This is a genomic window from Actinoplanes sp. G11-F43, assembly GCF_050589265.1.
Taxonomy (GTDB): Bacteria; Actinomycetota; Actinomycetes; order Mycobacteriales; family Micromonosporaceae; genus Actinoplanes.
This window is the reverse complement of the sequence record NZ_JBNZCE010000013.1, coordinates 39,960-152,639: the sequence shown is the minus strand read 5'-3', so window position 1 is coordinate 152,639 and position 112,680 is coordinate 39,960. Positions and strand designations below refer to the sequence as shown.

Here is a 112,680-nt window from a genome sequence, read left to right as displayed (position 1 = left end):
AGCACGGCGGCACCTATCCGGCGGCCGAGCCGGCCCGGCTGGCCGGGATGCTGCTGGACTGGGTGCTGCTGGGGCTGCTGGCGTTCGCGCTGACCCTGATCTTCCGCAACGGCATCGTCACGCTGACCCTGCTGATCGTCAACGCCGGAGTGATCTCGGTGTCCTGGCTGGTGATGAAGGTGACGCCGCTCGGGGCCTATCTGCCGGACATCGTCGGCAAACACATGTATCTGGAGGACTTCGGCGACGTCGAGATCGCCCCGCTGACCGCCGGGCTGGTGATGACCGGGTGGGTGGCGGCGCTGCTGGTGCTCGCCGTCCGGCTGTTCCAGCGGAGGGAGGCGTGACCGGGGCTCTCCGCGCCGAGGTGATCAAGCTGATCACGCTGCCGGCGCTGGCCGTCACCGCCGTGCTGATCTGGGTGGCCACCGGGCTGCTGCGGCTCGCCGATCCGCCCGGCGGGGTGCTGGCCTACAGCCAGGTGGGTGTGCTGGTGCTGGGGGCGCTGGCGGCCGGGCAGGAGTTCCAGGGTGGCGGCCAGATCCGGGCCAGCCTGCTGGCGGTGCCCCGGCGGACGGTGCTGATGGTGACCAAGTTCACCGCGACGGCCGTGGTGGGCGGGGCCGTGGCACTGGTCGCGGCGGGGCTGGCCGGGGAGCCGCGAGGGGCCGGGCGACTGCTGTCCGACCTGCTCCTGGCGGTCGGCGTGGGGTTGATCGTGCGGCATCCGATGGGCGCCACGGGGGCGCTTCTCATCGGGTCCCAGATCGGTCTCCCCCTGGCCCGCCCGCACCTGCCGGCCGGGGTGCTCGCGGTGCCGCCCTGGGCATGGACCAGCATGATCATCCTGGTCGCGGCTGTGGCGCTCCAGCGACGTGAGGCATGAGTCTGGTGGACCCTTGACGGACCGTGGTTTCATGCGGGCGAGCACGGGGCCCACCCCCTTCGTGTGCGTGGTGTTCACGCGCATCACCCCGTGCTGTCACCAATAGGAGTCATTTCGATGGCACAGCGCCCCTCACTCGCGGAAGTCCGCGAGCGCACCTATAAACGCCGGGACGCCTGGTGGACGGTGTGGCTGGTCGACCCGTTGGCCGGCCCTCTGGTGCGCCTGGTCGCCCCGTGGCGGTGGGTCACACCCAACCTGCTCAGTTTCGGGGCCTTCGTGCTCGGCCTCGGCGCCGCCGCCGCGTTCTGGCAGGCGGACTATCCGTGGCTGCTGCTCGGCGCGCTGCTCTACCACCTGGCGTTCGTGCTCGACTGCATGGACGGCAAGATCGCCCGGCTGAACGGGACCGGTTCGCTGTTCGGCCAGTGGCTGGACTACGTGTTCGACCGGCTCCGGGTGCTGACCTGCGCGCTCGCCATGTTCGGCGGGCAGTGGCACAAGACCGGAGAGACGTATTTCCTCTGGCTCGCCACGCTGGTGATCTTCCTGGACATGTTCCGCTACCTGAACGCGCTGCAGATGCAGAAGGTCAAGCTGAGCATGAAGGAGCGGATCCTCGAGGCGACCGGCACCGCTCCGGTCGACTACGTGGAGGAGAGCGACGAGGAGACCCCGGTCGGTGCCGAGCAGTCCAACAGCATCGACGTGCACGGCGATTTCAAGACGAAGTTCAGCGCTTTCGTCCGCGTCCGCAACTTCCTGCTGCGGCAGCGCATCCGTGCCCACGTGTTCAGCGGCATCGAGTTCATGATGTTCGTGTTCATCATCGGCCCGGTGACCGGCCAGATCGCGATCGTGACCATCGGGTCCGGCGTGCTGCTGGTGGCGTTCGAGGCTCTGCTGGTCTTCAAGCTCTGGACCACCACGAAGACGTTCGCCCGGCGCCTGGCCAAGATTCAGCAGAATCAGGCGCCCGCACTGGTCTGACGGTCTCCTCCGACGTTCACGGCGTCCGTCCCCGAGGGGACGGACGCCTCTTCGTTTCCGGACCGTCCGGGCGGTTTGTCCTTAGACTTGCCCTTAGGCCCTGTGTGGTGGGTCACAGGAGGGTCTACGCTTCATGCAGTGGATCACATGTGGTCGACGCTCCATCGCCCGGACACCGAAGGAGAACGATGCTCAACGTCACGAACCAAACGGCCCCGAACATCGCACCGTCCACCGCGCACCTGGTGGCCGAGCTGGGAAGGATCCGCCAGGTCCTGGACGTCCTGCCGCTGCCCGACGAAACCGCCACCAAGTCACATCAGGAACTCGCGGAGACCGAGGTCGCCCTCCTCGAACCCGACCCGGACCGCCGCCGCATCACCGGTTCGATGGAACGCCTGACGCTGGTGCTGGCCGCCTCCGGAGCGCTGGACCACGCGGGGCGCGCACTGTCCGAGCCGATCGGAAGCATCGCCGACTGGCTCGGCGACAAGGGCCAGACGATCCGCCAGCTGCTGGGCTGACATCCAGGCCCGATCCCCAGCTCCCGGATCCGGTTCCGCTCCCCCGGATCCGGTTCCGCTCCTTGCGGTGGCTCACTTCTCCATGAGAATCGCCTTCAGCACCGCCTGAATGGCGCCGGGGCGGCTTGCGCGGGACCGCCTCCCGGGATGATCTTGGAGGGTTGGCACTAGTTCTGGTGTTGTTCTCGCCAGCTGATCGCTTACGGTCATACCGCGCGCGCGCGAACGACCCGCCCAGCCGAGATCTTGGAGGATTTGCCACCTTTTCGAGTCTGGTTCTCGACTGACTGATCACTTGCGGTCAATCTCTCGCGTGGGCGACCCGCTCAGCAGAGATCTTGGGGGATTTACCACCGTTTCCGGTGGTAAATCCGCCAAGATCGGCCCGCGCGGCGCCGGAAGGCGGACACTCGCGCAAGATCGGCAGCGCGGCGCCGGAAGGCGGACACTCGCGCAAGATCGGCAGCGCGGTGCTGGAAGGCGGACACTCGCGCAAGATCGGCCAGCGCGGCGCTGGAAGGCGGACACTCGCGCGGGGAATTGACCGCGGACGGGCCAGCAACCCAGAGGAAGACTGTTTCCGGTCGTACATCCCCTAAAATTGGCTAGGGCGCGATCTATTTGAGCGAAATGTGACGATAAATCGGGCGCGGAGAACGTCAGGCTTTCAAGGACGCGTTCGCGGGCACGAAGTCGGCTTCGCCGACTACCGCTGGTGTGATCGCCACGGGTGTGACCGCGCTCCTACTGGTAGCGGCCGGCTACAGGGTGACCAGGCCGGTCATTGCCAGGAAAGTGGCTGAACCGGCCAGCCAGACCAGGGTGAAGGTGGCGGCGAAGGCTGCCCAGTAGCCGCCCGCCGGTGCGCCGATCCGGTCGGCCTGGCGGGCCCGGCGGGCTACGGCGGGTGCGGCCAGTAGGCCGAACAGGGTGGTCAGCAATATCACTGGCACCAGCGACGGCACATGGCTGGATGGGCGCTGCGGTGGCGCGGGCATGTGGTCCGGTGCGACGTGGGACAGACGGTTGCCGCGGGACGGCGTCGCGAACGGGCGATCACCACCGGACAGCCTCACGGATGGGTGGCCACCACCGGACGGTGTCACGGACGGGTGGCCACCACCGGACGGTGTCGCGGACGGGTGGCCGCTGCCTGACGGAGTCACGGACGGGTGGGCGCGGCCGGACGGCGTCGCGGTCGGGTGGGCGCCGGACATGTGGCGGGACCAGGTGTCTGTGGTGAGGTTCGTCATCGGGGTTCCGATCGGCGGGGAGCGCGACGGGGCTTAGCCGGTTGGTCGGAAAGTGGCCGGAATGGGTTCTACGGTTCCGGCATGACAGACAGCACAGGCGGGATCGTCCTGGTGACCGGGGCTACCGGCAATGTGGGGCGGCCTCTGGTGAATGCCCTGCTGGCGGCGGGACATCGGGTTCGGGCGCTGACCCGGGATCCGGCGCGGGCGGATCTGCCGGCGGGGGTCGAGGTGGTCGGCGGGAATCTGTCGGACACCGCCGGACTGGCCGCCGTGTTCGACGGGGTACGCGCCGCTCATCTGATCACTTTCGGTGATGACTACGCGCCACTGGCCAACGGGGTGGAGATCGCGGCGCTGGCGGGGAGGGCCGGTGTCGAGCGGGGTGACCGTACTCAAGGGGGATCTCGGCCGGAGCCCGCTGGAGGAGGCGATCGCCGCGAGCGGGCTGGCCTGGACCGGGCTCGCGCCGGTGGAGTTCATGTCCAACACCCTGGAGTGGGCCGCGTCGATCCGGGCGGAGGGTGTGGTGCGGGCGGGGTTCGCCGGGATGCCGAGCACGCTGGTGCATGACGGCGACATCGCGGCGGTGGCTGCGGTCGCGCTCACCGAGAACAAAAGCAACAAACAACGCACCGAACAGGGCGGCGGAAGCGGCTCGGAAGCGGCCGGCGGAAGCGGCGCGGGGAAGGGCTGTGGAAGCGGCGCGGGCGAGGGCGGCGGAAGCGGGTCGGAAGAGGGCGGCGGAAGCGGGTCGGAAGAGGCCGGCGGAAGCGGCTCGGAACAAGGCGGCGGAAGCGGGTCGGAAGAGGCCGGCGGTGGCCGAGGGAGCGGCCGGGAGTACTGGCTGACCGGGCCGGAGGCGCTCACCCCGCCCGAGCAGGTCGCGATCATCGCCGCGGTGCTCGGGCGGGAGGTCCGGTTCGTCGAGTTGTCCCGGGACGAGGTGGTCGCCGGGTGGCGGGCCGACGGGTACGGGCCGGAGGACATCGAGTTCTTCCTGGCCATGCGGACCGACCCGCCGGCGGCCGGCTACACCGTGCTGCCCACCGTCGAGGACGTGCTGGGGCGGCCGGCCCGCACCTTGCGCACCTGGGTGGCCGAGAACCGGTCAGCGTTCGACTGATATCGGCACCACGTCGGGGCCGCCGAGACGGGCGGCGTCGGCCGTCTCGTCGTCCTGCTGCTGCTGGGAGGCGCGTTCGGCTTCGACCCGCAGCCGGTAGTGCTCGACCTCCCGGTCCCGTTGCGCCTGGGACCAGCCGAGGACCCGGCCCATCAGGTCGGCGGCGTGCGGGGCGGCGACGACACCCCGGTCGAAGGTCTCGATGGAGATCCGGGTACGCCGGGTGAGCACGTCCACCAGGTGTCTCGCGCCTTCGGCGGCGGCCGCGTAGACGAACTCGGCCCGCAGGTAGTCGTCGGCGCCGTCGATGGGCCGGCCCAGTTCGGGGTCGTCGCGGATCAGGGCGAGCAGGTCGTGGGTGAGGGAGCCGTAGCGGCGGAGCAGGTGTTCGACCCGGGCCACGTGCAGGCCGGATTCGGCGGCGAGGATGCCGCGCCGGTTCCACAGGGCGGGCCAGCCGTCGGCGCCGAGCAGGGGGATCCGGTCGGTGACGGAGCGTGGCACGGCCCGGCCGAGGCTGTGCACGCAGGCGTCGACGGCGTCCCGGGCCATCACCCGGTAGGTGGTGTATTTGCCGCCGGCGACGACGACCAGGCCGGGGACGGGGCTGCTGACCGAGTGTTCCCGGGACAGCTGGGAGGTGGACTCGGATTCGCCGGTCAGCAGGGGGCGCAGGCCGGCGTAGACGCCTTCCACGTCGGCGCGTTCGAGCGGGGTGGCGAGCACCTTGTTGACTTCGGTGAGCAGGTAGTCGATGTCCTTGGCGGAGGCGGCCGGGTGTTCCTTGTCGAGGGACCAGTCGGTGTCGGTGGTGCCGACGATCCAGTGCCGGCCCCAGGGGATGACGAACAGGACGCTGCGTTCGGTCCGCAGGATGAGACCGGTCGACGATCGGATCCGGTCACGCGGCACGACGAGATGAATTCCTTTGGAGGCGCGTACGTGGAACTGCCCCCGCTCCCCCACCAGTGACTGGGTGTCGTCGGTCCACACCCCGGTCGCGTTGATCACCTGCTGGGCCCGGATCTCGTACGGCCGGTCGTGTTCGAGGTCGGTGACCCGTACGCCGGTGACTCTTTCGCCCTCACGCAGGAATCCGGTGACCGCGGCGCGCGTGGCGACCTGGGCCCCGTAGGACGCCGCGGTCCGGGCCAGGAACATCGTGTGCCGGGCGTCGTCGACCTGTGCGTCGTAGTACTGCAACGCGCCGACCAGGGAGTCCTTGCGCAGGGCGGGGCAGGCTCGCAGTGCTCCGCGCCGGGTGAGGTGCCGGTGGCGGGGCAGTGAGCCGGACAGTGCCATGGTGTCGTAGAGGGTGACCCCGGCCCCGGCGTAGAGGCGTTCCCAGCCGCGGTGTTTGAGCGGGTAGAGGAACCGGACCGGGCGGGCCAGGTGCGGGGCGAGCCGTTGCAGGATCAGGCCGCGTTCCCGCAGCGCCTCCCGGACGAGTGCGAAGTCGAGCATCTCCAGGTATCGCAGGCCGCCGTGGATGAGTTTGCTGGACCGGCTGGACGTGCCGGAGGCGAGGTCGCGCGCCTCGACGAGGCCCACGGTGAGTCCCCGTGTGACCGCGTCGAGCGCGCAACCCGCCCCCACCACTCCCCCACCGATCACCAGGACGTCGACTTCTCTGGCCGCGAGAGAGGCCAGGGCGGTTTCCCGGTACGAAGGAGAGAGTTCTGTCATGGTCAGTCCACATCCACCCAGTCGAGGGTCCGCTGCACCGCCTTCTTCCACTTGCCGAAGCCGGTGTCCCGCTGTTCGGCCGACCACTGTGGCTGCCAGCGCTGCGATTCGTTCCAGTTCTCCCGCAGCTCGTCGGTGTTCTTCCAGAAGCCGACCGCCAACCCGGCGGCGTACGCGGCCCCCAGCGCTGTGGTCTCGGCGACGACCGGGCGGCTCACCGGCACCCCGAGCACGTCGGCCTGGATCTGCATGCACAGGTTGTTGACGGTGATCCCGCCGTCGACCTTGAGCACGTCCAGGGTGACGCCGGAGTCCTGGGCCATCGCGTCGACCACGTCCCGGGTCTGGTAGCAGATCGCTTCCAGGGTGGCGCGGGCGATGTGCGCGTCGGTGTTGAACCTGGACAGGCCGACGATGGCGCCGCGGGCGTCGGAACGCCAGTAGGGGGCGAACAGGCCGGAGAACGCCGGTACGAAGTAGACGCCACCGTTGTCGTCGACCCGGGCGGCCAGGGATTCGCTCTCAGCCGCCGAGTTGATGATGTGCAACTGGTCGCGCAGCCATTGGACGGCCGAGCCGGTGACCGCGATCGAGCCTTCCAGGGCGTACACCGGGGCGGCGTCACCGAACTTGTAACAGACCGTGGTGAGCAGGCCGTTCTCCGAGCGTACGAGATTGGTCCCGGTGTTGAGCAGCATGAAGTTGCCGGTCCCGTAAGTGTTCTTGGCCTCGCCGGGCGCGAAGCAGACCTGGCCGACCGTGGCGGCCTGCTGGTCGCCGAGGTCTCCGGTGATCGGCACGTCGCCGCCGAGCGGGCCGCTGACGTGCACGGTGCCGTACCCGTTGGGGTCGGACGACGGCCGGATCTCCGGCAGCATCTGCCGGGGGATGCCGAAGAACCCGAGCAGTTCGTCGTCCCAGTCGAGGGTCTCCAGGTTCATCAGCATGGTGCGGCTGGCGTTGGTCACGTCGGTGACGTGGTTGCCGGTGAGGTTCCACAGCAGCCAGCTGTCGGTGTTGCCGAACAGCGCGTCGCCGCGTTCGGCCGCCTCGCGCACCCCGTCGACGTTCTCCAGGATCCACTGGATCTTGCCGCCGGAGAAATAGGTGGCCGGTGGCAGCCCGGCCTTGCGCCGGATCACGTCGCCACGACCGTCACGATCAAGAGCGGAGGCGATCCGGTCGGTACGGGTGTCCTGCCAGACGATGGCGTTGTAGTACGGCCGTCCGGTCCGTTTGTCCCACACCACTGTGGTCTCACGCTGGTTGGTGATCCCGACCGCGGCCAGATCGGAGGCGCTCAGGTTGGCCTTCTGCATCGCGGTCCGGACCACGGTGACCGTGCGGTCCCAGATCTCGATCGGGTTGTGCTCCACCCAGCCGGCCCGCGGCAGGATCTGCTCGTGCTCCAGCTGATGCCGGGCCACCTCGTTGCCGCCGTGATCGAAGATCATGAAACGGGTGCTGGTGGTGCCCTGATCCACCGCTCCCACGAAGTCAGCCACGGTTCGCCTCCACGTTCGTCTCGTCATCCGGGGCCGGAACGCGACCCGGTTCCGGCGGTTCCGCCGACGGCAGGAACCGTCCGATCAGAGTCTGGTACAGCCCAGCGCCCACGATGCCACCGATGATCGGCCCGACTATCGGGATCCAGAAGTAGAGATACCCTGTCTGGTCGCGGAACGCCCCCTCATAGCCGGTCAGGAAACTGGCGAGTCGCGGGCCGAAGTCACGGGCCGGGTTGATCGCGTACCCGGCGTTGGTGCCCCAGGCCATCCCGATCGCCACCACCAGCAGGCCGATCACCACCGGGCCGAGGTTGGCGACCGGTGCCGTGTTGTCGGTGTCGGTGAGGGCGAGGATGACGAAGAGCAGGATGGCCGTACCGATGATCTGGTCCCGGAAGGCGCCCCACTCGCCGACCGGGAGGGTCCCGTTGCCCGGCAGCGTCGAGAAGACGCCCTGGGTCTTGATCCCCAGCTCGGGGTCGGCGGCCCGCAGGACCTCGGTGTAGTTCCAGCGCACCAGCAGCGCGGCGACGAACGCGCCGAGCGTCTGGGCGAGTGCGTAAGGGGCCACCTTCCGCCAGGAGAAGCCCTTGAAGACGGCGAGCGCGATGGTCACCGCCGGGTTGAGATGCGCGCCGCTGATCCGGGCCGCGACGTAGACGCCCAAGGTGACGCCCAGGCCCCAGGCCCAGGCGATGCTGTCGTGATCTCCGATGCCCGCGGCGGCCACCTGGGCCACCACCCCGACACCGAAGAGGATGAGGATCATCGTGCCGGCGAATTCGGCCGCGAGTTCCCCGGCGAGTCCGGGAACTTTGAGTCGTGAAGCCATGCTCCCTCCCTGGATAGATGCCTTGGACGCTAGGGAGGGGGCCGAAAGGCGGCAATGAACACCGGTCGGCATTGTCGAACATCAGCGATGGTTGTTCGCGACGGTGGAGACCATGCGATCCGCCCAGGAAGTCCGTCTGTCCAGGTCGGTCGCAAACAACCATCGATCACAGCGCGACGTCACACGGTGGCATAGAGTCCGAAACATGCCCGGAACCGTGCAGTCGATCGAGCGAGCGGCCGCGATCCTGCGGACCCTCGCCGTCGGGCCGGGCCGTCTCGGGCTCAGCGAGATCGCCCGCACCCTGGACCTGGCGAAAGGCACCACCCACGGCATATTGCGTACGCTGCAACTGGTCGGCTTCGTCGAACAGGACCGGGTGTCCGGGCAGTACCAGCTCGGTGGCGCCCTGCTGCACCTCGGCACCAGCTTCCTGGACATCAACGAACTCCGGTCCCGGTCGATCAACTGGGCCGACCCGCTGGCCGCGCGCAGCGGTGAAGCCGTCCGGATCGGGACCGTCCTCGAAGGCCGCGCCCTCGTCGTGCACCACGTGTTCCGGCCCGACGACACCTTCCAGACCCTCGACGTCGGCGCCCTGCTCCCGCTGCACGCCACCGCCCTCGGCAAAGTGCTGCTCGCCTACCGGGCCGGCGGCTCCAAACCCGACCTGGAGGGCTACACCCGGCTCACCCTCACCGAGCCGCGCGCCCTGGCCGGCGCGCTGGAGCGGGTGCGCGAGGCCGGATGGGCGTACGAGGTGGAGGAATTTCTGCTCGGGCAGGCCGCCATCGCCGCGCCGATCCGGGGGTACGGCGGGCTGGTCGTCGGCGCGATCGGGGTGTCCGGGCCGGTCGACCGGATCTGCGACAGCCGGTACCGGCCGGAACCCCGCCTCATCGGCTACGTCCGGGACGCGGCGCGGGCCATCTCCCGGGATCTGGGGGCGACCCGATGACCGAGAAGTACGTGGTGTCGATCGATCAGGGCACCACCTCGACCCGGTGCATCGTCTTCGACCGTCGGGGGCAGCTGGTGTCACTCGCCCAGCAGGAGCACAAGCAGTATTTCCCCAAGCCCGGCTGGGTCGAGCACGACGCGATGGAGATCTGGCGCAACGTGGAACGCCTCGCTCCGCGGGTCCTGGAGCGGGCCGGGATCCGATTGGAGCAGGTGGCCGCTCTGGGCATCGCCAATCAGCGGGAGACCACCGTCATCTGGGATCGCCGGACCGGGATCCCGGTCGGGCGGGCGATCATCTGGCAGGACACCCGGACTGATGCTCTGGTGCACACTCTGTCCGGCTCTCCCCTCGCGTCAGACATTTCAGACATTTCTGGATTGCCGTTAGCGACGTATTTCTCCGGGCCGCGGCTGCGGTGGATGCTGGACCACACACCCGGGCTGCGGGATCGGGCCGCACGCGGTGAGGTGCTGTGCGGGACGATGGAGACCTGGCTGATCTGGAACCTCACCGGCCGGGCCCAGCACGTCACCGACGTCACCAACGCCAGCCGCACCATGCTGCTCGACGTGCGCGCCCTTGACTGGTCGCCGGCCGCCCTCGACTTCTTCGGCATCCCCCGCGCCATGCTGCCCGAGGTCCGGCCGTCGATCGGCGGCTTCGGCACCGCCACCGAGGCGTTCCCCGGAGTACGGATCGGGGCCGCGCTCGGTGACCAGCAGGCCGCCCTGTTCGGACAGACCTGTTTCACCCCCGGCGAGGCCAAATGCACGTACGGCACCGGCAGTTTCCTGCTCCTCAACACCGGCACCGAACTGGTCCGCTCCGAACACGGCCTGCTCAGCACGGTCGCCTATCAGATCAACGGCGAGCCCGCCGCGTACGCCCTGGAAGGCTCGATAGCGATCACCGGCTCACTGGTCCAGTGGTTCCGCGACCAGCTGGAGCTGATCTCCAGCGCGCCGGAGATCGAGACCCTGGCCCGCACCGTCGCCGACAACGGCGGCTGCTACATCGTGCCCGCGTTCTCCGGCCTGTACGCGCCGCACTGGCGCAGCGAGGCCCGGGGCGTGATCGTGGGGCTGACCTCGTACATCACGAAGGGTCATCTGGCCCGTGCGGTCCTGGAGGCGACCGCCTGGCAGACCCGCGAGGTGGTCGACGCGATGAACACCGACTCCGGCCTCACCCTCACCACCCTGAAGGCCGACGGCGGGATGACCGCCGACAACCTGCTGATGCAGATGATCGCCGACGTGCTCGACGTGCCGGTGGTCCGCCCCCTCGCGGTGGAGACGGTGTCGCTGGGCGCGGCGTACGCGGCCGGCCTGGCCGTCGGTTACTGGCCGGACCTGGACGGCCTGCGCCGCAACTGGCACATAGCCGGCCAGTGGATCCCCGCCATGGACCCGTCCACGCGCGACGCCGAATACACGAATTGGCGCCGGGCCGTGCAACGCACCCTGGACTGGATCCAGCCCGGCTGAGCCCACGGCCGCTCAGGCGGCGCTGAGCACCCGCGGATCGGCGCGGCGGAAGCCCTGACAGTGCCCGCACACCATGTAGTAGCTGCTCGGCTTCACCGGGAACAGCGGGATGAAGAAGAGCGTGAACTTCGTCGTGCGCTTCAGAATCTGCTGCGGCGCCTGCCAGCCACACACCTCACAGTTCATCAGACGCGTCCCGGCCAGGTGGTCCTTGCTCCGCACCCCGAACAACACGAACATCCTCGCGCCTCCCTCTTCCTCCCCCAAGGTTCCCACCCCGGCACCACTCACACCCGCCCGGTGGATGACAATCGCCTACAGCCGATCGAGGTGGTCTGACCGGCGGACGGCGGTGGCCCCCGCACGGCCGGACGAGGCGCGGCCGCACCGCACCCGGGAGCGCCTTCGGCGGTCGCCGTTCGTCACGACCCGGGCCCTCGTCCGGGCTGGGAGTTTCTTCCGATGTGTTCGGGAGGGGCCACTCGGTACCGTCGCGGAAGGCGGGAGAGGGGCGGGCCGTGGGTGGATGTCCGGAAGATCTCATCGTCACCACGGTCCGGGCCGGGCCGGGGGACACTCTGGTGCGGGTGATCGGCGAGCTGGATGTGCGTACCACGCCGGTGCTGTCGCTGGCCCTGTGGGCCGCTGTCGGTGAGCGGCCGGGGGCGCCGGTGCGGCTGGACCTGGCGGGGGTGTCGTTCTGTGATGTCGCCGCGCTGCGGGCGCTGCACCTTCTCGGGCCGGAGCGGCTTCGGATCGTCGCCGCGCACCGGGCGGTGGACACCGTTCTGCGGTTGTGCGGGATCGGCACGTTCCTCGGGCACACCGCGGGGGCACCGGCTGTTCGGCCGACCCCCACGGTGAATGTGCGCCGGCGGCCGGGCGGCCCATGATGGAGAGATGGCCCTTCCTCCCGACGGTAGGCGGATCGCGGCCGAACTGGTCCGGGTCGCCGCGCTGCCGGGTCCCGCCCAGGTGCGGTCGGATGCCCTGATGGAGGCGCTGCGCCCGGTGCTGCGGCACGACGCGGCCTGGGTGAGCCTGCTCGATCCGGAGCGCTGGCTGCAGCAGCCGGTGACGGTGACCGGATATCCGGAGCGGGTGCGCCGCCATCTGACGAGTCCGTCGTTCATGGCGGAGGTGGAGCTGGTCGGCATGCACCGGGGCCGGCGGCCGATCCGGGTGGTGGACTCGCCGGTGCCGGCTTCGGAGCTGGAGGTCTGGACCGGGTATTTCGAGCCGGCCGGGTTCGGTGAGGGGGTGTCGATTCCACTGGTCACCGCGGACGGGCGCTATCTGGGGCTGCTGGGGGCGCACACCGAGTCGGCGGTGCCCGCCGCTGATCCGGTGCTGGATCTGCTGGTGTTGCTGACGCCGCTGATCGCGCACGTGGTGGATCCGCTGCGGCGGCTGTCGGTGCTGGCCGGGATGGTGCGGGGTGCGACGGCCGGGGTGGTGCTGACCGGGGCGGGCCGGACCGAGGAGTTGCCGGGCCTGCCCGGGTTCCGGACGGCGGGGGTGGATCCGGCGGCCCTGAGCCTGGTGGGCTCGTTGTTGACGCCGGGCCGGTCGTGGGCCAGCTTCCTGGTTCCGCGAGAAGACACCAGCCCCGGGCTGGTGCAGGTGACCGCGCTGGCCTGCCCGCCGGAGCCGCCGGGGCACCACCGGTCGCTGGTGCTGCTGGGCCCGCCGCCAGAGACCTACGGCCTGACCCGGCGCGAGTTGCAGGTGCTGGGCCTGCTGGTGGAGGGCCGCAGCAACGCGGCGATCGCGAGGGCGCTGCGGATCACCGCCCGGACCGCGATCGGCCATCTGGAGCACATCATGCTGAAGCTGGGCGCCGAGTCGCGGACCGCCGCCGCGGTCCGGGCCGACCGGCAGGGCCTGTACGTCCCGGTGGGCCTCACCCGATGACCGTGCCGCCCGGCCTTTCCCGAGACGTCCCGGTGGGCCTCACCCGATGAGGGCCCAGACCATCTTGCCGGTACGCGTGGGCAGCGCTCCCCAGGTGTGCACGGCCGCGTCGACGATGCGCAGCCCGTAGCCGCGCTCGCCGAAGACCTCGACCGGTTCGGGCCGCATCCGGGGTGGTTCGGTGGAGCCGTCGATGACCGCCAGGTGCAGCCAGGTGCCCCGGCCACGCCGGGAGATCAGCACGTCGATCGGGGTGCCGGCGTGTTCGGCGGCGTTGAGGACGAGTTCGGAGACGACCAGCCGGGCGCGGGCCAGGTGCGGGTGCATGCCCCATTCCTCGCAGGCGAGGGTGACCACGTGCCGGGCTCCGGCGGCGGCCCCGTTGGTCGGGGGCAGGTGCAGGCGGACCCGGTCGAGCATGGGCCGGCGGCTGGCCAGGAAGGACCGGGCCAGCGGTACGGTTGCGAACGCCGGGACCAGCCGCCGGGCGGTGTGCCCGTCGAGCCGGGTGGCGAGGTCGGTGCCGGGTGGCGGGCAGGCGGCGATCCGCACCGGCGGGTCCATCCGGTCGCCGGTGGTGGCGGCGGTGACCCAGAGCGGTGCGCTGATCGCGCCGGGATCGTGGAGACCGCGCAGGTCCAGCAGCAGCCCGGCCGGGTGGTGGGCCAGACACTCGTTGATCAGGCCGAAGGTGCGCAGCCACAGCTGCCGCTCCCAGGTTCCACGCACGGTGAGGTCGACGACCCAGGTCTCGTCGTCCACCACCGCTGCGACCGATGAGCCGGACATGTCTGACGCCTCGCGACTTTCCGGAACGTTTCCAGGAAACTATCCGGGCGCCGCGCTCCTGCCAATCGCCGTTCGGGTGTCAGCCCACCGCACCGGTGAGGCGGGCGACGGTGCGCTGCCGGATGGCGTACCCGTGTCTGGCGGCATCGCGCAGGTGGGCGACGAGCGGGGACCGGGATCGGCGGGCCCAGGGGACGGCGACCTCGGTGGTGCCGTACTTCTGCTTGTAGCTGTTGCCGCCGACGAAGTCGAACTCGGTGACACCGTGTTGCCTGGCCCACCGCATGGCGTACCAGATGAGGGTCTCGTTGGGTCGCAGGTGCTGGTGTTCGCGGTAGCTGGCGCCGCCCCAGAAGTACATGGTCCGGTGGTACCAGGGCAGCAGCGCGGTGGCGATGCAGTGGCCGTCGGCGTCGCGGGCGCGCAGCAGCAGCAGGCGGCCGGCCGGGCCCAGGTGACGGATCAACGACCGAACTCTTTCCACCGAATAGGTGGGTACCAGATTCTGTTTGGCGAATACGTCCCGCAATTGATCGTAGAATTCGCCGGCGAATGCCGGATCGGCGGGTGCCTCCTCGATGACGACGCCCGACTTCTGCGCTTTCCGGATGTTGCGGCGGCAGGCGCTCGCCATCGCGCCGAAGAGGGTGTCCTCGTCCGGATTCAGGTCTATCACGGCGGTCGGCGCCGCGTCCCAGGCCAGTCCGAGGCCACCGAGATCGGCGGGGGTCAGTCCGCGGTCGCGGATCTCCAGGTGGGCGGCGCCGGCGTCGTGCCGGGCGAACGGCAGCAGAGCCTCCAGCGCGGCACGCCTGCTGACCTCGGGCTGGAGAAGGAAGCCCAGGTAGGAGGTGGTTCAGCCGGCCATCGGGCTGCCCAGGATGCGCACGCCGAAGCGCCTGCTGAGCAGGCCGGTGAAGTGCCCGACGGGCTGTCCGCCGTCGGTGACGGTGGCGAGCAGCGGTTCGGCGCGCTGGCACTCGGCGACGAAGTTCAGCCATTCGGGAGTGTGGAAGATCAGCCGATCCGGGTAGGTGGCCCGGTCCGCCCAGAGGCCGGCGCCCGGCTCCACCCGATGCAGTCGCAACATGTTGGGTCCCCGATCGAATTATGGCCCGACGGGCACGATGATGCTCAACCGGAAGTCCATTCCACAATAAGCCGATCAGGCCGAATTAATTGACGTGAATAATACTCGCGTTCCTTATGACAATTGCTACTGACGGACCCGCTCACACATTTGCGAGGGTTGGTGCAGAGCCGCGGGGCGTTGCACCGTGGCCGCGATCCGATCATTGAGCGGGAGGGTGCTGATCGCATGCAGACGGCGATCAAACGACGCCTGAACGAGCTGGGCCTGCGCAGTCGCCTGCGCGCCCGGCCCCGATTGCAGGGCCGCGTCCTGGCGCCGGCCGGGCTGCGCAGACGGCTGCCCACCGCCCCGGGCCTGTTCTTCCCCTTCTACCATGACGTCCCCGCCGAGTACGCCGGTGACCTGCGCCGTCATCTGCGCGCCCTGCTGCGGATCGGCCCGATGGTCTCCTGGGACGAGTCGCTGCGGATCCTGGCCGGCCGGGTGCCACTGACCGGCCCGGTCTTCTGCCTCTCCTTCGACGACGCGCACGCGACCTGGCGGGACGTGGCCGCCCCGGTGCTGCTGGAGATGAAGGTCCCGGCGATGTTCTTCCTGACCTCCGGACTGGTCGGCCGGCCCGGCAACCTGACCTGGCAGGACTGCCGTGACCTGAGGTCCGCCGGGTTCGGCTTCGGCTCGCACACGATCACCCACCACCGGCTCGCCGATCAGGACGACGACACCGCGGCGCACGAGATCACCGGCTCCAAACAGGAGATCGAGGACGAGCTGGGGGTGGAGATCAAGGACTTCGCCGCGCCGTACGGGCACCCGGCGGTCGATTTCCGGGATCGTGACGTGCGGGTCGCCGAGCGGGCCGGGTATCGCAGCTTCTCCACCACCCTGCGCCCGGCGATGCACGCGGGCGACTCCCCGATGTGGATCCGCCGGCAGGGACTGCACCCGGCCTGGCCGATCATGGCCGTGAGGACGCGGGTACATGACTGACACACGCATCTGGCTCTCCCCGCCCGACGTCAGCGATCTGGAACGCAAACTGCTGCTGAAGGCCTTCGACTCGAACTGGGTGGCCCCGGCCGGGCCCGATCTGGACGCGTTCGAGCAGCAGGTGGCCGAGCGGGTGGGCGTACGGCACGCGGTGGCTCTGAGCAGTGGCACCGCCGCCCTGCACCTGGCCCTGATCGCGGCCGGGGTGCGGCGCGGCGACACCGTGCTGGTGCCGTCGTTCACCTTCGCCGCGACCGCGAACGCCGTGGTCTACCTGGGCGCCCGGCCGGTCTTCCTGGACAGCACCCCGGAGAGCTGGAACGTCGATCCCGACCTGGTGGCCGAGGAGCTGCGGATCCGGTCCGGGCAGGGCCGGCTGCCCCGGGCGGTGATCGCCGTCGACATGTACGGGCAGTGCGCCGACTACGGCCGACTCCTCGAAGCCTGCGACCGGTACGGCGTACCGCTGATCGAGGACGCCGCGGAGGCGCTCGGCGCGACCTACCGGGATCGGCCGGCCGGGTCGTTCGGCCTGGCCGGGGTGTTGTCCTTCAACGGCAACAAGATCATCACGACCGGTGGCGGCGGGATGCTGGTGACCGACGACAGCCGGGTCGCCAAGCAGGCCCGGCACCTGTCCACCCAGGCCCGCGAACCGGTGCCGCACTACGAGCACCGGACGGTCGGCTACAACTACCGGCTCAGCAACCTGCTCGCCGCGATCGGCCGGGGCCAGGTGCAGCGCCTGCCCGAGATGATCGGGGCACGGCGCGCCACGTTCCGGTTCTACCAGGAGTCGCTGCCCGGCCTGGAGTTCATGCCGATCGCCGGGTACGGCACCCCCAACCACTGGCTGACCTGCGTGCTCGCCACCGACGAGGGGCAGCGCGACCGGATCCTCGGCCACCTGAACGCCCACGACATCGAGGCCCGCCCGGCCTGGAAGCCGATGCACCTGCAACCGGTCTTCCAGGACTGCGTGATGCGCGGCGGCCCGGTCTGCGCCGACGTCTTCCGCCGTGGGGTCTGCCTGCCCAGCGGGTCCGCCCTGACCGAGCACGACCGGGCGCGGGTCGTCACGGCGGTCCGTTCCGCGCTGGAGGCCTGAGCATGCGGATCGTCTACATCCACCAGTACTACTGCAACCCCGGCATGGCCGGCGGGATCCGCTCCTACGAGCAGGCCCGCCGCCTGGTCGCGCGCGGGCACACCGTCGACGTGATCACCACCGACATCACGCCGGGCACGCGCGAACTGGGCTGGCGGACGACAGTCGACGACGGCATCACCGTGCACTGGTTCCGTGTTCCGTACGACAATCACATGTCCTTCGCCCGCCGGATCCGGGCCTTCGCCGAGTTCATGGTGGTCGCCGCGGCGAAGGCCGCGCGGCTGCGGGCCGACCTGGTGTTCGCCACCAGCACCCCGCTGACCGTGGCGGTGCCCGGGGTGATCGCCGCGAGACTGCGCCGGGTGCCGTTCGTGTTCGAGGTCCGCGACCTGTGGCCGGAGGTGCCGATCGAGATGGGCGCCCTGCGCAACCCGGTGCTGCGCGGCGTCGCCGGCGGCCTGGCGAACTTCGCCTACCGCAACGCCAGCGAGGTGATCGCCCTCTCCCCCGGGATGGCCGACGGGGTGGTGGCCCGGCGGCCGGGCACCCCGACCACGGTCATCCCGAACGCCGCCGACCTGGACCTGTTCGCCGTCGGCCCGGAGCGGGTCCGCGCCTTCCGGGCCGGGCACGACTGGCTCGGCGACCGGCCGCTGCTGGTCTACACCGGCGCGCTGGGCGTGGTGAACGGGGTGGAGTACCTGGTCCGGGCCATGCACACGGCCACCAAGGTGGACCCGGACCTGCGGTTCCTGATCGTCGGGCACGGCAAGGAGTGGGAGCCGACGAAGTCGCTCGCCGCCGAACTGGGCCTGCTCGGCACGGTCGTGCACATGTGGGAGAAGGTGCCCAAGTCGGAGCTGCCGGTGATCCTCGGCGCGGCCACCATGTCCAGCAGCACGGTCCGCCCGATCCCCGGGCTGTGGAACAACTCGGCCAACAAGTTCTTCGACGCCCTGGCCGCGTCCCGCCCGATCGCCATCAACCACGGCGGCTGGATGGCCGACCTGCTCACCGAGACCGGCGCCGGCCTGGTGCTGGACCCGGCGGACACCGAGAAGGCCGGCGCCGAGCTGGCCACGCATCTGCGCGACGAGCGGTGGCTGGCCCAGGCCCGCGACGCCGCGCACCGGCTGGCCGTGGAGCAGTTCTCCCGCGACCTGCTCTTCGACAAGTTCGAGGCCGTCCTGCACCGGGCGGCACCCGACATCCAGCCCGCCCACCTCTGAGGGGGAACGTCAGCGTGGAACTCCGTGCCTATGTGCGGGCCTGCCGCCGTCGATGGCTCTGGCTCGTGCTCCCGGTCCTGGTGGCGATCGCCGTCGCGGCCGGTCTCACCATGGCCGGGGCGCCGGGGCACAGATCGTCGATGGTGCTGTTCGTGAGCTCCGGCAACAGTGATCCGGACGCCGGGGCGCGACGGCTCAACTCGTACATCGCCCTGCTCACCGGCCCTCGGGTGGCGCAGGCGGTGGTCGACCGGATGGGCCCGGAGATCACCACCGAGCAGGTGCAGAAGAGCCTGTCCGCGCAGGTGCGCGAGGGCACCGACCTGCTGGAGATCGCCGCCACCGACCCGTCCGCGGAACGCAGCAGGCAGATCGTCACCACCGCCGCGTCGGTGCTGGTCGGCCTGGCCCGGCAGATCGGGGCACCGGCCGACCCCCGGGACGGCCCGGCCCCGCAGATCTCCATCGTGCAGGACGCGGTCACCGTCGAGGACCCCAGCGACCTGGGCCGCAACATCGGGTTCGCCGCCGTACTCGGGCTGCTGCTCGGGGCGGTCGCCGTGGCGGCCCGGGAGGCCGGGGCGCGGACCGTCGCGGAGGAGGACGACCTGCGCCGGCTCGGCCTGGACACGGTCGGCACCATCTCGATCGGCGGCCGGTCCCGCGACACCCACCCGGACCAGGCTCTCGCCGAGGCGTTCCGCCGGCTGCGCAGCCTGCTGCCGGTGCTGGCCGACCCGCTGAGCACCAGCATCCCCCGCAAGGGGCAGTCACTGGTCCTCACCGGCGCCGGCCGCAAGGAGGGCACCACCGCGGTCACCTGCGGCCTGGCGATAGCGATCGCCGAGACCGGGGCCCGGGTGGCGCTCGTCGACGCGAACATGCGCACCCCCGGGGTGGGCCGCTACCTGGCCCTGGACAGCGCGCCCGGGCTGGCCGAGGTGCTGGCCGGGACGGCGAGGATGCCGGACGTGCTGCAGAGTTCACTCGGCGGCCGGGTGACCGTGCTGCCCGCCGGGGAGCACGCGCCGGACCCGGGTGAGCTGCTGGCGTCGCCGCGGCTCAGCGCCACCGTCCGCACCCTCACCGAGCGCTACGACATCGTGCTGGTGGACGCGCCCGCCCTGCACGGGGTGGCCGACGCCGCCGTGCTCGGCCAGGTGACCGATGGAGCGCTGCTGGTGGTGCGGGCCGGGCGGACCCGTACGGCGGAGGTGGAGAAGTCTCTTGATCTGCTGAAACGGGTCGGGGCCAAGCTGGCCGGGGCGGTGCTGAACGCCCTGCCGCGCAAACTGCCGGCCGACGGGTCATGGCAGGGCGAGGTCACCGGGTCGGACAGCCCGGATCTGGTGTTCGGGCTGGATCCGGCGCAGGAGCCGAAGATGGACGACACGTTCGTCTCGCTGCCGCCGGTGGGCACCGCTCGCGGGCGGGCCCAGGTCTCCTCGCCGCCCGAGGTGCCGGCTCAGCCGGAGGTTCCCGCCAAGCCCGGGGTTCCCGCCAAGCCCGAGGTTCCCGCCAAGTCGGAGGTTCCGGGTCAGCCCGAGGTGCCGGCTCAGCGCGACCGGGACAAAAAGGACGCAGAGGAGCAGCAGCACAGTGAGTGAGCTGCGGGTCCGGGGTCCGGAGAAGACCGAGGAGGACGGCCCACGCCGGGGCGATCCGGTCGCCCTGGTGGGGAAGGTGGTCCGCGAACCGTCGGTGCAGCTGCTCGCCTCGCAGGTCCTCACCGGCGGGGTGGCGATGGCCGCCAACATCCTGATGGTCCGGTCGCTGACCCCCACCCACCGGGGTGAGGTCGCGCTGATGCTGCAGGTGGTCTACCTGGTGACCCAGGTGCTGCTGCTGGGCACCGAGCGCAGCTTCGTGGCGACCTACCACAACGTGTCACCGGCTCCGGCGGTCCGCGCGTACGCCCGGCTGCTCGCCGTACCGGCGCTGGTCTTCCTGCTCGGCGCGATGGTGTGGCAGCTCGCCGCGCCGCACCGGCTCTCCCCCGGCCCGCTGATCATGGCGATGCTGGCCTGGTTCGCGCTGATCGAGGCGACCAGTCTGGCCACCCGTTCGATCGCGATCGCGGTCGGCCGGGTGCGGGACTTCCTGCTGGCCCGGGTGATCGAGGCGCTGCTGCTGCTGGCGATGCTGGTCGGGCTGTACGTGACCGGCGCCAGCCATCCGGAGATGTGGTTCCTGGCGTACCTGATCGCCGGGGCCACCCCGACCCTGATCTATCTGTGGATCTGGCTGCGGCTGCCGGTGCCGGCCGGCGCCGCGCCGGTGGCCCGGGAGCAGAACCGGCGGGTCCGGCGGGAGGGGCTGTCGCTCTTCCCGGCGGCGATCTCCAACATGGCGATGCTGCGGGTGGACCGGCTGGTCATCCCGGCGCTGGCGTCCACCGCGGCGCTCGGCCACTACACCGCGGTGGCGACCATGACCGAGCTGCTGGCCTGGCCGATCCGGGCGTACGCCGACTCCCGGCTGGGACGCTGGCGGGCCTCGCACAACGACGGGGCGTTGCGGGCCGGGCCGATCGTGGTGTTCGCCGCGCTGTACGTGCTGGTCGTGGTGCCGCTGGTGGCCGGCGGGCTGTATCTGCTGATCGAGCCGTTGTTCGGGCACGAGTACGCGGACGCCAAGGTGGTGGTGCTGCCGCTGGTGGTGGCGGCCGGGCTGTACGCGGTGTCCCGGGTGAGCCTGGGCCTGCTGATCGCGAAGGGCCACGGTGGGCTGGTGTCGGCCGCCGAGATCGCCGGGTTCGTGGTCTCGTTCGCGGCGTACGTGCTGCTCATCCCGAAGATGGGGATCCTCGGTGCGGCGTACGGCTCGCTCGCCGGGTACGGCGCCTGCCTGGTGTTCAGCATGGTGGCCAGCCGGATGGTGGGCCGCGGGCTCGGCGGGGCGGACCACAAGTGAAGGCTCCGGGCCTGCTCCTGATTCTGGTCGCGATCGGTGGCCGGTACACCCTCGACCGGGCCGGATTCCTGGAGCTGGCCTGGGTGGATCTGCGGGTGATCGGGCTGGTGATGGCGCTGGTGGTGTTGACCCTCGCCTACCCGGCGCGGCCATTCGCCGGAAATGTTCCGGAGGGCTGGCTGGTCGCCGCCGTTCTCTTCTTCGTCTTCCAGATCGCCTCCGCGCTCTGGGCCCCACCGGCCGCCCGGATCGGCCCGCAGGTCCTCGACCTGGTCCTGCTGATCATCCTGGTGCTGGCCTTCTACCGGTACGCGACGAGCGACCCGGAGACCGTCGTCCGCTTCACCTTCCAGCTGCTGTTCGTCACCGCGATCGTCTACGCCCTCGCCGCGATCTTCATCAGCGGGCCCGGCGAGCAGGGCCGCTACTCGGCGTTCGGCGGCGGCCCGAACGTCTTCGCCCGGATCGAGGTGCTCGGGGTGATCGCCGCGATCGCCCTGTTCATGCTGACCGGGAAGAAGTGGCCGCTGCTGGTGATCCCGCTGTTCCTGCTGGCCACCGTGCTGTCCGGGTCGCGGGGCACGCTGGTCGCCGGGGGCGCGGTGGCCGGTGTCGCCCTGCTGAAGCTGCGCCGCCGGCTCAGTGCCGCGGCGGTCGGCGCGGCCGGGGCGGTGGCGGTGATCGCGGTGGGGGTGATCTGGGTGCTGGCCCCACCCGAGTTCACCGATCTCTTCCAGGAGAGATTCGTTGAACAGACCGTGCAGGAACAATATCTCTCCGGGCGGACCGACATCTGGATGGCCGCCCTGCGCATGTTCGCCGACCACCCGCTCGGCGGGTCCGGGCTGGACGGGTTCTACGGTCTGATCGGGGTCAATCAGGCCGTCGAGTACCCGCACAACTACCTGCTCGCGGTGGCCGCCGAGGGCGGGCTGGCCGGGCTGGCGCTGATGACCGCGTCGATCGTGCTGTGGACCCGGATCGTCCGGGGTGGCGGGAACCGGCCGCAGCTCACCGGGCTGGCCGTCGCGGCGGCCGTCTTCGTGGCGCTGAGCAGCCTGTTCTCCGGTGACTACTACGACTCCCGGCTGGCCTGGATGTTCGCCGCGATGGCCGCGGCGGCCGCGCTGGTGCCGCTCTCGTCTCATCACGCGGCGCCCCGGCCCCTGGTCGGTGTGCGATGAGGCGGCGCACGATCCTGATCGCCGGCCTGGGTGGGGTGGCGGTGGCGGGCGCGGCCGGGTTGCACCTGGTCCGGGCCTCCTCCGAGGACGAGGCCGATCTCCTGCCGATGCCGGCCGAGCCACCCGCGATCGAGGAGGCTTCCAAGATCAAACCGGTGTCGCACTGGACCGCGGTCTTCATGAAGAGCTGGGACTTCGCCCTCGGCAACGCCACCGGACTGAGCCGCTCCACCGACAGCCGGGACCACTACGACCTGGCGTACGACGTGGACGCCTGCACCGCCATGTTCCGGGCCACCGGGCAGCATCGCTACCTGGACCGGGCGCTGACCTGGATGGAGAACACGGTCGCCACCGCGGTCCCGTCCACCTCGCTGGCGAACAGCTCGTTCCGGGACCGCTTCCACGGCTGGGGCTCCAGCCGGGCCGGTGGGCGCGGTGACGAGGTGCCGCTCTACGAGAGCTATCTCTGGCGGTACGGCACCAACCTGCTGGTGGCCATGAAGGACCTGAAGGAGCCCGCGTACCGGGCCAGATATCAGCGGCTCCTGGCCTTCGCCGAGGTGAATCTGTTCGACAAGTGGCACACCCGCGGCACCAAGAGTTACCTCTACCGCGAGCGCACCCACATGGCCGCACACTGGGCGCTGATCGCGATGAACCTGGCCCATCTCACCGCCGACCAGGGCCGCCGGGCCCGCTGCGACGCGGTGGTCGACCAGATCAGCACCCGGCTGCGCGAACAGCTGCGCCGCAACCCGGCCGAGCCGACCGCCTGGTTCTGGAGTGACGTCTGGGGCTCGACGAAACGGCCCGGTCAGGACGTCGGCCACGGCAACGCGGTGGTCACCTACGTGGCCGAGGCCCGCGACCGGAACCAGGGCTGGTCGGCGGCCGACATGGCGGCGTTCTGCGCCCTGCTCACCAAGGTCGTCTGGCCCGGCGGGACGACCTATCACGCGTACGTCGACGGCACCGGCACCGACAACGGCTGGTGGTCCGACGGCTTCGTGAAACTCGGCCGCTACGACCCGGCCGTGCAACTGCGGCTGGAGAAACACCGGGTGGTGAACGATCAGTTCGCCGCGAACATGGCGCTCAACGCTCACCTGTTACGAGCCTGAGCCGGAAGGGGCACACATCATGACGGCAATGCTGCTGGAACCGGCGGCTCGCGAGTGGAAGGAGACGCTCCAGCACGTCGGTCACGACATGTACCACGTGCCGGACTACGTCGTCCTCGACGCCCGGCTCTACGGCGGCACGCCTGCCGCGTTCCACTTCGAACGGGAGGGGCGGCGGTTGCTGATCCCGCTCATCCTGCGGGACATCCCGGATTCCGGTCTCAAGGACGCGATTTCGCCGTACGGGTATCCGGGCCCGGTCTCGTCGTCCTCGGACGTCTCCTTCTGGGAGGCCGCCTGCGCCGCCCTCGTCGGCGTCCTGTCTGATTCATCGGTCGTATCAGCTTTCATCCGTCTACATCCTCTCCTTCCCGCGCCGGTGTTGACCTCGCACGGCAAGCTCGTCCACCACGGCGAGACCGTGTCGATGGACCTGACCGTCTCCGAGGACGAGATGTGGAAGCAGACCCGCAGCGACCACCGCAACCACATCAACCGGGCCAAACGGTCCGGCACCGAGATCGTCTTCGACGACTGGGACCGGCTCGGCGAGTGGGTCGAGGTCTACCACGACAACATGCGGCGGGTCGGTGCCACCTCCTACTACTTCTTCACCCGGGAACACCTGGAAGCCCTGCACGACGCGGTCGGCGACCGGATGCACCTGGTGGTGGCGTGCGAGGACGGGGAGGTGGTCGGCGGCAACACCTTCTTCTCGTACGACGGCATCGCCACCGGTTACGTCTCGTCCACCCGGCGGGCCCCGAAACGGTACGCCGACGAGCTGCTCTACGACTCCGTACGGCGATGGTGCCGGCAACGCGGTGACCGCGTCTTCCACCTCGGCGGCGGCAAGGGCGGCGCGAACGACTCGCTCTTCTCGTACAAGGCCGGGTTCTCGCCCAGCCGGCACCCGTTCCACACCTGGCGGGTGATCGCCGACCCGGTCGCCTACGAGCGTCTGGTGCGCGAACGCCGCCCCGGAGCCGATCCGGCCGACCTGTCCACCACCTTCCCCGCCTACCGTTAGGAACCCGTCATGCGGATCACCTGCGTCGGCGGCGGTCCCGCCGGCCTCTACTTCGCCACCCTGGCCAAACTCGCCGACCCCGGCCACGAGATCACCGTCCTGGAACGCAACCCGGCCGGCGTCACCTGGGGCTGGGGTGTGGTGTTCTGGGACGACCTGCTCGACGACCTGTTCAAGTACGATCCGGTCAGCGCGCAGCGGATCTGGGACGCCGCCTACAAGTGGGACGAGTACGAGGTCCGGGCCACCGGCAAACCCGTCACCCACCTCGCCGGGTACGGCTTCAGCATGGGCCGGCACAAGCTCCTGGAGATCCTCGGTGAGCGGGCCGCCGAACTCGGGGTGACCGTCCGGTACGCCGACGAACTCGCCGACCCCACCGCCCTCCCGCCGTCCGACCTGATCGTGGCCTGTGACGGCGCGCGCAGCCGGATCCGCGAGGAGCACACCGAACACTTCGGCGCCGAGGTGGAGATCGCCCGCAACAAGTACATCTGGCTGGGCACCCCCAAGGTGTTCGACACGTTCACCTTCGGTTTCGAGCAGACCCCGGCCGGCTGGGTGTGGTTCCACGCCTACCCCTTCGACGGCACGACCAGCACCTTCATCGTCGAATGCACCCCGGAGACCTGGGCCGCCCTGGAGTTCGACACGCTCGGCGCCGAGGCCGGGTGCGCCCGCCTGCAGAGCGTCTTCGCGTCCCATCTGGACGGCGCACCACTGATCGACCACCGCGCCGAGGTCGGCGGCACCGGCTGGCTCAACTTCCGGCGGGTCACCGCGCAGCGCTGGGACCACGGCAACGTGGTGCTGATGGGCGACTCCGCGCACACCACCCACTTCGCGATCGGTTCCGGCACCAAGCTGGCCCTGCAGGACGCGATGGCCCTGGCCGACGCGATCGCCGCCGGCGACGAGCTGCCGGTCGCCCTGGAACGCTACGAGCACCGGCGCAAAGCCGCGCTCGCCCCCCTGCAGCGGGCCGCGCGGGCCAGCAGTGCCTGGTTCGAGCGGATGCCCGACTACGCCGGGCTGCCCGCCAGGCGGTTCTCCTACGCGCTGTCCAACCGGCGCGGCGAATATCCGACGTGGCGTTACCTGCTCCACATGGCGACACAGAATTCCGTCCCCCGCGCGCTGTTGCGGTGGACGCTGAACGCGCGCCGGTCCAGCCGGGCCAGGCGCCGAGAGACGACCGGTTCCGTGGCGGCGGGGCGGGCGATACCCCATACGGCATGACATTGAAGGGATGACCGATGGCCGAAGGCGCCCTGTTGGAACCCGGCGATCCGGCGTGGGCGGACGCGTTACGGCGTGTCCACCACGACGTCTACCACCTGCCGTCGTACGTGGAACTCGACGCCCGCCTCTCCGGAGGCACACCTGTCGCGTTCCGGTACGACGAGATGGGTCAGGTGTTCCTGCTGCCACTGGTGTTGCGGCCGGTTCCGGGGACCGGGCTGCGGGACGCCGTCTCACCATACGGCTACCCCGGCCCGGTCAGTGACGTGCCACCCGACGACACCGGGTTCTGGGGCCGGGCGGTCCGGCACATGGCCGCCCTGCTGCGCACCCACGACGTGATCACGGTGTTCGCCCGGCTGCATCCGCTGCTGCCGGTGTCGCTGGAGTCGCTGTCGGAGTCCGGCACCGTGGTCAATCACGGCGAGACGGTCTCGGTGGACCTCACTCTCACCCCTGAGCAACTGTGGCAGGACACCCACCGCACCCACCGCAACCAGATCAACAAATCCACCCGCGCCGGTGTACGCGTGGTCTTCGACGACTGGGACCTGCTCGAACCCTGGGTGGCCACCTATCACGCCACCATGCGCCGGGTGAACGCCACCGACTTCTACTTCTTCGACCTGGACCATTTCCGGCGCCTGCGCTCCGCCCTGGGCGACAGCGTGCACCTGGCGGCGGCGGTGCGGGACGGTGAGGTGCTGGGCGGCAATCTGTTCTTCGCCTACCGCCGGATCATGCAGACCCACCTGCAGTCCACCAGGGACGGCCAGATCTGGTGGGCGGACAAGTTGCTCTACCACGAGGTACGTCTGTGGGGCCGCGCCGCCGGCAATCTCGTCCACCACATCGGCGGCGGGGTGGGCGGTTCGGACGACAGCCTGTTCCGTTACAAGGCGGCGTTCGCGGCGGGCCGGCAGGACTTCCACACGTGGCGTTCGGTCACCGACCCGATCGCTTTCGAGAAGCTGGCCGGCACCCCCACGCCCGCCCTGATGTCCGGCCGTTTCCCGCCCTACCGCTGATCCACGGCGTAGTCCCGCACCAGGCCGGCGAGGATGTCCCGGGTGCGGCGCAGCTCTTCCATCTGCGCCTCCACCCGGGTCAACTCGACCCCGAGCCGATCCGTCAGCCACGGCGTCCGCGCACTCGCGTCGGCCACGCAGGGCAGCACGTCCCGGATGGTCGCACTGGACAGCCCGGCAGCCAGCAACGTCCGGATCAGCCCCACCCGCTCCACCGCCGAGTCCGGATAGTGCCGCTGCCCACCGGCCCCCCGCTGACTCCCGAGCAGCCCTTGCTCCTCGTAGTACCGCAACGACCGCGCACTGGCCCCGGTAGCCGCACTGAGCTCCCCGATCCGCATCGCTGTCTCCCCGCTCACAACCCTTGACCCTCACACCGGTGTCAAGTCTTAGCGTTCCCCCATGCCACCCACAACCACCACCACACCCGCCACTCTCATCACCACCACACCCACCACTGCAGCCACACTCGCCACGACCGCTCCCACGCCCACCACCTCCATCACCGCACCCACATCCACAACCACCGCACCCGCACCCGCACCCGCCATCACCGCACCCGCACCCGCACCCGCACCCGCACCCGCCACGGTTACCGCTCCCACATCTGCCACCGCCGTCGCTACTTCCACACCCGCCACCACCGCTCCCGCCGTGGCAGCGTTCACCAGCGCAGCCGCTCTCGCCGCGCCGGTCTCGGTCGCCGGGCTCGACCTGCCGAACCGTCTGGTGATGGCCCCGATGACCCGCTTCCACTCGCCGGGCGGCGTGCCGACCGCCGAGGTGGCCGCCTACTACCGACGCCGGGCCGAGAACGGCGTCGGCCTGATCATCACCGAAGGCACCCTGATCGGCCATCCCACCGCCGGCCACGAGACCACCGTCCCGCGAATGACCGCCGGCACCGCCGAAGCAGGCTGGCGCCGGGTCACCGAAGCGGTCCACGCGGCAGGCGGCCGAATCGCCACCCAGCTCTGGCACCTGGGCAGCGAACGCGACCCCGCCGACGGCCTCCCCTCCTGGACCCCGTCCGGCCTGCCGACCGGCGCGCATGCCATGACCGGGGCTGACATGGGCGAGATCGTCGCCGCGTTCGCCGAGTCGGCCCGGGTGGCGGCCCGCGCGGGTTTCGACGCCGTGGAGATCCATGCGGCCCACGGTTACCTGCTGGACGAGTTCCTGTGGCCGGAGACCAACCGCCGCACCGACGCCTTCGGCGGTTCCCCGGCCCGCCGCGCCGCCTTTCCCGCCGAGATCATCCGGGCGGTTCGCGCCGAACTCCCGGCGTCCATCCCGGTGATCGTCCGCTTCTCCCAGTTCAAGGAACGCGCCTACGACGCCCGCATCGCGGACTCCCCCGATGAGCTCGCCGAGATCCTCACCGTTCTGGCCGACGCCGGCGCCGACGTCTTCCATGCCTCGCAGCGCCGCTTCTGGGAGCCGGCCTTCCCCGGCTCCCCACTGAACCTGGCCGGCTGGGCCCGGAAACTGACCGGCCGCCCCACCATCACCGTCGGCTCGGTCGGTCTGACCCGCGACGTCCCGGAGCTTCCCCGCCTGCTGTCCGGCCTGGCCGGGGGCGAATACGACCTGGTCGCCGCCGGCCGCATCCTGCTGGGCAACCCGTCCTGGGCCCGGCTGCTGCTCGAAGCCCGGCACAGTGAGATCCGCGATTACCAGAAATCCCATGAAGACCGCTACTTCTGACCGCCGGCCCCACCCGCGTTCATCTCCGCGATGGGATGGCGGACGGCGAGCGCGCGCCACGGATCCTCCACTGTGACGCCCGCGAACCAGAGTGCCCGGGTGACTTCTGCCCTGCGGGCCGAGGACCCGCCCGCACTCGGCTGCTACGAGCTGCTCGGCCGTCCGGGCGAGGGCGGGATGGGCGCTGTCTTTCTGGGCCGCGACCCGGCGGGAACACTCGTCGCCGTCAAAGTGATCAGGGCCGAGCACGCCCGTGACGAAAGCTTCCGGGCATGTTTCCGCAGCGAGCTGAACCGGGTCCGGGAGGTTCCGGCGTGCTGCACGGCAGAGATCCTGGACGCCGCCCCGGAGCACCGGACGCCGTATCGGGTAGTTGAATACGCCGCCGGCCCCCGCCTCGCCGACGTGATCGGGGAGCAGGGCCCGCTGCGCGACGGCAGCCTGCACAGCATCGCCGTCGGCATGGCCTCCGCCCTGGCGGCGATCCACAGCGCCGGCATCGTCCACCGCGATCTGAAGCCGGCCGACGTGCTGCCGGCTCTCGGTTCCCCGAAGGTGATCGACTTCGGCATCGCCAAGGCCATTGACGCGACCAGCCACCACACGCTGACGCAAAAGATGGTCGGCGCTCACTCGTACATGTCGCCGGAACGGTTCTCCGTCAACGACCCGACCCCGGCCGCGGACATCTTCGCCTGGGGTGCCGTGGTCGCGTATGCCGCGACCGGCCGCAACCCGTTCGCCGGCGACAGCCCAGCGGCCACCGCGGGCCGCATCCTCACCCAGCCCTCGAACCTGACCGGCCTGGAACCGGGTCTGCTCCGCGTCGTGGAGCGAGCCCTGTCCAAGGATCCCGCCGACCGGCCGACCGCCCGAGAACTGCTCCTGAACCTGACCTCGGTGGTCGTCCGGGACATCCGGGGCACCGCGCGCCCTGACCGGCCCGGCGCTACGGCGGAGGCGTGGTGTCCAGCGCGTTGCCCAGCATCTCCCGCAGCGCCGCGGCGTGCTCGCTGAGTGCCTGCCGCCCGGCACTGGTGAGCCGTGCGGTAGCACGCCGGCCGGTGCGCCGAACCTCCACATAGCCCGCCTCCTGCAAACTGGTGAGTTGCTTGCTCAACGCCGAGTCACTGAGGCCGGTCGCCTCACGCAGGTAGCTGAACTCCACATGCACCGCCGGCACGAGCAGCGACGCAATGGTCAGCCGGACCGGGAAGTGCAGCAGCTCGTTGAAGCCCGATGGTCGTGCGGTCGTCATGACCGCTCCCGTGGCGCCGCCGAGGCGGATTGGGCGCGGCCGACCCCGATCGCCCACACCAGCGCGCCGGCTAATCCGCTGAGAGTGGCGTCGGCGGGAACGTCATAGAGCCTGAGCACCGTGCCCACCACGATCACGACGGCCACCATGAGCGCGCCGAGAAACACGATCGGGGCCATGCGCAGGGAACGCAGCCGCAGCCGCACTCCGGTGATCCGCTCCAGGATGACGGTCGAGCCGACGGCAAGAGCCACCGCGACCACGATCAGGCCTATCGCGGCCCAGCCACCCAGGTCGCCGCTGGCCCAGATGAGCGCCATCGAGACAGCCGACCCCATCGTGTACCACACCGGGAACCGCCGTGGATTTCCCTGCCGCACGGTCTGCTCGCTGCGCCGCCGCATCTCATCGAGCGCCTTGGCAGCCTCGTCGACCTCCATGTCGAACACCCCCACGTCCCCAAAAACTTGCCTTGCAGGCAACTGTTTCCTGGGAAGAAAGATACACCAATCTTTTCCTTGGAGGCAAGAGTTGCCGATGCGGCAAGGGATGACACAGCCGATATGGCCGCACCCAGATCAACCACAGGTTATTCATAGAGTTCGATGTTTCGATGCGGTTCCCTCAACGGCAGAAGGAGGAACCCATGGAGGACAACGAAGCCCTCGTCCGCGAGGTGCACGACAAGGGCCTCGCCTACGACCTGCCCGTCATGACCCGGCGGCGGATGCTGACCGCGGTCGGCGGCGCCGGAGCCCTGGCCGTGGCAGGCGGCACCCTGCTCAACGGCACCGCGGATCCGGCCCTGGCGGCGTGCGCGGCCGAGGTCGACTCGGAGACGGCCGGCCCATACCCCGCAGACGGCTCCAACGGTCCCAACGTCCGTGTGCTCTCCGGCATCGTCCGCAGTGACATCCGATCGTCGTTCGGCACGTCGACGGCCACCGCTCCGGGCGTACCACTGCGGTTCTCCCTGACCGTCCTCAACCCGGCCTGCACGCCGACGGTGGGCGCGGCGATCTACGCCTGGCACTGCGACCGGGCCGGCGCGTACTCCCTGTACTCGTCGGGCGTCACGAACCAGAACTACCTACGCGGCATCCAGGTGACGAACTCGTCCGGCACGGTGACGTTCACCAGCATCTACCCGGGTTGTTACGCGGGCCGGTGGCCGCACATCCACTTCGAGGTCTACTCGTCGCTGGCCGCGGCCACCAGCGCGTCCGGGCTGATCAGGAAGACGTCGCAGCTCGCGCTGCCGGAATCGGTGTCCCGCATCGTCTACGCCGGCGCCGTCGGATACTCGCAGAGCGTCACCAACCTGAGCCGGATCACCCTGGCCGGTGACATGGTGTTCGGCGACGATCTGGCGGCCACCCAGATGGCCACCGTCACGGGCTCGGTCTCGGCGGGTTACGTGGCCGCGCTGACCATCACCGTGCCGTAGTGGAAGCGGGGCCGCCGCCGTTCCTCTCTCGCCGGTGGCGGCCCTCTCCGAACCGATCAGCGACGGACCGAGCCGTGCGGGTCCAGGACATACTTCCGGGCGGCGCCCTGGTCGAACTCCCGGTAGCCACGCGCGGCGTCGTCGAGTGAGATCGGCGTCGCGTTGACGTTGCGGGCGATCTGCACCCGGTCGTACAGAATCGCCATCATCAGTTGATGGTTGTACTTCATCACCGGGCACTGTCCGGTGACGAAGGAGTGCGACTTGGCCCAGCCCAGGCCGAGCCGTAGCGACAACGAGCCGACCTTGGCCGCCTCATCGACCCCGCCGGGGTCGCCTGTCACATACAGCCCTGGCACGCCGATCGCCCCGCCCGCCCGGGTGACGTCCATCAGCGAATTGAGCACCGTCGCGGGCATCTCGGTCTGCGCGTCCCGGCCGTGCCCGCGAGCCTCGAAACCGACCGCGTCGACGGCCGAGTCCACGAGTGGCTGCCCGATCGCGGGAGCCGCCCGCCCGAGGATCTGCTGGACCTGCTCGACCGGATCGCCGTGCGCCACGTTGACCGTCTCGCACCCGAAACTGCGTGCCTGCGCGAGCCGCTCGTCGTTGAGATCACCGACGATCACCACCGCGGCCCCGAGCAGGAACGCCGAGGTGGCGGCGGCCAGCCCGACCGGCCCGGCGCCGGCGATGTAGACGGTGGAACCCGTGGTCACGCCGGCGCTCACACAACCGTGATAGCCGGTCGGGAAGATGTCGCTGAGCATGGCCAGGTCGAGGATCTTCTCCAGCGCCTGGTCACGGTCGGGGAACCGGAGCAAATTCCAGTCGGCGTACGGCACCATCACGTACTCCGCCTGGCCACCGACCCAGCCGCCCATGTCCACATACCCGTACGCCGATCCCGGCCTGTCGGGGTTGACGTTGAGGCACACGCCGGTCTTGCGCTCCTTGCAGTTGCGACATCGGCCGCAGGAGATGTTGAACGGCACCGAGACGATGTCACCGACCTTGACATACTCGACGTCCCGCCCCACGTCGATCACCTCTCCGGTGATCTCGTGGCCCAGCACCAGGCCCTCGGGGGCGGTGGTGCGCCCGCGGACCATGTGCTGGTCGCTGCCACAGATGTTGCTGACGACGGTGCGCAGGATCGCGCCGTGCGGGGTGCGCCGCCCCACGTTCTCCTTGTTGACGCCGGGCCCGTCCTTGACCTCGTAGGTCGGGTACTCGATGTCACGGACCTCGACTCGTCCGGGACCCTGATAGACAACCGCTCTGTTGCCCATGGTGCCTCCTTCCGATCCCGGCCAGTCTTCACCGGGCGGTTACGTGATCAGAACCGTCAGTGTTCACGAATAACGCGGATCAAACATCGGACCGTGGTCCGATGTTTGCGGCCGGCGCCCGGGTCAGAGTGGGCGCATGACCGAATCCGCAGCAGTCACCCACTCACACCGGCGTTCGCCGTGGACCCGGGTGCCGTCGGCGAAGCCATCGGGGCAGGTCACGCCGGGGCGCGAACATTCCGACATCAGAAGCAGCGTGGTGCGCGTACCCACGGATCTGATAGCCACCCGCCATCGTCCGGTCCCGCCGCGCCCGGCGCAGCAGTGCGATCGACTCGGTGTCGATCATGCGATGCAGGCGGGCATGATGCCCCAGCGACTGCACCGCGTTGACCCTGGTCTGCGGATCGGCGGCCCGCAGCCCCCGCTTGATCCGGGGCAGCGACACCGCGGGGTCCGGATGGTTGAGCACCAGCACCAGCAGCGCCACACCGGCGTGGCGGTCACGCCGGTCCAGGGCCTCGTCCACTATCTCCGGCCGGTCGACCGCGTCGGACCAGTGGGCCATGGACCATTCGGGGGCGCTCATGACGCCAGTGTCCGCGCCCGGCCGATCAGGCCACCGGCCGGCTCACAGGTCGATCACCAGCCGAGGGCCGGCGGCGCGCGAGACGCACAGCATCATGCAGTTGTTGGCGGCCTTCTCGGTCCGGGTCAGCACGTGGTCACGGTGGTCCACCTCGCCCGCGAGCACCCGGGTGTCACAGGTGCCGCAGATGCCTTCCTCGCAGTCGCGGAGCACGTCGATGCCGGCTTCGGCGACCACCTCGAGGGCGCTGCGCGCGGCCGGCACCGTCAGCTCCAGACCCGACCGTTCCAGCCGCAGTGTGAAGGAGCCCGGCTCGGCCGTCTCCAGATCGGGGGCCTCGAAGTATTCGGCGCGCAGGCGTTCACCCAGGCCGTCGGCGTCGAGGGCCTTCTCGACGGCCTCGATCAGCGAGGCCGGCCCGCAGACGTAGACCAGCGTCTCCGGGGTGACGCCGGCAAGCAGATCGGTGATCCCGGGGCGGCCGGACAGCGCGGTCTCGTGGACCACCACCGGCTCGCCGAGCGCCCGCACCCGATCCAGGAACGGCATGCCGGCAGCACTGCGGCCGACGTAATGCAGCCGCCAGTCACGAGTGGTCCCCGCCAGTTCTTCGGCCATCGGCAGCAGTGGGGTGATGCCGACACCACCGGCGATCAGGACGACCCGCGGGGCATCCTCCAGCACGAAGTGGTTCTTGACGCCGCGCACGCTGATCCGGTCACCCGGCCGCACCACCCGGTGCACCCAGTCGGAGCCGCCCTTGCCGGCCGGGTCGTGCCGCACCGCGACGGTCAGGGACTTCCCTCCGGGTACGCCACACAGCGAGTACTGGCGGACCGACCCGTCGCCCACCACCAGATCCAGGTGCGCGCCCGGGGCCCAGTCCGGCAGTTCCGCACCGGCCGGATCGACCAGGTCGACGGTCAGCACCGACTCGGCCTCCAGGGTCAGGCCGCGCACCATCAGTTCCCGCATGCTCCGCTCCCCTGTCACGCCTTGAAGACCACGAAGACCTTGCGGAGCCGCTCGGTGACGGTCCACTCGCCCTGCCAGCCGATCGGGAAATACGCGGTCATGCCGGCGGTCACCTCGGCCGGCTCACCACCGTCCTCGGTGACGACCATCCGCCCGGCGACCACGTGGATGATCTCGCCACGGGTCAGGAACTCCCAGCGCGAGGTGCCCGGCTCGGACTCCCAGACCCCGGACACGACACGCCGGTCCTCGGTGGCGAAGTCGAGGCGGCTACGCACCGGGATGTCGCCACTGAGCGGTTCGGCACTCGGCTGTCCCAGCAGCGACTCCTTGAGATCGGCCGCTTCCACCGGACGGTTGACAGCAGTCATGAGCCCCTCCTCCGCCACACCCTCGGATCGTTGTGTCCGAAGCCCCATAGATTGGATCCCAAGATTTTAGGCATGGATCCACTTGTCCGCCATAGGGGCGTTCACATCCACCAGCCGAGGTCCGCGACCGTCAGGAGGCGCCAAGGGGCCGAAGGAAGCAGACAGGTCCGGCCGACGGGCCAGAATCGACGGCGCTGAGACCTCAGAAGGGTTGCCGGCACGACAACGACTGAACAGTCTTCGCGGCAGAGACCGGGGCGCGGGATGGTTCTGTAGGTGAGGAGTTCCAGGCTCTGGCGCGAACTCCGTGATTGATCTTGCTGACGTGGCCCCTCAACAGGCTGCCAGTCTGGGTCAGCGCCCGACTCACGGAATGCTGGCGATCAGGACAGCTCCGGCTGACGGCGTCGACGGTTCGAGGGTGGTGGGGTCGAGGCTGTGCTCGGCCGCGATGGTGGTCGCCCAGCAATCACCCCACGTCGCTGCCCAGGAGGATGCGAGGTCATCGTCCGGGTCGAGATCTTCAGGCTTTCCGGGGATGCCGAAGGCATCGAGAAGATTCCGCTCGATACCGAACGGCTCGCCGATCGCTGACTCCGGGTACTCGGCGATCCACCGCCGCAGCACAGTGCCGTGCTCAGCGATCAGCCACGCCTCGCCGTCATTCTGTTCGCTGTGAAAATACGCCTGGGCCTTGCCGAAGCGCGCACTGAGCTGCTCGCACAACCGAGTGACCCGATCGGTGCACGCAAGATATGGGAGGCCGAGCCATGCGCCGAACACCAGGACCCATCCATCCAGGGCCGGCGTCACGACGACGGTGGAGAAACGATCATCACCGCTGTGTGCGACGGCGTCCACCAGATCCACTCCGACCGACCAAGTACTCACCCGTACATCCGTCAAGCCGATCGACCGCACCACCTCCGCCTGATCCGAGGTGGACACCGCAAGCCATGACAGCCAGCAGGCATGAACTGGGATCGGGTGGTCGGCGACGTCCATGATCGCCACTGTAAGGAAGGAGTTGTTCGACAGCGTCACACAGCCGGGCAACGACTCATCGTCCGATGTCCATCACACAGTTCGCGCCAGAGCCGAGTTCCAGCGCCGCGTGTCAGCCAGTTTCAGCGCCAGCAGGACTGGCACCGAGTTCGTATCGGTGAGTTCCAGCGCCACCTGACGAATGGCCCAACGGTCCTGGTCTGGTAAGCGGGCGCCCTCACCGCAGGCGGGCGGACGACTTCTAGCCGTACGAGACGAATGACAGCGGCAGCGAAGTGCCCGGGAAGTCCTCGGGGAAAGCACTGCACTGGTACTCGGATGCGAACACCGCTACGAGGAACTCGACCAAGCCGCCGTTGAAGGCCGGCCAGTCCTCCCAGTCCCGTGCCGCGTTGACGACGATGGTCCAGTCGTCTGGTCCAGAACCCGGCGTGCGAGCCCAATAGATCGACTCGCCGTTGTCAGTCCCGGCGATCTCCAGCAGGCCTTCGGGCCGGTGAGGCGGTTGCTCGTCGTGAGCTTGATAGTAGGCCAGACGCTCGGCGCCGCTGGCCAGCTGACGTTATAGATCGATGGTGTCGCGCGGACCGTTGGGCGTGTAGACGACCAGGTAGTCGTCGAACCTTCCAGCGCCGTATGTCTCCACCAGCGCTCGATAGTCGCGTGGGAGTTGCAGTCCCAGTCGTGTCTCGATGCCGGCCCAGTCGGGACGGGCGGGTTTGTGGGCTGGAGGTGGAACCAGCGAACCGAGCCGCGCGAGCGCTTTCTGCCATGACACGCGGCGAGCTTAGATCTTGTCCGGCAGCGATGCGGGAGGACCACATGCAGAAGGACCGTGCGCGGGAGGACCACAGATTCATCTGCGGCACCACCGCCTGCGCCGTACGAACATTCGTGGAGCAGGCCGACGGCGTGACCCGCCGCCGGTTGCGCAGCTCAGACGGCTTACGGCAGACACTTACGGCGATCGGTCTGGCGCTTGCCGGCCGGGCCGGGGCACTCAGGCGAGGTCACGGGCAGTCCGGCCATCGACTTCGTGCTCCGGACGAAGGATCACCCATCCAAGATCCTGGTCGACCAGTGCGGCCGCCAGCCTTTTCAGCACCTGTAACGGATGAACGGCGTCAGGCTCGACTTCAACGTCAAGATTCCATCCGGTCTCGCCGCTACCCGCACCCGTCACCTCGCCGTCGGCTCCGAGAACATCGATGAGTACGTCCTCCACATCATCTCGATCGATGTCGTCCGGTAATGGGCCCCGTCCAATGACCTCGATAAACATGCGGATGATCGTGACCCCGCCCGATCTCACCGACTCCACGCTTGATGCGCCAGAACCTCGTCCTTCCACCGACATGATCACGCGGGAGAGGCTGGGCTTGGGAAAGGGACGTCCCCGGCCGCGGCAGGCCGGGGACGTAGGGCGGGCGAAGGGTGCTTGCCGGCGGCTAGACGAAGACGCCGCCGATCGTGGGGGCCGGTTCGGCCCTGGACAGGTTCAGCCGGGTGCGGTCGGGCTCCCGAGGGATGGGGGCCGAGCCCGCGCCGGTGATCGGGCGTGGGCGGCGCGGCAGCACGTTGCCGGCGCTACCGCCTCGGCCCGGATAGATCAGCAGGCCGTTCACCGGGTCGGGAACCGCGTCCAAAGCGGCCTGGACCGCGGGCAGCGCGCGGAAAGCCATCCACGCCGACTCGTCGGTGAAAGCCATCTCGAACAGGATCCCCCAATGGAAGACCTGCCAATTCCAGTCACGGGCACCGTGGGACACGGCGGCGGAGACGACGACCTCCTGGTACGAATCCCGCCATCGAGCAGCGGACGAGCGCGTCGCGTCGAGAACCTCGATCGACCACCACTGCGATTCCACATCGACCACCATCCCAGCTCCTGGGTGCCCCGATGCTACTGCCGCCTGGTGATCGACTGGACGTTTGCGGCACATCCACTGAGGAAGTTGGCATCATCCGGACGCCGGCGGGCCGCCCTCGAAACACGCACGGGAAGAGGTTGTGGGACCTGGCGACACGAAGGTCGGACCTGAGCAAGCCGCAGGCTTCGAGTCCGGCACACGACTGAGACCGACGGCTGCGGGCGCGGGAGCGGGCGGGGGCGCGGGTCAACGATCCAAGACCTGGGCCGTGGACGTGGGCGCAGGCCGGAGGCGTGAACGCGGCTGGCGTGGACCAGACGAGAGGACGGACAGCGCGAGACGAGGACATCCGCAACAAAGACAAAGACGTGCGCAGCACGAGACAAGGACATGCGCAGCGTGGGATGAGGGCGTGCGCAGCGTGGGACAAGGGGACGTGCGCAACGTGAGACGAGGGGACGTGCGCGGGGTGGGACGAGGGGAGGTGCGCAGCGTGGGGCGTGAGGGTGTGGGTGGTTAGGCGGCGGTGGCATCCGAAGGTGCTGCGGGGAGGGCCGCGTGTCTTCGGGTGGGGAGGGGGCGGGGGCGGCGTATGCCGGACGGGCTGGTGGACGGGGTTCGGGCGGCCGGCAGCTGGGGGCCCGCCCAGGCTGGGACAGCGCCGGGGGCGGTGAGGGTGCGGTCCGGTGGGACCCATAGTGGCTGTGGGGTCACCGGGGAACCCCACCACAGGATCGTGCCGTAACCGCGGACCAGCGGGGGCTGCAACGCCGGCCAATACGACTCGGCGGGGATGGCCAGGCGCCAGGCCTCCACCGTGAGCAGCGGAACCAGGGCGCCGGCCCGTGGGGGCGGCACGGCGATGGCGGACCCGGGGCCGGAACCGCCGAAGCCGGCGCCGGCCCCGGTGAGAGCGCCGGCGGGGCTCCCGGCGCCGGTGAGGCCGCTGGGGGCGGTGCTGCCGGAGGCTGCGGGGACGGTGCTGCCGGAGGCGGCGGGGACGGCTGTCTCGCCGGCGGGGGCCACCGCGGCGGGGGCGGAGGCCAGGACTATCGCGGAGCTCACGGTCACCACGCCGGCGGTCAGGGCGGCCCATTCCCAGCCGGGGCGGATCGTGTCGCCCACCAGGGTCAGGGCGATGATGGACGGCAGCACCACCTCGCCCGTCCAGTGGACGGCGGTGATGCGGCCCACCTCACCGCCCTGGAGGGCGCTGGCGTAGAGGAGCATGCCGGTGCCGGCGAAGGCGATCATCGTCCACAGCACCGGCTCGGTGACGACCGCGACCACCGCGGTGCCGAACTGGGCCATCTCGTCGGCCGGGAATTGCAGGGCCCGGCCGGAGATGGCCGCGCCGCCCAGGGAGAAACCGCCGGTGAGGGCGATCAGGCCGGGGCGGCCCAGGCGGACCGCGCCGTAACCGAGCATCCACAGGCCCAGCAGGGCGCCGATCAGGCTCAGCCGGACCTGCGCGGACGGCAGCATCTCGTGTTGTTCGCCGGCGGAGAGGGCCAGCACCCCGAGGGCGCAGGTGGTGGCGACGATGGCGACCACGTCGCGGTGGCGGAGGCGGGAGCCGAGGAACAGCCAGGCGGCGACCGCGGTGACCGCCAGTGAGCTGGCCAGGATCGACTCGACGACGTAGACGGCCAGGTGCTGGAGGGCGATGACCGCCCCGACCCAGGCGACGATGTCGAAGACGATGCCGATCAGGTAGAGCGGATGCCCGAGGGTGCTGGCCGTGCTGTGACTGCGTTTGGCCCCGATGGCCTGAAGGATCGAGCCGGTCGCGTAGCTGAAGGCGCCGAACACCGCGATCCCCAGCGCGAACCAGTTGTCAGAGGTCACCGCCCACCTCCCCGCAAGATCACGGCCCACCCGAGCGAGATCACGCTAGGTCGATCCGCCGGTCACGCTCAGATCATAGAACCCATCGATGATCCTTTCGACCCGCTTCTCACCGCTTCGGCGATCCGGCGCAGGTCGGCGGGGCCGCAGCGGTGGTCGACGGGCAGGGTCAGCGTCCGGTCGGCGAGGTCGGCGGCGAGCGGGTCGCCACTCCAGAACCCGGTCCGGTCCTGCCGCCAGTGCACCGGCGCGAAGATGCCCTGAGCTGCGAGATGACCCAGAAGCGCATCCCTCGACGACGAGGACGGGAGCAGCAGTTGTACGCGGAAACCGCCGGCTTTCACCCCGAGCGCCGCCGCCACCTCGGCCGAGTACAGGGCGCTCGACGACCGTACCCCGGAAATGTCCAGAATCGGCAGTGACGCCGCGGTGACCGCACTCGCGGGCCCGGCACTGCCCAGCAGTCGCTGTTCGCCCTGCTGCTGCAATTCCCGGAACCGCTGTCTCGGCACCGGCCGCCCCTCCCGCCACGCCCCTTTGAGCAGCATCGCGGCCAGTTTCAGGGCGGCCCCGTCGGAGGCCGGCCCGGCCGGTTCGGGCAGGTCCAGCCCGCGCGGCGACCAGAGCAAGCCGCCGTCGGGGAGGGGAAGGGTCTTGCGCAGCGAGGCGACCACATAGGACGCGGTGCTGGAGCAGGCCCACGAGCTGAACGGGTCGTGCGAGTGGTCCTCGATCACCGCGACCCGGGGGTGGGCGAGCATCCAGTCGTCCCAGACGGTGCCGTCCTCGGCGCCGAACAGGTTCTGGGAGAGGACCACGTCGCCGTCGGCGACGTGCAGCGTGGTCAGGTCGGGGCCGCCGGGCAGATGCCGGTACCAGGAGATCGGCATCCGCTGGGCGAGGAATTCGGCGACACCCATGCAGTAGTACGAGGGAACGTGCAGTGTCCCGGCGGGCGCGAGCATGCTCAGCAGGGAGCTGAGCGCCCCGGCCGCGGTGGCGAACAGTGACCGCCGCAGCGGGACCCAGCCGGGCAGGCCGCCCCGCTCATCGCTGAGCAGGACGGCCGGGTCCCAGTGGAACTCGGAGCCGATCTCCGGTGGGAGGTCAGGCGGCACGGGTGATCTCTTCCGAGGCGGGGGCGGCCGCGCGGGTGATGTTGTGGGTGTCCACGTGCACCGGCGGTTCGCCCCGGTTGACCGTGATCGCGGTGCGCACCAGGATCTTCAGGTCGAGCAGCGGCGACCAGTTGTCCACGTACCACCGGTCCAGAATGAACCGGGCCGGCCAGTCGATGTCGTCCCGTCCGTTGATCTGCGCCCACCCGGTGATGCCGGGCTTCACTTCGAGGCGGCGGGCGTCCTCCGGCGAGTAGCAGGCCACCTGCGGCAGCACGTCGGGGCGCGGGCCGACCAGGTTCATCTGCCCGAACAGCACGTTGAACAGCTGGGGCAGCTCGTCGAGGCTGGTGCGGCGCAGGAACCGGCCGCACCGGGTGATCCGCGGATCGTTCTCGACCAGGCCGAACGGGTCGTCGATGCCGAGCTGCGCGCTGAGGGCCACCGAGTTGTGCACCATCGAGCGGAACTTGAGCATCCGGAACGGGACGCCGTCCCGGCCGGCCCGGTCCTGGACGAACAGGACACCCTTGCCGTCGGCGATCCGGATCCAGGCGGCCACCACCAGGATCACCGGGGACAGTAGAAGGAGCATGAGCAGAGCGGTCAGCCGGTTGAGGCCGTTCCAGACAGAGCGCACAGTGACCTTCCCTACAGAGACTCGACGTTCGGCCCGGCGATGCGGCGCCGGGTGTCCAGCACGTACGGGGCGTGCGCGAGGACCAGGTCCAGGTCGAACTCGTCGTGGTCGGCGAGCAGCACGACCGCGTCGGCGGCGGCGACCTGTTCGGGGGTGAGCGCGACCATCGCGACCCGGCTGTCCACGTGGGCGTCCTCGACCACGTGCGGGTCGGCGGCACGGACCTCGGCGCCCATGTCCAGCAGCAGGGAGGCGACGCGGCGGGCCGGCGATTCCCGGGCGTCACCGCTGTTCTTCTTGTACGCCAGCCCGAGCAGCAGCACGGTGGACCCGTTGACCGCCTTGCGACGCTGGTTGAGGGCGGCCACCAGACGCCGTACCACGTAGTCGGGCATGTGGTTGTTGATGTCGTTGGCCAGTTCGACGAAGCGGAAGCTCTGCCCGAGGGTGCGCTGGACCCGCCAGGACAGGTAGGACGGGTCGATCGGCAGGCAGTGGCCGCCGACCCCGGGTCCGGGCACGAACCGCATGTAACCGAACGGCTTGGAGGACGCCGCGTTGATCGCCTCCCAGACGTCGATGCCGAGGTCGTGGGCGTACACCGCGAGCTCGTTGACCAGCGCGATGTTGACGTGCCGGAAGGTGTTCTCGAGCAGTTTGGCCAGCTCGGCGACCTTGGGATCGGAGACCGGCACGGTACGGTCCACCACCGACGCGTAGAAGCCCTGCACCGCGGTCAGCGACGCCGGGTTCACCCCGGACACCACCTTGGGTGTGGTGACCAGGTTGAACTCGCGGTTGCCCGGGTCGATCCGCTCGGGGCTGTAGCCGAGGTGGAAGTCGACGCCGGAGATCAGCCCGGAGCCCTCCTCCAGCAGCGGCCCGACCAGCTCGGTGGTGGTGCCCGGATAGGTGGTCGACTCCAGCGCGACGGTGGCGCCGGGGCGCAGGTAGCGGGCCAGGATCCGGGCCGAGTCCTCGATGTAGCTGAGGTCGGGGGTGCCCTCCCGCAGCGGGGTGGGGACGGCGATCACCGCGACGTCGAAGCCGGCGCAGGAGCGCGGGTCGGACGACGGCTGGAACGAGCCGTTGGCCAGCACCCGTTGCAGCGACTCGGAGGACACGTCGTCGACGTACGACTCACCGGCGGCGAGCCGCTTGATCCGCTCGTCGTCGACGTCGAAGCCGACGACGGTGTGCCCGACCTCGGCGGCGCGGACCGCGAGCGGCAGCCCCACGTAGCCCTGACCGGCGATGACGACCCGCATGGGGACTCTCTCCTCTGTTCTTTTCGGGGTTCGGGCCTTGCGCCTGCTCTTCATGAACGCCGGGCCGGTTCGGTGGCCCGCCGCGGCTGCACGGTGATGACCGGGTGCGGTTTCTTCGGCAGGGCCGGGCTGGCGGACAGCCAGTGCAGGACCGCGATCAGCTCCTCACGCTGGGCGGACGCGTCGAGCAGGGACAGCACCGCGCCGTCCAGCGGCGGGACCGGGGCCTGGGAGATCAGCGGGTGGTTCGGCCGGTGGTCCGGCTCGTCCGGCCCGAGCAGCACCTCGGCGAGTTTCTCGGCCGGACGCAGTCCGGTGTAGACGATCTGGATGTGCTGGTCGGCGGCGTCGGCGATGCGTTTGGCCACGTCAGCGATGCGGACCGGCTCGCCCATGTCGAGGATCAGCACCTCGCCCTTGCTCTCCAGCGCGCCGGCCTGGATCACCAGCCGGACCGCCTCCTGCACGGTCATGAAGTAGCGGGTGACGTCCGGGTGGGTGACGGTGATCGGGCCGCCGGCCTCGACCTGGGCGGTGAAGGCGGTGAGCACCGAGCCGCGCGAGCCGAGCACGTTGCCGAACCGGACCGAGCAGTACGTGCCGGTCGCGGTGGCGTCGGCGGCCGCGGTCAGCCGCTCGGTGATCCGCTTGGAGTAGCCGAGCACGCTGCACGGGTCGGCGGCCTTGTCGGTGGAGATGTTCACCAGCCGGTCGACGTTGTGCTTCATCGCGGTCTGCAGGATCTGGTACGTGCCGATGATGTTGGTCTTCAACGCCTCGGACGGGTGCATCTCCAGCAGCGGCAGGTGTTTGAGCGCGGCCGCGTGGAACACCACGTGCGGTTTGTGCTCGGCGAAGACCTCGTCCAGACGCTGCAGGTCACGGATGTCGGCGACGACCAGATTGCGGTCGTCCAGCTGACCCCGGCCATCGAGCGACAGTTGTACGGCGTGCAGCCCCGACTCGTCCCGGTCCAGCATGATCAGCTTGGCCGGGTTGAACCGGGCCACCTGACGGCACAGCTCCGAGCCGATCGACCCGCCCGCCCCGGTGACCAGCACCCGGCGGCCCTCCAGGTATCCGGCGACCGCGGCCAGGTCGATGCCGACCTCCCGGCGCCCGAGCAGGTCGGCGTGGCTGACCGGCCGGATGTCCTCGACCCGGACGGTGCGGCCGAACAGCTCCACCACCGGTGGGACCACTTTGAGGTCCACGTTGAGCGGCTGGGCCATCTCGGTGAGCGCCCGGATCAGGTCGGCGCTGGCGCTGGGGATGGCGATCACCACGGCGTCGGCGCTGAACCGGCGGACCACGGCGGCCATGTCGTCACGGGTGCCGCGGACCGGCACGCCCATCACGTGCAGGGTGCGTTTGGCCGGGTCGTCGTCGAGGAGCGCGACCGGCACGTACGGGCTGCGCGGGCTGCGGAGCATGGCCCGGATCACCTGGGTGGCGCCCTCGCCGGCGCCCATCACCACGACCCGGATGCCGTCCTCGGGGGACGGGCGCAGCCGGCTGTCCTGCAGCAGCCGCACGGTGTACCGGACGCCGGCGGTGAGGACCAGCGCGATCAGCCCGGCGGCGATGATGGCCGAGCGGGGCACCAGCCGGCCGAGCAGGGTGTCCAGCAGGAGCAGGGTGGGCATGGTGACCGCGGCGGTCTTCACCAGCGCGGCGATCTCCTCGAAGCTGCCGTACGACCAGCGGCCGGTGTAGATCCCGAAGGGGATGCCGGCGGCGGTGTGCACCAGGGCGGCGACCGCGGAGAGCGCCACCAGGCCGGTGTAGTCGACTTCGTCGAGGTGGCCGTCGTGGCGCAGCAGTGTCGCGATCAGCAGGGCGGTGGCGAGTGCCACCGCGTCGGTGGCCGCGCGCAGGGCACGGCCGGGCAGGGGCCGGCGGTACCACGGAACCGGGTGTCGTCCCGGTCCGCGCCACTCGCCGGGAGTCGCGTCGGCGCTGTCGCCGGACGCTCGTCGCGGTGCCTGCATGGATTCCCCCTCGTACGCGGTCGCCCGCGGATCCTCAAGGTCTTGTTCGAGTCGGCGAAAATGAGCGCGCGCAAATGCATTTCCGGACAGTGAAATGCGGGGCGCCGAGCCTTTGCAAAATTAGACTTGCAGCACCGGGGGGTGGTTTACAGTAGCAATTGTCATACGCTACGTGAAAAAGATTCGCATTCACTGATCGGCACTTTTCACGGATACTTTCGGGCGCGCTCAGCTGGCCATTCGGCGGAGCATGTCATGCCAACGGCGAGGAGCTTTCACTTTAGGCGTGACATCTGCGACTTCCGTTGCGACGCGCTTTCCGGCAGCGTCTTCGGTGCGGGAATGGCAAGCGTTCTGTCGAGAATGCGACCGGGGGACACAGATGAGGGTGCTGCACGTCATCGGCACGCTGGAGCCGCAGGCCGGGCACCAGCTGCGGTCGCTGGTGCGCCGGCTGCCGTACCACAGTGAGATCGTCTCGCTGTCACACGGCGGCGTCGTGCCGGACGGGGTGCCGGTGCACCGGGTGGTCGGCGGCGGTGAACACGACCCGGCGGTGGTCCGGCACCTGCGGCAGCTGATCCGGGCCGGCCGCTACGACCTGGTGCACACCCACCTCTACCGGGCCAACGTGCAGGGCCGGATCGCCGCCCGGCTGGCCGGGGTGCCGCACGTGATCGCCACCGAGCACCGGCTCGGCCCCGGCGTGCACGCGCTCTACCTGGCCGCCGAACGGCTCGGCGAGGTGACCGTGGCCGGCTCCGAGGCGATCGCCGCCCGGCTGCGTTCCAGCGGGGTGCCGCAGCGGCGCATCGTCATCATCCCCAAGGCGATCGACGCCCGCGAGTTCCGGTTCGACCCGGAGCTGCGCGCCACCACCCGGTCGTGGCTGGGCGTGGAGCCGGGCGTACCGCTGATCGGCGGGGTCGGCCGGCTCGACCCGGACAAGCGTTTCGACCTGCTGATCCGGGCGATCACCGAGGTGCCCGGCGCGGTGCTGGCGCTGACCGGCGACGGCCCGGCCCGCGCCGACCTGGAACGGCTCGCGGTGATCGAGGGGGTGGCCGACCGGGTGCTGTTCACCGGGGCGCTGGCCGAACCGCTCGCGATGTACTGCGCGATGGACGTGTTCGCCTCACCCGGCCACGGCTCGTTCGGGCTGGCCGGGCTGGAGGCGGCGGCGGCCGGGCTGCCGGTGGTCTACGGGTCGTGCGTGCCGTTCGAGGAGCGGGCCGCAGCCCGGGATCCGGTCCCCGGCACCCACCGGCTGTCCCAGGACCGGGAGTCGCTGCCCCGGTCGCTGCGCACCGAGCTGCTGTGCCTGGCCGAGCGGGGCGGCGCGCGGTTGCCGGCCAGATCCGCGGGCGTACGGTACGACGCCGCGCATCTGGCCGCCTCGGTCGGCAGCCTCTACGAGCGGATCTCGGCCCGGCCCGGCCGGCGGATCATCGGACCGCTGCTGGCGTACCGTGGGCGGTTCGGGCGAAAGAACAGCTTTCCACTACCCGGCGGAAGCGTCCGGAACGCATGAGCCGCCGCAGCAGCAGGAAGCCCAGCCAGGCCCCGAGCGTGTTGGACATCAGGTCGTTCACGTCCGCCCACCGGTTGCCGTCCAGGGTGAACAGCAGGATCAGCTGCGTCGACTCGATGGCCAGGCTGAGCAGGAACCCGATCCGCACCACCCGCCGCTCGGACCGCACCCCGAACACCAGGTAGAGCACGGTGGCCAGGGGCAACGTCATGATCGTGTTGAGCACGAAGTCGAGCGGCCGCATCTCCAGGATCGGCAGGAAGAGGAACCGCTCCAGGTCCGGCCCGCCGGTCTCCGGACCCCAGCCCAGATGCATCGGCAGCATGGTGGCGCCGAGGACGGCCACCGCGTACCACCCGGCGAACCAGCCGACCAGCAACCGGGGCACGCTCAGCAGTCCCCGCCGGCGCAGCAGCACGGCGAAGACGATCATGAGTGTGACACCCAGCGGCAGCATGACGGGTAGCGCCGGGATCTCGATCTGGTGGGCCGTCATCCGTTCCCAAACTAGGTTCTGTGTGGCGGATCGCGCGGGAGCGAGGCGCGGTCCAGGTGGTGGCTGGCGGGATCCACCACACAGAACCTACCCGCCTCAGCGGAGCCAGCCCTGCTTTCGGGCGATCCGAATGGCGTCCAACCGGTTACGCGCGCCGGTCTTGGAAATGATGGCGGACAGATAGTTGCGCACCGTTCCGCCGGACAGGTAGAGCCGGCCGGCGATCTCCTTCACCGACTCGCCCTCGGCGGCCAGGCCCAGCACCTCCAGCTCCCGGGTGCTCAGCCCGCGGTCGGTGTTGAGCGACGCGGCCTGCAGCATCGGCGACACCACCCGCTCGCCCCGGGCCAGGCGCCGCACCGCGTCCGCCAGGGAGGCCGGCGAGGTGTCCTTGACCAGGAAGTTGAGACCGCCGTTCCACCGCCGGGGCGGGAGCATGCCCCGTTTCGACGGATCGCACAGCAGCAGCATCGAGCAGGACGGGATCGCGGTGTGCAGCTCGTCGGCGATCGGGAGCACCTGGCTCACCATGTACTGCGTATCGATCACCACCACCGCGGGCCACAGCTGCGCGGCACGCTGCGCCAGGTCACCGCCGATCGGCAGGGTGTCGACGTAGTGCATGTCCGGTTCGGTCTCGAGGAACGCGCGCACCGGGACGCCGAAGTATCCCTCGTCTCTGACCACCACGACCCGGATCATCACACCACCCTCGTTGATGGACGTGCACATACCTTTTTATCGCCCCGTGCCCATTCGGTGGAACGCGGGTCGACAGATCTTCCGATGATCCGGGAAAACGGTTGTCCGCCCAGGTCGAAGCACATTCGTGCCAATGGCGATCTCCAGTGGTCACGTACTTAACGTAACGGGCCGGAGCACTCTGCGCACCTAGCCATAGCCGATCGAACGAGTCAGGTATGCCGGATCAACGATACGGGGGGCCGAAATGACCAGGACATCGATCATTTACTCAGCGGAAACCTGGTTGATGTCCTGATTTTTCTGGACCAAAGGTACAACAAACCGATCGATTTTCGCCATTCCGATCACCTGAAAGTGATAACGATTCCCCGGTCGCAACCAGACCGTTATCCAGCAATTTCAAGATCGAATTCAAGATGAGGAGAATTCGGGAGTCCGAAACTGATCAACGATCCCCCGGGCGGGTGACCCGCCCCCACCGCCCGCCGCCGGGCCGAGCCGGCGACCCGGCGGCGAGTCGCCCGCCAGGACGATCCGTTCCGCCCCGGCACGCCCGGCCACCGGTGGGTTGACAGCCGTCACCGCCGGGCATGTACGCTCCCCGCCAATGAATACCTTCGTGAACGGATCGGGGGTCTCGTCCGCGCAAGTTGAGTGCTGATGCGCTCACCACACGCGGACGGGCAGGCCCGTCTCCACAGCTGGCGGCACGTGCGGGAGTTCGCCGTGCCGGCCTCGATGATCACCACTGCCACCGCCCGCCGGTCCATCGGCGACTGGGCCGGGGCGTGCGCCGCCGCACACGTCGACGTGGATCTCGATCCGCGCGCCGAGGCCGTACGCCGGGGGCGTGAGTTCGCGTCCCGGCTCCGGGCCGACCTCCGCCGGCTCGCACCCGACCTGCTGCGCTGGCACCTACCCCGCACCATCACCGACGGGCTGCTGCGGCCCGGCCTCACCATGACGCTGGCCCGCTACCCGCAGGGTGTCCAGCTGGTCGCCCGCACCCCGCCGAACTGGGCGGAAGCCGGGCAGCGGATCAGCCTCGCCCTCTGGGACCCGGCCGCGGGCGACACCGGGCCGCATCCGTGGCCACGCCCGGACCGCCGGTTCCGGCTCGACCTGCACCCGCATCTGTGGGCCGCCGATCACGCCGCCGAACTGCATGAACGCTCCGGGGCCTCCCACTGGTCGCCCGATTCGCCCGCCGGGTGGGTGGAGATGGCGGGACGCGGTTACGCGGTACACCGCTGGGCCGCCGAGGCGGACATCCTGCGGGCGGCCGACGGGTACACCGGCCCGGTCGCGATCCGGTTGGGTGGTAAACGCCGGCTCCTGGCCGGCGACGACAGCCACGACCCACGACCGTCCCGGCTCCCGGCCGGCGACGGGGGTCGCGGTCCGCGTTTCCGCAGACCCCGCGGCGGTACGGGTGAGCCGGTCCTGCCCTACGCCGCCACCTGGCTGTCCCCCGACCTGGAACTCCTGCACGCCGGACTGATCGGCGCCGATCAGCTGCATCCCCTGGTCGCGGCGGCCCTGCTACCGGAGTCCGAGCCGCGCACGACCCATCCGGCCTCCCCGCCGGTCTCCCCGCCGGGCGGACCACAGCCGGTCTCGCCTCCGGGCCGGCCACGGCTGGTCCCATGCCGGGGCGAGACCCACCGGCTGGCCATCGTCGACGGGCGGCTGGTCCCGCTCGATCACGACGAGGATCAGCTACGGCGTGAGGAGATGCTCGCCGTGTTCGGCGGCCCGCCCCTGCCCTGTCTGCGGATCATCGCCGAGGACGCCCGGCGCCCGCAGTGGCTGGACGACGTCCGCGCCCGGCTGTTCCACGGCGACCGTTCCGGCGCCCGCGATCTCGTCACCGCGCTGCTCGGACCGGACGCGGAGCTCGACGGCGCGCTGCGGGAGGCCTTCGACGACGCGGCGGACGGGGCGGTGGAGCACGGGCTGTACCGGTCCGGGCTGTCCGGCCGGATCCCGGCCCATGTCACCGCACCGGTCCGGACCACCCCGCGAAGGCGCCGACGCCGCCCCTGAACGGTGCCCCCTCAGTGCTCCGCCGCCGGTGAGCCGTGCTCCCGGCGTACCCAATCCATGGTTGAAAAATCCTGAAGGTGATGACTTTGAACAGTTTTGCCACTCTGCTGGCCCTGCTCACCACCACCGGCACCGAACCCCGGCCGGACCACCAGCTCGAAGCCCTCACCCTGGCCGTCGCCGCCGACCTACCGGTGCTGCTCTGGGGCGAACCCGGCATCGGCAAGACGGCGACCCTGCACCAGCTCGCCGACGGCCTCGGACTACCGCTGACCACGGTGATCGCCAGCGTGCACGAGCCCTCCGACTTCACCGGCCTGCCCGTCGTCGGCGACGACCCGGCCACCCAGGGGGTGCCGATGGCGCCGCCGGACTGGGCGGTCCGGCTGGTCCGCGCCGGGCACGGCCTGCTCTTCCTCGACGAGTTGTCCACCGCCCCGCCCGCGGTCCAGGCCGCCCTGCTGCGTGTCGTGCTGGAACGGCGGGTCGGCGCGCTCACCCTGCCACCCGGCGTCCGGATCGTCGCCGCCGCCAACCCGCGCTCCTCCGCCGCCGACGGGTGGGAGCTGAGCGCGCCACTGGCCAACCGGTTCGTGCATCTGCAGTGGACCTTCGACCACGACGTGGTGATCCGCGGTCTCGGCGGGGTCTGGCCGCGCGCCCTGCTCCCCCGCCTCGACTCCGACCGGCTCGGCGAATCGGTGGCGCTGGCCCGCCGGGCGGTCTGCGGATTCCTGGAGGCGCGGCCGCCGCTGGTGCACCGCCTCCCGGACGGCGAGGCGCGCCGCGGCGGACCGTGGCCGTCCCCGCGCAGCTGGGACATGACGTTGCGGCTGCTCGCCTTCGCCACCGCCGCCGGCGTCTCCCGCGAGGTGCTGTCGATGCTGGTCCGCGGCACCGTCGGCGACGGCCCCGGCCTGGAACTGCTGGCCTTCCTGGACCGGCTCGACCTGCCCGACCCGGAGACGCTGCTCGCCGACCCGGCCGCCGCCGAACTGCCGGAACGCGGCGACCTGCGCCAGGCCGCCCTGGACGGGGTGGTCGACGCGGTCCGCCGCCGGCCGGAACGCTCCCGGTGGGACGCGGCCTGGGCGGTGCTGGCCCGCGCCCTGGAGACCGGCGCGCCGGACCTGGTCGTGGTGCCGGCGTCCACACTGGCCGCGCTCCGCCGCGACGACTGGGAGATCCCGGACACGATCGAGCGTCTGGCCCCGGTCGCGACGATCCGCCGCCGGGTGGGCGCGACCCGATGAAACCCTTGCCGGGTACGTCTCCCGTCCCGCTCGCGCCCCATCGGCTCGCAGCCTCGCCGGTCCCGTCGCCGCCGCCGCGGGCCGTCTTCACCGCCGCGGAGAGCGAGAAGCTCTACGCCGCGCGGCTGCTCGCGGCCGAGGCCCGGCCCTACCTGGCCACCGCGCTGTTCGCCCTCAAGCCGATCCTGTCGTGGCGGGTGCCGACGATGGCGGTGGACCGGCACTGGCGCTGCTACGTCTCCCCCGGATTCGTCACGGCCACCCCGGTCGAGGAACTCGCCGGAGTCTGGGTGCACGAGGTCTCCCACCTGCTGCGCGACCACCACGGCCGGGGCGACCGGCTGGCCGCCGCGAAGGACCTCACCGGCCCCGGCGACCGGCTGCGGATGAACATCGCCGCCGACTTCGAGATCAACGACGACGTGTACGGGGACGGCCTGCCCCGCCCGTCCGGCGCGATCGGCCCGGAACTGCTGAACCTGCCGGCCGGCGAGCTGATGGAGGACTACCTGCCACGGATCGCGATGGGCCCGTACCTGTCCCGGATGGTCTGGCTGGACTGCGGCGGCGGGGCCGACGGCGCGGACCGCCCGTGGGAGCTGGGCCCGGACGGCGCGAACGCCCTGGACGCGGAAGCCCAGGCCCTGGTCCGTTTCCGGGTGGCCCAGGGCATGATCGGCCGCGGCGACGCTCCCGCCGGATGGCAACGCTGGGCCGACCGGGTGGTGCACCCGCCCCAACCCTGGCGGCAGCTGCTCGGTGCCGCGGTGCGGTCCGCGGTGTCCGCTCCCGGCGTGGGCGAGGACTACGTGTGGAGCCGCCCGTCCCGCCGCTCGTCCAGCCTGCCCGGCGTGATCCTGCCGAGCCTGCGCCGCCGCCCACCCAAGGTGACGGTGGTGATCGACACGTCCGGTTCGGTGAGCGACACCGAATTGGGCAGCGCCCTGCTGGAGGTCGCCGCGATCGCCCGGGCGGTGGGCGGCCGCCACGACCTGCTCCGGGTGATCTCCTGTGACGCGTCGGCCCACCTGTCCGGCCCGATCTGCGACGCGGCGGGCATCACCCTGACCGGCGGCGGTGGAACCGACCTCCGTGAGGGTTTCGCCAAGGCCCTGACCACGGCACCTGACGTGATAGTCGCCCTGACCGACGGCCAGACGCCGTGGCCGTCCCATCGTCCCCCGTGCCGAACCGTGGTGGGTCTCTTCCCCCGCCCCGCCGAATACGACGAGACCAACGCGTACTACGGCCAGGACCACCCGCCCTCCTGGGCCCGGGTGGTGACCATCGGCTGACCACCCCTGCCCACGTGCCGACTTCCGGCGCGAATCCGACCACAGCCCACCACACAACCGCACCACACCAACCACGTGCCAACTTCCGGCACGAATCCGACCACAGCCCACCACACAACCGCACCACACCAACCACGTGCCAACTTCCGGCGCAAACCCGACCACAGGTCGACACACAACCGCACCACACCAACCACGTGCCAACTTCCGGCACGAATCGGACCACAGGTCGACACACAACCGCACCACACCGACCGCGTGCCCACTTCCGGCACGAATCGGACCACAGGTCGACACGCAACCGCGCTACACCGACCGCGTGCCAACTTCCGGCGCGAATCGGACCGGAGATCGGCACGCGCGAGTCCTGCCGGCCGAGCGGCACCACCATCTCGTCGTCAGGCGGCTCACCCGCGGCTTCTTTCTCAGTCGCGGGAAACGGGGGGCCGCCTGACGACGTCTCACCGGGGCCGGTGTACGGAACCGCCGGCCGGACCGGTGTCAGGGACCGCCAGCCGGACCGGTGTCAGGGACCGCCGGCCGGACCGGACTGCTCCGAGATCGCCGCCCGGATCAGTGGGGTCACGGTGGCGGCGAGCGCGTCGGATTCGGCCGGGCTCAACGCCGGGTCCGTCCGCCGGATTCCGATCGCCTCGTCGAAACCGGTCATCGGGTCACCAAAACCGGCCTGGCCAAAACCGGCCTGGCCGGGAACGGCGCCGCTGAGGCGGAGGAACGGCGTGAGCACGGCGGCAGCCGCCCCGGCATGGGGATGGCCGGGGGCCGCGGCGGCCTGGGCCAGGATGATCGCGGTCAGGCAGACGTCCACTTCGGGCGGTCCTTCGGCGGCGTTGTGCCAGTCGATGACGACCGGGCCGCGGGAGGTGAGCATGACGTTGTCGGGGTGCAGGTCGCGATGCTGGATGCGGTCACCGTCCCGCCGACCGTGGCGGGCGGGAAGCGCATGAAGCCGCTGATGCAACGCGACCAGGATGGCGGCGCCCTCGTCCACGCCGATGCCTCCGCCGCGGAACGTCTCGGTCATGGTCGCCCCGTCGAGCCGTTCCAGGATGAGGTCGGCCCCGTCCGCCTGGTGGACCCGCGGCACCGGGAACCCGAGCCCATGGAGATGCTCCATGAGTTCCGCCTCGCCGGAGGCGTCGTCCCCACGACGGTACCGGCGCAGAACCCGATCCGAATCCAGCGCATAGACGTCGGCCTCACGCCCGAACCCGAGCAGTTCCACGCCGGCCACCCTATCGACCTGCGGCCCCACCCGGGAAAGCCGACGGCCGGGGCCGGCCGGCCCCGGCGGGGGACGGGCACGGGCGGGTGGGCGGTCAGTGCAGGATGACCGGGGTGGCGCCCTTCTCGTCGTCGAGCAGGTGGGACTCCTCGCGTCTGCGGGGCAGGAACAGGGCTGGGATAAGGGTCAGGGCGGTGAGGACGAAGCCGACCATGAAGGTGTTCGCGAAACCGTCGGCGGCGAACTCCAGGCCCCGCTCCAGCAGGGTGGGGTCGGGGACCGTCGCGGCGACCTGTGGGTCCATCTGGGCGGCGATGGCCAGGCCGGCCTCGGTGACCGGCTCGCCGGTGGGGCCGGTCAGGCCGGGGACGGGGGCGGAGTCGTTCAGCTCGGCGGTCAGGATGACCGACATGACCGCGCCGCCGACCGAGCCGGCGATCTGCTGCAGGATGTTGAGCAGGGTGGAGCCGCGGGCCACCTCGTGACTGGTGAGGGTGCGCAGCGCGGAGGTCATGATCGGCATCATGGTGCCGCCCATGCCGAGGCCCATCACGAAGAGCGAACCGCACAGCAGCAGGTACGACGTATCCGTCCCGACCTGGGTGAACGTGAAGAACCCGGCGGCGATCAGCAGCAGCGCGAACGGCACCGTCCGCCCGACCGGCACCTTGTCGGCGAGCATGCCCGCGATCGGCATGGTCAGCATGGCGCCGAGGCCCTGTGGGGCCATCAGCAGGCCGGCGTGCAGTGTCGACTCGCCGTGGATCTGCAGGAAGTAGCTGGGGAAGAGCAGCCCGGCGCCCATGAACGCGACGGTGAACACGGCCAGCGTGACCGACGCGACGGTGAGGTTGCGGTTGCGCAGCAGGCGCAGGTCGAGCAGCGGATGCCGGGGTTTGAACGAGTAGAACACGAACCCGATCACCAGCAGCCCGCCGACGAGCATCGGGATCCACACCTTGCCGGCGGTGATGGTCTGCTCCTCGGGCAGCGTGGAGACGCCGTAGAGGAAGAGGGCGAGGCCCGGTGACAGCATCAGCATGCCGATGAAGTCGAACGACTCGGACGGCTCCGGGTTGTCCCTCGGCAGGACGACCTGGGCGTAGATCAGGGCGATCACGCCGATCGGCAGGTTGATCAGGAAGATCCAGTGCCAGCTGTACGAGTCGATCAGCCAGCCGCCCAGGATCGGCCCGCTGATCGGGCCGAGCAGCATCGGGATGCCGAGCACCGCCATCAGCCGGCCGATGCGCTCGGGCCCGGCCGCCTTCGTCATGATCGTCATGCCGAGGGGCATCAGCATGCCGCCGCCGAGGCCCTGGAGCACGCGGTAGAGCACCAGCTGCCCGATGGTGTCGGCGGTGGCGCACAGCACCGAGCCGATGGTGAACAGCAGCAGCGCCGTCATGTAGAGCCGCTTGGTGCCGAACCGGTCGGCGGCCCAGCCGGTGAGTGGGATGACCGTGGCGAGGGCCAGGGTGTAGCCGGTCATCGTCCAGGCGACCTCGGCGTAGGTGGCGCCGAACTCGCTCTGGAAGGTCGGGATGGCGACGCTGACCACTGTCACGTCGAGGATCGACATGATGGCGCCGAGGACGACGACTCCGGCGACCTTGAGAACGGCGCCGTCCAATTTCGCAGTGCTCACAACATCTCCACAGGTGAGGCGGCTGTTGGGAGCCTAACGACGGGGTCCGACACCTTTCTCAGGATTAATCGGCGCGGCCGGAATCCGGTTGCCGAGATCGGCGCACCCATGCTGAAGCGAGTATGCCCAGGCCATTTGCGGCCCAATGGAGCACGAAGGGGGCCAGAAGTCCTCCGCCGGCGTGCCGGAGGTAGCTGAGAACGACACCCGCGAGGGTGGTGAACGCCACTTCCCGGGTGTCCGGAAGATGCCAGAGACCGAAGAGCAGAGCGGTGATCGGGTACGCCCACACCGCCCCGTGGTCCTGGTACAGCAGCTCCCACAGCACGCCCCGGAACGCCACCTCCTCGAAGATCACCGTCGCGAACGGGACGCCGAGGAGCGCGCTGCGGACCGGATGGTCGAAGGAGCGCTCGGCCAGTGCCCGGCGCGCGGCCGGGATCAGGAGGGCGAGGCCGTACCCGAGCAGTGGGGTGAGCAGCGCGAGGGACGCGTACGGCAAGCCGGAAAGGGTGAGCCCCGCCTCGGCCGGGCTCAGGCCGGAGACCGCGACCAGCAGAAACGCCGCTATCGGCCCGGTGAAGGGCTGCGCCCGGGCCGGACCGCGGCGGTTCCAGACGCGGACCGCCGCCATGATCAGCAGAACGACGAGGAGGGTCACCGGAAGTCATGTTATTCGCTCGACGGGATCGGTGATCCCTCGTATCTTGGGCGCATCACCGCGACCGGAGAGGAGACACGGCCATGCGCTACCGCACCGCCGTCGTCATTCCCGTGTCGCGTTTCGAGCTGATCCTCGTGTCTGGTGTGGCCGGCTCCGGCTGCGCCACCGGGGCTGGTCTCTGCCTGTAACAGGCGCAGTCCACCACCAGCATCAGACTCGAAAGACATCACCATGACGAACGTCCGCAACATCGGCATCCTCGCGCACGTCGACGCCGGCAAGACCACCCTGACCGAGCGGATCCTCTTCACCACCGGCATGACCCACCGGTCCGGGCGGGTCGACGACGGCAACACCGTCACCGACTTCGACCCCCAGGAGCGCGATCGCGGCATCACCATCTTCGCCGCCGCGGTGAGCTGCGACTGGGCCGGCCACCGGCTCAACCTGATCGACACACCCGGCCACGTTGACTTCTCCGACGAGGTGGAGCGGTCGCTGCGGGTGCTGGACGGTGCGGTCGCGGTCTTCGACGGGGTCGCGGGGGTGGAGCCGCAGAGCGAGACGGTCTGGCGGACCGCCGACCGGTATGGCGTACCCCGGATCGCCTTCGTGAACAAGCTGGACAGGGCCGGTGCGGACCTCGATGCCGCGGTGGCCTCGATCCGGGACCGTCTAGAGGTGACTCCGCTGGTCGTGCAGGTGCCGAGGCCCGATCTCAGCGGTGTGATCGACCTGGTCCACAACCCACCGCCGGAAGTCCGGAACGCACGGAAGGCCCTGGAGGAGGCGGTGGCTGAACTCCACGAGAAAGCCCTGGACGAGCTGGGCGACATGTCGGATACAACGCTAGCGAACGCGCTCCGGGATCTCACCCACGAGAACAAAGCCGTAGTCGTCTTCTGCGGCTCGGCGTTCAAGAACGTCGGCGTCGAGGAACTACTCGACGGCATCGTCGACTACCTGCCCCCACCGACGGGCGACCACCGCGAACCCTCGGTCGCACTCGTCTTCAAGAAACGCGACCGGCTCGCCTACCTGCGCGTCTACGACGGCACGATCACGAAGGGAGACGTCCTGTGGAACGCGGCCGAACACCGTACCGAAAGGATCTCCCGCATCCTGCGGGTCCAGGCCGACCAGCAGACCGACATCGACCGGGCGACGGCCGGCGACATCGTCGCCGTCATCGGCCTGAAGGCCGCCCGCACCGGCGCCACCCTCTCCACCCGGGAGCACCCGGTCCAGCTGGAGGCGCCGCGGACCACCGAACCGCTGGTGGAGGTCGCCGTCGAGGCCCGCACCCGGGACGGCGCGCAGCGTCTGCCGAGCGCTCTGGCGGCTCTCACCGAGGAGGATCCGTCGCTGAGCGTGCGCACCGACCGGGAGACCGGCCAGGTCCTGCTGTCCGGTGTGGGTGAGCTGCACCTGGAGGTGGCCGTGGAGAAGCTGCGGCAGAACGCCGGGCTGGAGCTGACCACCGGCCGCCCACGGGTCGCCTACCGTGAGGCGGTCACCGGCGGGGTCACCGGCGTCGTCTACCGGCACGTCAAACAGGACGGTGGTTCCGGCCAGTTCGCGCACGTGGTGCTGGACGTGGCCCCGGCCGACGGCACCGGTTTCACCTTCACCTCGACGGTGACCGGCGGCCGGGTGCCGGCCGAGTTCGTGCGGGCGGTCGAGGCCGGCTGCCGGGAAGCGCTCACCGACGGTGAGCATCCGGTGGTCGGGCTGCATGTCACCCTCACCGACGGTCAGACCCACGTCAAGGATTCGTCGGAGATGGCGTTCCGGGCGGCGGGCCGGTTCGGGCTCCGCGCGGCGCTCCGCTCCTGCACGCTCACGCTGCTGGAACCGGTCGCCGAGGTGACCGTCAGCGCACCGGGTGAGACGCTGGGCGCGGTCCTCGGCGACCTCGCCGCCCGTCGTGCCCAGGTCACCGATTCGTCGGTACGGTCGGTGACCGCCACAGTCCCGTTGGCCGAGCTGTTCGGGTACGCGACCCGGCTGCGCAGCCGCACCCACGGGCGGGGCACGTTCACCAGCCGTCCGGCCGGTTACCGCCCGGCGGCCTGAGCACCGTCGAGTGCCAGGGCCAGCCGCCGCGACCACAGCGCGGCTGTCCCTGGCACCTCCGGGTATTCGGCGACGTTTCAGCCCTCCCGGTCGAGTTGGTAGAGCAGGCTCCGGTGGGTCGGGCGGTAGCCGAGCGCCTCGTTCACCCGCCGCATCGCCACATTGCTGTCCGCGGTGTCCGCCAGCAGGCTGCCCACCTGCGGAAACCGCTCCATGACCCGCCGGATCTGCTCGACCTTCAGCCATCGGGCCAGTCCTCGCCCGCGGTGCTCCGGCAGCACACCCGTCCCGTAGTTCTGCCCCTCGCCGCCGGAGAGCACCACCTCGGTGAACCCGGCGATCGCACCGTCCGCGCCGACCGCCGCCGTCGTCAGCAGCACGTCACCCCGATCGGCCACCACCGCCGCCACCCGGCGCAACCGGGCCACGTCCCACGGCTCCGGACGGTAGTCGACACCCTCCATCGGCATGTCGTCCATGGCACTGCGCGACCGCACCGCCGTCTCCGCCAGCTCGTCCGGGACGGTCCCCTCCCAGTGCACGATCCGATATCCCGGAACCGTCTCCGCGGTCTGATCAAAATCAACAAGGGCCAGGCTTGTGTACGTCAGGGAGAGCACCACCCGCATCCCCGCCGCCCGGCAGAACGCGTCCTCTCCCGAGCCCTCCCGCACCGGCTCCCCCAGCAGAGCTGTCACCCCGTCCGCGCCGGCCGCCTCGCGCAGCAGACGGGTACCCACCCCGGAGCGCCGCTCCGCCGGATGCACCCGCAGCCGCACCTCGGCCGGGCCCCCGGCCGGTGGGATCCACAGTGTCGCGGTGCCGAGCGGCCGGCCGTCGTCCCCCTCGGCGATCCAGCCCGGCGACGGTGCGGTGAAAGCGACGACTCGTGTGATCATGCGACGCATTGTCACGTGCCCGGCACATCGGGGTGTAATCATTTTCCGATGCGTTCAACGGTGGCGACAGTGCACGACGTGGTGAGCGGGCTGCAGCCGAGCGACAACCTGGAGGCCGAACACCGGTCCCACACGCTGGGCTGGCTCCGGCGTACCGACGACGTCTTCCGGCGGGTGAAGCCCGCCGAACCGGCCCAGCACCTGGTGTCCTACGTGGTCCCGGTCGACCCCGCCGACGGGAGTGTGCTGCTCGTCGCGCACGTCAACGCCGGACTGTGGCTGCCACCCGGCGGGCACGTCGAGGTCGACGAGCACCCGTTCGACACCGCGGTCCGCGAGATCGAGGAGGAACTCGGCGTCACCGTGGCACCCGGCCCCGAACCGGTCTTCCTCACCGTCACCGAGACCGTCGGCACGGACGCCGGGCACACCGACGTGAGCCTGTGGTACGTCGTCGAGATCTCCCGCGACCACGAGCTCAAACCGGACACCGGAGAGTTCCACGGCGTCCGCTGGTGGAGCCGTGAGGAGATCCTGGCGTCCGATCCGGCCCTGTTCGACCCGCACCTGACCCGGTTCCTCAGCGTGTCACCCGGTAGGTGAGGTGGGTGACCCCGATCCCCTCGACCACCTCCGGATCGCCGAGCCGCACCGGCATCACCACCGGGGTACCGAACAGCCGGGTGCCCTCCCCGAGCAGCACCGGCACCAGCGACACCGAGATCTCGTCGAGCAGCCCGGCGTCCAGATAGTGCCGGGTCAGCGTGGGCGTGGACACCGACACGGCCCGCTCCCCGGCCACCTTCTGCGCGGCCTCCAGCGCCCCGATCGGATCGGGGAAGAACGAGGTCTCCGAGTCGTCCCGCGGCCAGCCACCCGGCACCGAGTGCGAGACCACGAAGACCGGGCATCCGGCCGGATGCCGTCCACCCCATCCGTCGGTACGGTCGAACAGCCGCCGCCCGCAGATCAGCGCCCCCGCACTGCCGATGCCCGCCTTCAGGAACCGTTCGCTGGCCTCCGACACGTGGAAGACCCGGCGTGGATCGGCGGTGGGCAGGACCACGTCCCCGTTGCGGTACCACCCGAACAGCTCACCCACACCGTCATGCTCGTCCGCGACGAACCCGTCCAGTGACATGGACAGGGTGGCGACGACCTTGCCCATGGCAGGCCTCCTCAAGCGCGTCCCTACCCGCAGGTTTCCCCTCCGGGGCGGTTCACGCAACCCAGCCATGTCGGAATCCGCCCAGCTCAGGCCCTGGTGCGCAGGCCTTCAGGGAGTGGCCTCACACGCTTTCACGTAGCGCCGGCACTCCGTCACGATCGTCGCGTCACCGGCCTCGGCCGCATAGTCGACCGGCCCGTCGTCGGCCCAGCCCTGCCGCTCGTAGAACCGGCGGGCCCGCGCGTTGCCCGGCGCCACCACCAGGTAGGCGGTGGTGTGACCGCTCGCGGCCACCTGCCGCTCGGCCTCGGCGAGCAGCAGCGCCGCCACCCCGCCGCCACGATGCGCGGCGGCCACGAACACCTGCTCCACCTCGGCTCCGGTGACCGTGACGAACCCGGCCACCCGCCCGTCGAGCGTGGCCACCGTGGTACGCGGCACCCGGGCGGCGGCCCGGGGCGGAAACGCGTCGGGGGTCCGGATCGCGGTCAGCTCGGCCGGCACATGCCCGGCATGCCCGTCATGCCAGCCGGCGTGCCAGATCCCGGCGATCGCCGCCACGTCGTCCCCGGTCGCGGCCCTGATCGTGTACGCCATGAGGGCGACGCTACACACCACAGCGGATGACACACCGAGCGGAGGAGGTGGGATTCGAACCCACGGGGCCCCGCGGGGGCCCACGCCGTTTCCAGCGGCGTCTCCGAAGCCGGGCCGGCTCCTCCGAGTTGGAGGCAGGGGCGGGATTCGAACCCGCGATCTTCGGCTTATGAGACCGATGAGGACGACCGGACTCCTCCACCCTGCTACGTTCCTGGTTCGTGCGCCGCCGGGGACTCGAACCCCGAACCTGCTGATTAAGAGTCAGAAGCTCTGCCGGTTGAGCTAGCGGCGCCGGTCCTGCCGGTGTTTCTCCTGTACTGCGTCGGGTCGGCGGGATTCGAACCCGCGACATCTCGCTCCCAAAGCGAGCGCGCTGACCAAGCTGCGCCACGACCCGTGATGTACCTCGTATCGCCGGGTGGTCTCGAACCACCGGCCCCCGCTTTATGAGTGCGGTGCTCTACCCCTGAGCTACGGCGACATGCGCGGAGGACGAGAGATTCGAACTCTCGACAGAGGTGGTACCCCTGTTGCGGATTAGCAATCCGCCGCCTTGGGCCGCTCGGCCAGTCCTCCTCGTACCGCGTGGACCCGGCCGGACTCGAACCGGCCACCTTCCGCGTGCAAAACGGACGCTCTCCCTGATGAGCTACGAGCCCCTCGTACCCGGAAGGGGATTCGAACCCCTAACCTCCGCACCCTGAATGCGGCGCCTCTGCCAGTTGGGCTACCCGGGCCTGACCTTGCTGCGTGCCCTCGGCGCGATTCGAACGCGCACCGTCCAGATCCTCGGTCTGGTGCCTCTGCCGTTGGGCCACGAGGGCATGGCCGTACCGCGTCCCCGGAGAGATTTGAACTCCCGGCCTCCGGAGTCGTATTCCGGCGCTCTATCCGCTGAGCTACGAGGACAAGATGGACCCGGGCGGGATCGAACCGCCGGCCTCCGGTCTGCCGAACCGGCGCGCTACCCGCTGCGCTACGGGCCCATGAGTTCCGGCCTGGTCGAGGCCGGAGAATAATGTGTGTCATCCGCTGTGGAATTGTCAAAGAAGAATGCGCACGGGCAGCAGGAGTCGAACCCGCGTCTGCCGGATTTGGAATCCAGAGCTCTGCCAGTTGAGCTACACCCGCATACGAAAAAGCCGCCCGTTTCCGATCAGGAAGGGCGGCGCTGGAGCCAGCTGGATGCTAGCTGCGCCACCGGCCCGGAAGTCGGCTGAGACGTCGGGCGGGGGAACTCGGTAGGGCCGTCAGGGCCAGGGACATCGCGCCGAGCCGCATGGCAGCCAGGGGCATGGCAGCCAGGGGCATCGCGCGCCGGAGCATCGCAGCCAGGGGCATCGCGCGCCGGGGCTTGCCAGCCGGGGACATCGCGGCCGGGGACATCGCCGGCAGTGCCGTCGCGGCCTGCCACATCTGCTTGGCGGACATCGTCTCCCCCTTCCGATTTCCCAGCGGCCGGGCCCTTGCCCCGCCGGTGAGAACAAAGGTAAACGACTCCCCCGCTCCCGTCCAACGAATTAATCGGGGAAACTTGAGGACATGATTTTCCGGGTGCTGGCCGAGGCCACGATGGTGGTGCATTTCCTGTTCATCGCCTTCGTGGTGCTGGGCGGTTTCCTGGCCTGGCGCTGGCCGAAAGCGATCTGGCTGCACCTGGCCGCGGCTCTCTGGGGCCTGTGCATCGTGGCATTCGAGTGGAACTGTCCACTGACCTACGTGGAGGACTGGGCCCGGGAGCGGGCCGGCCAGTCCGGGCTGGCCCGCGGCTTCATCGACACCTACCTGACCGGTGTGATGTACCCGGAGCGCTACCTGAACGAGGTCCGCCTCCTGATCGCCACGGTGATCCTGGGTTCATACGCCGGTCTGGTCCTGAGACGGCACCGTCGGCACAACCCGAACGCCAACTGACAGCCAGGCCAGCAATCCCCCCAAAAGCCCAGAATCCCTCCTCCCACGCCACACAGCGCATCCCACACCGAAAGTCGATACACGATCCGCGCCCAACGCCGCGTGCCGCACAACGGCGCGCACCGCACCAAAAGACGGCACACAGCCCCAGACGCGACCTCCCGTGCCGCACAGCGGCGCGAATCGCACCGCAAAACGGCACACAACCCGAGACCCGACCCCGCGTGCCACGCAACGGCGCGTACCGCACCGCAAAACGGCACACAACCCGAGACCCGACCCCGCGTGCCACGCAACGGCGCGCACCGCACCGCACGACGACACACGACGCGAGACCCGACCCCGCATCGCGGGCGCGCGGCAGGCACGACGGGTGCTACGGCCGGGCGGCCGGCTGGCGCTGTTCTGGAACACCGTGCGGCCCACCCGGGAGACAGCGGAGACGTTCGCAGCCGTCTACCGGCGAGCCGCGCCGAGCCTGCCGTTCTCTCCGTGGGCGTCCGCCGCCCCCTGCGGTTCGATCGCCGAACGGGTGTCCGGCCCGCTGCGCGACGCGGCCTTCACGACCACACCGGCACAGCGGGACGGGACACCCGAGGTGTAGCGGTTCGGGTGGGAGCACGAATACTCGCGGGCGGACTGGCTGGACCAGGTGCCCACCGCCGGCGGGCACCAGCTGCTGCCACCGGACGAGCTGGCGGCCCTGCTGCGCGGGCTGGGCGAGGTGATCGCCGAGCGGTTCACCATGCCCTACGAGACGGTGGTGGTGACGGCGACCCGGCCCGGACGGCGGGGCGAAGGCGACCCGGTCATGACGGCGAGGGAGACGACCCGGTCATGACGGCAGGAAGAGGCTGGGGCCGGCGGTTCCGGCCGGATACTCCAGCAACGGGACCTCACCGGCGCGCCAGGCGGACGTGACCGGCTCGACGATGCGCCAGCACTGTTCCGCGGTGTCCGCCCGTACCGAAAGCGTGGGGTCGTTGTCGAAGACGCCGCGCAGCACCTCTCCGTAGGGTGGCAGGTCGCCGGCGCCGAATTCGGCGTCCAGGGTGACCGGGTCCAGTTCGAACGGGTCGCCGGGGCCGTTGATGTTGAAGTCGAGGGCCAGGTGGTCGGGGCCGAAGCCGATGCGCAACCGGTCGGGCTGGTCGCAGCCGTGCAGGCCGTCCGGCACCCGGGGCGGCCGCTTGAAGGTGATCACGGCTTCTTTGCGGGGGCCGGTGGGGCCGATGGCTTTGCCGGAGCGGAGGCGGAACGGGACGCCGGCCCAGCGCCACGTGTCGACGGCCAGGATGACCTCGGCGAGGGTTTCGGTGCCGCGGGACGGGTCGACGCCGGGCTCGTCGGCGTACGACGGAAGGTTTCGCCCGGCGGTGTAGCGGGCCCGCAGGCTGCTGTCCGCCGGTGTCCCCCAGAGGCGGGTGGCGCGCAGGAGGGCGGCTTTGCGGTCCCGGAGTTCGCCGGCGGCGAGGCTGATCGGGGCTTCCATGGCGAGCAGGGCGAGGATCTGGAGTAGATGGCTCTGGATCATGTCGGCGAGGGCGCCGGCCCGGTCGTAGTAGCCGGCCCGGCCTTCCAGGGCGAGGTTCTCGTCGAAGACAATGTCGACCGACTCGACGTGGGTGTTGTCCAGGATCGGTTCGAAGATCCGGTTGGCGAAGCGCAGGCCGAGGATGTTGAGCACTGTCGACTTGCCGAGGAAGTGGTCGACCCGATGCACCTGTTCTTCGGGCACGAGCCGGGTGAGCAGCCGGTTGAGGTCGGCGGCTTCGGCGCTGCCGGTGCCGAACGGTTTCTCCAGCACCAGCCGGGTGCCGGCCGGCAGGTCCACGTCGAGCAGGGCTTCGCAGGCTTGGGCGGTGACGGCCGGCGGCAGGGCGAAGAAGACCGCGACGGCCCCGGTTGCCGTGTCGAACAGGGCGCGCAGGTCGTCGGTCTTCGTCACGTCGGTGCGGATCCAGCGGGCCCGGTCGGCGACCCCGGAGGCGGCCGGTGTGCTGTCGGTGGCGGGGGTGGCCTCACCGGAGGATTCGGCGGCGGCCGCGGCCCCGTGCGCGCCGAACGAGTCGTGGACGCGGGCCTGCCAGCGGCTGTCGTCCCAGTCCTCGGTGGACGCGCCGATCAGGGTGAGCCCGGGCGCGTACCCGGCGGTGAGCAGCGCGCCGAGCCCGGGCAGCAGCAGCCGTGCGGTGAGGTCACCACTGGCGCCCAGGATGATCAGGGTCTGGTCCGTCATGCACCGGTCATACCCCCGGAGGCGGGGCGGTACTCGACCTCGGGCCGGCCGGGGCCGCCGTAGCGGGGGCTGCGGACGACCCGGCCGGCGTCGGCGAGGTGTTCCAGGTAGCGGCGGGCGGTGACCCGGGAGGTGCCGGTACGGGCGGCGACCTCGGTGGCGGACAGCCCGGCCGGCGCGGAGGCCCGTAGCGCGCCGAGGATCAGGTCGAAGGTGCGCGGGTCGAGTCCTTTGGGGAGGGTGTCGGCGGGCGCGCCGCGCAGGGTGGCGAACACCCGGTCGACCTCGTGCTGGGCGGCTACCTCAGCGGACTCGGCGAGTTGCCGGCGGTACTGAGCATACCTATCCAGTTTGTCGCGGAACGCCGCGAACGTGAACGGTTTCAGCAGGTAGTGGGTGACGCCGAGGGCGACCGCCTGCCGGATCATGGCGATGTCCCGGTTGGAGGTGACGGCCAGCACGTCGGTGCCGCTGCCGGCGGCCCGCAGCGCACGGGCGATCTCCAGGCCGTGTTTGTCGGGCAGGTTCAGGTCGAGCAGCACGAGATCGACAGGTTGGGCGCGGAGCCGGGTCATCGCCTCCCGCGCGGTGTGCGCGACACCGGCGACCGCGAAACCATCGACCTTCTCCGTGTACGCCCGGTGCGCCTCGGCGATCAGCGGCTCGTCGTCGACGACGAGGACCTGAATGGTCATGACGGCACCGGCAGCCGGACGGTGATGACCGCGCCACCCCCGGATCCACCCCTGATGTCGTACGTCCCGCCGTACCGCTCGGCGACCTGCCGGACCAGGGACAGCCCGATGCCGTGGCCCGCCCCCTTGGTGGACCATCCGCGCTGGAAGGCGGCGGCCGCCTGGTCCGGGCTGAGGCCGGGCCCGTTGTCGGCGACCCGGACGAGGACCTCCCCGTCCTGTTCCCGGACGAGCACGCCGACCCTGCGGGGTGACGGGGTCTCGGCGACCGCTTCCAGGGCGTTGTCGATCAGGTTGCCGACCACGGTGATCAGGTCACGCCCGCGCAGCAGTGAGGTGGTGAGGCGGGATCCGCCGTCGATGGTGAGTTCGACGCCGCGTTCGCCGGCCTGCGCGGACTTGCCGAGGAGCAGGGCGGCCAGGGCGGGTTCGCCGACCGCGCCGACGACCTGGTCGGTGAGTTGCTGGGCGAGCGCGAGTTCGGCGGTGGCCAGGGCGATGGCTTCGTCCGTACGACCGAGTTCGACCATGGTGAGGACGGTGTGCAGCCGGTTGGCGGCCTCGTGGGCCTGGGCGCGCAGCGCTTCGGTGAGGCCGCGGACCGAGTCGAGTTCACCGGTGAGCGCCCGCAACTCGGTGTGGTCACGCAGGGTGAGGACGGTGCCGAGGACCCGGCCGTCGAAGCGGGTCTCGCGGCGGCTGGCGACCAGCACCCGGTCACCGATCAGGACCGGTTCGTCGACGGTCGGGCGCTGTTCGGCGATCAGTCCGGCGACTTCGGCGGGCAGGTCGGCGGGTTCACCGTCGGTGAGGCCGAGCAGCCGCCGGCCCTCATCGTTGATCAGGGTGACCCGGCCGTCCCGGTCGACGACCACCAGGCCCTCGCGGACGGCGTGCAGGACGGCGTCGTAGTACTCGAACATCCGGGTCATCTCGGCCGGGCCGAGCCCGTGGGTCTGCCGGCGCAGGCGCTGACTGAGCAGCCACGAGCCGAAGGCGGCGAGCAGCAGGGCCAGGCCGGTGGCCGCGCCGACGGCGGGCAGCTGGGCGATCAGGTCCCGGTTGATCGCCTCGGTGGTGATGCCGACCGAGACCAGGCCGATGATGGCGCCGTCGCCGGCGTCACGGACCGGGACTACGGTACGGACCGAGTCGCCGAGGCTGCCCCGGTACTGTTCGACCACCACACCGCCGCGCAGCGCCTCCTCGACCGAGCCGGCGAACGGCTGCCCGATCAGGTCCTCGGTGGGATGGGTGTAGCGGGTCCGGTCGGGGGCCATCACCACGATGAAGTCGGTGCCGGTGGCGACCCGGGTGGCCTCCACGTACGACCGCAGGCGCGCCGAGGGGTCGGCGGCCCGCAGCGCGTCGCCCACCGACGGGGACAGGGCGATCGCCTCCGCCACCGCCCGCACCTCGGCGATCGCGGCGGTGCGCGCGTCCCGGCCGGCCAGCAGCACCGCCCCGACCGTGCCGATCGCCACGAGCAGCGTCACCACCAGCACCTGGAGGGCGAAAAGCTGCCGGGCGATGCTCCAACGTCGTGCCAAACCCGATCTCCATCCCGTTTCGTTCGGGTGAACAGAATGAACGTAACGGTGAAAGCGGCTGAGACCCAGGCCACATTCTCGGCATGACTACCACAACCGCCCCGGTCAAACGGGACCGAACTCACTACCTGTACCTGGCGGTCATCGTGGCCGTCCTGCTCGGCATCGCCGTCGGCCTGATCGTGCCGGACGTCGCCGTCGAGCTCAAACCGATCGGCACCGGTTTCGTCGATCTGATCAAGATGATGATCGCGCCGGTCATCTTCTGCACCATCGTGCTGGGTGTCGGCTCGATCCGGCAGGCCGCCCAGGTCGGCAAGGTCGGCGGTCTGGCCCTCGGCTACTTCCTCACCATGTCGACGGTGGCGCTCGCGATCGGCCTGGTCGTCGGCAACCTGATCCACCCCGGCTCCGGCATGCGCCTGGACGCCTCCACCGCCGCCGCCGGGCAGAAGGCGGTCGGTGAGGACACCGCGACCAGCACCGCCGACTTCCTGCTCGGCATCATCCCGGACAGCCTGCTCTCCCCGTTCGCCTCCGGCAATGTGCTGCAGACACTGCTCGTCGCGCTGCTGACCGGTTTCGCCCTGCAGTCGCTGGGCTCGATCTCGGAGCCGATCCTGCGGGCCCTGGGCATGTTCCAGCGGGTGGTCTTCCGGATCCTCGCGATGCTGATGTGGCTGGCCCCGATCGGCGCTTTCGGCGCGATCGCCGCGGTCGTCGGCGCCACCGGTGTGGACGCGCTGATCAGCCTCGCCCAGATCATGATCGGTTTCTACATCACCTGTGCCCTCTTCGTCTTCGTGGTCCTCGGCGCGATCCTCTGGCTGGTCGCCCGGATCAACGTGTTCAGCCTGTTCAAGTACCTCGGCCGGGAGTTCCTGCTGATCGTCTCGACGTCGTCGTCGGAGTCGGCGCTGCCCCGCCTGATCGCCAAGATGGAGCACGTCGGCGTCAGCAAGCCGGTCGTCGGCATCACCGTGCCGACCGGTTACTCGTTCAACCTGGACGGCACCGCCATCTACCTGACCATGGCGTCGCTGTTCGTGGCCCAGGCGATGGGCGACCCGCTGTCGGTGTCCGAGCAGGTGTCGCTGCTCCTGTTCATGATCATCGCGTCGAAGGGCGCCGCCGGGGTCACCGGCGCCGGCCTGGCCACCCTGGCCGGCGGCCTGCAGAGCCACCGCCCCGACCTGGTCGACGGCGTCGGCCTGATCGTCGGCATCGACCGGTTCATGTCGGAGGCCCGCGCGCTGACCAACTTCGCCGGCAACGCCGTCGCCACCGTGCTGATCGGCACCTGGACGAAGGAGTTCGACCGGGAACGCGCCTCGCTGGTGCTCTCCGGCGGTGACCCGTTCGACGAGGCGACCATGGTCGACGACCACCACGGCGCGCCGGAGGCCGAGCCGAAGCCGGTAGCCGGCTGACTTCCCGTGCCGAGTTGCGGTCCGATCCGCGCCACAACTCGGCACGCAACGCCCGGACCCACCACCCGTGCCAACTTACGGTCCGATCCGCACCACAACTCGGCACGCAGTGCCCGGACCCACCACCCGTGCCAACTTACGGTCCGATCCGCGCCACAACTCGGCACGCAGTGCCCGGACCCGCCGCTCGTGCCGAGTTGCGGTCCGATCCGCGCCGCAAGTCGGCACACGGACGGGTGCGGGGCATGACAGCGGCGTGTGCGGGGCGTGCCAGCGGGGCGCGGCACGCTTCCCGGCATGACAGACGATCTGGTGGTACGCGCCGAAGGGCTGCGTAAACGGTTCGGGAAGACCCTGGCCCTGGACGGGGTGGACCTGTCCATGCGCCGGGGCACCGTACTGGGTGTGCTGGGCCCGAACGGCGCGGGCAAGACCACCGCCGTACGGGTGCTGGCCACCCTGCTCGAACCCGATGCCGGCCGCGCCGAGGTGGCCGGCATCGACGTGCTCGCCGAGCCGCAGCGGGTCCGCCGGGTGATCGGCCTGACCGGGCAGTACGCGTCGGTCGACGAGGACCTGACCGGCGTACAGAATCTGGTGTTGATCGGCCGTCTTCTGGATCTGACCACGGCGGACGCGCGGCGGCGGGCCGGCGAGCTGCTGGACTGGTTCGATCTGACCGAGGCGGCCGGGCGGCGGGCGAAGACCTACTCCGGTGGCATGCGCCGGCGTCTCGACCTGGCCGCGAGCCTGGTCGGGCACCCCGAGGTGATCTTCCTGGACGAGCCGACGACCGGCCTGGACCCGGCCAAGCGCGAGGACATGTGGGGTGTGGTCCGCACCCAGGTGGCCAGCGGCGCGAGTGTGCTGCTGACCACCCAGTACCTGGAGGAGGCGGACGCGCTCGCCGACGAGATCGTGGTCGTCGACCACGGCCGGGTGATCGCCCACGACACCCCGGACGGGCTGAAACGCAGAATCGGCGGACAGACCTTGCGGGTACGCCCCACCGACCCGTCCCGCCTGCCCGATGTGCTGCGGCTGCTCGATCTGGTGGCCGCCCCGGGCACCACGGCGAGCCGGGACGAGGCCGCCGGATCCCGGGCCGGCGCGGCCTCGGTGCCGGTGTCCGGTGACGGCGCCCTGGACAAGGTGATCCCGGCACTGCGCGCGGACGGTGTCGAGGTGACCGAACTGGCCCTGCACCTGCCCAGCCTGGACGAGGTGTTCCACGTGCTGACCGGCCGGACCAAGGCGGAGGAACTGGTATGAGCACGATGGCCCTGGCCCGGCACAGTGGATCGCTGGCGCGGCGCAGTCTGATCAAGACGGTGCGCACCCCCGAGGCGCTGATCGACGTCACCCTCCAGCCGGTGATCTTCCTGCTGCTGTTCACCTATCTGTTCGGTGGCGCGATCGCGGACGGGGATCGGCACGCGTACCTGCAGTTCCTGTTACCCGGCATGCTCGCGCAGTCGCTCGCGATGGGCGGGGTGGCGCTCGGGCAGAACCTCAACGCCGACATCGAGAAGGGCGTCTTCGACCGATTCCGGTCACTGCCCATCTCGCGGGCGGCGCCACTGGTCGGTGCGGTGCTCGCCGACGTGGTCCGTTACCTGACGGTGTGTGTGGTGATGCTCGGCTTCGGCACCGTCATCGGGTTCCGGGTGGAGACCGGGTTGCTGCCGGCGCTGGCCGCGGTGGCCCTGTCCATCGGGTACGGGCTGTGCTTCTGCTGGATCTCGGTCTGGGTGGGCATGCTGGCCCGGACCTCCGGCGCGGTGCAGGGCATCATGTTCCTGCTGGTGCTGCCGCTGACGTTCGGCTCCAACGTGTTCGTGTCCACCGAAACGCTGCCCGGCTGGCTGCAGGGTGTGGTCGCGGTCAACCCGATGACCCCGCTGGTCGAGGCGATCCGGGGCCTGCTGACCGGCGGGCCGGTGGCCGGGCCGCTGGTGAGCACGCTGCTGTGGATGGCCGGTCTGCTGGCGGTGTTCGTGCCCCTGGCACTGCGCGCCTACGCCCGCCGCGCCTGAGAGCCGAGCGCCGCGCCGGAGAGCCCGAAGTCCGCGCCTACGAGCGGCGCGCCGGAGAGCCCGATGTCCGCGCCTATGAGCGGCGCGCCGGAGAGCCCGATGTCCGCGCCTATGAGCGGCGCGCCGGAGACTCCGGGGAGGGCAGGGCGAGCCGCGCCGGGTCGACGAGACTCTGCGCGGCCGCCGTGTCCAACGACCATCCGGCCGCGTACGCCTCCCCGAAGCCCTGTTCCCCCAGCACCGACCGGGACCGCTCGGCGATCCGGGACACGTTGACGTCGGTGTGGTCGTGCGCGCCCCGCAGCCGGGCCGCCGCCCCGATCAGCCGGGCCGCGTCCCGGTGCCGGCCCCGCAGCACGGCCAGGCCGGCGGCGGTGACCGCGACCATCGCCAGGATCGGCATGTCCCGGGTCTCCAGCGCCGCCGGGTATGCGACGGCGAGTGCCTTCTCCGCGCCCTCCGGATCGTCGCGGTGCACGGCCAGGGTGGCCCGGACCGAACCGACGATCGCCGCGCCGTGGTCGCCGCCCATCACCGGCATCCCGTGCACGTCCGCGCCCACGCCCAGTCCGGCGGCGGCCCGGTCGATCAGCTCCTGCGCCCGGTCCGGTTCACCGAGCCAGATCAGCAGCCCGGCCTCCAGAGCGTCCACCAGCAGCGACATCTCCCGTGACCCGAACCGTTCGGCCCGGGTCCGCGCCGACTCCAGCGCGCCGCGCGCCTCCACCGTCTCGCCGCGGCGCATGTGCAGGTCGGCCCAGCGCATGTCGATGAAGATCTCGTCGGCGATGTCCAGCGAACCGAACTCGCGGGCCAACGCGCGGGCCGCCCGCAGATCGCGCAGCGCGCCGTCCAGGTCACCGTCGAACTGCCGGATCAGCGCCCGCAACGGCAGCACGGTGGCCTGCCCCCAGCGGTCGCCGATCGCCCGGAACCCGTCCAGCGCCGCGCCCACGTGCCGGACCAGCAGCTCGCGGTCGCCGTCGTTCTCGGCGATCTGGGCCTTGAACAGGTTGGCCAGCGCCGCCAGCCACCGGTCCGGCCCGTCGATCAGCCTGCCGACACGCCGGCCGGCGTCCTCGTCCCGGCCGGCGAAGTACAGGGTGACCGCGGCGATCGCCCCGGCCGGGCCGGGCAGGTCGTCGTGCCGGGCCAGCCGGGCGCTCAGGCCGGCCAGCCGGGCGGCCCGTTCCCCGGCGGTCTCGGTCATCAGGCCCGGCTCGGTGCCGGTCCGGTTCAGCATCAGCACCGCCTCGGCGCAGTCGACCGCCACCGGATCGGTGTCACCGGGTGTCTTCAGCGCCTCGGTCAGCCAGTACCAGGCGTCGGCGTGCCGGCCGAACATCTGCCAGTACCAGCACAGATCCAGCGCCAGCGTGAGCGCGGCCCGGGCCTGGCCGGTGTCACACCGGTGGCGCAGGGCGGCCAGCACGTTGTCGTACTCGGCCCGCAGCCCCCGCAGCGCGGCGACCTGATCGGCGGTGCGCAGCCGGACGTCGAACCCGGCGGTCAACTCCGCCATGTGCGCGGCCGCCCGGTCCCGCACCTCGTCGAGCAGCCCCTGCTCGGTGAGCCGCTCGATGCCGTACTCCCGCAGCGTCTCCAGCATCCGGTACCGCCCGGCACCCGGCCCGAGCCGCAGAATCGACCGGTCGACCAGGGCGGACAGCAGCGCCGGGACGTCCCCGGAACCGATCGCCGCGGCCGACGCGGCGGTCACCCCGGCCGGCAGCACCGCCACCCGTTCGGCGAGCGCCCGCTCCTCGGCGGTGAGCAGATCCCAGCTCCAGGCGATCACCGCGCGCAGCGTCCGGTGCCGGGGCTGCGCGGTCCGGCTTCCACTGGTCAGCAGCCGGAACCGGTCCGACAACCCGGCCGCCAGCTCGGGCAGGCCGAGCGTGCGCAGCCGGGCCGCGGCCAGCTCCAGGGCCAGCGGCAGCCCGTCCAGGCCGCGCACGATCCGCACCACGTCCCGAACCGTGCCGCCGTCCACCGTGAACTCCGGCCGGACCGCCGCGGCCCGCTCGGTGAACAGCCGCACCGCCGCCGACGTCACCGCCGCGTCCGGCCCGTCGTCGGCCCCCGGCAGGCCGAGCGGGCCCAGCGGCACCAGCGACTCGCCGTCCACCGCCAGCGCCTCCCGGCTGGTCGCCAGCACCCGCAGCAGCGGACAGCGGGTCAGCAGCGCCGTCACCAGGTGCGCCACCGCGTCGATCAGATGCTCACAGTTGTCCACCACCAGCAGCACCCGGCGCCCGGACAGCCCGTCCACCAGCACGTCCGTCTCGGTGCGGGCCTCCGGGCGGACCCGGCCGGCGGTTTCGAAGAGCGCCGACCCGCGCAGACCGGCCGCCGCCACGACCGCCGCGCCCACCTTGGCCGCGTCGGTCACCGCCGCCAGATCGACCAGCCACGTCCCGTCCGGATGGTCCCCGGCGTGCCGCCGGGCCGCCTCGGTCGCCAGCCGCGTCTTGCCCGCCCCACCCGGCCCGGTCACCGTCACCAGACGCCCGGCCTCCAGCAACCGGTCCACCCGGGCCAGATCATCCTCCCGCCCGACGAAGCTGGTCAGCGCCGCCGGCAGATTCGACAACCCCGATTGCGGTACGCCGGACCCGCCGCCAGCCTCCACCCCCACCCCACCGGCACTCCCCTCGGCCACTCCCCCACCCGCCGGCACCTCACCCCGCTCGGCAGAAGTCGCGCCTCGCAGCGACCCCACGTGCCGAACTGTGGGCATCTCGCCCCGCAGCAACCGCACGTGCCGTTCCCTCAGTGCCGCGCCCGGATCGGCGCCCAGCTGCTCGGCCAGCCGCTCCCGGATCCGCTCGTAGGCGGCCAGCGCGTCACCCTGCCGCCCCTGCGCGGCCAGCGCGTCCACGAACAGCCCCGCCAGCCGCTCATCGATCGGATCCTCGGCGACCAGCCCGGCCAGCCGCCCGGCGGCCCGGTCGGCCCGCCCCAGCCCGATCTCCGCCTCGGCCAGATCGGCGGCCACCTCGACGAGATCCCGCTCCAGCCGGACCGCCTGCGCCGGAGCCACCGCGGCCAGTTCCGCCGCGACCGGCCCACGCACCAATGCCATCGCCTCGCCGAACAGATCAGCGGCTCCCGCCGGATCACCGCCCCGCAGCCGCTCCCGGCCGGCCGCACCGAGCCGCTCGAACCGGACCACGTCCACCAGCCCCACGAACAGCCGGTAGCCGCCCTCGGCCTGGGTGACCGCACCGGCACCGACCAGCCTCCGGAGCCGGGACACCAGCGATTGCAGGGCGTTGACCGGATCGGCGGGCCGATCCTCCGGCCAGAGCGCCGCCACCAGGAGCCCCGGCGCGACCGGTCGCCCACCGGCGACGGCGAGCCGGGTGACGAGCCCCCGCAGCCGGGCCCCCGGAATCGGCACGCCCTCGCCGTCCCGGGTCACCCGCATCCCACCGAAGAGGGTGACGGTCAGTTCCCCCCGCACGTTCACCCACCGATCCTCCCGCACTCCCGCCACAACCACGCACCCCGTCGCGGCCCACCCCAAACCACAACACGCCACACAACCCAAACCCCCAGCCAAGTGCCGCGCCGCAGTCCAAAACGCACCGAAACGCGGCACACAACAGCCAAACCCCAACCGCGTGCCGACCTGCGGTCCGAAACGCACCGAAACGCGGCACACAAAGCCAAACCCCGACCGCGTGCCGACCTGCGGTCCGAAACGCACCGGAACGCGGCACACAACGGGGAAACCGCGACCGCGTGCCGACCTGCGGTCCGGAACAGACCGGAACGCGGCACGCAACGGTTCAACCGGGGCGTGTGCCGACTTGCGGTCTGGAACGGACCGGAACGCGGCACGCAACGGTTAAACCGGGGCGTGTGCCGATTTGCGGTCTGGGGCGGGCCGGAACGCGGCACACGGCGTTCAACAGCGGGCGGGAGCGGGGATCGGCCGCGCGGGCGGGCGGGGAGGCCTACCGTCGGAAGGATGCGAAGGATCATTGCCGCCGCGGCTGTCGTGGCGTCGGTCGCTGGCGGTGGGACCGCCGCGTCGGCCGAGCCGCCCGGCCCCGCGGAACTCAAGCAGGTACTGCTCACCGAGGCGGAGGTGCCGGCGGGGTACGCCCTGTTCACCGGCGTCCCGGAGGAGAACTCGCTGTCGTACCACCTGGTCGGGACGTTCTGTGACGACGATCCGGAGGTGAGCGAGGGGCAGGAGACCGCCGTCGTGCAACGGGCGTTCCGGGAGGCGGACGGGACTGTCGTCGGGACCGGGGTGGCCGGCCCGGGGCGGGATCTGGCGCTCGCCTACGTGACGGCGATCGCCGACACCCCCACCGCGTGCCCGGAGGTCGAGGACGAGGACGGGGGTGTCCAGACGTTCACCCGGCTGGACCTGCCGGATCTGGGTGCGGCGACGGGCGCGGCACTGCTGCGCGGTGAGGGTACGACCCGGGTGCGGATCGCGGCGGTGGCCGCCGGTGACCTGTCGGCGATCTTCATCCAGCACGAGGACGACGCGCAGGGTGCGGAGGACACCGACGACACCGAGGACTTCGTGGCGTTCGTGGCGGCGGGCGCCCGGAAGCTGACCGCGGACACACCGAAGCTGGCGGCGGGTACACCGAAGCCGACAGCGGACGCACCGAAGCCGACAGCGGACGCACCGGAGCCGGCAACGGACGCACCGGAGGCGCCGGAGCTTCAGTTCTCGGCCGCGTAGGCCTCCACCTTCTCGGTGTCTCCGGCCACGATCAGGACGGCGTTCTCCGGGACCGTGGTCTCCGGCCGGGCGTACACGAAATCCTCTCCGGGTCGTTTGGTCCCGACCACGGTGACACCCCACTGGGTGCGCAGTCCGAGATCGGCCAGGGTCCGGCCGCCGGAGCCGCGTGGCGCCCGGACCTTGGCGATGGCGAACCCGTCGTCGAACTCGATGTAGTCGAGCATCCGGCCGGTGATCTGGTGGGCGACCCGCTCACCCATCTCCGATTCGGGGAAGACCACGTGGTGGGCGCCGACCGAGGACAGGATCTTGCCGTGTTTGACGCTGGTGGCCTTGGCCCAGATCTCCGGCACCCCGATCTCGGTGAGGGTCAGCACGGTGAGGACGCTGGTCTCCAGGTTGGTGCCGATGCCGACGACGGCGCGGGCGAATTCGTGCACGCCGAGCTGGCGCAGCGCCTCCTCGTCGGTGGAGTCGGCTTCGGCGACCTGGGTGAGCCGGTCCGACCATTCCTGGACGATGCGCGGGTCGGAGTCGATGCCGAGGACTTCGTAGCCGAGTTCGAGCAGTCCTTCGGCGACGGCCCCGCCGAACCGGCCGAGGCCGATCACCGCGACGTGGCCGCCCTGGGCGAGTGTGTCGTCAGCCAACGAGGGGTCTCTCCTCCGGGTAGCGGTAGTGCCGGCGGCGGGTGTTGAGGGCGATCGCGGTGCCGACCGCGATGGTGCCGACCCGTCCGACGTACATCAGGATGACGAGCACGATCTGGGCGGACGGCGGCAGGGTCGGTGTGACGCCGGTGCTCAGGCCCACGGTGGCGAACGCCGAGGTCACTTCGAACAGCGCCCGGTCGAACGGGATGTCCTCGGTGAGCGCGTCCAGGGCGACGGTGCCGGTGGCGACGAGGGCGACGCCGAGCAGGGCGACGGTGACGGCCTGCCGCTGGGTCTCCTCGGCGATCCGGCGTTTCCGGATGACCACGTCGGGTTCGCCGCGGATCTCCGCCCAGATCACGAACGCGAGCAGCATGAACGTGGTCAGTTTGATGCCGCCGGCGGTGCTGGCGCTGCCGCCGCCGATGAACATCAGCCCGTTGGTGACGGCGATGGTCTCGCTGTTCATCTGACCGAGGTCGACGCTGTTGAAGCCGCCGGACCGGGTCATCACGTCCTGGGTGAACGCGGCGAGGATCTTTCCGCCCGTACCCAAGGGGCCGAGGGTTCCGGGGTTGCGCCACTCGAAGGTCAGGAAGATCAGAAATCCGACGACCGAGAACAACAGGCTGCCGGTCACGGTCAGGAAGGTGTGGGTGGACCACCGGCCGGGGGTACGCCATTCGCGCGCGAGTTCGAACAGCACCGGGAAGCCGATCGAGCCGGCCATCACGCCGAGTGCCAGTGGCAGGCAGATCCACGGGTCGGTGACGAACCGGACGAGGCTGTCGGAGTAGAGGGCGAATCCGGCGTTGTTGAACGCCTGCACCGCGTGGAAGACGGCTTCCCACACCGACCGGCCGAGGGAGTAGTCGTACTTCATCCAGAATCGGAGGGTGAGCACCACGGCGATGGCGCTCTCGCAGACCAGCATGACCATCGCCACCCGGAACAGGATGCCGCGCAGGTTGCCGCCGAACAGCCCGGCGCTCTCGGTCTGGGCCAGCAGCCGGCTGCGCAGCCCGAGCCGCCGGGACACCAGCAGGCTGATCAGGGTGGCCATGGTGACGATGCCGAAGCCGCCGATCTGGGACAGCACGGTCAGCAGCACGTGGCCGAAGGTGGACCAGTAGGTCGGGGTGTCGACCACGGCCAGCCCGGTCACGCAGACCGCGGACGCGGCGGTGAACAGGGCGGTGACGAACGGGGCGTGGCCGGGTGCGGCGCGGGCGGCGGGCAGCATCATCAGCCCGGTCCCGATGATGATCAGGGCCAGGAACGCCAGCGGCACGACGCGGGCCGGATGCCGCCAGGGTGATCGCACCGATGAGTCATATCACCCGATGTGGGCGCCGCGCTCGATCAGGGCCCGGAACGCCGTGACGAACGTCCCTATCGAACGGGTTCACGCCTTCGAGCGCTTGGGCGCCCTTTACCGGCGCGGCTACGATCCGAAGGTGAGCCGCGGGGGACGTGACGGTTCACATGTAGCGGTCGGTGATAAAAGTTCACAAGCGCCCGCTATCCTCCTCCGCCGGGGAGGACAAACATGAACCTGGTTCGGGGGATCACGGCGTGTGCCGTGCTCACCGCGGTCGGTGCCGCTCTCGGGGCTTGCGGCCCCATCGGTGTTCCGCAGTCGCACGTGGTCGAAGGGGGCACCCGATGGGTGACCGCATTGGACGGCCATGTGAAGTTCAACGCGCCGGAGGGTGCCGTCGAGGGTGAGCCACGGGTGGGTTTCCGCCGTGGCCCGATACCGGCCGACCGGCCCTTCTCCCCCGGCATCGTCACCGTCGGTGACATGGTCAGCATGGATGTCGAGGGTGGGAGCATCTCCCAGGGCCGGATCGTCATCGACTACGACGGGCTTCCGGCCGGTCTCAACCCGCAGTTGCTCAATCTCTTCGGCTGGTCGGCGGATCTGGGCGGCTGGGTTCCGCTGAGCGGCACCGCCACCGACGCGGTGGATCACGCGATCTCCGGCGACACGATCCTGTTCGACAGTTTCGTGGTCGGCTCGTGGCGGGTCGCGCCGGGCGCCTCCGGCGGCACCATCACCACCGGCGCGGGCACGGTCCTGCCGATCCGGGAGGACGCCAGCCCGACCTTCTGGGGGCACGCCCGGGCCGCCGCCGCCTCCGCGCTGACCACCTCGATCGCGCACCTGACCGGGGCCACGCCCGCCGCCACGGCCACCCCGCCGGCTGTGGTCTCCTCGGACCAGACCATCGCCACCCCGGCCGGCGCACCGGCCTGTGCGCCGGCGCCGGCCGGTGTGACGGTCCGGGTCACCTCCACCCCGGCCGGCCGGGTCGGCGCCTGTGTGGTCTCCGCGGGCACCGGCACCCGGCAGCTCACGGTCCACAATCGCTACCCGTTCCCGATGGTCCTCGACCTGCCGGCGGACGGCCGGGTCAAGCCGGTCCTGAACACCGAGGCGCCGGCCGGGTCGAACGAGGCGATCGACGGCGTCCGGAACGCCGTGCTGACCTACCTGGACGGTGCGATCACGGTCGGCGGTGGCCAGACCGTGACCCTGGATCTGCAGCCGGGCCACACCGGCCCGGTGTGGCTCACCGGACGGCTCGACTGGTCGGCGATCGCCCTGGACACCGGGCTGCGCCAGCTCGACCTGCTGCTGCCCAGCAGCCGGGCGATGCGGCCGGCGACCGCCGACGCCCTGCTCCAGGCGCACGCCGAGTTCGGACCGGCGGCGGTGGAGGCGCTGGGCCGGGGTGACATCGCGCACCCGGCGGTGCGGACGCTGATGGCGAAGGCCGGCCTGACCGGGGCCGAGCGGAGTGTCGCCGACCTCTTCCAGTTCAGCGCGTGTGTGCTGAAGCGGGCCGACACGGCGGCCGGGGCCGACGACGACGTGCTGGCGAGCCTGCGTACCACCGGGCCGACCATCGCGGTGTTCACCAGCGACTGCCTGGGCACCATCTACGACAAGTACCTGCCGCCCGGATCGAAGTCGGCCGGCGGCGTGCAGGCCACCCTGCGGGCGGCCGACTGGCAGGTCCGTCACGCGGTGCCCCGCCGGGAGCGCCGTGCGGACGCCGGGCAGGTGGAGATCTCGATCCAGAGCCGCTGATCCGGTCCGCCCCGGTTCACCCCCAGCCGGGGCGGACCGGGGCGTTCGCGTCTCTGTTGCAAAAAACCTGCAAACGGCAACCTCTTCACATCTATGACAGCCTGTGTTTTTCTGGGGCCGGGAGCGCTCCAGACTCCCCCAAAATCTACATTCCGGGCATCCGTAGGCCAGTACGTCCCGTCCCCCACACGGCGCCCTCCCCCATCCCCGCTCCCGGGGGAGGGCGCCACCAGATCACTCGGCCGCGATCAGCCCGGCCCAGCGCGCCACGTCCCGCTCGGCGAGCCGGCCGGCGTCACCGGCGAGCGACCGCTGGAAGACCGCGTGACACCGGACGAAATCCGGGCTGGACCCGGCCTTGTCGTGCCATCGGCCCAGGGCCCGCGCGGCCCGCTCGTAGGCGGCGGCCGGATCGCCGTTGCGGGCCAGCAACACCCGGAGCAGGCTGTTCGCCACCGATTCGACGCCGTCCGGGCCGTGGTCGATGAACGTCGTCATGGCCGGCCAGCCGAAGTGCTCCAGCACCGGATCGGCGGCGTGCCGCAGCACGTCGTCACTGAACGCCCCGGACAGCGCCATCGAGGTGAGCACCGGCACGACCGGGAAGTTGTCGCTGAGATCGTCGGCCGGCCCGGTGCCGGGGAACGCCCGGCCCGGCCCGGACCGGTGTGACCACAGCGGATCGACCCGCTCGAAAGCCGGATCCGTCACCACCTCCAAGGCCATGTCCCGGCGCTCGTCATCGGCCCACATCCGGGTCACCTGGACCGGTTTCAGCGCGTCCAGGAACATCCCGCCGGGGATCGAGCCACGCCACTGCAGCACCGAGTCGCGCAGCCAGCCCGCCGGATCACGGGCCCGCAGGAACAACTCGGACGCGCGGACCGGCCCACCACACGCCAGGACGATCAAGAGCAGATTGAAGGAGTACGTGGCCATCCAGTGATCCACGCGCTTGTCGACGGGCTGGTACCGCAGTGGCGCCCAGGACGGCCGGGTGACCGCCGCACGCAGCCGGCCGACGAGCCATTCGCGCAGCTCGGCGGGGTCGGAGCGAGCCAGCAGGCTGGTCACGAACGGCATCACCGTGCCGCGGGCGCAGAGTGGGGTGTACCCCAGGAGCGAGCGCAGCAGATCGTCGTCGCCGGTGCGGCCGACCCGCAGCGACCGCGCCCTCGACAGCGCGGTCGCCTCCCGGACGGCCTGCACGACCAGCCGGGCCACCAGATACTCCCCGAAGGTGGCGTGCAGGAACTCGTACGTCCGGCGGGTCTGATCGTCCTGGAACGCCTGGGTCCGCTGGATGAAGAAGAACCGGCCGACCATCTCCTCCCCGGCGGTGAACGGGCGCTCGAATCCGCCGTGCCGGGCCGTGCCGGACGGTGGCAGGCCGAGGCCGCGCAGGTCGGCGTCGAGTTCGTCGGCGGTGGCCCACAGCCGCAGCCGGTGGAACATCGCGAACGCCACCACCGACAGGCGCAGCAACTCCTCGTCGACGAGCGCAGCCCGATCGCTCTCGGGCAGGTGCTCGCCGTGCACCCGGCGTACCTCGCGGCCGGCGAAGTCGTGCAGCAGCCGCTCGTACAGCTGGCCGGTGTCGAAGTCGGCGGTGTCCTGCAGCGCGTTGGCCCCGGCGTCGTAGAGGGCCAGCATCAGCAGCAGCAACGGCTGGCCGGCCAGTTCCGGGAAGCGGACGATCACGTCGTGGGTGAGCGGCTTGCGGCCGGCCCGGGTCCAGTAGCCGGCGTTGGCGGTGTTCCAGATCTCCAGCCAGCGGTCCACCTGGGACTCGGCGAACGGCTCCAGCCGCACGGCCAGGCCACCGGCGGGCAGCCGGGCCCGGTCGGCGACCGCCACCCGGCTGGTCACGATCACCGCGACCGGACGGCCGAGCCGGGCCTCCCGGCGCTGGAACGCGGCCACCCGCTCCAGGTAGTCGGACTGGTGCACCCCGGTGGCCTGCAACAGCTCGTCCAGGCCGTCGAGCAGGATGACCGGCATCGCCCCGTCCGCCGAGCCGGCCAGGTCGGCCCAGGCCACCGTCTCACCGAGGGTGCCGCGCAGCGTCTGCTCGATCTGGTCCTGCACCTCGCTCTCCGCCCGGATCTCCCGCAGCGCCACCCGGACCACCAGGAAGTCGGCGGCCGGCAGCCGGGCGGCGAGAATCCGGGTCAGCGACGACTTCCCGCCGCCGGGCTGCCCGAGCAGCAGCAGCGGTACGGTCGCGGCCTGTGGCGTGGTCAGGTAGACGGCGAGGAATCCGTCGAAGTCGGTCCGCGCCTCGGCCCCGGCCCACCAGTCCTCGTCGGCCGGCCGGGTGCCGGGGCCGCCGGGCCGGACCCGGAACCACGGATCCAGGTACGCCAGACCGAGGCTCGGCATGATCAGCTCACCGGCGTCGCCGCCCAGGATCGGCTCGTCCAGATCGGCCCGGTAGACGGCGGCCAGCCCGGCCCGGTGCCGGAGCGGGGCGGCGTGTGAGGTGGCGGTCAGCAGCAGCGTCTCCAGCCGCTCCAGCCCGCGGGAGGTGGCCCGCGCCTCGGTCCGGGTCATCCAGATCGCGAACTCCGGGATCTCCGCCGCCAGCCGTCGCGTCACCTGTTCGTAGTGTTCCCGGGCCAGCCCCGGCAGCACCTCGGCCAGCACTGTCCCGGCGGCCCGGCGGGCCCGGTCGTCGGCGGCGTCCCAGACGGCCAGTCCGGGCAGGTGCCGGGCCAGGATGGCGGCCCGCTCGGCGTACCAGGCGGTCAGCTCGTCCAGCAGACGGTCGAACGGCCACTCCGGCGACGGGGCGGGGATCGCGGCGTCGAGCAGGCGGGACTGCCAGGACCCGGCGGTACGCGCGGTCGCCACCAGCAGCAGCTGGTCCTCGCGGGTGAAGTCCGGGGACCGCAGCCCGGTGGACTCCAGGCAGTCGCCGAGCGCGCCGAAGAACGACGAGACGGCCAGGACGGCGTGCGCGGCGTGCAGTCGTTCGCCGCGGTGGTAGCGCCCCTGACCGCGGACCAGATCGGTGATCTTCCCGGCCACCCGGTGACCCAGCCGGAAGGCCTCCCCCTTGGCGTCGAAGAGACTGATCGCGGCCTCGCTGCCACCGGCCGTCCCGAGCAGCAGCGCGGCGCCGACCAGATCGTCGGCGGCTTTCCCGAACGGCCCGGCGCCGCCGAGCAGTTTGACGGCATCGGTGTATGTCAGCCCCTGCGCCACCCCGCCACTATATGGACGGTCATCCAGGGTTCGGCGTCCCGTTCTCCCAGACGCAGGGCGAGCTGCTGGTCAATGTGTAATCGAAGTGGTCACCCCGGTCCCAGCCGGCGATGTTCACCGAGAAGTCGTCGGGAGTGCGGACCACGTAGCGGGGCCATCGCTCCTGCCTGCGGTCGTCGTGCAGCTGATAGCCCGCTTTCTCCCAGAACGCCACCAGGGTGGGGATCGCCCGGTCGGCGGGCCAGTCGCTGCCCGGTTCGACGACGATCCGGTACCGCTTCTCGGCGAACACCCGCCCCTGCATCGCCCCCTCACACGGGCCGACATCACTGCCGTCGTTGAACACCAGCGACGCGCCGGGCGGAAGCTGGGCGAACGCCTCCTCGACCAGTTGCTGAACCCGCTGCGACGCCTCGGCCGCACTCACGGTGGGCTGCATCGTCTCGTTCCCTCCTGCACAGGCTGTCAGGCTCAGCAGAGCCGTGACCGTTCCCAGAACCACGGTGTTCCGTCGTATTCCCACATCGGTCCCCTGCTACAGCTGTCCGGTGATGATCCTGGTGAAGCCCTCTCGGGCTCTGTTGTCCTCGTCCCAGTAGGCGGAGTGGGTGCCGACCTGCCCGGTCCCGCCCTGTCCGGGGTCGCTCGGGAACACCCAGCCGCCGAAGTCGCCGTCGACCGGATCCCGGCCGTGGACCGCGCCCGGGGCCCATCTGATGATGTCGTTGGCCAGCTCCCCGTTCTTCGCCGCGTTGCCGATCACCGTGGATCCGTAACTGTGTCCCAGCACCGTGTTGCGGGACGGCGTGTCGCCCTCGTGGGTGGCGCGCAGCCCGTCCTGGAATCGGGTCAGGCTCGGCGCACCGTCCCGGGCGTAGTCGCTGGAGATCGCGTTGTGGACCTGATCCGGCGCGTCGTAGCCGAGCCAGTAGACCGCGGAGGTGGACTGGTCCGGAGCGGCGAGCGCCGCGTCGGCGGCCATCTTGCCGGCCCGGGTCATGTCACCGCGCGCGCCGGCCAGATCGGCTGTGGTTCCCGCGGGATATAGGTGACGACGTTGTGGGCGGTGTCCGGGTTGTTGACCGCGACGATCGCCCGGCCGTCGGCGGCGGCGGAGACGCCGAGCAGGAACGCCGGCGGCTGCCCACCGTCGATCCGGTTGCTGATCGCGTCGAGGCCCGCCAGTTTGCCGTTCACCTCGGCCAGGTCGGCGCGCACCTGCCGGGAGACGACACCCATCGGGTCGACCCCGGTGAACGGATCGGTCACCTCTCGGAGCCGGTTCTCCAGGGCGCGCTTACGGTCCAGCAGATCCCGCGTCTCGCGGTCGAGCACGATCCGGTTGGCGGCATCGCGATCCACCACGGGCACCCCGTCCAGCCAGCCGACCAGTTCCGGATGCTGACGGATGGCAAGTTCCTGCTGTTGCGGGCTGAGCGTCTCCCACCACTCCCGGACCTCCCGGGGTGGCCGGCCGGCCTGCGCCTCCAGGTCGGCGGCGGTCGGGCCGGGGAGCCTGGTGAGGCCGAAACCGGCGGCCACGGGGACGTTCACGGTGATCGAGTTGGCTGTCGCGTCGTCGAGCGCGCGGGCCATCTCCAGGAGGGCGCGCAGATCGTTGCTGAACAGCCCGACGGCCCGGCCGGTACGGTCCAGGTTCCCGCCGGTGTAGGCGGAGGCCGGAGCGGTGACGTTCATGGTGGCGATGTCCACAGTGAGCCCGGACCCCCTGCAGCGCGGTCTGCCAGGCCCCGGCGGCGGCGGCCGCGTCCGATCCGGGCTGGCCGGGCGGCGCCATGCCCTCGGCCGCCTCGTCGACGGCCGCGCGCATCCGGGCGGCGGCCGCGCGGACCTCGGATCCGGCGGCGACCAGACCGGGCACATCGACGTCGAGCAGTGGTTGCATCGGTGGTTCCCCCTTCTCCTCGCCGGGGAGTACACCGATGGTCCGGCCCGCGTTCAGCCGATCATGCGGCGCAATGTGCCGATGTCCTTCACCCGCTCGGCACGGGTCGGCGCCAGCGGCGACGCCAGCAGCGTGGTGACCCCGGCGGCGGCGAACTCGTCGAGCCGGCGGCGGATCGTCTCCGGCGTCCCCACCAGGGAGGTCGCCGTCACCAGGTCGTCCGGGACGGCGGCGATCGCCTCGGCGCGGCGGCCGGACAGGAACAGGTCCTGGACCCGGGCGGCCTCCTCGGCGTAGCCGTACCGGCGGACCAGGTCGTTGGAGAAGTTGCGGCCGCGCGCGCCCATGCCGCCCAGGTAGAGCGCCAGCTGGGCGCGATGCCGGCCGAGCAGTCCGGGTGCCGGATCACCGACCGCGAACGGCACCGGGACGCTGACGTCGAGCGGGCCGAGGGCCGGGTCGCGGCGGGACCGGCCGTCGGCCAGGGCGTCGCCGAACACCCGGTCCGCCGAGCGCGGGTCGAGCCACAGCGCCTGCCAGCCCTCGGCGATCTCAGCGGCCAGGGCGACGTTGCGGGGGCCCATCGCGGCCAGCAGGATCGGGACCCGATGCCGTACCGGATGATTAATGATCTTGAGGGGTTTGGCGTAGTCACCCGGCAGCGGAATCGTGTAGTGCTCGCCGTCGAAGACCAGCGTCTCGCGGCGCCACACCCGGCGGCAGATCTCGGCGATCTCCCTGGTGCGGGCCACCGGGGCGGCATAACGGACGCCGTGGAACCCCTCGATCACCTGCGGACCGGACGCGCCCAGACCCAGGCTGAAACGGCCACCGGAGACGTAGTCCAGCCCGGCCGCGGTCATCGCGATCAGCGTCGGCGTCCGCGTGTAGAGCTGCATCACCCCGGACGCCAGCCGCATGGTCCGGGTGCGGGCGGCCAGAAAACCCAGCTGGCTCACCGCGTCGAAGCTGTACGCCTCCGGAACCACCACCAGCTCGGCGCCGGCCTCCTCGAACTCCACCACCTCGTCCACCGCCGCGGCGAAACCCTGCCCGCTGTAGCCGAGCTGGATGCCGAGGCGCATCAGTCCTGCACGATCACTTGGCGGATCACGTCACCGCTGCCCAGCGCGGCCAGCGCGGCACCGGCCTGATCCAGGCGCAGCCGGCGGCTGATCATGCCCTCGATGTCGAGCCGGCCGGCCCGCCAGAGCGCCAGCAGACGGGGGAAGTCCCGGTGCGGCTCGGCCGACCCGTACAGCGAGGGAAGGATCCGTTTACCCTCGAAGAGCAGCTCGAACGGGCTGAACACGGCCTGATCCTCGGCCCGGCCGGCGCCCACCACGATGACACTGCCGCCCCGGCGGGTCACCGACCACGCGGCACGCAGCGTCCGCGGCACCGCCACCACGTCGAACGAGTGGTCGAAGCCCTCCGGCACCACCGCCGCCCGCACGTCACTCAGGTCGTCGGGGCCGGCCGTGTGGGTGGCGCCGAAACGGCGGGCCGCGTCGTGCCGGGCCGCGACGGTGTCCACCGCCACGATCACCGCGGCGCCGGCCAGGCGGGCACCCTGGATCGCGGCGATGCCGACCCCACCACAGCCGATCACGACGACCGTGTCGCCCGGCCGCACCCCCGCGGTGTTGATCACCGCCCCGACGCCGGTGGTCACCCCGCAACCGACAAGGGCCGCCACCTCGTACGGCACATCGTCGTCGATCTTGACCGCGCCGGCCCGGGGAACCACCATCTCCTCGGCGAACGAACCGCAGCCGGCCATCCCGAACACCTGCTCGTCACCGAGGGTGAACCGGGGGATCACGTAGCCGGCCATCACGTGGGTCAGGCACAGATAGGTCTCGCCGCGGCGGCAGTGCGCGCAGACGCCGCAGGCGGGCAGCCAGTTGACCGCCACCCGGTCGCCCGGGGCCAGGTCGTCGACGCCCGGGCCGACCTCGAGCACGTCGCCGGCCGCCTCGTGGCCGAGGACCGCGGGCACCGGCTGCGGCAGGACGCCGCGGATCGCCGACAGGTCGGAGTGGCAGACGCCGGAGGCGCGCACCCTCAGGCGCACCTCACCGGGGCCCGGGGCGATCAGCCGGACGTCGTCGCGGATGTCGAGCTTCTCGTCGCCGATCGTGTGCAGAATCGCCGCGCGCATCCCGGCCCCCTCAGATTTTTAGAACAGGTTCTAAGTTATCGACGGGGGTGGAACCAAGCAAGCGTTCGGTAGGGGGCGATAATCGGCCGGTGACACAATCTCGAAGCCCGTCCGAACGGCGCGCCCACCTCGTCCGGCTCGCCGGTGACCTCTTCGCCGAGAAGGGGTTCCGGGCCACCACCGTGCGCGAGATCGCGGACGCCGCCGGGATCCTGTCCGGCAGCCTCTACCACCACTTCGACTCCAAGGAGTCGATCGGCGACGAGATCCTCAGCGCCTTTCTGGAGGACGTGCTGGCCGGTTACCGTTCGGCGGTGGGCTCGGCGTCCGGCCCGCGAGAGGCGATCGAATTGATCGTACGGTCCAGCAACGCCACCCTGGCCCGGCACCGGGCGGCACTGACCATGTTGCAGAACGACTGGAACTACTTCAGTGCCCAACCGCGGTTCGGTTATCTGCGGACCGCGATGAAGGAGATCGAGCAGACCTGGATCGAGCAGCTGGAACGCGGCAAGGAGGCCGGTGAGTTCCGTGCCGATCTGGACGCCCGCCTGGCGTACCGGCTGCTCCGCGACATCCTGTGGATCCCGTCCTCCCGCCCGTCCAGCACGTGGACCAGCGAGGAGATAACCGACGGCCTGCTGCGGTTGCTGTTCGACGGCATCAGGGCCTAGCCTCCAACCAAATGCTTGCTTGGGTGGCTCGTCGGCTTCTCGTTGCTCTGTCGGCTTCCAGTTGCTCGGTCGGCTTCTCGTGTTCCGTCGGCTTCTCGTGCTCTATCGGTCTCTAGTGTTCCGTCGGCCTCTCGTGCTCTATCGGCCTCTCGTGTTCCGTCGGCCTCTCATGCTCTGTCGGCTTCTTGTGCTCTGTCGGCTTCTTGTGCTCTGTCGGCTTCTCGTGCTCTGTCGGCTTCTCGTTGTCTGGAGGTCTCGTGGGACGGCTGGACGGCAAGGTCACGCTGATCACCGGCGGCGCCCGCGGCATGGGCAAGGCGCATGCCCGGCACTTCGCCGCCGAGGGCGCGCTGGTGACGATCGGCGACGTACTCGACGAAAAAGGCCAAGCCGTCGCCGACGGCATCGGCTGCGATTACGTGCACCACGACGTGACCAGCGCGGACGACTGGGCGGCGGCCGTCGACGCGGTGCTCGGCCGCTTCGGCCGCATCGACGTGCTCGTCAACAATGCCGGCATTCTGCGGCACGCCCCGGTCGCCGAGATGGACCCGGCCGAGTTCCGTCAGGTCATCGAGGTCAACCTGATCGGCACGTGGCTCGGAATCCGCCAGGTGGCGGCCCCGATGAGCGCCGCCGGCCGGGGCTCGATCGTCAACATCTCCTCGATCGAGGGTTTCGCCGGGGCGGCCGGGCTCTCCGCGTACAGCGCCAGCAAGTTCGCCGTCCGCGGCCTGACCAGGTCGGCGGCCCAGGAACTGGGCCCACTCGGCATCCGCGTGAACTCGGTACACCCCGGCGGCGTGATGACGTCGATGGCCCTGACCGCGGCCCAGTCGATGACCGGTGTGGACGGTGGCGGTTTCCTCAAAGCCCTGCCGATAGCCCGCTTCGCCGAACCGGTCGAGATCTCCCGCCTGGTCGCCTTCCTGGCCTCCGACGAGTCGTCATACACCACCGGAGCCGAGTTCCTGGCCGACGGCGGCCTTCTGAGCGGACCGGGGTACTGAAATGCCGGAAAAACAGCACCGCCTCCCACGGCGACAACCCTTCCCCTCCGAGTCACGGATCACCTATCAGCCCCGGCTCGCCCCTCAATCACGGACCACCGCCGAGACCCAACCCACCGATCACTCCCCGACCACCTCCCAGTCCCAGATCACCCCTCAGCCACGGACCATCTCTCAGCCCCAACCCACCGATCACTTCCAGACCTCCTCCCAGTCGCCGCAGACCGCTCCCACCCCGACGCGGACCGCCTCCTACTCGCCATCGCAAGCCGCCCGATCCCGGTCGCATGCCGCCCACTCCCGGTCGGGAGCCGATCGCTCGCTGGATGGCCGGGTCGCGGTCGTCACCGGAGCTGGTCAGGGGCTCGGTGCCGCGGAAGCACTCGCCCTCGCCGCCGCGGGCGCCCGCGTGGTCCTCAACGACCTCCCCGGGCCGTCTCTGGACGCGACGGTGGATCGGATCCGGTCATCCGGAGGCGAGGCCGTGGCCTGCCCCGGCGACGTGGCCGACTGGTCGACCGGCGAGACCCTGGTCAAGACCGCGGTCTCGACCTACGGCGCCCTGGACATCCTGGTCAACAACGCCGGGGTACTCCGCGACCGGATGATCTTCTCGATGTCCGAACAGGAGTGGGACACGGTCGTCCGAGTCCACCTGCGCGGGCATTTCGTGACCTCCCGGTTCGCGACCGCCTGGTGGCGGGACCGCAGCAAGGAGAGCGGCGGACCGGTCCACGCCCGGATCGTCAACACGGCGTCGGAGGCATTCCTCCTCGGCTCGGCCGGCCAGCCCAACTACGCGGCGGCCAAGGGTGGCATCGTCTCCCTCACTCTGGCGACGGCCCGGGGCTGCTTCAAACACGGGGTCCGGGTGAACGCCATCTGCCCCCGCGCCCGGACCGCCATGACCGGTGACCTGATGGGCCCCGCGCCGGCCGGCTCCGATCCACTGTCGCCGGACCGGGTCGCTCCCCTGGTCGTGCACCTGGCCGGCCCGGCGGGTGCGCTGATCACCGGTGAGGTCTTCGTGGTGCATGGCGACATGGTGGCGGTCATGGGCCCGCCGACCGTGCGGGCGGTCTTCCACGCGGCGGCCGGCCACTGGACGCCGCTGGAACTCGCAGCTGCTCTGAGCACTGTCTTCACCACCGATCCTCCACGACCGGGATTCGTCTGCGAGGAGACGATCCCGCTGGCCGAAACCACTTTCGGCGAGTCCTCTTCACCGTAACGAGGTCTTCGCTTCGGCACAGTGGGGCCAGCCGACCTCTTCGGGTTCGGGTAGCCGCACCTCCTTCGGTTCGGGTAGCCGCACCTCCTTCGGTTCGGGTAGCCGCACCTCCTTCGGTTCGGGTAGCCGCACCTCCGACAGGCGGCCAGCACCATGGCCGCCGAGCGTCCCGGCGACAAGACTTGAGGCACGGAACAACGGAGAGCACCGCAACTAGACAGCGGCACAGCACAGGCCGCGTAGACGGCGCGGCCCGTGAGGGCAGTTCGGGACGTGAGCACGCAACGGAGGGCACGGTGAAACAACGCGAGACGGTCGCCATGACCGATGACGAGATCGGAGCGGTTCTGGCCGGCGCCCGGAAGCTGCAGACGGCGACGATCAACCCGGATGGGACACCACATCTGGTGACCATGTTCTTCGGGCTGGACGAGGGGCGGATCGCGTTCTGGACCTATCGGGCCTCGCAGAAAGCGCGCAACCTGGCCCGTGACCCACGGCTGACCTGCCTGGTGGAGGACGGTGAGGACTACTTCGAGCTGCGCGGGGTGCAGGTGGGCGGCGTCGCGCGACGGATCGACGATCTGCCAGGGGTCACCGCGGTCGGCCGGCTGATCGCGGCCCGGATGCCGGACGTGCCCCGCGACGCCCTGGACGCCTATGTGGCGCACGCGGCCCGCAAACGTGTCGCCTACCTGGTCGACCCGGCCCGGGTGGCGAGCTGGGATCATCGCAAGTTGCTGACCTGAGGCGGTCCTAGACTGGGCGCCGGTCGAGCGACGGGAGGATCATCGTGGCTGCTTCACCCGTCGGGCGGCGTCGTGATCCCGAGGTGGACGAGCGGATCATCCGGGCGGCGGCCGAGGTGTTCGGGGCGGAGGGCTGGGCCCGGTTCTCGGTGGACGCGGTGGCTCGCCAGGCGGGGGTCGGCAAGGCTTCCATCTACCTGCGCTGGCCGAACAAGGAGGCACTGGCCGCCGCGGTGTTCGCCACCCGGCTGTCCGGGGTGCGTGACATCGACACCGGGTCGCTGCGCGACGATCTGGTGGCGTTGGCGCGGCAGGTGCTGCACGCGTTCCTGGACGAGTCCGGCGGTGCGCTGCTGCGGCTGATGCTGGAGGCGGAGAGCATCCCGTCCGGGCCGGAGCATCTGGACCGGTTCCTGCAGTCCCAGGCCGCCGCGGCCCGGGCGATCGTGCACCGGGGCATCGACCGTGGGCAGCTGAGTCGCGACACCAGCGTGACCCTGCTGCTGGACACGATCAGCGGTGGCGCCCTCAACCACGCACTGGTCACCCCGGCCCGGCTTCGGGCGAAGGTGACCGGGAGGGCCGACCACTACGCCGAGGAACTGGTCGATTTCGTGCTGGCCGCGGTCGCCAGAGCCGGGTGATCCCACCCGCGGATCAGGTGAGCGCCCGGCAGCACGGTGGCCATCTGACCGACGGCTGCGGGGCGTGCGGGTGCGAGGTGTACTGCGGCTGCGGGTGCCGGGCGGGCTGGGGTGCCGGGCGGGCTGGGGTGCCGGGCGGGCTGGGGTGCCAGGCGGGCTGGGGTGCCAGGCGGACTGCGGGTGCCAGGCGGACTGCGGGTGCGGGGCGGGCTGCGGGGTCAGTGTGGGCCGGCGGCCAGAGGGCCGGGGATCAGGCGCTGAGTGCCGTCGGCGGCTGGTTTGCGGGAGAGGGTTCCGGAGCGGATGAGGAGTTCGACGTGGGCGGCGGTCTCGGCGACCGCGGCGACCTTCATCGGGCCGATCTCGGTCCACGGGCGGGACCAGGTCAGGGCCGCCGCCAGGTCCCAGATGGTGGGACCGCCGAGCCGGTCGACGGCGGTGACGATCTCGGCGCCGCGGGCGTGATGGTGGGCCGCCAGTTCGGCGGTTCGGGCGGCGATGCCGTGGAAACGGTACTCGTGGCCGGGCAGGGCCTCGCAGTCGTCGTATGCGGACGTCTTGTCCAGCGACTCCAGGTAGTCGCCGAGCGGGTTGCCGCCACCGGGTTGGAGACCGACGTTGGGGGTGATGCGAGGGAGCACATGGTCGCCGGTGAGCAGCAGCTGGGCTTCGGCGTCGAGCAGGCACAGATGACCGGGGGTGTGGCCGGGTGTCCAGATCGCCCGGATGCGACGGCCGGCCAGCGGGACCAGGTCGCCGTCGGCGAGCAGGACATCGGGGTCGGCGAGCGGGGCGAAGTGCTGATCGACGGCTGATCCGAACGTACCGAGCAAGCCGTTGATCTCCGCCTCGGGGACGTGCAGGTCCCGCAGCCAGCCGGCCAGGGCGACCACCGGCTGGTGTTCCCGGTCGTGCAGCATCGAGTCGCGCTCGGCGGGGTGCATGGCGACCCAGGCGCCGGAGGCGTCGCGCAGCCGGGCGGTGAGGCCGTGGTGGTCGGGGTGCACGTGGGTGAGCACCACCCCGGTCACGTCGGCGGCGGTCGCCCCGGCTTCGGCCAGTCCGGCGAGCAGGGCCGTCCAGCCGATGTCGCTGTCCCAGCCGGGATCGACCACGACCAGGCCGTCGTCGCCGGGGATCAGGTAGCTCAGCGTGTAGCGCAGCGGATTGTTCGGGATCGGCACCGGGACGGACACCAGCCCGCCCGCGAGTTTCTCCACCGGCGGCGATGTCCGGGCCTTCCACGCGGCTTGCTGAGCGTTCACCAGAACCCCTTTCCTAGACGGTATCCGTCTAGGAAAGGGACCATAGCATCACATCATTTCGTCGGTGGTCGGGATCAGCACCGTCTTCAGCTCGGTGTAGGCCTCGATCGAGCTGCGGCCACCCTCCCGGTTCAGCCCGGACTGGCCGAACCCACCGAACGCCACGTGCGGCTCCAACTGATAGCCGTTGACCCCGACGGTTCCCGCGCGCAGAGCCTTGGTCAGGCGGAACGCACGCCGTACGTCGTTGGTCCAGACCGTGGCGGCCAGCCCGTACGACGTGTCGTTGGCCAACCGGATCGCCTCCTCCTCGCCGGTGAACGGGACGACCGCCAGCACCGGGCCGAAGATCTCCTCCCGGGCGATGACGGCGTCGTTGGCGACGTCGGCGAAGACGGTCGGCTGCACGAAGTTGCCGGCTGACAGCTCACCGTCGGGCCGGCCGCCGCCGACCACCAGCCGGGCGCCCTCGGCCCGGCCGGATTCGATGTAGCCGAGCACCCGGGCCAGCTGCCGCTCGTTGATCAGCGGCGAGGCGGTGGTCTCCGGATGGAACGGGTCACCGTAGTTGACCAGGGCGGCCATCGCCTCGACGATGGCCAGGAACTCGTCGTAGACCTCCCGGTGGACCAGCGCCCGGGTGTGCGCGACGCACGCCTGACCGGACAGCCCCATGGTCACCGTGCCCATCGTGGTGGTGGCCGCCGCGTACACGTCGGCGTCGACGAAGACCACCGACGGGCTCTTGCCGCCGAGTTCGAGGCTGGTGCGTTTGACCCCGTTCGCGGCGGCGGCCAGCACCCGCCGGCCGACGCCGCGGCTGCCGGTGAAAGTGATCTTGTCGATCAGGGGGTGATTGATCAGGGCGTCGCCGGTGGTCTCACCGGGGCCGGTCACCACATTGAGTACGCCCGGGGGCAGCCCCGCCTCCTCCAGGATGCGGACGAACCGCAGCACCGAGAAGGTCGCGTACTCGGAGGGTTTGAGCACGACGGTGCAGCCGGCCGCCAGCGCGGGGGCGAGCTTCTGGGCGGCGAGGAGCAACGGCCCGTTCCATGGGATGACGGCGGCCACCGCGCCGACCGGTTCACGCAGGGTGAACACCATGTGGTCGCCGCCCTGGTAGCCGGGCAGGGTCTCGCCGGCGAGTTTGTCGACCCAGCCGGCGTGGTGGTCGAAGATGTCGGCCACGCACTCGACCGACATCGCGTAGGTCTCGCCGAAACTGACCGGCACCCCGTTGTCCAGCGCGATCAGCGTCTGCAGCTCGGTGGCGTGCTCGCGGATGCCGTCGGCGATCCGGCGCAGCACCCGGATCCGTTCCTTGGCCCGGGTCCGCGGCCAGGGCCCGTCGTCGAAGGCGGTCCGGGCGGCACGGACCGCGGCGTCCACGTCCGGCGCGCCGGCGATCGCGAACGTGCCGACCTCTTCGGCGGTGGCCGGATGGTGGTGGGTCCACAGTGCGCCGTCGCCGGCCGGGCGCCATCGGCCGTCGATCAGCAGTTCTCCGGCGCTCAGGCCGGCCTCGTCGCGTTTCGCCTTGATCGAGAGCACCATGCCGAGCCTCCGAACGCCGGAATTCTGCAACAGGTTCTATTTCTCGGCACGGTACGCCGTGTCCCGGAGGTCCGCCAGATAGGCCGGCCACTCACCACCACCGTGGACGGCGAGCGACGCGCCGCTGATGTAACCGGCCAGTGGCGAGGCGAGCAGCAGGCAGGCGCCGGCCACCTCGGCGGCGGTGGCGCCCCGCCCCATCGGGACGGTCCGGCCGATCGTCGAGACGGCGCCGGATGACTGTTCCTGATCACCGACCGGGCCGACCACCAGGCTGTTCACCCGGACCTTCGGGGCCCATTCGGCGGCCAGGCTGGTGGCCAGATGGTGCAGGCCGGCCTTGGCGGCGCCATAGGCGGCGGTGCCCGGCGACGGCCGGGTGCCGCTGACGCTGCCGATCATCAGGATCACCCCGCCGGTGGGCTGAACGCGCATCACCGTGTTCGCGGCTTGCGAGACGTGCAGCGGCGCTGTCAGGTTCAGCTCGATGATTTTCGCGTGCAACCGGGGCGAGGCGGTTCCGGCCGGCACCTCGGGACTGCCGCCGGCGTTGTTGACCAGGACATCGAGCCGTCCGTACCGGGTCACCGCCTGCTCGACCAGGGCGGCGGCTTGCGCCGGATCGCGTACATCAGCACGAAAGAAGTCACCCGGTGGCATGCCGGACGGTGACGTGCGGGCGCACACCAGGACGTCGGCGCCCGCCGCGCGGAACGCGCCGGCGACCGCGGCGCCGATGCCGCGGGTGCCGCCGGTGACGACCACGGCCCGGCCCGCGTAGTCGAGAGGGTCCATGACGATCGATGCTAGCCACCCAAGCAAGCGCTAGGTTAGCCTGGCGTTCGTGGGCATTGAGCTGCACCGCGGCGAGATCGCCGAGGTGATCGTGGACTTTCCGCCGGTCAACGCGATCCCGGCGGACGGCTGGCACGCCATCGCCGGGGCACTCGCCGTCGCGGGCGACGATCCGGTGACCCGGGTGGTGGTGCTCGCCGCCGAGGGCCGCGGCTTCTGCGCGGGCGTCGACATCAAGGAGATGCAACGCGTGCCGGGCCATCAGGCGCTGCTCGCGGCGAACCGGGGCTGTGCGGCGGCGTTCGGTGCCGTCTACGACTGCCCGGTCCCGGTGATCGCCGCGGTGCAGGGCTTCTGCCTGGGCGGCGGGGTCGGCCTGGCCGGCAACGCGGATCTGGTGGTGGCCACCGACGACGCCACGTTCGGGCTGCCCGAGGTGGACCGCGGTGCGCTCGGCGCGGCCACCCACCTGGCCCGGCTGGTCCCGCACCAGCTGATGCGCACCATGGTCTACACGTGCCGGCCGGTGACCGCAAGGGATCTGCACCGGTTCGGGACGGTCCTCGAAGTGGTCCCGGCCGCCGGGTTGCGGCGGGCCGCGCACCGGGTCGCCGAGGAGATCGCCGCCAAGGATCCGCTGGTCATCCGCCGCGCCAAGGAATCGCTGAACGGCATCGATCCGGTCGATGTGAAACGGTCCTACCGATTCGAGCAGGGCTTCACCTTCGAACTCGACCTGAACGGGGCCGGCGAACGGGCCCGGCGGCGATTCCTGGAGGAACGGTGAGCGTTGTCAGCGTCGAGGACGCGGTGGCGGAGATCCGGGACGGAATGACGATCGGCATCGGCGGCTGGGGGTCACGGCGCAAACCGATGGCGGTGGTGCGCGCCATTCTGCGGTCCGGGCGGAAGAACCTGACCCTGATTTCGTACGGGGGACCCGACGCCGGCCTTCTCGTGGCCTCCGGAGTGGTGCACCGCGTCGTCACCGGTTTCGTCTCCCTGGACAGCATCCCCCTCGAACCGCATTTCCGCCGGGCTCGCAGCGAGGGCACGATCAAACTGACCGAGTACGACGAGGGAATGCTCTACTGGGGACTGCTCGCCGCGGCCAACCGGCTCCCGTTCCTGCCGATCCGCGCCGGCCTCGGCTCCGACGTCATGCGGGTCAATCCGGGCCTGCGGACGATCCGCTCGCCCTATCCCGACGCCACCGAACTCGTCGCCATGCCGGCGCTGCCGATCGACATCGCGTTCATCCACCTCAACCGGGCCGACGCCGGCGGGAACGGGCGCTACCTCGGCCCCGATCCGTATTTCGACGATCTGTTCTGCCTGGCCGCGAAACGGCGGTTCCTGTCCTGCGAACGGGTCGAGAGCACCGACGACCTGATGTCCGGCGGGCCACCGCAGGCCCTGCTGGTGAACCGGTCCATGGTCGACGGCGTGATGCACACCCCGAACGGCGCGCATTTCACCAGCTGTGTGCCCGACTACGGGCGGGACGAGCAATTCCAGCGGGAGTACGCCACCACCTCCTTCACGGAGTTCCGGAGCCGTTATCTGGACGGCAGCGAAGCCGACTACCAGAAGGCGATCCTCCGGTGACCCGGGCCGAGACATGCGTCGTGGCCTGCGCGGACGCCTGGCGCGGGGACGGGGCGGTGCTGGCGGGTTCGGCCGGCCTGATCCCCGGATTGGGAGCCCGGCTGGCCCAGCTGACGTTCGCGCCGGAACTGCTCGTCACCGACGGCGAGGCGACCCTGTTGCGAAACGGCCGGGCCGAGGGCTGGCTGCCGTATCGGGCGGTGTTCACCATGGTCGCTGCCGGCACCCGGCACGTGATGATGGGCGCCCGGCAGCTGGACCGGTTCGGCAATCAGAACATCTCCTGTATCGGGCCCTGGGAACGGCCGAACTCGCAGCTGCTGTGTGTCCGCGGGGCGCCCGGCAACACCGTCAACCACACGGTCAGCTACTGGGTTCCGCGCCATTCACCACGGGTCTTCGTCGAGCGCGTCGACATGGTCTCCGGGATCGGAACCGACCGGAACGCCCACGAGATCCGGGTCGTCGTCACCGATCTCGCGGTCCTCGACTTCGCCACCCCGGACCGGTCGATGCGCCTGCGATCCGTTCATCCGGGAGTGACAGTCGACGATGTGGTCGCCGCCACCGGCTTCACCCTGACCATTCCGGACCGGGTGCCGCACACCCGGGAACCCACCGGCGAGGAAGACGAACTGATCCGCACCCTCCTGGACCCGGCGGGTGCCCGGGAACGGGAGATCCGGTGAGGACCGCGCTCACCGAACTGCTCGGCTGCCGGTACCCGATCGTGCAGACCGGAATGGGTTACGTGGCCGGCGCGCGACTGGTCTCCGCCGTCGCCGAGGCAGGTGGATTCGGCATCGTCGCCTCCGCCACGATGAGTCCCGGCGAACTGCGCGACACCATCGTCCGCATCAAGGAACGGACCGCGGAACCCTTCGGGGTGAACGTGCGATCGGACGCGCCCGACGCCGGCGAACGCATCGATCTGCTCATCCGGGAGAAGGTCCGGCTAGCCTCGTTCGCCCTGGCGCCCTCCCGTGATCTGATCCGCCGGTGCGCCGACGGCGGGGTGCTGACCATGCCCTCGGTCGGGGCCCGGCGGCACGCCGAGAAAGTCGCCGAATGGGGCGTCGACGCGGTTCTCGTCCAAGGCGGCGAGGGTGGCGGCCACACCGGATCCGTTCCGACCACACTTCTGCTGCCACAGGTGGTCGACGCGGTCGGCGTTCCAGTGGTCGCGGCCGGTGGATTCTTCGACGGGCGGGGACTGGTCGCGGCACTCGCCTACGGGGCCGCCGGAATCGCGATGGGCACCCGATTCCTGCTGACCGCGGAAAGCCCGGTCGGCGTACGGGTGAAGCAGCTCTATCTCGACGCCGACGTCACCGGGACCGTGGTCACCACAGCGGTCGACGGGGTGCCACACCGCGTACTCAGAACGGCGTACGTCAATGCTCTGGAAAAATCGGGAACCGTCGGCGCGCTGCTCCGGGCGACCCGCCACGCCGTCGCGTTCCGGCGCCTCGCCGGATACACCTGGCCCCGGCTCGTTCGCGCCGGAATCGCCGCACGGCACGGCCGCGACATGACCTGGGCGCAGACGCTGATGGCCGCCGGGACACCCGTTCTGCTGCGGACCGCGATGGTGGACGGCCGGCCCGACTACGGGGTGATGTCCGCCGGGCAGGTCGCCGGGCTGATCGACGACCTGCCGACCTGCGCCGCGCTCATCGAGCGGATCATGGCCGAGGCCGCCGCCGGGCTGGACCGGCTCACAGACGCTCGATGACCGTCACGTTGGCCTGCCCACCGCCCTCGCACATCACCTGGAGGCCGTAGCGGCCGCCGCATCGTTCCAGCTCGTGCAGCATGGTGACCATCAGGCGGGCGCCGGTCGCGCCCAGCGGGTGGCCCAGGGCGATCGCCCCGCCGTTGACGTTCACCCGGGCCGGGTCGGCTCTCGTCTCCTTCAACCAGGCCAGAACGACGCTCGCGAATGCCTCGTTGACCTCGAAACGGTCGATGTCGTCGATGCTCAGGCCGGTTCTCCGCAAGGCGTGCGCGGTCGCCGGAATGGGGGCCGTCAGCATCAGGATCGGGTCGTCGCCGCGGGCGGAGAGGTGGTGGATTCGCGCCCGTGGAGTCAGATCGTGGGTGCGGAGGGCGATGTCGTTCGCTATCAGGAGAGCGGCCGCGCCGTCGGCTATCCGGCTGGACATGGCTGCCGTGGTGGTGCCACCGTCGCGTAGCGGTTTCAGGGCCGCCATCTTTTCCGGGGTGCTGTCGCGGCGCGGGCATTCGTCGGTCGCGTCGTTCTGGATCTCGGCCTGGAAGCGGTTCTCGTCGATGGCTGCGGTTGCTTTGCGGTGGCTTTCCCCGGCGTACCGTCGCATCTCCTCCGGGGTGATGGACCATCTGGTGGCGATCTCGTCGGCGCTGCGGAACTGGTTCAAGTCCGTTGTTCTGTATCTATTCATCCATCCTTTCGACGCTTCATAAGGTCCGTCGGGTGCCATGGCGCTGCTGATCGGGACCTGGCTCATGTTCTGCACTCCCCCGGCCACGATCAGGTCGGCGGTGCCGCTCATCACCGCCTGAGCGGCGAAGTGGACCGCCTGCTGCGAGGAGCCGCACTGGCGGTCCACCGTCACACCGGGAACGTGTTCCGGCAGGCCGGCGGCCAGCCAGGCGGTGCGGGCGATGTCGCCGGACTGTGGGCCCAGCGTGTCCACACAGCCCAGGATGACGTCGTCGACGGTGGCCGGATCCACCCGCGCCCGATCGATCAGGCAGGCGATCGTGCCGGCCGCCAGATCGGCCGGATGGGTGGTGGCGTGCAGGCCACCACGACAGCCCACGGCGGTGCGCACGGCGCCCACCAGATAAGCCTCCACAGTTGACGCCCTCCCGCCCGGTCGTGGTAGAACGTGTTCTAACTTACCGGGATCGGGGTGCACCATGCACGTCGGATACACGCCCGAACAGGAGAAGCTGCGGGCGTCGCTACGGGAGTACTTCGCCGCGCTGATGACACCCGAGTTGCGGGCCGGCCTGGACAGTGGCGGCGGCGAGTACGGGGACGGCGCCGCCTACCGGCAGGTGGTCCGCCGGCTGGGCCGGGACGGCTGGCTGGCGATCGAGGGCCGGTCCCGCCTAGAGCAGCTGATCTTCGCCGACGAGGCGGCGCTCGCCGGGGTGCCGGTGCCGTTCCTCACCCTGTACACGGTCGGGCCGACGATCGCCCGGCACGGCTCACCCGCGCTCCGTGCGTCACTGCTGCCCCGCATCGAGGCCGGCGAGGCGCACTTCGCCATCGGCTACTCCGAGCCCGAGGCCGGCACCGACCTGGCGGCGCTACGGACGACAGCGGTCCGCGACGGCGACTCTTATGTGATCAACGGCCAGAAGATGTGGACCAGCCTGATCCAGTACGCCGACTACATCTGGCTGGCCTGCCGCACCTCCCCCTCGCTGTCGCGTCATCGCGGGCTCTCCATCCTGGTCGTGCCCACCTCGGCGGCCGGCTTCTCGTGGACTCCCGTGCACACCGTCGCCGGGCCGTCCACCAGCGCCACCTACTACTCCGACGTGCGGGTGCCGGTGTCCGCCCTGGTCGGCGAGGAGAACCAGGGCTGGCGCCTGATCACCGACCAGCTCAACCACGAGCGGGTGGCCCTCACCTCGGCGGCGCCGTTGCAGCGGGCGCTGCGCGAGGTCCGCGACTGGGCGGCCGGCACCGGCGCGCTGGATCAGGAGTGGGTGCGCCTGCACCTGGCCCGGGTCCACGCCAAGACCGAGGTCCTGAAGCTGTTCAACTGGCGCGCCTGCGTCACCGACGGCACTCCGGCGGCGACCAGGGCCTCCGCCGGCAAGGTGTACGGCACCGAACTGGCGATCGAGGCGTACCGCCTCCTGATGGAGGTGATCGGCCCCGCCGCGACGATCCGCACCGGCTCGCCCGGCGCGGTCCTGGCGGGCCGCATCGAGCGCATGTACCGCTCCTCCCTGATCCTCACCTTCGGCGGCGGCACCAACGAGGTCCAGCGGGACATCATCGCGGCGGCCGGCCTGAACCTCCCGGTCAAACGTTGATCACCCCACCCGTGTCTCCTGTGCCACATCGCCGCCTCCCCGCGGTTCGGTGACGTAAGTGCGGTACCGGACTCCAGCTCGTCGTTAGGACACGACATGGACTTCTCGTACTCGGCCGCCGCCCGGGACCTCGCCGGCATGACCCGCGACCTCGCCACGTCCGGCCGCCCGCTCTGGCCGGCCCTGGCCGAGGCCGGGGTACTCGCCGCCGCCCTGCCCGAACGGGCCGGAGGCGAGGGCTACGGCCTAGCCGAACAGTGCGCGATTTTGATCGAACTGGGCCGCAGTGCCGCCACCGTCCCCTACCTGCCGTCGATCGTCGCCGCCGCGTCCGCGATAGCCCACTTCGGTACCGACGAACAGGTGGAGACCTGGGCGATCCCCGCCGCCCGAGGCGACCTGGTCCTGACCGTCGCCATACCCGGCGCCCTCCCAACCGCCACACCCGGCGCCCTCCCAACCGCCACACCCGGCGTCCTCTCGACCGCCACGCCCGACAGCCATATGGCCGTCATGCCCGACACCGCGTTGGGCGCCCGCACGGCGGCCACCCCCGGCGTCCCTTCGGCTGCCACCCCCGGCATCCTCTCGGTGCCCACGCCCGGCGTCCTCGCGGTGGCCACGCCCGACTCCGCTCCGGCCGCCACCACCGCGGCCCTGGTCCTGGCCCCGATGGGCGAGGAGATCGCCCTGGTCCCGGCGGCCAGCCGCCCGCCGGATCTCGCCGGCAGACCGGAGACAGGGCACCCACGCCGCGACACCCTGGCGGGCCCCGGCCCCGAGATCCCCAGGATCAGCGGCGCCGGCTGGCTGCGTGCCCGCCTCACCATCGGCGCCTGCGCCACCCAGCTGGGCATCGCCGAACGCGCCCTGGAGATGACCGCCTCCTACGCCCGCGAGCGCGTCCAGTTCGGCCGCCCGATCGGCTCCTTCCAGGCGGTCTCCCAGCGACTCGCCGACGCGTGGATCGACGTCGAGGCGCTGAGGCTGGCACTGTGGCAGGCGGTCTGCCGGCCGGAACCCGCGGAGGTCGCCACCGCCGGTTTCTGGGCCGTCGAGACCGGGCACCGGGTCTTGCACACCGCCGTTCACGTGCACGGCGGCGTCGGCATCGACGTCGAATACCCGCTGCACCGCTACTTTTTGGCCGCCGAAGACCACGAGTTCCTGCTCGGCGGCGCCACCCGTCAACTGCTCGACCTGGCCGAGGTGCTGCCGTGAAGTTCACCCTGGGAATCGCCCTGAGCCCGCTCGACCAGCTGACCGAGCTGGCCCGCACCGCCGAGGAATGCGGCTTCACCTCGATCGCGCTGCCGGACTCGCTGTTCTACTCAGAGCATGTGTCCGCCTCCTATCCCTACACCCCGGACGGCAGCCGCTTCTGGGACGCCGAGACCCCGTGGCCGGACCCGATGGTTGCCGCCGCCGCGATGGGCGCGGTCACCTCACGGATCCGTTTCTACACTCAGGTCCTCAAGCTGGACCCGCGCAATCCACTCCTTCTCGCCCGCCAGATAGGGTCGGTAGCGGTCCTGACGGGAAACCGCTTCGGTCTCGGGGTCGGCCTGGGATGGTCCCCGGAAGAGTCGTATTGGTGTGGAGCCCCATTCAAGGACCGCGGCGTCCGAGCCGACGAATCCATCGAGATCATCCGGCGGATCCTGGCCGGTGGCATGGTCTCTTTCCACGGCAAACACTTTTCCTTCGAAAAACTCCAGATGAGCCCGGCGCCGACCGCACCGGTCCCGTTCTACGTCGGCGGTCACACCGAACCCGCCCTGCGCCGTGCCGCCCGCATCGGCGACGGCTGGTCCTCCGCCATGATCAAATTCGACGATCTGCGCACCGTCATCACCCGTCTCTCCGAACTCCGCACCGCACACGGCCGCGCCGACACCCCCTTCGAGATCCAGGCGGTCTGCATCGACCGGCCGGGCCTCGACGGCTTCCGTCAGCAGGCCGACATCGGCGTGACCGACGCCATCGTCGTCCCGTGGCGCCGCTTCGACGCCCCGCTCCAGGAGAAGCGCGACGCCCTGCACCGCTTCGCGGACAAATTCATCAAACCCCTCTCCGGTACGCCATAGGGGCCCACAACCGCAGCCCACCAGTCCCGCCTCGTCCCCGCGACGTGGCCACCGCTCCAGACCGACCCGCGACCGCCGGGCCGACACCGTGCTCCCGGGCCGACACCGTGCTCCCGGGCCGACACCGTGCTCCCGGGCCGACACCGTGGTCCCGGGCCACACGGTGACCGCCGCCGTGAGGAACGCGCCCAGTCTGCTCCCTTCCGAGCGGCTCCGGGCGGTTGTCCACAATCGCCGAACCGCCTTCCCACTTATCCACAGGCCGGCGAATCTCCGGAGCGGACCGGCGCCACAGCCGATTAACGTCGGGCGCATGACGGAACTCCCCTTCCTCGCGAACGGCCCGGCCCCGGGCCTGGACCTGAGTCTGTTCGGCCGGTTCACCGGCTCGTGGGAGCTCGACTGCACGGAGTTCGAGCCGGACGGTTCCAGCACCGTGCGACGCGGTGAGTGGCACTTCGGCTATGCGCTGGGCGGTCATGCCACCACCGACGTCTGGGTCCTGCCCGGCATCGAGCACGGCGTCAGCGTCCGTTTCCCCGACCCGTCGGCCGGCGACGGCGTGTGGCGCTCCACCTGGATCGGCCCAGGCCGGCGGCGTGTGCACAGTTTCCTGGCGGCGCCCGTCCCCGGCGGCATAGTCCTGGACGGCGGAGCCCTCCGCTGGACGTTCTCCGATCTCGAGCCGTCCAGCTTCCGGTGGCGCAACGAGACCCGCGAGGAGGACGGATCATGGCACGTCCAGCAGACGTTCAAGGTCTGGCGAGCCCGGTGAGCCCCTATTCACAGGCGGGGTTCCGCGTCCGGTGCGAGTGGGGCCCGGCCGGGGCGAAGGCCGTCGGGTCCGGCACCACGATCGTGGCCGTCGTGGACGTGCTGTCGTTCACCACGTCGCTGACGGTGGCGGCCGATCGGGGCATCGAGGTGTTCCCGTTCCGGTGGCGTGACGAACGGGCGGTCGCCTTCGCCGCCGGTCATCGGGCGACGCTGGCCGTGGGCCGTTCCCAGGTGGGGCCGGACCATCCGGTCAGCCTCTCCCCCGCCACGATCCGCTCCGCTTCCGGGATCGAGCGCCTGGTCCTGCCGTCGCCGAACGGTTCGGCGATCGCCCGGATCCTGGCCGAGCAGGGCGCCACCGTCATCGGCGTCTCCCTGCGCAATGCCCGAGCGGCCGCCGCCTGGACAGCCCGCCATCTGCGCCCCACCTCCGGCACTGGCCCCGGCTGCCCGGACCTGGCCGCCACCACGGCCGGGATCACCGCCCCTGCCGGAATCACCGTGCCAAACGGAATCATCCCGCCAGCCGCTATCACCGCGCCGGACGGGATCACCGCTGCAGGCGTCATCAACCCGCCAGCCGGAATCACCGTGCCGGACGGGAGCACCGCCCCAGGCGGAATCACCGCGGTCGACGGAAACGCCGCGGTGGACGGGGAGATCACTGTTGCGGTGATCCCGGCCGGAGAGCGCTGGCTGGAGGACGGATCACTGCGGCCGGCGGCCGAGGATCTATGGGGTGCGGGCGCATTCATCGCGGGCTTGGTCGACGAGGGTGTGTGCGGGCTGTCACCGGAGGCGCAGGCCACGGTGGCCGCCTACCGCCAGGCAGCCACCGACATTCCCACCGCGTTGCACGACTGTGCGGGTGGCCGCGAGCTGACCGCTTTCGGATTCCCCGAAGACGTCGCGATCGCCGCCGAGCTCAACTCCAGCGATGTCGTTCCGTTGTTGACCGGAGACAGCTTCCGCCCAGCCGCCGCCAGAGGGCCGGGCAAGCCATGACGACGGAGCGCCAGCCGGCAACCGCAGCCCAACGACAACCACAGCCAGACGGCAACCACAGCCAGACGGTGACCGCAGCCAGACGGTGACCGCCGCGAGACCGCAACCGCAGCCAAACGGTGACCACAGCCAGACGGTGACCGCCGCGAGACCGCAACCGCAGCCAGACGATGACCGCAGCCGTCGAATTATCCGGCAAATCGGGCACCCAGGTCTGACCTTGCTGTCCCCCGGGGCCGAGATCCGCATTTCCGAAGGGCATCGGGAGGCACGGCACCGAAAACAGCAACGGCCCGATGAGGCCATCGACCGAAATGGCGACCATGCAATATGCAGAACTGTGAATGTCCGCATTTTCGCCGTGACACCGGCAATGGCACCGGCGATGGCGCCCGTGACGGCACCGGCGATGAAGCCGGTGACGCGCCGATGGCAGCCGGGCGGTCAGCCGCCGGAGCGGGCGGAGGCCACCACGAACGGCGTGCCCTGCTGGCATGTGGTGATCAGGTCCGGGACGACTCGGCCGGTCACCGTGACGTACGCCCCGGCCTGGATCATCGTGCGGTCGCCGCCGACTAGCAGGAATTCGCCGAGCAGGAGGCAGCCGTGCTCAACCCCGGCGGTGACAGTTCCGGTCAGAGTTCGCATATCCATAAGCATCCATCATCCTCTCGCACTAGGACCGACGTGGGATCTTCCAAAGAGTCGAGGTAAATCAATATGATCCGGATCGATGTGAGAATTATTTCGCACACCGGAGGACGCCTGTGTCATCACCACGATCCGCACGGATCGCCCTGGCCGCCGCGTTGTCGACAGTGCTGGTCGCCGGCGGCGCCGACGTAGCCCGCGCGGAACCGGCCCCGGCCTCGAGTCTCTATATCGTGCAACTGGCGGCACCACCCGTCGCCGGCTACTCCGGCGGGGTCTCGGGCATTCCCGCGACCAAGCCGGCCGCCGGCGAGAAGATCGACCTGGACAGCACCGCCACCAAGGCCTACCGGGCGCACCTGAAGACCGAGCGCCAGCGCACGCAGCGCCTGGCCGGGGTGTCGGCGGGCGAGACCCTTTACGAGTACGACGTGGCGTTCAGCGGATACGCGGCGCGCATGACCACCGCCGAGGCCGACAAGCTGCGCCACAGTTCCGGCGTGCTGGCGGTGTCGAAGAACACCGTGCACAAGGCGGACACCATCTCCACCCCGGAGATGCTCGGGCTGGCCGGCCGGAGCGGGGTGTGGCAGCGTCAGTTCGGTGGCACCGCCAAGGCCGGCCTGGGTGTGATCGTCGGCGTGATCGACACCGGCATCTGGCCGGAGAACCCGTCGTTCGCGGCGCTGCCGAGCCCCCGCCCGGACCAGCGGATCATCAACGCCAAATGGCGCGGTACGTGTGAGCGCGGCGAGGAGACCGATCCGGCGCGCAACATCACCTGCAACAACAAGCTGATCGGCGCGCGCTACTTCACCGAGGGCGGGCTGGACGAGACGAACCCGGCCGAGTTCAAGTCGCCGCGTGACTTCAACGGCCACGGTTCGCACACCGCCGGCACGTCGGTCGGCAACTACAAGGTGGACAGTGTGATCGACGGCCGCAAGGTCGGTAAGGCGTCCGGTATGGCGCCGGCCGCCCGGCTCGCCGTCTACAAGGCGCTGTGGGATCAGGGCGGCGGCGGCAGCGGCACGACCGTCGACCTGGTAGCGGCGATCAACGCCGCGGTGGCCGACGGCGTCGACGTGATCAACTACTCGATCTCGGGTTCCACCACGTCCTTCGTCGACCCGGTCGAGCTGGCGTTCCTGAACGCCGCCAACGCCGGTGTGTTCGTCGCCGCGTCGGCCGGCAACAGCGGCCCGGCGGTCAGCACGGTGGCGCACAACTCGCCGTGGATCACCACGGTGGCGGCCAGCACTCACGACCGCGGCTACGACAAGACGGTGACGCTCGGCAACGGCACCTCCTATGAGGGCTTCGGTCAGGGCGCCGCCGTACCGTCCGCGCCGCTGATCGACGCGGTGGCGGCCGGTGCGGCCGGCGCCCCGGCGGCCGAGGTGCAGCTCTGCTATTCCGGAGGGCGGCTCGACCCGGCGAAGGTGACCGGCAAGATCGTGGTGTGTCTGCGGGGCGGCAACGGCCGTACCGACAAGAGCCTGGCGGTCAAGCAGGCCGGTGGCGTCGGGATGGTCCTCTACAACAACCCGGACAACTCGGTCAACGCCGACTACCACTTCGTGCCGACGGTGCACGTGGACAGCGCGGCCGGCCTGGCGATCAAGGCGTACGCGGCGACCGCCGGCGCGACCGCCTCGCTCTCGGCGACCACCGAGTTCACCACCCGCGCCCCGGAGATGGCCACCTTCTCGTCCAAGGGCCCGGCCCGCGCCGGCAACGGTGACCTGCTCAAGCCGGACATCACCGCGCCGGGTGTGGACGTGGTGGCGCCGGTCGCGCCGCCGGGCAACAACGGGCGCAGCTGGGACGCGTACTCCGGCACCTCGATGTCCAGCCCGCACATCGCCGGCCTGGCGGCCCTGCTGATCAGCGAGAACCCGAGCTGGTCGCCGATCTGGGTCAAGTCGGCGATGATGACCACCGCCGGGCAGACCGACAACAGCGGTGGGCCGATCCAGCGGGCCGGCACGGCCGCCACGCCACTGGACTACGGCGCCGGGCACGTCCGCCCCGGTCCCTCGTACCGGCCGGGTCTGGTCTACGACTCGACCTACCCGGACTGGATCCGTTTCGCGTGCGGCAGCGGCGCCACCGGGACGGCCTGTGACCAGTACGGCAAGATCGATCCGACCGACCTGAACTACCCGTCGATCGCGATCGGTGACCTGGCCGGCAAGCAGACCACCACGCGTACCGTGACGAACGTCAGCAAGTTCCCGGCGATCTACGAGGCGAAGATCAAGGCCCCGGCCGGTACGACGGTGACGGTCTCGCCGAAGAAACTCGTCGTCAAGCCGGGTAGGTCGGCCTCGTTCAAGGTGACCGTGACCCGCACCGACGCGGCGGTCGGCCAGTGGACGTTCGGCTCGCTGACCTGGATCAACAAGACCGACCCGCTGAAGCTGGTCTCGTCCGACGTGCGCAGCCCGATCGCGATCCGGCCGGTGGCGATCGCCGCGCCGGTGGAGGTCGCCGGCACCGGTGTCAGCGGCTCGTCGGCGCTGAGTGTGATCCCCGGTTTCAGCGGCACGCTGACCTCCTCCCCGGCCGGGCTGGTCCCGTCGAAGGCGGACCCGCTGCACCTGGTCGGCACCCAGCCGGACTTCGACTCCGCCGCGCCGGTCGCCGGCCCGGCGGTCGGCAAGGTGACGGTGACGGTTCCGGCCGGCACCCTGCTGTCGCGGGCGGCGACGTTCGACGCGGACGTACCGGACGGCACCGACCTCGACCTGTACGCCTACCGGGCCGGCACCACCACCCTGGTGGCGACCAGTGCCGGGTCGACGGCCCAGGAGCAGCTGAATCTGGCCGCCGGCTCGTACGACGTCTACGTGGTGCAGTTCGCCACGCCGCCCGGGGTGGGCGAGCTGGACGTCACCCACCATTCGTGGGCGGTCGGTGACACCGCGGCCGGCAACCTGACGGCCACACCGGCGCAGCAGTCCGTCTCGGTCGGCACCACGGTCTCGGTGACCGCGACCTGGACCGGGCTGACCGCCGGGGCACGTTACCTGGGTGTGGTCGGCTACAGCGACGGCACCAGCCGGATCGGCCAGACGGTCGTCTCGGTGGTCGCCTGAGAATCCGCGGGGACATCGCCGTGCGGTGATGTCCCCGCGCACTCAAAGGACGATCACCGCCCGGCCGGTGACGGTCGCGGCGGCGACCTCGGCGTACGCCCGGTCGATCTCCCCGAATCCGAACTCCTGGACCTGGCTGCGGATCAGTCCGGCCCCGGCCAGCGCGATGACGTCCTGGGCGTCGGCTATCGACGATCCCTGGAAGGTGAACACCTCACCGTCGCGGGGCAGGCCGGAGAACCACGGTCGGCCGAACCGTCCACCGGCCGAGCCGATCAGCCCGTACACCCCGCCGGTCCGCACCGCCCCGACGCCGGCCGTGATGGTCTCGTCGGTGCCGACGAAGTCGAGCACCACCTCGGCCTCGAACCGTTTCGGCAGCTCCGGGACCGCAGCGTGGGCCCCGATCTCTTCGGCGTGGGCACGGCGCGCGGGCAGCGGGTCGACGGCGGTCACCTCGGCGGCGGTGAGCACCCGCAGGAACTGGACGGCGAACGCGCCCAGCCCACCGGCCCCGATCACGACGACGGTGCCACCGGCGGTCAGGCGGGGCAGAACCCGCCGCACCGCGTGGTAGGCGGTGGCCCCGGCGTCGGTGAGCGGCCCGGCGTGCCGCGGGTCGAGAGCACCGAGCGGCAGCAGTGACCGCGGATCGCTGACCAGTACGAATTCGGCGAGCCCGCCGTCCCGGCCGTACCCTCGCCCGGCTCGCCCGTGGGGGCATCCGCTGTCCTGGCCGCGCAGGCAGTACCGGCAGGTGCCGCAGGACGTCGGCGACACCAGGGCGACCGGTTCGCCGGACCCGACGATCCAGCCGGCTGTCTCGTGGCCGAGGGTGAACGGCATCCGCCAGCCCAGCGCCTCGCCCGCGGCGGCCGGGATGTGCCGCATGGTCAGGTCGGAGCGGCACAGCCCGCAGCCGGCGACCCGGACCAGTGTCTCGCCCGGTCCCGGTTCGGGGTCGGGCACGGTGACCGTCTCCGGCGGCGCGCCCCAGTTCGTCATCCGGTATGCCAACACGTCCTCCAGAGTGGAACCCGTTATCCCAGCCAGTCAATGGCACATTGACCCGAAACTAGAACGAGTTCTATTGTCGGAGGGGTGATAACCAGACCGTTCGCCGAAGCGATCCAGGAGGCCGAGCGGGTCATCACCACGGCCCCGCACGTGCGCGACGAGCAGGACCTGATCGAGGGCTACGACTATCTGGCGGGCAGCATCCGCGCCTCGGTCCAGATGGCCTGGGCCTACGAGCGGGACTTCCCCTATTTCGTACGATCCACCGGCCCGCACACCAAGATGGGCCTCGACAACCCGGACACCCTGTACTTCCACGCGTGGCTGCGCGACGACGCCGAGTACGTGATCACCGGCGAGCGCGGCAGCACCGTGGACCTGAGTTTCCAGATCCTCGACGGCGACTACTCGCCGATCCAGGTGCCGGGCAGTCTGGCCGCCTTCGACGACCGGGAGATCGTGGTCCAGCCGGACGGGTCGTACCGGCTGTACCTCGGTCCCGGCCTGAAGGGCGCCGGCATGCTGGTGGTCCGCGAGGTCTTCAGCGACTGGGCCACCGAGCGGCCGGGCATGATCCGGATCCAGCGCGCGGACCGGATCGGCGCGGCTCCGCCACCACCCACCACGGACCTCATGACCAAGCGGTACGGGGTGGCCGGCAAGCTCCTGCTCAGCCGGCTGCGGACCTTCCTCGCCTTCGCCGAGCGGTTCTACCTGAAGCTGCCGGTCAACACGCTGACCACACCCCGCTCCACGCCGGGCGGGCTGACCACCCAGTTCTCCTCGGCCGGCCACTACGACCTGGACGACGACCAGGCGATGATCGTCACCGTCCCGGCCAGCGACGCGCCCTACCAGGGCATTCAGCTCGGCAGCATGTGGTACGTCTCGCTGGATTACGTCAACCACCAGACCAGCCTCACCCGCGACCAGGCCCGGATCGATCCGGACGGGATGATCCGTTACGTGATCAGCGAACGCAACCCGGGCGTCGCCAACTGGCTGGAACGGACCGGGCACCGCCGCGGTTACGTCCAGCTGCGCTGGCAACGGCTCTCCCGCGAACTGACCACCGACGACGGCCCGCGGGTGGACGTGGTGGCCGTCGACGACCTGCCGAAACTGCTGCCGTACTGGAAACCGGTCGGCCCGGTGGCGTGGCGTGAACGGATCGCCGCCCGGCAGGCCGCCACCGCGGCCCGGATGCTGGGCTGACCGGTGCTGCTCGACGGGAAGGTGGTCCTGGTCGCCGGGGTGGGGCCCGGTCTAGGCCAGGCGGTCGCGGTGCGGGCCGCGGCACAGGGCGCCTCGGTGGTGCTCGCCGCCCGGTCGCCCGCGATCCTGGACGAACTGGCCACGAAGATCGGTGACCGGGCGCTCGCCGTCCCCACCGACCTGGCCGACGAGGCGGCGGGACGCGCGCTGGCCGAGCGGTCCCTGGAGCGGTTCGGGCGGATCGACGCCCTGGTGCACAACGCGTTCGCCATGCCGCCGATGCGCAGCCTGGGCCGGGTTGATCTCGACGAGGTCCGGGCCGGGCTGGACGGCAACGTGATCACCGCGTTGCGGACCGTCCGCCTGGTCACGCCGGCGCTGACCGAGTCGCGGGGTTCGGTGGTGGTCGTCAATTCGGCGGTGCTGCGGCATTCCCGGCGTCCTTTCGGTCCCTACAAGCTGGCCAAAGCCGCTCTGCTGGCGGCGACCCAGAACCTGGCGAGCGAACTGGGCCCGCGCGGGATCCGGGTCAACTCGGTCGCGCCCGGCTGGATCTGGGCCGACCAGTTGCGCGGATGGTTCGAGTTCCAGGCCGCGCAACGGGGTGTCCCGGCACGGCAGATCTACGACGAGGTGGCCTCCGACATCGATCTGCGCCGGCTGCCCGAGCCGGACGAGGTCGCCGACGCGGTCCTCTTCCTCGTCTCCGACCTGGCCCGGGCGGTCACCGGCGCCTGCCTGGACGTCAACTGCGGGGAGTTCCACCATTGACCGCCGACGGGCGCACCGGTGCCGGCACCGTGGAGGACCTGCACGCCTCGGCGAGCCGGATGACCGGACTGGACGACTTCGGAGACGGCGACGACGGGTACGCCGACGGTCTCCGGGTGCTGCTCGACGCGTACGCCCGGGAAGCCGGTCTGACCCCGGCCGGCAGCAAGTGGACCCGCGGCCTGCTGCGCGGCGCCCTGGTGTCCCGCCTGATCGCGGAGGCCGCCTGGTGGCAGCTGCCGCAGCACGCCGAGGTCGCCCTGCCGCGACCGGTCTTCGTCACCGGCCTGCCCCGCACCGGAACCACCGCGCTGCATCGGCTGCTCACCGCCGATCCCGCCCATCAGGGCCCGGAACTGTGGCTCACCGAGGTCCCGCAGCCACGCCCGCCCCGCGCGACGTGGGCGGAGAACCCGGTCTTCGCCATGCTCCAGACGGCTTACGGCGCCGCCGGCCTGGACGGCGTGCACCCCATGCGCCCGGATCGGGTCGAGGAGTGCTGGCGCCTGCTCTGCCAGTCGATGACCTCGGTGTCGTTCGAATGCACCGCACACATCCCCTCCTACTCCTCGTGGCTGGCCGGACGGGACTGGACGCCCGCCTACCGCCGCCATCGCCGCAACCTGCAACTGATCGGCCTGAACGATCAGCACCGCCGCTGGGTGCTGAAGAACCCGAGTCACCTGTTCGCCCTGGACGCCCTGCTGGCGGTCTATCCGGACGCCACGGTGATCCAGACCCATCGTGATCCGCGGACCGTGATCGCCTCGGTGTGCAGCCTCAACGCGCGTGCCTCCGCCGGCTGGTCGACGGTCTTCGCCGGTGCGGTCACCGGCCGCGCGCAACTGGAGCTGTGGTCACGCGGGCTGCGCCGGTTCCGCGCCGACCGCGCCCGCCACGATCCGTCCCGTTTCGTCGACGTACGTTTCGAGGACCTCGCGGCTGATCCGATCCGGACGGTCGAGATGATCTACGACCGGCTGGGGTCCCGGTTGTCCGGCCCGGCGCGGTCGGCGGTCATCGAGACGATCCAGCGGGGTACGCCGGAACCCGCGCACGACTACGACCTGTCCACCTACGGCCTCACGGGGGCGGACGTGGATCGCGCCTTCGACGGCTGACTCTCAGTGCTCGGTGATCAGCGTGGGGAACCATGTCACCTCCTCCGGCGAACCGCCGCCGGTGTTGATCTCGTCGGCTGGCCGGCGGGCCTCGGGCAGCCCGCCGATCAGGCCGTGCGCGTTGGGACGGATGCCCAGCACGGCAGCTTCCTCCAGGTAGGAGTAGCAGAGCCAGGTGTGGAACCGGCCCATCTCGAAGCCGGGCACCTCGAAGCCGAGAACGTCGCCACCCGGTGGATCCGCACCGCGGCCGAGATCGGCCGATAGCGGGTTCGGCAGGTCACCCAGCCACCCACCACCAGATGCGCCAGCGCGGGCGCCTGATCGGCCGGGACACTCATCGACAGCGGGCGGGCACCGTGCTCCCGCGCCTCTCCGGCAGTCTCGAACCAGGGCTCCAGCCACCGGTCGCGCCCCGGCGGCTCGATCCACCAGGCACTCGCTCACGGTCGCGACCGAGGCCGGCAGACCATCCCGCCCCGGGTGCGCCCAGCGCGGCCCGACCACATGACCAGCTACCACATAACCAGCTACCACGTAACAACCAGCTACCACGTACGTCGTCATGCCGGAATCATTCCACGCCGCGGACGGCCGCCGTAAGTTTCGCGGTGCGGTTCCGATAATAGATCAGCATCACACCTTTTCGGACTTACACCTATGCACTGAACAGGTGCTAGCCTCGCGCGCGCTTCCGGAATGTTTCCGGAAGTTGTTGACACTATGACGCGAGCCGTCGAATACTCCCGGTGAGAACGAATCGTCGACCATCGATTCGGATCCCGCTCCTACCGCTCTGCCTGGATTCCCCGCCAGGCGCGTCACCAGGAGGAACAAATCATGTGGAAACGTCTAGTGATCACCGGGCTGGCCGCCCTCACGGCCGCCGCCGGGACCGTGATCACCGCCGAAACGACGCCGGCACGGGCCGCGGCCTGTAACGGATATGTCGGCCTCACCTTCGACGACGGCCCGGTGCCCGGCAACACACCCAACCTGCTGGCCGCGCTGCGCAACAACGGCCTGCGGGCCACCATGTTCAACCAGGGCCAGTACGCCGCCGCCAACCCCGCCCTGGTCAGAGCACAGGTCGACGCCGGCATGTGGGTGGCCAACCACAGCTACACCCACCCGCACATGACTCAGCTGAGCCAGGCGGCCATGGAGTCGGAGATCTCCCGCACGCAGACGGCCATCGCCAACGGGGGCGGAGGAACACCCAGACTCTTCCGGCCGCCGTACGGGGAGACCAACGCCACGCTCCGGGCCGCCCAGCAGAAGTTCGGTCTCACCGAGATCATCTGGGACGTCGACTCGCAGGACTGGAACAACGCGAGCACCGACGCCATCGTGGCAGCCGCCGGACGGCTCACCAACGGGCAGGTCATCCTGATGCACGACTGGCCGGCCAACACGGTCGCCGCCATCGGGCGCATCGCCCAGGGCCTGGCCGCCCGTGGGCTGTGCGCCGGCATGATCTCCCCGACGACCGGCCGGGCCGTCGCACCGGACGGCACCACCACACCGCCGCCCGCCGGCGGGACCTGCACCGCGACCCTCTCCGCGGGCCAGTCGTGGAGCGACCGCTACAACCTGAGCGTCGCCGTCACCGGCTCCAGCAACTGGACCGTGACCCTCAACCTGCCCTCCCCCGCCAAGGTCATCAACACCTGGAACACCACGGCGACCTGGCCCACCGCCCAGCAGATGGTCGCCCGGCCGAACGGCAGCGGGAACACCTTCGGTCTGACCGTCCAGGCCAACGGCAACTGGACCTGGCCGAGCGTCTCCTGCGCCGCCACCTGACCCCCGTTCCCCATCCCCGCGGCGCGGCGACCCTCATCGGTCG

General features: G+C 70.6%; 106 protein-coding genes, 12 tRNA genes and 2 pseudogenes (1 of these 120 cut by a window edge). 56 read left to right on the top strand and 64 right to left on the bottom strand.

Going from position 1 to position 112,680, the window contains the following annotated elements; all coding sequences use genetic code 11:
• The 4 genes from ACQ0O7_RS15100 to ACQ0O7_RS15085 form a co-directional block, all read left to right on the top strand.
• Window positions 1–347, top strand: the 3' portion of a protein-coding gene (locus tag ACQ0O7_RS15100) for a hypothetical protein (protein ID WP_430782672.1). The gene continues 400 nt to the left of window position 1, outside the view; 347 of the gene's 747 nt are visible here — the last part of the coding sequence; the start codon falls outside the window, past its left edge; its stop codon occupies window positions 345–347.
• Entirely contained in the window at window positions 344–886 is a 543-nt protein-coding gene (locus ACQ0O7_RS15095; protein ID WP_430782671.1) for a hypothetical protein, read from the top strand. The genes ACQ0O7_RS15100 and ACQ0O7_RS15095 overlap by 4 nt, the downstream gene beginning before the upstream one ends.
• A 117-nt stretch (window positions 887–1,003) precedes the next feature.
• Window positions 1,004–1,876 carry a CDP-alcohol phosphatidyltransferase family protein gene (locus tag ACQ0O7_RS15090; RefSeq protein WP_430782670.1) on the top strand — a complete coding sequence of 291 codons (873 nt, stop codon included), beginning with the start codon at window positions 1,004–1,006 and terminating at the stop codon, window positions 1,874–1,876.
• A gap of 188 nt (window positions 1,877–2,064) precedes the next feature.
• On the top strand, window positions 2,065–2,400 hold the full coding sequence (locus ACQ0O7_RS15085; RefSeq protein WP_430782669.1) for a hypothetical protein: 336 nt from the start codon (window positions 2,065–2,067) through the stop codon (window positions 2,398–2,400).
• Window positions 2,401–3,161: 761 nt separating this feature from the next.
• Here the strand turns inward: ACQ0O7_RS15085 and ACQ0O7_RS15080 are convergent.
• Window positions 3,162–3,353 (bottom strand): hypothetical protein, encoded by a 192-nt coding sequence (locus tag ACQ0O7_RS15080; RefSeq protein ID WP_430782668.1) that lies wholly within the window; start codon window positions 3,351–3,353, stop codon window positions 3,162–3,164.
• A gap of 381 nt (window positions 3,354–3,734) precedes the next feature.
• Between ACQ0O7_RS15080 and ACQ0O7_RS15075 the strand changes: the two are divergent.
• A pseudogene (locus tag ACQ0O7_RS15075) lies at window positions 3,735–3,977 on the top strand (SDR family oxidoreductase); the annotation flags it as partial.
• A gap of 49 nt (window positions 3,978–4,026) precedes the next feature.
• Complete coding sequence (locus ACQ0O7_RS15070; protein ID WP_430782667.1) at window positions 4,027–4,779, top strand: hypothetical protein; 753 nt, start codon at window positions 4,027–4,029, stop codon at window positions 4,777–4,779.
• On the opposite strand, the gene ACQ0O7_RS15065 is transcribed toward ACQ0O7_RS15070, so the two are convergent.
• From ACQ0O7_RS15065 to ACQ0O7_RS15055, 3 genes are read right to left on the bottom strand one after another with little or no spacing between them, the layout of a single operon-like run.
• Window positions 4,765–6,471 carry a glycerol-3-phosphate dehydrogenase/oxidase gene (locus ACQ0O7_RS15065; protein ID WP_430782717.1) on the bottom strand — a complete coding sequence of 569 codons (1,707 nt, stop codon included), beginning with the start codon at window positions 6,469–6,471 and terminating at the stop codon, window positions 4,765–4,767. The genes ACQ0O7_RS15070 and ACQ0O7_RS15065 overlap by 15 nt on opposite strands.
• On the bottom strand, window positions 6,468–7,970 hold the full coding sequence (glpK, locus tag ACQ0O7_RS15060) for a glycerol kinase GlpK (protein WP_430782666.1): 1,503 nt from the start codon (window positions 7,968–7,970) through the stop codon (window positions 6,468–6,470). The genes ACQ0O7_RS15065 and glpK (ACQ0O7_RS15060) overlap by 4 nt, the downstream gene beginning before the upstream one ends.
• Window positions 7,963–8,805 carry an MIP/aquaporin family protein gene (locus ACQ0O7_RS15055; protein WP_430782665.1) on the bottom strand — a complete coding sequence of 281 codons (843 nt, stop codon included), beginning with the start codon at window positions 8,803–8,805 and terminating at the stop codon, window positions 7,963–7,965. The genes glpK (ACQ0O7_RS15060) and ACQ0O7_RS15055 overlap by 8 nt, the downstream gene beginning before the upstream one ends.
• A gap of 205 nt (window positions 8,806–9,010) precedes the next feature.
• On the opposite strand from ACQ0O7_RS15055, the gene ACQ0O7_RS15050 reads away from it, so the two are divergent.
• A complete protein-coding gene (locus tag ACQ0O7_RS15050; RefSeq protein WP_430782664.1) occupies window positions 9,011–9,763 on the top strand; it encodes an IclR family transcriptional regulator in 753 nt (250 codons plus the stop codon).
• A complete protein-coding gene (gene glpK / locus ACQ0O7_RS15045) occupies window positions 9,760–11,256 on the top strand; it encodes a glycerol kinase GlpK (protein WP_430782663.1) in 1,497 nt (498 codons plus the stop codon). Before ACQ0O7_RS15050 ends, glpK (ACQ0O7_RS15045) begins: the two co-directional genes overlap by 4 nt.
• A 12-nt stretch (window positions 11,257–11,268) precedes the next feature.
• Here the strand turns inward: glpK (ACQ0O7_RS15045) and ACQ0O7_RS15040 are convergent, their stop codons facing one another.
• Window positions 11,269–11,496 carry a zinc-ribbon domain-containing protein gene (locus ACQ0O7_RS15040; RefSeq protein ID WP_430782662.1) on the bottom strand — a complete coding sequence of 76 codons (228 nt, stop codon included), beginning with the start codon at window positions 11,494–11,496 and terminating at the stop codon, window positions 11,269–11,271.
• A gap of 278 nt (window positions 11,497–11,774) precedes the next feature.
• Here ACQ0O7_RS15040 and ACQ0O7_RS15035 point away from each other — a divergent pair, with 278 nt between their 5' ends.
• Entirely contained in the window at window positions 11,775–12,149 is a 375-nt protein-coding gene (locus ACQ0O7_RS15035; protein WP_430782661.1) for an STAS domain-containing protein, read from the top strand.
• Between the two features lie 7 nt (window positions 12,150–12,156).
• Entirely contained in the window at window positions 12,157–13,170 is a 1,014-nt protein-coding gene (locus ACQ0O7_RS15030) for a response regulator transcription factor (RefSeq protein WP_430782660.1), read from the top strand.
• Between the two features lie 39 nt (window positions 13,171–13,209).
• On the opposite strand, the gene ACQ0O7_RS15025 is transcribed toward ACQ0O7_RS15030, so the two are convergent.
• The 3 genes from ACQ0O7_RS15025 to ACQ0O7_RS15015 form a co-directional block, all read right to left on the bottom strand.
• A complete protein-coding gene (locus ACQ0O7_RS15025) occupies window positions 13,210–13,959 on the bottom strand; it encodes an ATP-binding protein (RefSeq protein WP_430782659.1) in 750 nt (249 codons plus the stop codon).
• 79 nt (window positions 13,960–14,038) lie between these two features.
• Entirely contained in the window at window positions 14,039–14,635 is a 597-nt protein-coding gene (locus ACQ0O7_RS15020; protein ID WP_430782658.1) for a GNAT family N-acetyltransferase, read from the bottom strand.
• Between the two features lie 180 nt (window positions 14,636–14,815).
• Window positions 14,816–15,049 carry a hypothetical protein gene (locus tag ACQ0O7_RS15015; RefSeq protein WP_430782657.1) on the bottom strand — a complete coding sequence of 78 codons (234 nt, stop codon included), beginning with the start codon at window positions 15,047–15,049 and terminating at the stop codon, window positions 14,816–14,818.
• 228 nt (window positions 15,050–15,277) lie between these two features.
• On the opposite strand from ACQ0O7_RS15015, the gene ACQ0O7_RS15010 reads away from it, so the two are divergent.
• From ACQ0O7_RS15010 to ACQ0O7_RS14965, 10 genes are read left to right on the top strand one after another with little or no spacing between them, the layout of a single operon-like run.
• A complete protein-coding gene (locus ACQ0O7_RS15010; protein ID WP_430782656.1) occupies window positions 15,278–16,042 on the top strand; it encodes a polysaccharide deacetylase family protein in 765 nt (254 codons plus the stop codon).
• Entirely contained in the window at window positions 16,035–17,150 is a 1,116-nt protein-coding gene (locus ACQ0O7_RS15005) for an aminotransferase class I/II-fold pyridoxal phosphate-dependent enzyme (RefSeq protein WP_430782655.1), read from the top strand. The genes ACQ0O7_RS15010 and ACQ0O7_RS15005 overlap by 8 nt, the downstream gene beginning before the upstream one ends.
• A 2-nt stretch (window positions 17,151–17,152) precedes the next feature.
• A complete protein-coding gene (locus ACQ0O7_RS15000; protein WP_430782654.1) occupies window positions 17,153–18,382 on the top strand; it encodes a glycosyltransferase family 4 protein in 1,230 nt (409 codons plus the stop codon).
• Window positions 18,383–18,396: 14 nt separating this feature from the next.
• Window positions 18,397–19,989 carry a polysaccharide biosynthesis tyrosine autokinase gene (locus ACQ0O7_RS14995; RefSeq protein ID WP_430782653.1) on the top strand — a complete coding sequence of 531 codons (1,593 nt, stop codon included), beginning with the start codon at window positions 18,397–18,399 and terminating at the stop codon, window positions 19,987–19,989.
• On the top strand, window positions 19,982–21,295 hold the full coding sequence (locus tag ACQ0O7_RS14990; protein WP_430782652.1) for a lipopolysaccharide biosynthesis protein: 1,314 nt from the start codon (window positions 19,982–19,984) through the stop codon (window positions 21,293–21,295). Before ACQ0O7_RS14995 ends, ACQ0O7_RS14990 begins: the two co-directional genes overlap by 8 nt.
• Window positions 21,292–22,479 carry an O-antigen ligase family protein gene (locus ACQ0O7_RS14985; RefSeq protein WP_430782651.1) on the top strand — a complete coding sequence of 396 codons (1,188 nt, stop codon included), beginning with the start codon at window positions 21,292–21,294 and terminating at the stop codon, window positions 22,477–22,479. The genes ACQ0O7_RS14990 and ACQ0O7_RS14985 overlap by 4 nt, the downstream gene beginning before the upstream one ends.
• The gene (locus ACQ0O7_RS14980) at window positions 22,476–23,603 is read left to right on the top strand and encodes a hypothetical protein (protein WP_430782650.1); all 1,128 of its coding nucleotides are present in this window, start codon (window positions 22,476–22,478) and stop codon (window positions 23,601–23,603) included. Before ACQ0O7_RS14985 ends, ACQ0O7_RS14980 begins: the two co-directional genes overlap by 4 nt.
• A gap of 19 nt (window positions 23,604–23,622) precedes the next feature.
• A complete protein-coding gene (locus tag ACQ0O7_RS14975) occupies window positions 23,623–24,633 on the top strand; it encodes a GNAT family N-acetyltransferase (protein WP_430782649.1) in 1,011 nt (336 codons plus the stop codon).
• 9 nt (window positions 24,634–24,642) lie between these two features.
• Window positions 24,643–25,872, top strand: a complete 1,230-nt coding sequence (locus ACQ0O7_RS14970) for an FAD-dependent monooxygenase (RefSeq protein WP_430782648.1) — start codon at window positions 24,643–24,645, stop codon at window positions 25,870–25,872.
• Window positions 25,873–25,889: 17 nt separating this feature from the next.
• Window positions 25,890–26,903, top strand: a complete 1,014-nt coding sequence (locus ACQ0O7_RS14965) for a GNAT family N-acetyltransferase (protein ID WP_430782647.1) — start codon at window positions 25,890–25,892, stop codon at window positions 26,901–26,903.
• Here ACQ0O7_RS14965 and ACQ0O7_RS14960 read toward each other — a convergent pair.
• Entirely contained in the window at window positions 26,894–27,244 is a 351-nt protein-coding gene (locus ACQ0O7_RS14960; RefSeq protein ID WP_430782646.1) for a MerR family transcriptional regulator, read from the bottom strand. The two genes, ACQ0O7_RS14965 and ACQ0O7_RS14960, sit on opposite strands and share 10 nt — an antisense overlap.
• Before the next feature lie 313 nt (window positions 27,245–27,557).
• On the opposite strand from ACQ0O7_RS14960, the gene ACQ0O7_RS14955 reads away from it, so the two are divergent.
• Both ACQ0O7_RS14955 and ACQ0O7_RS14950 read left to right on the top strand, forming a co-directional pair.
• Window positions 27,558–28,610 (top strand): 12-oxophytodienoate reductase, encoded by a 1,053-nt coding sequence (locus tag ACQ0O7_RS14955; RefSeq protein ID WP_430782645.1) that lies wholly within the window; start codon window positions 27,558–27,560, stop codon window positions 28,608–28,610.
• 99 nt (window positions 28,611–28,709) lie between these two features.
• Window positions 28,710–29,627 carry a serine/threonine-protein kinase gene (locus ACQ0O7_RS14950; protein WP_430782644.1) on the top strand — a complete coding sequence of 306 codons (918 nt, stop codon included), beginning with the start codon at window positions 28,710–28,712 and terminating at the stop codon, window positions 29,625–29,627.
• Here the strand turns inward: ACQ0O7_RS14950 and ACQ0O7_RS14945 are convergent.
• Entirely contained in the window at window positions 29,560–29,868 is a 309-nt protein-coding gene (locus ACQ0O7_RS14945; RefSeq protein ID WP_430782643.1) for a transcriptional regulator, read from the bottom strand. The genes ACQ0O7_RS14950 and ACQ0O7_RS14945 overlap by 68 nt on opposite strands.
• Window positions 29,865–30,308 (bottom strand): hypothetical protein, encoded by a 444-nt coding sequence (locus tag ACQ0O7_RS14940; RefSeq protein WP_430782642.1) that lies wholly within the window; start codon window positions 30,306–30,308, stop codon window positions 29,865–29,867. The genes ACQ0O7_RS14945 and ACQ0O7_RS14940 overlap by 4 nt, the downstream gene beginning before the upstream one ends.
• 206 nt (window positions 30,309–30,514) lie before the next feature.
• Here ACQ0O7_RS14940 and ACQ0O7_RS14935 point away from each other — a divergent pair, with 206 nt between their 5' ends.
• Entirely contained in the window at window positions 30,515–31,315 is an 801-nt protein-coding gene (locus ACQ0O7_RS14935) for an intradiol ring-cleavage dioxygenase (RefSeq protein WP_430782641.1), read from the top strand.
• A gap of 56 nt (window positions 31,316–31,371) precedes the next feature.
• Here ACQ0O7_RS14935 and fdhA read toward each other — a convergent pair whose 3' ends face one another.
• The 13 genes from fdhA to ACQ0O7_RS14870 form a co-directional block, all read right to left on the bottom strand.
• Window positions 31,372–32,607 carry a formaldehyde dehydrogenase, glutathione-independent gene (gene fdhA / locus ACQ0O7_RS14930; RefSeq protein WP_430782640.1) on the bottom strand — a complete coding sequence of 412 codons (1,236 nt, stop codon included), beginning with the start codon at window positions 32,605–32,607 and terminating at the stop codon, window positions 31,372–31,374.
• Window positions 32,608–32,770: 163 nt separating this feature from the next.
• Complete coding sequence (locus ACQ0O7_RS14925; RefSeq protein WP_430782639.1) at window positions 32,771–33,196, bottom strand: hypothetical protein; 426 nt, start codon at window positions 33,194–33,196, stop codon at window positions 32,771–32,773.
• A 42-nt stretch (window positions 33,197–33,238) separates the two neighbouring features.
• A complete protein-coding gene (locus tag ACQ0O7_RS14920; RefSeq protein ID WP_430782638.1) occupies window positions 33,239–34,171 on the bottom strand; it encodes a PDR/VanB family oxidoreductase in 933 nt (310 codons plus the stop codon).
• A gap of 14 nt (window positions 34,172–34,185) precedes the next feature.
• Entirely contained in the window at window positions 34,186–34,542 is a 357-nt protein-coding gene (locus ACQ0O7_RS14915; RefSeq protein WP_430782637.1) for a cupin domain-containing protein, read from the bottom strand.
• 366 nt (window positions 34,543–34,908) lie between these two features.
• Window positions 34,909–35,547: a hypothetical protein gene (locus ACQ0O7_RS14910; protein WP_430782636.1), complete on the bottom strand. Its 639-nt coding sequence runs from the start codon at window positions 35,545–35,547 to the stop codon at window positions 34,909–34,911.
• Window positions 35,548–36,109: 562 nt separating this feature from the next.
• Entirely contained in the window at window positions 36,110–36,325 is a 216-nt protein-coding gene (locus ACQ0O7_RS14905) for a hypothetical protein (protein ID WP_430782635.1), read from the bottom strand.
• A 222-nt stretch (window positions 36,326–36,547) separates the two neighbouring features.
• A complete protein-coding gene (locus ACQ0O7_RS14900) occupies window positions 36,548–36,910 on the bottom strand; it encodes a hypothetical protein (protein WP_430782634.1) in 363 nt (120 codons plus the stop codon).
• Window positions 36,911–36,995: 85 nt separating this feature from the next.
• Window positions 36,996–37,427, bottom strand: coding sequence for a hypothetical protein (locus tag ACQ0O7_RS14895; protein WP_430782633.1), 432 nt, complete (start codon window positions 37,425–37,427; stop codon window positions 36,996–36,998).
• A gap of 507 nt (window positions 37,428–37,934) precedes the next feature.
• Window positions 37,935–39,266, bottom strand: a complete 1,332-nt coding sequence (locus tag ACQ0O7_RS14890; protein ID WP_430782632.1) for a hypothetical protein — start codon at window positions 39,264–39,266, stop codon at window positions 37,935–37,937.
• Window positions 39,267–39,334: 68 nt separating this feature from the next.
• On the bottom strand, window positions 39,335–40,384 hold the full coding sequence (locus tag ACQ0O7_RS14885) for a hypothetical protein (protein WP_430782631.1): 1,050 nt from the start codon (window positions 40,382–40,384) through the stop codon (window positions 39,335–39,337).
• Window positions 40,374–41,024: a sugar transferase gene (locus ACQ0O7_RS14880; RefSeq protein ID WP_430782630.1), complete on the bottom strand. Its 651-nt coding sequence runs from the start codon at window positions 41,022–41,024 to the stop codon at window positions 40,374–40,376. Before ACQ0O7_RS14880 ends, ACQ0O7_RS14885 begins: the two co-directional genes overlap by 11 nt.
• A gap of 11 nt (window positions 41,025–41,035) precedes the next feature.
• Complete coding sequence (locus tag ACQ0O7_RS14875; RefSeq protein WP_430782629.1) at window positions 41,036–42,292, bottom strand: nucleotide sugar dehydrogenase; 1,257 nt, start codon at window positions 42,290–42,292, stop codon at window positions 41,036–41,038.
• A 50-nt stretch (window positions 42,293–42,342) separates the two neighbouring features.
• A complete protein-coding gene (locus ACQ0O7_RS14870) occupies window positions 42,343–44,283 on the bottom strand; it encodes a polysaccharide biosynthesis protein (protein ID WP_430782628.1) in 1,941 nt (646 codons plus the stop codon).
• A 382-nt stretch (window positions 44,284–44,665) separates the two neighbouring features.
• Between ACQ0O7_RS14870 and ACQ0O7_RS14865 the strand changes: the two genes are divergently transcribed.
• Window positions 44,666–45,814, top strand: coding sequence for a glycosyltransferase (locus tag ACQ0O7_RS14865; protein WP_430782627.1), 1,149 nt, complete (start codon window positions 44,666–44,668; stop codon window positions 45,812–45,814).
• Here the strand turns inward: ACQ0O7_RS14865 and ACQ0O7_RS14860 are convergent.
• Together ACQ0O7_RS14860 and ACQ0O7_RS14855 are read right to left on the bottom strand one after the other, a co-directional pair.
• Window positions 45,729–46,310, bottom strand: a complete 582-nt coding sequence (locus ACQ0O7_RS14860; RefSeq protein WP_430782626.1) for a VanZ family protein — start codon at window positions 46,308–46,310, stop codon at window positions 45,729–45,731. The two genes, ACQ0O7_RS14865 and ACQ0O7_RS14860, sit on opposite strands and share 86 nt — an antisense overlap.
• A gap of 96 nt (window positions 46,311–46,406) precedes the next feature.
• Window positions 46,407–47,012: a response regulator transcription factor gene (locus ACQ0O7_RS14855; protein WP_430782625.1), complete on the bottom strand. Its 606-nt coding sequence runs from the start codon at window positions 47,010–47,012 to the stop codon at window positions 46,407–46,409.
• Window positions 47,013–47,675: 663 nt separating this feature from the next.
• Here ACQ0O7_RS14855 and ACQ0O7_RS14850 point away from each other — a divergent pair.
• The 3 genes from ACQ0O7_RS14850 (at window position 47,676) to ACQ0O7_RS14840 (ending at window position 51,609) form a co-directional block, all read left to right on the top strand.
• Complete coding sequence (locus ACQ0O7_RS14850; protein WP_430782624.1) at window positions 47,676–49,061, top strand: hypothetical protein; 1,386 nt, start codon at window positions 47,676–47,678, stop codon at window positions 49,059–49,061.
• Window positions 49,062–49,141: 80 nt separating this feature from the next.
• Window positions 49,142–50,314 (top strand): AAA family ATPase, encoded by a 1,173-nt coding sequence (locus ACQ0O7_RS14845; RefSeq protein WP_430782623.1) that lies wholly within the window; start codon window positions 49,142–49,144, stop codon window positions 50,312–50,314.
• The gene (locus tag ACQ0O7_RS14840; RefSeq protein ID WP_430782622.1) at window positions 50,311–51,609 is read left to right on the top strand and encodes a vWA domain-containing protein; all 1,299 of its coding nucleotides are present in this window, start codon (window positions 50,311–50,313) and stop codon (window positions 51,607–51,609) included. The genes ACQ0O7_RS14845 and ACQ0O7_RS14840 overlap by 4 nt, the downstream gene beginning before the upstream one ends.
• Before the next feature lie 526 nt (window positions 51,610–52,135).
• On the opposite strand, the gene ACQ0O7_RS14835 is transcribed toward ACQ0O7_RS14840, so the two are convergent.
• From ACQ0O7_RS14835 to ACQ0O7_RS14825, 3 genes are all read right to left on the bottom strand, one after another.
• The gene (locus ACQ0O7_RS14835; protein WP_430782621.1) at window positions 52,136–52,855 is read right to left on the bottom strand and encodes a phosphotransferase; all 720 of its coding nucleotides are present in this window, start codon (window positions 52,853–52,855) and stop codon (window positions 52,136–52,138) included.
• Between the two features lie 94 nt (window positions 52,856–52,949).
• Complete coding sequence (locus tag ACQ0O7_RS14830) at window positions 52,950–54,503, bottom strand: DHA2 family efflux MFS transporter permease subunit (RefSeq protein ID WP_430782620.1); 1,554 nt, start codon at window positions 54,501–54,503, stop codon at window positions 52,950–52,952.
• Window positions 54,504–54,567: 64 nt separating this feature from the next.
• Entirely contained in the window at window positions 54,568–55,164 is a 597-nt protein-coding gene (locus ACQ0O7_RS14825) for a lysostaphin resistance A-like protein (protein ID WP_430782619.1), read from the bottom strand.
• 234 nt (window positions 55,165–55,398) lie between these two features.
• Between ACQ0O7_RS14825 and ACQ0O7_RS14820 the strand changes: the two genes are divergently transcribed.
• Window positions 55,399–57,243: an elongation factor G gene (locus ACQ0O7_RS14820; protein WP_430782618.1), complete on the top strand. Its 1,845-nt coding sequence runs from the start codon at window positions 55,399–55,401 to the stop codon at window positions 57,241–57,243.
• 77 nt (window positions 57,244–57,320) lie between these two features.
• On the opposite strand, the gene ACQ0O7_RS14815 is transcribed toward ACQ0O7_RS14820, so the two are convergent.
• Window positions 57,321–58,142, bottom strand: a complete 822-nt coding sequence (locus ACQ0O7_RS14815; RefSeq protein ID WP_430782617.1) for a GNAT family N-acetyltransferase — start codon at window positions 58,140–58,142, stop codon at window positions 57,321–57,323.
• Window positions 58,143–58,190: 48 nt separating this feature from the next.
• Between ACQ0O7_RS14815 and ACQ0O7_RS14810 the strand changes: the two genes are divergently transcribed.
• Window positions 58,191–58,745, top strand: coding sequence for an NUDIX hydrolase (locus ACQ0O7_RS14810; RefSeq protein WP_430782616.1), 555 nt, complete (start codon window positions 58,191–58,193; stop codon window positions 58,743–58,745).
• Here the strand turns inward: ACQ0O7_RS14810 and ACQ0O7_RS14805 are convergent.
• From ACQ0O7_RS14805 to ACQ0O7_RS14735, 15 genes are all read right to left on the bottom strand, one after another.
• A complete protein-coding gene (locus ACQ0O7_RS14805; protein WP_430782615.1) occupies window positions 58,723–59,310 on the bottom strand; it encodes a dihydrofolate reductase family protein in 588 nt (195 codons plus the stop codon). The two genes, ACQ0O7_RS14810 and ACQ0O7_RS14805, sit on opposite strands and share 23 nt — an antisense overlap.
• 108 nt (window positions 59,311–59,418) lie before the next feature.
• Complete coding sequence (locus tag ACQ0O7_RS14800) at window positions 59,419–59,907, bottom strand: GNAT family N-acetyltransferase (protein WP_430782614.1); 489 nt, start codon at window positions 59,905–59,907, stop codon at window positions 59,419–59,421.
• A gap of 39 nt (window positions 59,908–59,946) precedes the next feature.
• Window positions 59,947–60,032, bottom strand: a tRNA-Ser gene (locus ACQ0O7_RS14795).
• 4 nt (window positions 60,033–60,036) lie between these two features.
• Window positions 60,037–60,115, bottom strand: a tRNA-Met gene (locus ACQ0O7_RS14790).
• A 14-nt stretch (window positions 60,116–60,129) separates the two neighbouring features.
• Window positions 60,130–60,202 (bottom strand) — tRNA-Lys (locus ACQ0O7_RS14785).
• 30 nt (window positions 60,203–60,232) lie between these two features.
• A tRNA-Pro gene (locus ACQ0O7_RS14780) sits at window positions 60,233–60,307 on the bottom strand.
• Between the two features lie 12 nt (window positions 60,308–60,319).
• A tRNA-Met gene (locus ACQ0O7_RS14775) sits at window positions 60,320–60,391 on the bottom strand.
• 5 nt (window positions 60,392–60,396) lie between these two features.
• Window positions 60,397–60,486 (bottom strand) — tRNA-Ser (locus ACQ0O7_RS14770).
• Window positions 60,487–60,496: 10 nt separating this feature from the next.
• Window positions 60,497–60,569: transfer RNA gene (locus ACQ0O7_RS14765), tRNA-Ala, on the bottom strand.
• A gap of 4 nt (window positions 60,570–60,573) precedes the next feature.
• A tRNA-Leu gene (locus ACQ0O7_RS14760) sits at window positions 60,574–60,647 on the bottom strand.
• 14 nt (window positions 60,648–60,661) lie between these two features.
• Window positions 60,662–60,734 (bottom strand) — tRNA-Leu (locus ACQ0O7_RS14755).
• Window positions 60,735–60,746: 12 nt separating this feature from the next.
• Window positions 60,747–60,819 (bottom strand) — tRNA-Arg (locus ACQ0O7_RS14750).
• Window positions 60,820–60,823: 4 nt separating this feature from the next.
• A tRNA-Ala gene (locus ACQ0O7_RS14745) sits at window positions 60,824–60,896 on the bottom strand.
• A 72-nt stretch (window positions 60,897–60,968) separates the two neighbouring features.
• Window positions 60,969–61,041, bottom strand: a tRNA-Trp gene (locus tag ACQ0O7_RS14740).
• Window positions 61,042–61,098: 57 nt separating this feature from the next.
• The gene (locus tag ACQ0O7_RS14735) at window positions 61,099–61,341 is read right to left on the bottom strand and encodes a hypothetical protein (protein WP_430782613.1); all 243 of its coding nucleotides are present in this window, start codon (window positions 61,339–61,341) and stop codon (window positions 61,099–61,101) included.
• Window positions 61,342–61,452: 111 nt separating this feature from the next.
• Here ACQ0O7_RS14735 and ACQ0O7_RS14730 point away from each other — a divergent pair, with 111 nt between their 5' ends.
• The 3 genes from ACQ0O7_RS14730 to ACQ0O7_RS14720 all read left to right on the top strand — a co-directional run bounded on the left by ACQ0O7_RS14730 (window position 61,453) and on the right by ACQ0O7_RS14720 (window position 62,665).
• Window positions 61,453–61,824, top strand: a complete 372-nt coding sequence (locus ACQ0O7_RS14730; protein ID WP_430782612.1) for a DUF2784 domain-containing protein — start codon at window positions 61,453–61,455, stop codon at window positions 61,822–61,824.
• Between the two features lie 373 nt (window positions 61,825–62,197).
• Window positions 62,198–62,428 carry a hypothetical protein gene (locus ACQ0O7_RS14725; RefSeq protein WP_430782611.1) on the top strand — a complete coding sequence of 77 codons (231 nt, stop codon included), beginning with the start codon at window positions 62,198–62,200 and terminating at the stop codon, window positions 62,426–62,428.
• A gap of 48 nt (window positions 62,429–62,476) precedes the next feature.
• A complete protein-coding gene (locus tag ACQ0O7_RS14720; protein WP_430782610.1) occupies window positions 62,477–62,665 on the top strand; it encodes a hypothetical protein in 189 nt (62 codons plus the stop codon).
• On the opposite strand, the gene ACQ0O7_RS14715 is transcribed toward ACQ0O7_RS14720, so the two are convergent.
• From ACQ0O7_RS14715 to ACQ0O7_RS14705, 3 genes are read right to left on the bottom strand one after another with little or no spacing between them, the layout of a single operon-like run.
• Window positions 62,660–64,063 carry a glucose-6-phosphate dehydrogenase gene (locus ACQ0O7_RS14715; protein ID WP_430782609.1) on the bottom strand — a complete coding sequence of 468 codons (1,404 nt, stop codon included), beginning with the start codon at window positions 64,061–64,063 and terminating at the stop codon, window positions 62,660–62,662. The two genes, ACQ0O7_RS14720 and ACQ0O7_RS14715, sit on opposite strands and share 6 nt — an antisense overlap.
• Window positions 64,060–64,758 (bottom strand): response regulator, encoded by a 699-nt coding sequence (locus ACQ0O7_RS14710; RefSeq protein ID WP_430782608.1) that lies wholly within the window; start codon window positions 64,756–64,758, stop codon window positions 64,060–64,062. Before ACQ0O7_RS14710 ends, ACQ0O7_RS14715 begins: the two co-directional genes overlap by 4 nt.
• The gene (locus ACQ0O7_RS14705; protein WP_430782607.1) at window positions 64,755–66,308 is read right to left on the bottom strand and encodes a sensor histidine kinase; all 1,554 of its coding nucleotides are present in this window, start codon (window positions 66,306–66,308) and stop codon (window positions 64,755–64,757) included. Before ACQ0O7_RS14705 ends, ACQ0O7_RS14710 begins: the two co-directional genes overlap by 4 nt.
• 83 nt (window positions 66,309–66,391) lie before the next feature.
• On the opposite strand from ACQ0O7_RS14705, the gene ACQ0O7_RS14700 reads away from it, so the two are divergent.
• The 3 genes from ACQ0O7_RS14700 (at window position 66,392) to ACQ0O7_RS14690 (ending at window position 69,774) form a co-directional block, all read left to right on the top strand.
• Window positions 66,392–67,738: a cation:dicarboxylate symporter family transporter gene (locus tag ACQ0O7_RS14700; protein WP_430782606.1), complete on the top strand. Its 1,347-nt coding sequence runs from the start codon at window positions 66,392–66,394 to the stop codon at window positions 67,736–67,738.
• Window positions 67,739–68,035: 297 nt separating this feature from the next.
• On the top strand, window positions 68,036–69,010 hold the full coding sequence (locus ACQ0O7_RS14695) for an ATP-binding cassette domain-containing protein (protein WP_430782605.1): 975 nt from the start codon (window positions 68,036–68,038) through the stop codon (window positions 69,008–69,010).
• Window positions 69,007–69,774, top strand: a complete 768-nt coding sequence (locus ACQ0O7_RS14690) for an ABC transporter permease (protein WP_430782604.1) — start codon at window positions 69,007–69,009, stop codon at window positions 69,772–69,774. The genes ACQ0O7_RS14695 and ACQ0O7_RS14690 overlap by 4 nt, the downstream gene beginning before the upstream one ends.
• A gap of 109 nt (window positions 69,775–69,883) precedes the next feature.
• Here the strand turns inward: ACQ0O7_RS14690 and ACQ0O7_RS14685 are convergent, their stop codons facing one another.
• A complete protein-coding gene (locus tag ACQ0O7_RS14685; protein ID WP_430782603.1) occupies window positions 69,884–73,246 on the bottom strand; it encodes an AfsR/SARP family transcriptional regulator in 3,363 nt (1,120 codons plus the stop codon).
• Window positions 73,247–73,750: 504 nt separating this feature from the next.
• Between ACQ0O7_RS14685 and ACQ0O7_RS14680 the strand changes: the two genes are divergently transcribed.
• A complete protein-coding gene (locus tag ACQ0O7_RS14680) occupies window positions 73,751–74,485 on the top strand; it encodes a hypothetical protein (protein ID WP_430782602.1) in 735 nt (244 codons plus the stop codon).
• Here the strand turns inward: ACQ0O7_RS14680 and ACQ0O7_RS14675 are convergent.
• The gene (locus ACQ0O7_RS14675; protein ID WP_430782601.1) at window positions 74,467–75,138 is read right to left on the bottom strand and encodes a potassium channel family protein; all 672 of its coding nucleotides are present in this window, start codon (window positions 75,136–75,138) and stop codon (window positions 74,467–74,469) included. The genes ACQ0O7_RS14680 and ACQ0O7_RS14675 overlap by 19 nt on opposite strands.
• The gene (locus ACQ0O7_RS14670; protein ID WP_430782600.1) at window positions 75,131–76,465 is read right to left on the bottom strand and encodes a TrkH family potassium uptake protein; all 1,335 of its coding nucleotides are present in this window, start codon (window positions 76,463–76,465) and stop codon (window positions 75,131–75,133) included. The genes ACQ0O7_RS14675 and ACQ0O7_RS14670 overlap by 8 nt, the downstream gene beginning before the upstream one ends.
• Before the next feature lie 225 nt (window positions 76,466–76,690).
• Here ACQ0O7_RS14670 and ACQ0O7_RS14665 point away from each other — a divergent pair, with 225 nt between their 5' ends.
• Complete coding sequence (locus ACQ0O7_RS14665; protein ID WP_430782599.1) at window positions 76,691–78,238, top strand: hypothetical protein; 1,548 nt, start codon at window positions 76,691–76,693, stop codon at window positions 78,236–78,238.
• Window positions 78,239–78,472: 234 nt separating this feature from the next.
• On the opposite strand, the gene ACQ0O7_RS14660 is transcribed toward ACQ0O7_RS14665, so the two are convergent.
• From ACQ0O7_RS14660 to ACQ0O7_RS14635, 6 genes are all read right to left on the bottom strand, one after another.
• Window positions 78,473–81,445 (bottom strand): NACHT domain-containing protein, encoded by a 2,973-nt coding sequence (locus ACQ0O7_RS14660; RefSeq protein WP_430782598.1) that lies wholly within the window; start codon window positions 81,443–81,445, stop codon window positions 78,473–78,475.
• A 19-nt stretch (window positions 81,446–81,464) separates the two neighbouring features.
• Window positions 81,465–81,884, bottom strand: a complete 420-nt coding sequence (locus ACQ0O7_RS14655) for a hypothetical protein (RefSeq protein ID WP_430782597.1) — start codon at window positions 81,882–81,884, stop codon at window positions 81,465–81,467.
• 96 nt (window positions 81,885–81,980) lie between these two features.
• Window positions 81,981–82,445 carry an alpha/beta hydrolase gene (locus tag ACQ0O7_RS14650; RefSeq protein WP_430782596.1) on the bottom strand — a complete coding sequence of 155 codons (465 nt, stop codon included), beginning with the start codon at window positions 82,443–82,445 and terminating at the stop codon, window positions 81,981–81,983.
• Window positions 82,442–83,158 carry a hypothetical protein gene (locus ACQ0O7_RS14645; protein ID WP_430782595.1) on the bottom strand — a complete coding sequence of 239 codons (717 nt, stop codon included), beginning with the start codon at window positions 83,156–83,158 and terminating at the stop codon, window positions 82,442–82,444. Before ACQ0O7_RS14645 ends, ACQ0O7_RS14650 begins: the two co-directional genes overlap by 4 nt.
• Before the next feature lie 246 nt (window positions 83,159–83,404).
• Window positions 83,405–84,436 carry an LLM class F420-dependent oxidoreductase gene (locus tag ACQ0O7_RS14640; RefSeq protein ID WP_430782594.1) on the bottom strand — a complete coding sequence of 344 codons (1,032 nt, stop codon included), beginning with the start codon at window positions 84,434–84,436 and terminating at the stop codon, window positions 83,405–83,407.
• Window positions 84,436–85,515, bottom strand: coding sequence for a Zn-dependent alcohol dehydrogenase (locus tag ACQ0O7_RS14635; protein ID WP_430782593.1), 1,080 nt, complete (start codon window positions 85,513–85,515; stop codon window positions 84,436–84,438). The genes ACQ0O7_RS14640 and ACQ0O7_RS14635 overlap by 1 nt, the downstream gene beginning before the upstream one ends.
• An 89-nt stretch (window positions 85,516–85,604) precedes the next feature.
• On the opposite strand from ACQ0O7_RS14635, the gene ACQ0O7_RS14630 reads away from it, so the two are divergent.
• The 5 genes from ACQ0O7_RS14630 to ACQ0O7_RS14610 all read left to right on the top strand — a co-directional run bounded on the left by ACQ0O7_RS14630 (window position 85,605) and on the right by ACQ0O7_RS14610 (window position 89,823).
• On the top strand, window positions 85,605–86,189 hold the full coding sequence (locus ACQ0O7_RS14630; protein WP_430782592.1) for a TetR/AcrR family transcriptional regulator: 585 nt from the start codon (window positions 85,605–85,607) through the stop codon (window positions 86,187–86,189).
• A gap of 257 nt (window positions 86,190–86,446) precedes the next feature.
• Entirely contained in the window at window positions 86,447–87,199 is a 753-nt protein-coding gene (locus tag ACQ0O7_RS14625) for a glucose 1-dehydrogenase (RefSeq protein WP_430782591.1), read from the top strand.
• Between the two features lie 322 nt (window positions 87,200–87,521).
• The gene (locus ACQ0O7_RS14620; protein ID WP_430782716.1) at window positions 87,522–88,430 is read left to right on the top strand and encodes an SDR family NAD(P)-dependent oxidoreductase; all 909 of its coding nucleotides are present in this window, start codon (window positions 87,522–87,524) and stop codon (window positions 88,428–88,430) included.
• Between the two features lie 296 nt (window positions 88,431–88,726).
• Window positions 88,727–89,179 (top strand): pyridoxamine 5'-phosphate oxidase family protein, encoded by a 453-nt coding sequence (locus tag ACQ0O7_RS14615; RefSeq protein ID WP_430782590.1) that lies wholly within the window; start codon window positions 88,727–88,729, stop codon window positions 89,177–89,179.
• A gap of 44 nt (window positions 89,180–89,223) precedes the next feature.
• The gene (locus ACQ0O7_RS14610; protein WP_430782589.1) at window positions 89,224–89,823 is read left to right on the top strand and encodes a TetR/AcrR family transcriptional regulator; all 600 of its coding nucleotides are present in this window, start codon (window positions 89,224–89,226) and stop codon (window positions 89,821–89,823) included.
• Between the two features lie 218 nt (window positions 89,824–90,041).
• Here the strand turns inward: ACQ0O7_RS14610 and ACQ0O7_RS14605 are convergent, their stop codons facing one another.
• From ACQ0O7_RS14605 to ACQ0O7_RS14595, 3 genes are read right to left on the bottom strand one after another with little or no spacing between them, the layout of a single operon-like run.
• Window positions 90,042–91,088 (bottom strand): MBL fold metallo-hydrolase, encoded by a 1,047-nt coding sequence (locus tag ACQ0O7_RS14605; RefSeq protein ID WP_430782588.1) that lies wholly within the window; start codon window positions 91,086–91,088, stop codon window positions 90,042–90,044.
• A 48-nt stretch (window positions 91,089–91,136) separates the two neighbouring features.
• Window positions 91,137–92,645, bottom strand: coding sequence for an aldehyde dehydrogenase family protein (locus ACQ0O7_RS14600; protein WP_430782587.1), 1,509 nt, complete (start codon window positions 92,643–92,645; stop codon window positions 91,137–91,139).
• 36 nt (window positions 92,646–92,681) lie between these two features.
• Window positions 92,682–93,440, bottom strand: coding sequence for an SDR family oxidoreductase (locus ACQ0O7_RS14595; RefSeq protein ID WP_430782586.1), 759 nt, complete (start codon window positions 93,438–93,440; stop codon window positions 92,682–92,684).
• Window positions 93,441–93,489: 49 nt separating this feature from the next.
• On the opposite strand from ACQ0O7_RS14595, the gene ACQ0O7_RS14590 reads away from it, so the two are divergent.
• Genes ACQ0O7_RS14590 through ACQ0O7_RS14575 form a run of 4 tightly spaced genes read left to right on the top strand, consistent with a single transcriptional unit; the run spans window position 93,490 to window position 96,783 of the window.
• A complete protein-coding gene (locus ACQ0O7_RS14590) occupies window positions 93,490–94,227 on the top strand; it encodes an enoyl-CoA hydratase family protein (protein ID WP_430782585.1) in 738 nt (245 codons plus the stop codon).
• Entirely contained in the window at window positions 94,224–95,048 is an 825-nt protein-coding gene (locus ACQ0O7_RS14585) for a CoA transferase subunit A (protein WP_430782584.1), read from the top strand. Before ACQ0O7_RS14590 ends, ACQ0O7_RS14585 begins: the two co-directional genes overlap by 4 nt.
• Window positions 95,045–95,737: a CoA-transferase subunit beta gene (locus ACQ0O7_RS14580; RefSeq protein ID WP_430782583.1), complete on the top strand. Its 693-nt coding sequence runs from the start codon at window positions 95,045–95,047 to the stop codon at window positions 95,735–95,737. Before ACQ0O7_RS14585 ends, ACQ0O7_RS14580 begins: the two co-directional genes overlap by 4 nt.
• Window positions 95,734–96,783, top strand: coding sequence for an NAD(P)H-dependent flavin oxidoreductase (locus ACQ0O7_RS14575; RefSeq protein WP_430782582.1), 1,050 nt, complete (start codon window positions 95,734–95,736; stop codon window positions 96,781–96,783). The genes ACQ0O7_RS14580 and ACQ0O7_RS14575 overlap by 4 nt, the downstream gene beginning before the upstream one ends.
• On the opposite strand, the gene ACQ0O7_RS14570 is transcribed toward ACQ0O7_RS14575, so the two are convergent.
• Complete coding sequence (locus ACQ0O7_RS14570; RefSeq protein ID WP_430782581.1) at window positions 96,767–97,888, bottom strand: acetyl-CoA C-acetyltransferase; 1,122 nt, start codon at window positions 97,886–97,888, stop codon at window positions 96,767–96,769. The two genes, ACQ0O7_RS14575 and ACQ0O7_RS14570, sit on opposite strands and share 17 nt — an antisense overlap.
• 64 nt (window positions 97,889–97,952) lie before the next feature.
• On the opposite strand from ACQ0O7_RS14570, the gene ACQ0O7_RS14565 reads away from it, so the two are divergent.
• From ACQ0O7_RS14565 to ACQ0O7_RS14545, 5 genes are all read left to right on the top strand, one after another.
• On the top strand, window positions 97,953–99,086 hold the full coding sequence (locus ACQ0O7_RS14565) for an acyl-CoA dehydrogenase family protein (RefSeq protein ID WP_430782580.1): 1,134 nt from the start codon (window positions 97,953–97,955) through the stop codon (window positions 99,084–99,086).
• 96 nt (window positions 99,087–99,182) lie between these two features.
• Entirely contained in the window at window positions 99,183–100,307 is a 1,125-nt protein-coding gene (locus ACQ0O7_RS14560) for an acyl-CoA dehydrogenase family protein (RefSeq protein WP_430782579.1), read from the top strand.
• Window positions 100,304–101,173 (top strand): TIGR03619 family F420-dependent LLM class oxidoreductase, encoded by an 870-nt coding sequence (locus tag ACQ0O7_RS14555; RefSeq protein WP_430782578.1) that lies wholly within the window; start codon window positions 100,304–100,306, stop codon window positions 101,171–101,173. Before ACQ0O7_RS14560 ends, ACQ0O7_RS14555 begins: the two co-directional genes overlap by 4 nt.
• A 313-nt stretch (window positions 101,174–101,486) precedes the next feature.
• On the top strand, window positions 101,487–101,948 hold the full coding sequence (locus ACQ0O7_RS14550) for a hypothetical protein (protein ID WP_430782577.1): 462 nt from the start codon (window positions 101,487–101,489) through the stop codon (window positions 101,946–101,948).
• A complete protein-coding gene (locus tag ACQ0O7_RS14545) occupies window positions 101,945–102,955 on the top strand; it encodes a 2-phosphosulfolactate phosphatase (RefSeq protein WP_430782576.1) in 1,011 nt (336 codons plus the stop codon). The genes ACQ0O7_RS14550 and ACQ0O7_RS14545 overlap by 4 nt, the downstream gene beginning before the upstream one ends.
• A gap of 444 nt (window positions 102,956–103,399) precedes the next feature.
• Here the strand turns inward: ACQ0O7_RS14545 and ACQ0O7_RS14540 are convergent.
• Window positions 103,400–103,597: pseudogene (locus tag ACQ0O7_RS14540) on the bottom strand (hypothetical protein); the annotation flags it as partial.
• Between the two features lie 125 nt (window positions 103,598–103,722).
• Here ACQ0O7_RS14540 and ACQ0O7_RS14535 point away from each other — a divergent pair.
• The gene (locus ACQ0O7_RS14535) at window positions 103,723–106,707 is read left to right on the top strand and encodes a S8 family peptidase (RefSeq protein WP_430782575.1); all 2,985 of its coding nucleotides are present in this window, start codon (window positions 103,723–103,725) and stop codon (window positions 106,705–106,707) included.
• Window positions 106,708–106,749: 42 nt separating this feature from the next.
• Here ACQ0O7_RS14535 and ACQ0O7_RS14530 read toward each other — a convergent pair whose 3' ends face one another.
• On the bottom strand, window positions 106,750–107,727 hold the full coding sequence (locus tag ACQ0O7_RS14530; RefSeq protein WP_430782574.1) for an alcohol dehydrogenase catalytic domain-containing protein: 978 nt from the start codon (window positions 107,725–107,727) through the stop codon (window positions 106,750–106,752).
• Between the two features lie 81 nt (window positions 107,728–107,808).
• Here ACQ0O7_RS14530 and ACQ0O7_RS14525 point away from each other — a divergent pair, with 81 nt between their 5' ends.
• The 3 genes from ACQ0O7_RS14525 to ACQ0O7_RS14515 are packed head-to-tail and all read left to right on the top strand — an operon-like array spanning window position 107,809 to window position 110,831.
• Window positions 107,809–108,939, top strand: coding sequence for a hypothetical protein (locus tag ACQ0O7_RS14525; RefSeq protein WP_430782573.1), 1,131 nt, complete (start codon window positions 107,809–107,811; stop codon window positions 108,937–108,939).
• 3 nt (window positions 108,940–108,942) lie between these two features.
• Window positions 108,943–109,710, top strand: coding sequence for an SDR family oxidoreductase (locus ACQ0O7_RS14520; protein ID WP_430782572.1), 768 nt, complete (start codon window positions 108,943–108,945; stop codon window positions 109,708–109,710).
• A gap of 59 nt (window positions 109,711–109,769) precedes the next feature.
• Window positions 109,770–110,831: a sulfotransferase family protein gene (locus ACQ0O7_RS14515; RefSeq protein WP_430782715.1), complete on the top strand. Its 1,062-nt coding sequence runs from the start codon at window positions 109,770–109,772 to the stop codon at window positions 110,829–110,831.
• Between the two features lie 3 nt (window positions 110,832–110,834).
• Here the strand turns inward: ACQ0O7_RS14515 and ACQ0O7_RS14510 are convergent, their stop codons facing one another.
• Window positions 110,835–111,038 carry a hypothetical protein gene (locus ACQ0O7_RS14510; RefSeq protein ID WP_430782571.1) on the bottom strand — a complete coding sequence of 68 codons (204 nt, stop codon included), beginning with the start codon at window positions 111,036–111,038 and terminating at the stop codon, window positions 110,835–110,837.
• 633 nt (window positions 111,039–111,671) lie between these two features.
• Here ACQ0O7_RS14510 and ACQ0O7_RS14505 point away from each other — a divergent pair.
• Window positions 111,672–112,637 (top strand): polysaccharide deacetylase family protein, encoded by a 966-nt coding sequence (locus ACQ0O7_RS14505; protein ID WP_430782570.1) that lies wholly within the window; start codon window positions 111,672–111,674, stop codon window positions 112,635–112,637.
• The last annotated feature ends 43 nt before the right edge of the window (window positions 112,638–112,680 follow it).

Excerpts from the sequence above, each read along its gene's own strand:
- ACQ0O7_RS14665 (WP_430782599.1), top strand. The coding sequence starts at position 76,691 with ATGAACCTGGTTCGGGGGATCACGGCGTGTGCCGTGCTCACCGCGGTC.
- ACQ0O7_RS14920 (WP_430782638.1), bottom strand. The coding sequence starts at position 34,171 with ATGCGGGAACTGATGGTGCGCGGCCTGACCCTGGAGGCCGAGTCGGTG.
- ACQ0O7_RS14945 (WP_430782643.1), bottom strand. The coding sequence starts at position 29,868 with ATGACGACCGCACGACCATCGGGCTTCAACGAGCTGCTGCACTTCCCG.
- ACQ0O7_RS14565 (WP_430782580.1), top strand. The coding sequence starts at position 97,953 with ATGCACGTCGGATACACGCCCGAACAGGAGAAGCTGCGGGCGTCGCTA.
- ACQ0O7_RS15040 (WP_430782662.1), bottom strand. The coding sequence starts at position 11,496 with ATGTTCGTGTTGTTCGGGGTGCGGAGCAAGGACCACCTGGCCGGGACG.
- ACQ0O7_RS14910 (WP_430782636.1), bottom strand. The coding sequence starts at position 35,547 with ATGGACGTCGCCGACCACCCGATCCCAGTTCATGCCTGCTGGCTGTCA.
- ACQ0O7_RS14820 (WP_430782618.1), top strand. The coding sequence starts at position 55,399 with ATGACGAACGTCCGCAACATCGGCATCCTCGCGCACGTCGACGCCGGC.
- ACQ0O7_RS14980 (WP_430782650.1), top strand. The coding sequence starts at position 22,476 with ATGAGGCGGCGCACGATCCTGATCGCCGGCCTGGGTGGGGTGGCGGTG.
- ACQ0O7_RS14975 (WP_430782649.1), top strand. The coding sequence starts at position 23,623 with ATGACGGCAATGCTGCTGGAACCGGCGGCTCGCGAGTGGAAGGAGACG.
- ACQ0O7_RS14655 (WP_430782597.1), bottom strand. The coding sequence starts at position 81,884 with ATGCAGCCCACCGTGAGTGCGGCCGAGGCGTCGCAGCGGGTTCAGCAA.
- ACQ0O7_RS14800 (WP_430782614.1), bottom strand. The coding sequence starts at position 59,907 with ATGGCGTACACGATCAGGGCCGCGACCGGGGACGACGTGGCGGCGATC.
- ACQ0O7_RS15050 (WP_430782664.1), top strand. The coding sequence starts at position 9,011 with ATGCCCGGAACCGTGCAGTCGATCGAGCGAGCGGCCGCGATCCTGCGG.
- ACQ0O7_RS14970 (WP_430782648.1), top strand. The coding sequence starts at position 24,643 with ATGCGGATCACCTGCGTCGGCGGCGGTCCCGCCGGCCTCTACTTCGCC.
- ACQ0O7_RS14695 (WP_430782605.1), top strand. The coding sequence starts at position 68,036 with ATGACAGACGATCTGGTGGTACGCGCCGAAGGGCTGCGTAAACGGTTC.
- ACQ0O7_RS14690 (WP_430782604.1), top strand. The coding sequence starts at position 69,007 with ATGAGCACGATGGCCCTGGCCCGGCACAGTGGATCGCTGGCGCGGCGC.
- ACQ0O7_RS14735 (WP_430782613.1), bottom strand. The coding sequence starts at position 61,341 with ATGTCCGCCAAGCAGATGTGGCAGGCCGCGACGGCACTGCCGGCGATG.
- fdhA (WP_430782640.1), bottom strand. The coding sequence starts at position 32,607 with ATGGGCAACAGAGCGGTTGTCTATCAGGGTCCCGGACGAGTCGAGGTC.
- ACQ0O7_RS15090 (WP_430782670.1), top strand. The coding sequence starts at position 1,004 with ATGGCACAGCGCCCCTCACTCGCGGAAGTCCGCGAGCGCACCTATAAA.
- ACQ0O7_RS14650 (WP_430782596.1), bottom strand. The coding sequence starts at position 82,445 with ATGACCCGGGCCGGCAAGATGGCCGCCGACGCGGCGCTCGCCGCTCCG.
- ACQ0O7_RS14845 (WP_430782623.1), top strand. The coding sequence starts at position 49,142 with ATGACTTTGAACAGTTTTGCCACTCTGCTGGCCCTGCTCACCACCACC.
- ACQ0O7_RS15005 (WP_430782655.1), top strand. The coding sequence starts at position 16,035 with ATGACTGACACACGCATCTGGCTCTCCCCGCCCGACGTCAGCGATCTG.
- ACQ0O7_RS14805 (WP_430782615.1), bottom strand. The coding sequence starts at position 59,310 with ATGGGCAAGGTCGTCGCCACCCTGTCCATGTCACTGGACGGGTTCGTC.
- ACQ0O7_RS14940 (WP_430782642.1), bottom strand. The coding sequence starts at position 30,308 with ATGGAGGTCGACGAGGCTGCCAAGGCGCTCGATGAGATGCGGCGGCGC.
- ACQ0O7_RS15015 (WP_430782657.1), bottom strand. The coding sequence starts at position 15,049 with ATGTTGCGACTGCATCGGGTGGAGCCGGGCGCCGGCCTCTGGGCGGAC.
- ACQ0O7_RS14700 (WP_430782606.1), top strand. The coding sequence starts at position 66,392 with ATGACTACCACAACCGCCCCGGTCAAACGGGACCGAACTCACTACCTG.
- ACQ0O7_RS14810 (WP_430782616.1), top strand. The coding sequence starts at position 58,191 with ATGCGTTCAACGGTGGCGACAGTGCACGACGTGGTGAGCGGGCTGCAG.
- ACQ0O7_RS14875 (WP_430782629.1), bottom strand. The coding sequence starts at position 42,292 with ATGCGGGTCGTCATCGCCGGTCAGGGCTACGTGGGGCTGCCGCTCGCG.
- ACQ0O7_RS14870 (WP_430782628.1), bottom strand. The coding sequence starts at position 44,283 with ATGCAGGCACCGCGACGAGCGTCCGGCGACAGCGCCGACGCGACTCCC.
- ACQ0O7_RS14730 (WP_430782612.1), top strand. The coding sequence starts at position 61,453 with ATGATTTTCCGGGTGCTGGCCGAGGCCACGATGGTGGTGCATTTCCTG.
- ACQ0O7_RS14915 (WP_430782637.1), bottom strand. The coding sequence starts at position 34,542 with ATGACTGCTGTCAACCGTCCGGTGGAAGCGGCCGATCTCAAGGAGTCG.
- ACQ0O7_RS14600 (WP_430782587.1), bottom strand. The coding sequence starts at position 92,645 with ATGGTGCTCTCGATCAAGGCGAAACGCGACGAGGCCGGCCTGAGCGCC.
- ACQ0O7_RS14925 (WP_430782639.1), bottom strand. The coding sequence starts at position 33,196 with ATGAGCGCCCCCGAATGGTCCATGGCCCACTGGTCCGACGCGGTCGAC.
- ACQ0O7_RS14680 (WP_430782602.1), top strand. The coding sequence starts at position 73,751 with ATGCGAAGGATCATTGCCGCCGCGGCTGTCGTGGCGTCGGTCGCTGGC.
- ACQ0O7_RS14855 (WP_430782625.1), bottom strand. The coding sequence starts at position 47,012 with ATGATCCGGGTCGTGGTGGTCAGAGACGAGGGATACTTCGGCGTCCCG.
- ACQ0O7_RS14850 (WP_430782624.1), top strand. The coding sequence starts at position 47,676 with ATGCGCTCACCACACGCGGACGGGCAGGCCCGTCTCCACAGCTGGCGG.
- ACQ0O7_RS15055 (WP_430782665.1), bottom strand. The coding sequence starts at position 8,805 with ATGGCTTCACGACTCAAAGTTCCCGGACTCGCCGGGGAACTCGCGGCC.
- ACQ0O7_RS14965 (WP_430782647.1), top strand. The coding sequence starts at position 25,890 with ATGGCCGAAGGCGCCCTGTTGGAACCCGGCGATCCGGCGTGGGCGGAC.
- ACQ0O7_RS14710 (WP_430782608.1), bottom strand. The coding sequence starts at position 64,758 with ATGACCATTCAGGTCCTCGTCGTCGACGACGAGCCGCTGATCGCCGAG.
- ACQ0O7_RS15085 (WP_430782669.1), top strand. The coding sequence starts at position 2,065 with ATGCTCAACGTCACGAACCAAACGGCCCCGAACATCGCACCGTCCACC.
- ACQ0O7_RS14865 (WP_430782627.1), top strand. The coding sequence starts at position 44,666 with ATGAGGGTGCTGCACGTCATCGGCACGCTGGAGCCGCAGGCCGGGCAC.
- ACQ0O7_RS14635 (WP_430782593.1), bottom strand. The coding sequence starts at position 85,515 with ATGCGCGCGGCGATTCTGCACACGATCGGCGACGAGAAGCTCGACATC.
- ACQ0O7_RS15000 (WP_430782654.1), top strand. The coding sequence starts at position 17,153 with ATGCGGATCGTCTACATCCACCAGTACTACTGCAACCCCGGCATGGCC.
- ACQ0O7_RS14515 (WP_430782715.1), top strand. The coding sequence starts at position 109,770 with ATGACCGGACTGGACGACTTCGGAGACGGCGACGACGGGTACGCCGAC.
- ACQ0O7_RS14505 (WP_430782570.1), top strand. The coding sequence starts at position 111,672 with ATGTGGAAACGTCTAGTGATCACCGGGCTGGCCGCCCTCACGGCCGCC.
- ACQ0O7_RS14595 (WP_430782586.1), bottom strand. The coding sequence starts at position 93,440 with ATGGACCCTCTCGACTACGCGGGCCGGGCCGTGGTCGTCACCGGCGGC.
- ACQ0O7_RS14560 (WP_430782579.1), top strand. The coding sequence starts at position 99,183 with ATGGACTTCTCGTACTCGGCCGCCGCCCGGGACCTCGCCGGCATGACC.
- ACQ0O7_RS14935 (WP_430782641.1), top strand. The coding sequence starts at position 30,515 with ATGGAGGACAACGAAGCCCTCGTCCGCGAGGTGCACGACAAGGGCCTC.
- ACQ0O7_RS14815 (WP_430782617.1), bottom strand. The coding sequence starts at position 58,142 with ATGATCACACGAGTCGTCGCTTTCACCGCACCGTCGCCGGGCTGGATC.
- ACQ0O7_RS14860 (WP_430782626.1), bottom strand. The coding sequence starts at position 46,310 with ATGACGGCCCACCAGATCGAGATCCCGGCGCTACCCGTCATGCTGCCG.
- ACQ0O7_RS14715 (WP_430782609.1), bottom strand. The coding sequence starts at position 64,063 with ATGACGGACCAGACCCTGATCATCCTGGGCGCCAGTGGTGACCTCACC.
- glpK (WP_430782663.1), top strand. The coding sequence starts at position 9,760 with ATGACCGAGAAGTACGTGGTGTCGATCGATCAGGGCACCACCTCGACC.
- ACQ0O7_RS14840 (WP_430782622.1), top strand. The coding sequence starts at position 50,311 with ATGAAACCCTTGCCGGGTACGTCTCCCGTCCCGCTCGCGCCCCATCGG.
- ACQ0O7_RS15010 (WP_430782656.1), top strand. The coding sequence starts at position 15,278 with ATGCAGACGGCGATCAAACGACGCCTGAACGAGCTGGGCCTGCGCAGT.
- ACQ0O7_RS15025 (WP_430782659.1), bottom strand. The coding sequence starts at position 13,959 with ATGTCCGGCTCATCGGTCGCAGCGGTGGTGGACGACGAGACCTGGGTC.
- ACQ0O7_RS14895 (WP_430782633.1), bottom strand. The coding sequence starts at position 37,427 with ATGGTGGTCGATGTGGAATCGCAGTGGTGGTCGATCGAGGTTCTCGAC.
- ACQ0O7_RS14960 (WP_430782646.1), bottom strand. The coding sequence starts at position 27,244 with ATGCGGATCGGGGAGCTCAGTGCGGCTACCGGGGCCAGTGCGCGGTCG.
- ACQ0O7_RS15030 (WP_430782660.1), top strand. The coding sequence starts at position 12,157 with ATGGCCCTTCCTCCCGACGGTAGGCGGATCGCGGCCGAACTGGTCCGG.
- ACQ0O7_RS14550 (WP_430782577.1), top strand. The coding sequence starts at position 101,487 with ATGACGGAACTCCCCTTCCTCGCGAACGGCCCGGCCCCGGGCCTGGAC.
- ACQ0O7_RS14640 (WP_430782594.1), bottom strand. The coding sequence starts at position 84,436 with ATGCGCCTCGGCATCCAGCTCGGCTACAGCGGGCAGGGTTTCGCCGCG.